We start from the raw sequence: 114,262 nt of genomic DNA, 5'->3' as shown, positions 1-114,262 counted from the left end.
CAGGAGTCCGGGGAGCTCCGAGTCCAGTGCGCGGTCGGCCGCGCGCTCCGCCATCGGGGGTTCGACCACGGCGCGGAGATCCATGACCTCCCGGAGCACACGATGTGAGGTCTCCATGGGGCCGAGCATCCCGGCGTGGAGGTCCGGACGCCGGATGGCGCGGACCACTGTCCCGCGGCCGCGCGTCCGGGTGATCATTCCGCGCAGCTCCAGGTCCCGGAGCGCCTCGCGGACCGTGGTGCGAGAGACCTCCGCCGACTCCGCCAGGGCACGCTCATTGGGCAGCTTGTCGCCGGCCTTGAGCTCGCCGTCCTCGATCATGCGGATCAGGCGTCGGCTGAGCTGCTCGGCGACGGTGACCGAACTGATGGAGAGTCCGTTCAGTTCGCGCATGGGGTCCTCCGCTCTGTGGCTGGTCGCCTGCCGACCGCTCTCCGTCCCTCCCCCCAGTATGGCCGATGCGCCTATGGCCACCAGTGTCCTGCCGACCCATGGCATGGTGGTTGGACCAAGCATCCATACGGTGGCACGGGGCCCGATGGGTCGTCAATGCTCCAGTCTGAGGATATTGCCCGATTTCACGAGAGATCCTTGACAAGAATGTGAGGTGAGGCACAGACTCGTGGCTCACGGGAATTGGTCCAACCAAAGGACCTGAGGTTCGCTCGCGCTGTACAACCCGCTCCTTGAAACGGTGGTGTCACGACCTATGAAGAAATCACTCGCCCTGCTGTCCCTGGTCGCCCTGGTGGGCTGCTCAGAGGTCCAAGAGATCGGAGAGCAGGAGGTCGACTCGCGTGAGGGGGAGTCGTCCATTCCGCTGGCCGCCGACGACGCCGTCAACGGCGGCGACCTCGTCATGGCCCTGTCCCAGGAGCCGGACGCACTGGACCCCACCACTGCCCGCACCCGGGCCGGACGCATGGTCTTCGAGTCCATGTGCGAGAAGCTCTACGACATCGACGCGGAGGGTGAGATCGTCCCGATGCTCGCCACCGACCTGCCGGAGTACTCGCAGGACGAGACTGTGCTGCGCATCACGCTGCGCCCGGACGCCGTGTTCTCCGACGGCACACCCATGGACGCCGAGGCAGTCAGGATCAGCCTCGAGCGTCACCTGGAGCACCCCACCTCGGCGCGCAGCTCGGACATGGGCCCGATCGAGGACGTCCGCGCAGTCGCCGATCATGAGATCGAGATCGAGCTCGCCGAACCCTTCGCACCCCTGGTGGCGACGCTGTCGGATCGGGCCGGGATGATCATGTCACCGGAGACGCTCGACGAGCTCGGTGACGACTTCGCCCAGGCCCCCAGCTGCGTAGCACCCTTCACGCTGGTGGAGCGGGTGCCGCAGACCCGCATCGACGTCGTCGCCGATCCCCACTACTACGCCGCGGACGAGGTCCACCTGGACTCCATCACCTACGTGATCATGCCCGACCACAACATCCGGGCGGCCAATCTGCGCTCCCGCGACGTCCACCTCACCGACACCGTCTCCCCGCAGGAGTTCGACGCGCTCGTCGAGGACGATGCGGGCGAGGTCAACGGTCTCATCCTGGACTCTCTGGGGTATCAGGGCCTGACGCTGAACATCGGCAATGTGGACGGCACCGGTCAGCCGCCAGGTGAGGTCGACTCCGTGGTCGCGCAGGAACCCGCCGTGCGCGAGGCGCTCTCCCTGGCCATCGACCGGGAGTCCCTCGTCGATGTCGTCTTCAACAACTGGTACTCGCCGGCCTGTACGGCGATGTCACCGATCAGCCCCTTCGCGGACGAGCGGGCCACCGACTGCCCAGAGCACGACCCGGACCGCGCCATGGAGCTCCTGGAGGAGGCAGGAGTGGACATCCCCGTGGAGATCGACCTGACCGTGCGGAACGACCAGGACTCCATGCGCTATGCCCAGGCCCTGCAGGCCTCCCTCGAGGGCGCGGGCTTCGACCTCACGATCCACCCCATGGAGTGGACCGCTCTGCTCGATGCCCAGGACCGCGGCGACTTCGAAGCGATCCTCGTCGGCTGGGGAGGGATGATCGACCCCCACAACAACCTGCACAACTTCTACGCCACCGGTGCTGGCAACAACTACTCCGGGCTCTCCGACCCGGAGCTCGACGAGTACCTGAATGAGGCGGCGCGCACCGTCGACCATGATGAGCGCGTCGAGTTCTACGGGCAGGCGGTGGAGCGGGCCGGCGAACTGAACAACATCATCCCCACCTACCGGCTGAGCAACCTCGGAGCCGTCCACGAGTCCATCGCCGGCGTCTGGTTCTCCCCTGACGGAATTCTGCGCGTCTCCGGCGCGGCCTTCGTCGACACCGAGGCCGCCGACGAGGAGATCGACGTCGACGAGCTTGATCTCGGCGACGACTGAGGGTCGTCATCACGATGAACAAGACCCGTTTCCTCCTGACACGGCTCGTCCAGTCCCTGACCACTCTGCTGATCTCCGCGGTCGTCATCTTCCTCGGGATCCGGGCACTGCCCGGTGACCCGGCCCGGGCGATGGCGGGTGACGAGGCGGGGCCGGCGGAGATCGAGGCGATCCGTGCCGAGCTCGGACTGGACCGTCCGCTGGTCGAACAGTTCCTGATCTTCTTGAAGAACGTGGTGACCCTCGATCTGGGGGACTCCACGCGCACCGGTCAGGGGGTGACCACGATGATCGCCCAGACGCTGCCGGTCACCCTCTGGCTGGCGCTGTACGCGGTGATGATCGCGACGGTCGGCGGCATCGCCCTGGGCATGATCGCTGAGCGCCACCGAGGACGGTTCCCCGAGATGCTGAGCAACGGAGTCGGGCTGCTTGGGCTGTCCATCCCTCCTTTCTGGCTCGGTCTGCTGGGCATCATGCTCTTCGCGATCACGCTGGGGTGGTTCCCTGCGTCGGGTTATGTGCCGATGCGCGCGGATCCGCTCGGGGCGCTCTACCACCTGACGATGCCGGCGGTCGTACTGGGAACGGCACTGGCGGCAGTCGTCACCCGCCAGACGCGGGCGTCCATGATCGAGACGATGGGCACCGACTATGTCCGGTTCGCCCAGGCGAAGGGGCTGTCCCGGCCGCGGGTGCTGTTCAAGTACGGACTGCGCAACGCGCTCATCGCCCTGGTGACCATCACCGGCCTGCAGCTGGGTGCGCTGCTCTCCGGAGCGGTGGTCACGGAGCAGATCTTCGTGCTGCCCGGCATCGGGAGCCTCACCCTGGACGCCATCCTGGCTCGGGACTTCCCGGTGATCCAAGCCGTTGTGCTGGTCGTGACGGTGCTCTACGTGGTGATCAACCTTCTGGTGGACATCCTCTACACCGTGATCAATCCCCGCGTCCGGGTCAGCGCCTAAGGAGGCTCCATTCATGGAACACCTGAGCACGTCCACAGCCCAGCAGCCGGACACGAGGCGCAATCCCTTCGTCCGCGGCCTCCTGCAGCTCATCCGCAACAGGATGGGAGCCGTCGGCGGTCTGCTGCTCCTGCTGACGGTCCTCGTGGCCGTGGGCGCCCCCTGGATCGCCCCGCATCACTACGCCGCGGTGAACTTCCAGATCCCGTTCCAGACTCCGGGCACGGCCGGCTATCCGCTGGGCACCGACGATCTGGGCCGCGACGTCCTCTCCCGGCTGATCCACGGAGTCCGCACCTCGTTGTGGATCGGGCTGCTCTCGGTCGCCGTCGCCGTCGGCGTCGGGACCCCGCTGGGGCTGTTGGCCGGGTACTCCCGCGTGGCCGACGCCGTCGTCTCCCGACTCACCGACGTCGCCCTGGCCTTCCCGTTCCTCATCATTGCGGTCGGACTGGCGGCCATCCGCGGACCGAGCCTGGAGAATGCGGCCATCGCGCTGGGCATTGCGAACATCCCGATCATCGTCCGTGTGGTCCGCGGCGAAGCGTTGCGGATCTCCGGGCTCGAGTTCGTCCAGGCCGCCCGGGCTATGAACATCTCGCAGGCGAGGATCCTGTTCCAGCACCTGCTGCCCAATGCGTCGTCGGTGATCATCGTTCAGGCCACGGTGATCATCCCGGTCGCGATCATCGGTGAGGCGATGCTCTCCTTCCTGGGGCTGGGCATCCAACCGCCCGAACCCTCGCTGGGCATCATGCTCGCCGACGCCCAGGAGTACATCTACCGCTCACCCTGGGCGGCCGTCTGGCCGGGTGTGACGATCATCGTCATGTGCCTGGGCTTCAACATGTTCGGCGACGCGCTGCGCGACGCCCTCGACCCCAATGCGAGGTGACCCGATGACGACCACAGCACACGAGTCGGACAGCGCGCAGACGACGCCGGACCCGCTGATCTCCGTGCGGGACCTGCACATCGCCTACGACGGCCAGGACGCGGTCAGGGGCGCCAGCTTCTCGGTGGCCCCCGGGCGCTCGCTGGCGATCGTGGGCGGCTCTGGATCGGGCAAGTCCACGACCGTCAAGGCGCTGCTGGGACTGCTCCCCGACAACGCCCGTGTCGTGGGCGGGGAGGTCGACTACGCCGGCGAGCGCCTGGTCGACCTCTCCGAGGTGACCCTGCGCCACTACCGGGGAACACGCATCGGTCTGGTGCCGCAGGATCCCATGGCGAGCCTGAACCCCTCGATGCGCATCGGCGACCAGATCTGTGACGCGCTGAAGCAGTACGGCATGCGGTCCAAGGAGAGCCGCCGACGTCGGGCCCTGGAGCTCATGGACGATGCCGGGATCCCCGAGCCGGCTCGCAGGTTCCGGCAGTATCCGCACGAGTTCTCCGGCGGGATGCGCCAGCGGATCCTCATTGCCATCGCCCTCTCCGGGGATCCGGAGCTGCTGATCGCGGACGAGCCGACCTCCGCCCTGGACGTCACCGTGCAGAAACGCATCCTGGACCACCTGGACACGCTCGCCGAGGACCGGGGCCTGACCCGGATCCTGGTGACCCATGACCTCGGCGTGGCCGCCGACCGGGCCGACGAGGTCGTGGTGATGTCCGACGGGGAGGTCGTCGAGCAGGGCACCCCCGCGGGGATCCTCCGCGCGCCGAGCCACCCGTACTCGCAGCGGCTCGTCGACGCCGCCCCACGCCTGGACGCCCACCGGCGGCGGGAGGAGCCGCCGCGAGACGACGACGGCGGCCCCAGCTTTCTCAGCATCCGCCGTCTGGTGAAGGACTTCAGGATCCGGGGCTTCAAGGAGCCGCTGCGGGCCGTCGACGATGTGAGCTTCGACATCAGGAAGGGCACCACGACAGCGGTGATCGGAGAGTCCGGGTCCGGGAAGTCGACGGTCGCCAGGATCACCCTCGGGCTCGAGAAGGCCACGAGCGGCGAGGCGCGGGTGGGGCCACGGACCATCCGCCCGGACTCCCGTGCCGACATCCGCTACCTGCGGAGTCTGACCCAGCCGGTGTTCCAGGATCCCTTCTCCTCGCTGAATCCGTACTGGAGCGTCGCGGGACTGATCGCGGAGTCCCTCGTCCCGCGACGCGACTTCGGACGCGCGGAGAAGCGGCGCCGAGTCCGGGAGTGCCTGGAGCATGTCGCGCTGCCGGAGTCAGCTCTGGGGAAGTATCCGGGGGAGCTCTCCGGCGGTCAGCGCCAGCGTGTGGCGATCGCCAGGGCGCTGGTCGCGGAGCCGGAGCTGTTGGTGTGCGACGAGGCCGTCTCGGCCCTCGACGTGCTCGTCCAGAAGCAGATCCTGGACCTGCTCCGCGGGCTGCAGGCGGAGATCGGGGTGAGCTGCCTGTTCATCACCCACGACCTCGGCGTCACCTCAGAGATCGCGGACGACGTCGTGGTCCTGCGCCAGGGCCGCGTGGTGGAGGCGGGGCCGGTCGGCCAGATCATCGACGCCCCACAGGATGAGTACACGACCTCTCTGCTGGAAGCCGTGCCTGGACGGGGATGATGAGGCCTCCGCGGCTCCGAGACGGTCAGAGGATGCACGACGACGGCGCCACCCGGCGCTGACGTATGACACGAGGAAAGGTGAGGAATGGAACGCATCGGATCACAGGAGATCGCCGGAGCCAGGGCGGCGGAGGCCGTCGCCACAGAGGACCTGATCTTCTTCTCCGGAATCACGGCGAAGGACACGTCCCTGGGCGCGGCGGAGCAGACGAGCTGGTGTCTGCAGCGGCTGGACCAGCTGCTGGAACAGCTGGGTGAGGATCAGAGCTCCGTGCTGATGACCCACATCTGGCTCAGCGACATGCGCTACTTCGGCGCGATGAACAAGGCCTGGAACCACTGGATCGACAAGGAGAATCCGCCGGCGCGCACCTGCGTCTCCGGGGAGCTCCACCGCCCGGACATCCTGGTGGAGGTCGTCGCGATCGCCGCACGCTCCACCGGGAAGGAGCGCCGATGAGCATCGCCAAGGCCGGACGTGTCACCGCCCCGGGTGCGCCGGGAATCCACCTGGCCTCCGCCTATGGCGGTCTGGCCTCGGCCTGCCTGACCGCGCCGGACAAGTCCCTGGACGTCGAAGGCCAGAGTCGGCAGATCCTCGAGACGATCGATGACCTGCTCGCTGAGGTGGGAGGCGACTCCCGTCAGATCGTCATGGCGCAGGTGTGGCTGCTGAGCATCGACGACGCCGAGGAGTTCGCGCGCGCCTGGAACGATTGGCTCGGGGACCGGCCGGTCCCGGCGCTGTCTGTGGTGCAGGCGTCGGCGGCCAGCCGGTCCTCCCAGGTCGAGATCCGGGCCTATGCGGCGACCCGCCGGTGAGGCGGTCACAGACACTGTCCGAAAGGACCGTCTTTCGTGAGATTCCTTGATCCGCGGATGCAGTTGTCTGTACGGTGTTCGTGGCACATGGAATCTCGAGAAACAACGTGTGAAACATATGGCTGTCGCAGCTCAGCATGTCGATGCTGTCTCGGGGGAAAACTCGATGGCAGAACGGGTCAGCACAAGCCTGATCTCGGGGATGCTTGCGTTCGGTGCCGTTGTGGAATCCCTCTTCCAGGCGCCAGAACGCCTTCGACGTCGGGCGGACGGCAACTCCGAGTTGGTGACCATCTTCGTCGTCGCAGCCGTGGGGGTCTTCATCTACTGTCGTCGGCAAGGGTCCACCGGGGTCTCTTTCTGGGAGAACACCCCGAGCGGCCAGTTCATCATGATCGGATGCTACCGCTGAGCCCTGAGGCTCGGGGTAGGACGAGAGGCCCTGGGGCCCCGTCGGTCGATGGAGTCCCCGCGCTCGCTGTCGAGCAGGTGCAGAAGTGTTTCGGGGATCATGCGGTGCTGCAGGGGGTCTCCTTCACGGTGCAACGGGGCCGCGTGGCCGGACTGCTGGGCCCCAACGGTGAGGGGAAGTCGACGCTTCTGCATTGCCTCAGCGGCATCGAAAGGCCAGATCAGGGCAGGATCACGATCCTCGGGGATGACGCTCGGAGCTTGCGGCGAAGGAGCGATTCGGTTTCGTGCCCGATGAGCTGCGACTTCCGGAGCGTCTGACGGGTGAGGAATTCTTCGAGTTCACGAGGAGCCTACGTCGCAGCTCCGACAGAGGGATCTTCCGCGAGGCGCTGGAGGGACTTCGCCTGGACCTGGTCGCCGACGTCGTCATCGGGCAGTATTCCCACGGGATGAAGAAGAAGCTCCAGCTTGCGGTGACGCTGTCGCACCGTCCGGATGTGCTCATTCTCGAGGAGCCGTTCAGCGGTCTGGATCCGCGGACTCATCTCGTCCTCCAGGCCCTCCTGCAGGAGTACATCCGGGGAGGCGGCGCTGTGCTGATCTCCACCCATGACCTCAGGTTCGCTGAGCATGCCTTCGACGAGGTGCACCTCCTGCATCGGGGGGCCCTGATCGCCTCGGGCACACCGGGCCGGGTCATGGAGCAGACGGAGACGGGCTCACTGCTCGACGCCTATGTGGAATTGACAGCACCAGATGACGATCCTGTGTTGTCAGATCAGGAATTCATGGAGGACTACTTTGGACAAGCGTAAGTCCAGATTCTGGCCGTGGGGATTCGTCCTCACCTATGTGGTGGCGGCCGTGGGGAACCTCGCAGCCTCCATGGCGTTGCTCTTCAGCGCCAGCACTCGGTCTGAGGGGCAGGACGGCGTCTCGGGGATTCCCGGGTTCGTGGAGATCCATCATGAGGCCGATGGGCTCTTCTGGGACCTGCACATGGTCGGTGTCCCGGCTCACCTCCTGCTGACACCTCTGGTGCTGACCCTCGCTGTCTGGGGCCTGCTGGTGATCGTCTCTCGACGGCGCCAGGTGTCCCAGTGACCATGGTACGTCAGGCCTGGGTGCTGACGCGGACGTTGCGGATCTCGGTGGTCAGGCAGCTCTTCGGCTCGGATCCGGGCGACGGCGTTCGCCGCAGATGGGTATGGGCCGGGGTCGGAGCCTTGGTGCTCGGATACCAGGCCGCCATCTTCGCAATGGCCCATTGGACGGCAGGTTCCGTTGCTGGGCATGAAGGTCTGGCGGGAACGTACTACCACCTGATGATCGTGCTCTATGTGGCGCTGACGGCTGCCGTCTGCGGGTGCCTGTCAATCCTGGCGGGGAACGCAGTGGTGACGTTGGCGGTGATCCGTGGAGTCTCGAGGATTGGACTGATGGTGCGCCTCCCTCGGGAGGCCGCCGACGCTGTGGGGCTGTCCACCGTCTTCGCGGGTGCCGGCGTCGTCGTGTGGATCGGTGTTCTGCATCCGGACGCGATGACGGACGGTGCGATATTGTTCCGCTGGTCGCAGGGGCTGGCCCTCGGTGCTCCGGGAGCTGTGGTCGGCCTGGTGGGGCTCGGGCTCCTCGGGGCTGCGGCGTGGTTCGCGTCCCTGTCGTTGTCGCCAGCACCTTCGGTCTCATCCCCCAGCGGGGGGACCGGTCTTACCGTCGTGCGCATCATCGATTGGCTGTCGGTAGGGTGGCTGCGCGGCCCCGTGTCCCTGGAGGTGAGGCAGATCCTCCGTGCGCCGATCGTCTCCCTGGCGCTGAACATCCTGCTGGTGACTGGCGCCCTGGCCCTGGTGGTGTCGCTGCTGCGACCGGGTGGGGGCACATGGATAGCGGAGGCGGGCGTCCTCCCGACCTACGTGGGCGTTCAGGTGTCCCTGATTACGGCCTTGGCTGCCTACGGCGCCACCAACAGGTCCCACTGGCTGCACCACGTGTACCTCGGGCGGGCAGCCTGGCAGGTACCGAAAGCTGCAGCGGTGATGAGCATCGTCGCCTGCGTCGTGGGCGTGACCACCGTGCTCGCGGTCTGGGCCGGGTACCAGAATGTGTCGATCCAGACGCTGCTCGTTCCGCTGGCCGCGTGTTCTGTGGGGTACGCGGTCGGAGGCCTTCTGCCGGTCGACTCCCGCGAACCGGGGGCTTTCGTCGCCTCGCTGCTGATCGCGGCGGCGGCCACGTTCCTGGCGCTCGTGGTATTCACCGAACTCCCCGGCGCCGTCTATGACGCGCTGTATGTGCTCATCCTCGGCGGCGCGAGCTGGCTGGTCGTCCGGCTGGTCGTCGCCCGACGGGAGACGCGCCGACCCCTGACCCACACATGATCCAGGTAGTGCTGCACGAGGGCTTCGTGACGGGGTCGCCCGGGTGGGTGCTCGACGAGATCAGATCCCACGAGCTGCGTGTGACGCAGAGACAATGGGAACTGGTCCGACGCTTGGAGGCTGGCGACGTTCCGTCTCGTGGACTGACGTCGGACGACATCAAGTCCGTCCGATCCCTGGGGTCGGAGGTGGTCGGTGTGCGTGTTTCCGGGCCGCTGAGCCACTTCCACCCGGCGCGAGTCCCGCTGAGCAACGGGTGGGTGGCCTATGTGCAGATCCTCCGGCACATCGTCACAGTCAACATTCCGCTGATGGCCTTCATAGGGAGCAGCAGCGGCGTCGTGGCCTGGATTCTGGGGATCCGGCGGGTGGTTCCCCTGGCAATGCGTGGTAGGTGTGCTGACGCTGTTCGTGGTGACCTCATGTCATGAGATGGGTCATGTGGTTGCAGTCCGACTCCTGCATGGACGAGGGACCCCAGTGGCGCTGTGGCGCTCGCCTCTGCATCTCCGTATTCTCCGGCCTCCTGTCTCGAGGCAGAACGCGCGGTGGATAGCCTGTGCTGGCCCACTGGCCGGAGGTCTCTGCGCGAGCGCATTGATCCTGCTGTCGGCAGGTGGCCCGGGGGTGACCTGGGGCGCGTGGATCGCCATGGCTCAGCAGTGCCTCTCGCTCCTGCCGGTGAGTCCGGATGGGCGGGACATCTGGCGGAACGCGACCCTCGAGTAGGTCCGAAATTCGTGGCGCGGCGCTGTGGAATGCGTCACACAGCGGGGCGTACGGTGGGACGAGCCTGACGCCAGGCCACCTGCCGTACGCCCCTCTGCTCATTCCTTAGGAGAGTCATGCCCCCTCAAGATGTCGCTGCCCCACGCTTTCCCCGCGGCCCCGCCCCGCTGTTCTGCCCCGGCAACCGCCCCGACCGCTTCGGCAAGGCCGCCGAACGCGCCGATGCGGCGATCCTGGACCTCGAGGACACGGTCACCGCAGCTGAGAAGGCCCAGGCGCGGGTCGACGTCGTCACCGCTCTGACCGGCGGCGACGACGACGTACCAGCCCTGGATCCCGCCGCCACTGCGGTGCGCGTCAACAGCATCTCCGCCCAGGAGCTGGACGCCGACCTCATCGCCCTCGAGGGAGTGCCGGTGCGGCACGTCATTGCGCCCAAGGCCGACGACGTGGTCCTGCTCGACCACATCGCCGCAGCCCTGCCCGGTGCGGGACTGATTCCTCAGATCGAGCGTCCGCTCGGTGTGTTGAACGCATCTGCGCTGGCGTCGCACCCCGCCGTGGAGGCCCTGTTCTGGGGCCCCGAGGACATGATCGCCGGTCTGGGCGGGACCACGGCTCGCACCGCCGACGGCGCCCTGCGCGAGGCCATCCAGCACACCCGTCACAGCGTGCTCGTTGCCGCCGGCGCCGTGGGGATCCCCGCCATCGATGCCATCCACACCAGCATCACGGACCTGTCGCCGCTGGCCGCCGAGGCGGAGGATGCCTGTGCCAGCGGGTTCGTGGCTAAGGCCTGCATTCACCCCCATCAGGTGGAGACCGTCCAACGTGCCTACACGCCGGTGGTCGAGGAGGTCGAGTGGGCCAAGGCGCTGCTGGTGGCGTTCCGACACGAGATAGAGGCCGCCGACGGCGCTGACACCGCTGATGGCGCCGATCCCTACCCGGTCGCGGGGCCGCTCGCCGTCGGCGCCTTCACCTTTCGGGGCCAGATGGTGGATGCGCCGGTCGTGCTGCAGGCGCAGCGGATCATGGCACGATACGACGCCACCCGCGTGCACCAGCCCGGAGGATGAGAGAATCAGCTCCGGGCCGGCGACCATGTCCGGCCGTGCCTGCCCAGCACACATGCCCAGATCTGCCGAAGACCTGAATGATCTGAAAGGACCCCCATGTTCCCCGGCTTCTACGAGGAGATCCACGAGGAGTTCCGCGAGGTGGTGCGTGAGTTCGTCACCCGCGAGGTGGCCCCGCACTACCGGCGCTGGGACGCTGAGCACATGATGGACCGGGCCGTCTGGGAGGCGGCCGCGGAGAACGGGCTGCTCGGTCTCGCCGTTGGGGAGGACCACGGCGGCATGGGCTTGGAGGACTACCGGTTCCGCATGATCATCGACGAGGAGCTGGCCCGGGCCGACGCCCTCGGCCTCGCGCTCGCACTGCATCTCCACGACGACTGGGTGCTGCCCGCGCTGCTGAGCCACGGCACCGCCGAGCAGCAGGCGGCCTGGCTCCCGGCCTTCATGGATGCCTCCTTCATCACCTCGGTGGCGTTCACCGAACCCGGCGCCGGCTCCGACCTCCGCGGGGTCCGCGCCAAGGCCGTCCGGGACGGGGAGCACTGGGTGCTCAACGGGCAGAAGACGTTCATCGGCAACGGCATCTCCGGTGACGGCGCCCTGGTGCTCGCCCGCACCGACGGCTCCGACGTCAAGCAGCGCGGCGGCGCGGGGTCCTTCAGCCTGTTCCTGGTGGAGAAGCAGGACAACCCCGGGTACCAGGTGGGCAACCAGCTGGACAAGATGGGGCTGAAGGCCTCCGACACAGCCGAGGTGTTCTTCTCCGACGTGCGGGTGCCCACGGCGAACCTCATCGGCCAGGAGGGCCAGGGCTTGCAGATCGCCAAGGCGATCCTGCCCCAGGGGCGGTTGGCCGTGGCGACGTCGGCTGCCGTCGTCGCCGCCGAGGTGCTGCGCCAGACCCTGGCCTATGTGCAGGAGCGTCAGACCTTCGACCGTCCGGTGGCCGAGTACCAGAACACCCGGTTCCGGCTGGCCGAGCTGCAGGTCTCCCTGGAAGCCACCCAGCGCTACGTGGCCGCCGCCGTGGAACAGTTCAACGCCGGCCAGCTCGACGTCGTCGCCGCCTCCAAGGCGAAGATGTGGGCCACCGAGCGGGCCAAGGAGGCCATCGACGCCTGCCTGCAGCTGCACGGCGGCTACGGCTACATCCTCGAATACCCCGTGGCGCAGGCCTACCTGGCGGTGCGGCTGATGACCATCTTCGGCGGCAGCTCGGAGATCCTGCGGGAGACCGTGGCCGGGGACCTGCTGGGCTGAGTGTTCACCGGCGGTCTCCCGCCGTCTCAGGCACGGGCGACCTCTTCCGGGGCCTCGAAGTGCAGGATCGCGGCCACCCCGTCGGGCAGCTCGGTCGGGGTGACTGCGATCTCCGCATCCAGCCGGGCGGCCGAGGCGATCACCTCGTCCTCATCCCGGCCGGACCGCTCAGCCTGCAGCAGCAGGGTCTCCACCCCGCCCATCTGCGCGGCGAGCCGGACCGCCTCGGTGCCCTCCGCCACGCGGTTCTCCGCACGGGCCTGTTCGGAACGAGAGGTGTGGTCCTGGGAGCGACCGGCGGCCAACCGCCGGGTGACCAGCCGCAGATCCTCGCTGAGAGCCTCCTCGGCGGCCTCGTCACCGATGCCGCCTCGTTCCGCGATGTGGGTGATCTCCTCGAGTGAGGCCGGGAGCTCCTCGGCCAGTGTCGTCCGGCCCTGGATCTCCCCGGCCAGCACGACGGCGTCCGGACGCCACCGCGAGGCCAGGCGTTCCATATGCTCGGCCACGCTGCGGGCGTTCTGGGTGACGACCTCGTCGGCTCGGCGCTGGATCTGCCGGTGGGACAGCGCGCCCTCCCGTGGTTTGTGGACTGACCCCTCGCCGGCCCCTTCGGCCTCCTTCTCAGCCTCCGGGGCGAGCTCCAGGCCCTCGGCGACCCTCACTCGGCGCAGCGTCGCCCCCTCCTGGTCCGCGACGGCGACGAGCAGCACGGCCGAGCGGGTGCGTTCGCGGACATAGTCGCCCAGGGCGGGGTACTGGTCGAGACGTGCGGAGTCACCCTGGCCGAGAGCGGCGTCCCAGGGCTCGTCCAGCAGGACAGCGTCGGCGTCGGCGACGAGCACGCGACCTTCACGGTGGACCTGGGTGAGCTCCGTGCCGTCTCCGATGATCGCGCCGTCCAGGGCCTCCAGAGAGGCGGCGGGGGCGCCGTCATCGTCCAGGCGGCTGCGCAGCTCGTCCCAGCGCAGCCGAAGCTGATGCTCGGCGTCCTCGGCGGGGGACCGGGCCTCCAGGTAGACGGTGCTGAAGGGGGCGCTGCGGTCGAACAGGTGCTTGAGCGGGGTGAGCTGCACGGCAGATCATCCTCCTCGGGTCATCTCGCGTCAGCGTGGACTCTCAGCCGCAGCCCCAGGGCCGCGGCCGTACCTCACCGGTGTGCGCGTGACACCTCGACCCTAAACACGGTCGGCCCGTCGCGGTCCAGGGCTGTCGCGGTCCAGGGGCGTCGTCCTGTGCTCAGACGGTGCCGGGCTGCTCGTCGAGGGTCTCTTCGAGGAGTCAGAATCCCGTGCCTCTCTGCCGAGATTATGCGCGTCAGCGGTGGGAGTTGCGCCGGAAAGTGACTCCTGGGCGGGGCTCTGCCCCGGGCTCTGCCTCAGGCCAGCTGCAGGCCCCGGTGTCGGTTCAGGGCGGCATGCAATTCATGGCGCCGGGGTCGGGCCATCGCCCCGGGATGCCCGTCATGCGGGGAAAGCGCATCGAGCCCCCGGTCGTCCATCCGACGGATCAGCTCCTCGACGATCTCGGCCACGCTGCGGCGCCCATCGGCCAGCTCAGCGGCCCGGTCCAGGGCATGGGCCAGGGCGGAGGTCTGCAGCGGGTCCACCAGCTGCGAGACGGCGGAGAGATCGATGTCCTGCGTCCCCTGCTGGATCACCGCCCGGCCGCGTGCCCGCGCCGGTTTGGGGCGGCGTGGGCGGCCGTTGCGGTCCCGGCCTGCGGAGCCGTTGCGGTCTGGGCCCGCGGAGCCGCTGGCCCCCTCCGCCCGTGGTGATCCCGGCGCCGGAACCCGCGGTGCGGAGGCTGCGAAGACGGGCGGCGCCGGGCTGGGGCCACCGGAGGCGCCCGACGACGACGGCTCTGCCAGAGCCCGAGCCTGCGCGGTGACATCACGGGGAACATAGGAGTCCAGGGCGATGACCTGGTCGGCGACATCGAAGAACGCCCCGGACCCGCCGGCGACCAGGATCGTGGAGACCCCGCGCTCGGCGTAGAGCGGGCGGATGCGGTCCACGAACGGGGTGATCGGCTCCCGGTCCGCCGGAACGAGACGGCGCATGCGCTCGTCGCGGATCATGAAGTTCGTCGCCGAGGTGTCCTCATCGATCAGCAGTGCCTCGGCCTGGGCCTGGACCGCCTCCACCAGGGCGGCCGCCTGGGAGGTGGAGCCCGAGGCATTGGTGGTGGAGAACCGCCGGGTGTCCGTGCCGGAGGGCAGCTCCCCGATGAACGGGGAGATGTCCACCCCGGTCACCGCGCGGCCGTCCTCGGCCCGGATGGCGACGGCGTCGGGCCGGGTGACCACCCATTCACGACCGTCGCCGCCCACATGCGGGTGCACTCCGCGTTCGATCGCCCGCAGCAGGGTGGACTTGCCGTGGTAGCCGCCGCCGATGATCACTGTGATGCCCTCCGGGATCCCCATCCCGGTCACCTGCCGACCGCTGGGCAGGGCGAGGTTGACACGCAGCGAGTCGGGGGAGCGGAACGGCACGGCGGCGGAGCCCTGCAGCGGAAGGTCCGAGTCCCCAGAGCGCCGGGGGAGCACCGAGCCTTCTCCGACGAAGGCGACCAGCCCGGCGTCGGCGAGCTGATCCCGCAGGTGGTGCTGGTCTCGGTACAGGATCACCTGCTCGCGCAGGGCGTCGGCGTCGAGGGCTCCGTGGTGCAGTGCGGTCTCCACGATCCGCGGCAGACTCTCAGTGAGCAGCCGGGCGGCCGCGCGTCCTCGGATGCGCCGTCCGGAGGCGGGCAGCGCCACGTGCAGCCGGGCCTCGACCTCGCGCTCGCTGATCACCACGCTGGTGCGCTGGAGCACCTGCTGGCCCGGCCGGCCGATGCCCACGGACCCCTCTCCGGGCTGGGTGGGGGAGAGGCGCTTCGCGGCCTCGGCGACCCGGCGGGTGAGGAAGTCGGCGACGGCGGTGCGGCCCCGCGCGTCGTCGATCAGGTCCTCCGGCAGGTCGGCTGCCGTGCGGTCCAGCTGCACCCGCATCAGCGACGGCGGCGCATAGGGGTCCACCTGAACATGGTCGACCACCAGGCGCAGTCCCGGGCCGAGCCGGTGGGCGCCGCGCAGCTGTTTGTAGCCGGCGTAGCCGCGGCCGTCGAGGGACGTCAGGGTGTTCGCGAGGGTGCTGCGGTCGGGCAACGTGCCCCCTTTCGTGGGTCGGTCATTCCGGGACGGCGCTCAGGCGCCGCCAGGTGCGCACCAGCTGGCTGAACTCTCGGACCTGCACCAGCACGTGGTCCCGGGCGGCGTCCTCGGCCGTCTCGGCGTCTCCGGTGCTCACGGCCTCGGCGATGCGCCGATGCTCGGCGAGCGAGCGGCGCATCCGGTCCGGGACGCGCAGCTGCAGACGGCGGTAGGGCTGCAGGGCACGGGTGAGTGCGTAGGCCTGTTGGCGGAGATAGTCGTTGCCGCAGGAGTCGTAGAGGATCCCGTGGAAGCATGCGTTCGCATAGTAGTAGCCGTCGGCGTCCCCGGCCAGGGCGTGCTCTTCGCAGTCACGGTCGGCGCGCTCGAGGTCGCTGAGGGCGTCGGGGTCGATGCGCTGGGCGGAGAGCCGTGCGGCCATGCCCTCCAGCTCGGCCATCACTTCGAAGCGTTCGGCGAGCTCGGAGATGCTCAGCTCGGTCACATAGGTGCCCTTCTTGGGGCGGATCTGGACCAGTCCTGAGCGTTCCAGGGCCTGCAGGGCCTCACGCACCGGGGTGCGCGAACAGCCGAACTCTCCTTCCAGGCGTGCTGGGTCGAGGCGCGCCCCGGGGAGGTGGAGTCCTTCGACGATCGCGTTCTCGAGCGCGTCGCGCACGCGCTGTGACTCGGGGATCCGACCCATGGGCACCTCCGCGACCAGATTATCCGACCGCCTGAGCTATGGCGGGGATTACATTTTTCGTTTAGAGTCCATCTTATATACATCACGGTCGGTGATGTACAACGTGTTCGACATCGAGGGAGGCCCGGCATGGCACGGCACGAGGGCTGGCTGCTCGCGGATCTGTTCCGACTGCTGCGACGCCGTCGCGGAGACGCCCACTCCGAGCCCGAGGCGCCCCCGTTGGAGCAGCTGATCGCCGCCTGCGACGTGCTGATGAGCGACATCGGTGAGGCCTCCCTCCGCGCGGTCGCCGCCCGGGCGCTGGAAGCGTACCGCCAGCTCGACGACGACGCCCGGCTGGACTTCTTCACGCACACCGTCGAGGCCCACGGAGTCGACGACGACGCCGTCCGGGAGGCCTATGGCCGGTGGGAGCAGGCGCAGGGGGCTGACCGCGAGCAGGCGCTGACGCGACTGTTCGACGTCGTCGAACCGACCCGGCAGCAGCTGCTGCGCCGGTTGAACCACGCCCCGGACGGCACCCGCGCCCTGGTGGACATGCGCGCGGATCTGCGCCGACTGCTGCCCGAACACCCCGAACTGCGCCCGCTGGAGCACGACCTCCGCCACCTGCTGGTCTCCTGGTTCAACCGGGGCTTCCTGCGCATGGAGGAGATCACCTGGGACTCCCCCAAGGAGCTCCATCAGCATCTGCTGCGCTTCGAGAAGGTCCACCCGATGGCTGATCGCGCCGAGCTGCGTCGTCGTCTGCAGCCCAAGGATCGGCGCTGCTTCGGGTTCTTCCACCCCGCCACCGCCGAGGTGCCGCTGATCTTTGTGGAGGTCGCCCTCGTGCAGGGGATCCCCCGCCGGATGGCCCCGCTGCTGGAGCCCGGCCCGGCGCTGAACCCCGCCAAGGCGGACACTGCGGCGCTGTACTCCATCAACAACGCCCTGGAGGGGCTGGCCGGGATCTCTTTCGGCAGCTTCCTCATCAAGCAGGTCATCGAGCAGGTCAGTCAGCAGCTGCCGCATTTGGAGCAGTTCGTCACGCTCTCGCCCATCCCGGGCTTCCGCCGCTGGCTGGAGGCCCAGGAGGACCCCGAGCTGCTGCGGCTGGCCAGCGACCTGGACGCGGCACAGACGGGGGATGCCGGACCCGAGGTGTCGGAGGACTCCGCGCTGCGGGAACGACTGCTGCCGGTGCTGGCCCGCTACATCACCGCCGAGCGCCGTATGGACGGCAGGCCGGAGGATCCGGTGGCCCGCTTCCATCTGGGCAATGGCGCAGCCGCCTGGCAGCTGCACTGGCCCGCCCACGACTCTGCCGCCGCCCGCACCCAGTCCTACGGGGCGATGATCACCTACCGCTACGAGCCCGGCGAGTTGGAACGGCGCCATGAGGAGTTCGTCCGCCACCGCGAGGTCGCCGTGGACGGACCGCTCGCCGCCCTCACCCGCACCACCAGCCCTGACACCACCCGCCCTGACACCACCCGCCCTGACACCACCCGCACCGACGATCCGAGAGGCCCTGCCGCCATGGCTGACGCGTTCACCCCGATCCACCGTTCCTTCGAGGCCCAAGCCCTCCGCCAGCCGGGCAAGGTGCTCTTCCACCTGCCCGACGGCGCCACGCTCACCTACGCGGAGACCGAGCACACGGTGCGCAGGATCGCCGCCCGCCTGCTCGCCGCCGGAGTCGAGCCCGGCGACCGCGTCGCCGTCCAGGTGGAGAAGTCTCCCGAGGCGCTGGCCCTCTATCTGGCCACACTGCGGGTGGGCGGGGTCTTCCTGCCGCTGAACACTGCCTACACCGGCACGGAGATGGACTATTTCCTGGGCGACGCCGAGCCACGCGTGCTGGTCTGTTCCCCCGAGCGTCATCAGGAGCACGCCTCCCGCGCCGGGGAGGGGCTCGTCGTCGAGACTCTCGGAGTCGAGGGCGAGGGCACTCTGCTCAGCTCCGAGACCACCGTGGAGGAGTCCTTCCAGCCCGAAGCCGACACGCCCGCCTCGATCCTCTACACCTCCGGGACCACCGGACGGTCCAAGGGGGCGGTGCTGACCCATGGCAACCTGGCCTCCAACTGCCAGGCGCTGCTCCAGGCCTGGCAGTACACCGACCAGGACCGGCTGGTCCACGCGCTGCCGATCTTCCATATCCATGGGCTCTTCGTGGCGGCCAACATGACCCTGGTGGCCGGGGCGTCCTTCCACTGGCTGCCGAAGTTCGACGCCGAGGCGATCCTGGACCTGATGCCCACCTCCACTGTGCTGATGGGTGTGCCCACCTTCTACACCCGGCTGCTGGCCTCCGAGCGGCTGACCCCGGAGACCTGCGCCTCGATGCGGCTGTTCGTCTCCGGATCCGCTCCGCTGCTCGCGGCCGACCATGAGGCCTTCCAGGCTGCCACCGGGCATGCCATCCTGGAGCGCTACGGGATGACCGAGACCGGGATGAACAGCACCAACCCCTACGTCGGCCCCCGCAAGCCTGGCACGGTCGGGAAGCCCTTCCCCGGGGTGGAGATCCGGCTCACCGACCGGGAGACCGGCGCGGAGGTCCCGGACGGGGAGGTGGGCCTGATCGAGGTCCGCGGCCCCAACGTGTTCTCCGGGTACTGGCAGATGCCGGAGAAGACGGCCGCCGAATTCCGTGAGGACGGGTACTTCATCACCGGGGACCTCGGGCGCCTGGACGAGGACGGCTACCTGAGCATCGTCGGCCGCGACAAGGACCTGGTGATCTCCGGGGGATACAACATCTACCCCAAGGAGATCGAGGAGCACCTCGATGCCCTCGACGGGGTCGCCGAGTCGGCGGTGATCGGCGTGCCCCACCCGGACTTCGGGGAGACCGTGGTGGCCGTCGTCGTGCCCCAGCGAGGCCACTCCCCGGAGCCGCAGCAGATCCTCTCGGCGATCAGCGACGATCTCGCCCGGTTCAAGCAGCCCCGGGCAGTGGAGATCGTCGACGTCCTGCCGCGCAACGTCATGGGCAAGGTGCAGAAGGCCGAGCTGCGGAAGCGCTACGCGGGGCTGTTCGCCGCTGAGCACTGAGCCAGCCGGGAGGGCCACCACATCCGTCGGCCCAGCTCCACGCCGATCGCCGGCACCAGCAGGGTCCGCACGACGAACGTGTCGATGAGCACGCCGAGGGTGACCAGGAAAGCCAGCTGCACCATGAACATCAGTGGCAGCACGGCCAGGGCGGCGAAGGTCGCCGCAAGCACCAGTCCGGCCGAGGTGATCACCCCGCCGGTGACGACTAGGGCATGAAGCAGGCCCTCACGAGAGTCTCCCCGCAGAGCCTCCTCGCGAGCACGGGTCATCAGGAAGATGGTGTAGTCGACGCCGAGGGCCACCAGGAACATGAAGCCGAACAGCGGGACCGTGGGGTCCGCTCCGGGGAAGCCGAATACGTGGTTGAACACCAGCGCGGAGACTCCCAGTGCGGTCAGATAGGACAAAACGGTGGCGACCACCAGGATCACCGGCGCCACCACGGAGCGCAGCAGCACCATGAGGATCACCAGGATCGCGACCAGCACGATCGGGATGATCACCATCAGGTCCCGCTGAGCTGTGGTGTGGGTGTCCAGCTGAGTGGCGGTGGTGCCGCCCACCAGAGCCTCCCCCTCCAGGGCGTCCAGCTGGTCGCGCAGCGCGACGACGGCAGACTCGGCCTCAGAGGAGTCGGCGGCCGAGTCCAGGGTCGCGGAGATCTCCACCTGCCCGTCCACCTGGCGGGCCTGCGCGAGGTCCCCGGCGGGAGCGCCGTCGGCGTCCACCAGGTGGGCCTCGGCCACTCCCTCGACGCCGGCGACCAGCTCGAGCGCCTGATCGGCCTCCGCCGTCGGGACGAAGATCTCCGTGGGGGCGCCGGTGCCTGCGTCGAAGTGCTTCTCCAGCATGGTCTGGCCGGCCTTGGTGTCCGTCTCGCCCAACACCACTTCGGACTGGTCGATGCCGTCGGCGCGCAGCTGGGTCACGCCGGCCGCGCCCACCAGGAGCACCAGGGTGACGACCACCCAGATCGGGCGGGGGTGGGCTCCGACCCACGAGGCCACCCGGGCCCACAGACCCCGGGAGGGAGTGCGTTCGGCGGCGTCGGTGCTGTGCCTGGTGGGGGAGTCGGTGGCGTGCGGCACGCGCGGCCAGAAGACGCGTCTGCCGGTCAGGGCGAGCAGCGCGGGCAGGAAACTCAGTGTGGCGACCATGGCGAAGACGATGCCCGCCGCGGCCACCGGGCCGAGCGCGCGGTTGGAGTTCAGATCCGAGAAGAGCAGGCACATCAGCGCGACGGCCACCGTGCCTCCGGAGGCCAAGATCGGTGGAGTGGAGCGCTTCAGCGCGGTCCACAGGGCGGCGTGCCGGTCAGCCGCCCGCAGCAGCTCCTCCCGGTAGCGGGCGACCAGCAGCAGCGAGTAGTCCGTGGCGGCGCCGATCACCAGGATCGACAGGATCCCCTGCACCTGGCCGTTGAGCTGGATCCACTCCAGCCGAGCCATCAGGTAGACCGCGGTGATCGCCGCGCACAGCGCGCCCACCGAGGAGAGCAGCACCAGCAGCGGGAGGAACGGCGAGCGGTAGACCACGATCAGGATCAGGAACACTGCGACCACCGCCACCAGCAGGAGCATCCCGTCGATGCCGGCGAAGGCCTCGGAGAGATCGGTGGACAGTGCCGCCGGGCCCGTGACATGGGCTGACCACACCGCCTCGTCCAGCTCCCCGGCGACGGTGGCGCGCAGAGCGTCCACGGCGCCGTCGTCGACGGCGTCCTCGGCCAGCAGTACGATCAGCTGCACCGCGCCGGAGTCCTCCGCAGGCACCGGCCCGATGACGTCGGTCACCCCGCCCAACCCCTCGAGGGTGGACACCAACTCAGCGGCCTCGCCCATGGCGGCCTCGTCCACCGAACCGGAGGTGCCGCCGTCGTGCTCTGCGATGACCGTGGCCGGCACAGCATCTGAGTCGGCGAACTGCTCCCGCAGCTCAGCGGCTCGGGTGGACTCGGCATCGGCCGGCAGGAAGGTGGCCTGGTCATCGGTGGTGACCTCGGAGATCGCCCCGAACGTGGGGCCGCCGGCACCGGTCCACGCCAGCCAGGCCAGGACGAGGACCACCGGCAGGAGCAGCCGTCGACCCCAGCGGGAACGCTGGGAGAGGCGGGAGGGATCGGCGGCGTGCAGCATCGAAGGCCCTGTTCTGTGGGGGGGGTCGGGATGGAGAGGGAAGAGGGATCAGTTCATGACCGCGATGTAGAGGTTCAACGTGGACGCGTAGAGGATCCACGCCAGATACGGCAGCAGCAGCGCCGCGGCGAGACCGCGTACCCGGCGGAAGGCCAGGATGGTCGCCACGACGGCGGCGATCATCGCCACGATGACGGCGAATGCCAGCCACAGCGCGGCGGTGCCCCAGAGTGGGTATGCGCCGAAGAAGATCGGGGTCCACAGGCCGTTGAGCACCAGCTGGACTCCGAAGAGCGTCAGCGCGCGGGGACGGCCGCCGGCGGTCCGCTCCCGCCACACCAGCCAGGCGGCGAGTCCCATCATCAGGTAGAGCGCCGTCCACACGGGTCCGAAGACCCAGTTCGGCGGGTTCCATGGGGCGACGTCGGCCTGGGTGTACCAGCCGTCGACCTGGTCAGAGGTCAGCGCGCTGCCCATGAACCCCACTCCCACCGGGATGGCGAGGAGCACCAGAAGTGCGAGGAGCTGGGCGGCCAGGCCTGGCCGGCGTGCGGCGGTGTCCGTGGGGTGTGTCGTCATGAGTCCTCCTGCGGTGGGGCTGTGGTGGCTTCCGGCAGCGAGACGACCATCGAGTCCGCCAGTGCGGTGAGGAACTCGGCGATGAGCTGGAGCTCCTCGTCCTCGCGAGCGTCGATGACCTCTCGCATGGCGGCCAGTCGTGCGCCGAAGTGGTGCTGGAAGGAGCGGCGAGCCAGGTCGGTGAGTTCCACGACACGCGAGCGACGGTCACGGGGGTGGGGGCGCCGCCGCGCGTGGCCGGCGTCCACCAGCCGATCGACCAGCACGGTGGCCGAGGCCGTGGAGATCTGCAGGTGGCGCGCGATGTCCTGAGGCGTGACCGGCTGCCCCTGACGCTCGCGGATCACCAGCATCCGCAGCGCGGCCACGTCTGAGGGATTCATCTCCATGGGGCCTTTGAGGGCGTGGTGCATGCGGTCCATGGAGTCGCTGAGGATCTGCACCGCTTCCAGGGTGTGCAGGACCTCGGGCCGCATCTGGCCCGGTCCGGCGGAGTCTTCCGGTCGGTCTGTCACGCACCTATTTGACTAGATAATCTAGCTACTCGTCAAGCGCGACGTCGGTGAAACACCTGGGAAACGTGCTCCGCGCACACTGGTGCCATGCAGATCCGCACTGAAGACCCGCGCACGCCTGACGTCCAGGCGCTGATCCTCGAACACCTGCAGGAGATGCACGCGACCTCACCTCAGGAGAGCGTGCACGCCCTCGGCGTGGACCAGCTCCGCGCGGCGGGTGTGACCCTGTGGGCCGTCCGTCAGGACGACGGCGTGCTGCTGGGATGCGGAGCGCTCAAGCGCCTCGACGCCGAGCACGCGGAGATCAAGGCGATGCGCACCGCCGTCGTCGCCCGTGGACGCGGGGTGGCCGGTGCGTTGGTGGAGCACCTGATCGGCCACGCCCGCGACCACGGGCTCCGTCGGCTGAGCCTGGAGACCGGCACGGAGGACCACTTCGCCGCCGCCCGCCGGCTCTACGTTCGGCACCGGTTCCACGAATGCCCGCCCTTCGGCGACTACACCGAGGACCCGCACAGCGTGTTCATGACGCTGCCGCTCTGAGGCGCCTCAGAGCCAGGCAGGCGTTCAGGACCTCGCGTGGACCCGCGCCTGGTGCTCCAGCGGGACGGACCACCGCTCCCCGGGGCTGAGCTGCTTGCGCTTGCCTTCGACGTTGACGTCGATCGGCTCCGCCGAACCCTCGGAGAGCTTCAGGGTGACGTTCTCGTGGTCCATGTGCACCAGGATCGGCTGGTTGCGGTAGCGCATCCGGAAGGTGGCCTCGGGCAGCTCGTCCGGCAGCACCGGGTGCAGCCACAGCGCGTCGGCGCGGGTCTCGACGCCGGCATAGCAGCGCAGCACCATGTCCACCGTTCCGGCCATCGCGCCCAGATGGATGCCCTCCCGGGTGGTGCCGCCCTGAGTGTCGGCGAGGTCGGCCTCCAGGGCCTCCTTGAACAGGTTCCAGGAGCCGGAGCGGTCGAAACGTGCAGCCACCCAGCCGTGCACCAGGCGGGAGAGCGTGGAGCCGTGCGAGGAGCGGGCCAGGTAGTACTCGATGGTCTTCCCGAAGTCCTCGATCGGCACCTCGTAGCCCATATGCCGCATCGTGTCGATGAGCTCCTCGGAGGAGAACAGGTAGCACAGCATCAGCACGTCGGCCTGCTTGGAGAGCTTGTACCGGTTGGTGGCATCGCCCTCGGCCTGCAGGATCAGGTCCAGGCGGCCGATGTTGCCGTACTTGGCCTTGTAGCCTTCCCAGTCGAACTCCAGCAGATCCTCGTAGCCGTCGAACTGGCTGATGACCCCGTCGGTATGGAAGTGCACGCGCAGCCGCCGGGAGATGTGCTCCCAGTGGTCCAGCTCGTCCTCGAAGATGTCCAACCACTCGGAGAGCGGATCATCCCGGGAGTCCAGTTCGCGCACCAGTCGGGCGGTGTGCCGCAGCATCCAGGAGGTCAGCACATTGGTGTAGGCGTTGTTCCGCAGGCCGGAGCCCGGAGTCTCCGGATAGCCGTCGTGGTACTCGTCAGGGCCCATGACGCCATCGATGTCATACCGATCGGCCTCGGCGTCGTAGGAGGTCAGCGAGACGAAGAAGCGGCTGATCTCCACCAGCATCTCCGCGCCGTAGTCGGCCAGGAACGTGTAGTCCTGCGTGGTCTCGAAGTACTGCAGGACCGAATAGGCGATCGCCAGGGAGACGTGCCGCTGCCGGTGGGAGTTGTCCGGCATCCACATCTGGGAGCGCGGGTTCCACAGCTCGGTCGGGGTCTCCTCGCGGCCGTCGGATCCGGCCTGCCAGGGGAACATGGCTCCGGCGTGGCCCTCGGCGCGCGCCATGGCACGAGCTTCGCCGAGCCGCCGGTAGCGGTACATCAGCAGCCCGCGGGTCAGCTCCGGGCGGCGCAGGGTCAGCATCGGGTAGACGAACATCTCGTCCCAGAACAGGTGGCCCCGGTAGCCTTCGCCGTGCAGGCCGCGGGCACCCACGCCGGCGTCGAGGTCCCGCCGGGCGCCGAAGGCGGTCTGCAGCACGTGGAAGGTGTGCAGGTTCAGCGCCATCTGCTGGCGGGAGGACCGGGAGCCGATGGAGACGGCGAAGCGGTGCCACAGCACCCCCCACATCTCCTCGTGGTAGGTCAGCATCGTGCGGAAGCAGGAGGCCCGCTGGACCCGCTTGACCGCCGAGTGCCACACGGTGGAGATCGCGTGGTCGTGGGAGTTGGCCACGGAGGCGATCTTCTCCAGGGTCACCGGCTTGCCGGCGTCCAGGTGCAGCGAGATGTCGTGCCCGGCGACGAACTCGCCCTCAGAGACCGGGCGGCGCATCGGGTTGGTGGTCCCATTGGTCCGCACCGAAGTGCGGGTGGCGATGGCGACGCGCACCTGGGACTGGTTGGTCATGGTCTCCAGCAGCACGGTCTCGCCGTCGATCTCCCGGGAGTCCACCGCCTCGAGATGGTGGCCGGCGAGCTCCCGGTCGGCGGCGACGTTGCGGTTGGCGACACGACCGTCGATCATCGAGCGGACCGTGACCTTGCCGGACCAGTTCTCCGCCTCGATCTGCATCTCCAGGGCGGCCAGCTGCACCCCGGCCATGGACTGGAACTGGCGGGTGGTGACCCGGGTGCGCCGGCCGTGCAGGTCCTGGTAGCGGGCCACGCGGGTGAGCAGCCCGCGGCGCATGTCCAGCTCCTGGCGGTAGTCGATCAGCTCCGGCGAGCCGGGCACCAGGGGATTGCCGGCCTCAGGGATGACCTGCAGGGGGGTCCAGTCCGGCACGTTGACCATGTGCTCGGTCTCCACCGTCTTGCCCATGATGTCGGTCTCGAGCCGGTTGAAGACCCCCGCCAGGTAGGTACCCGGGTAGTGGGTGGCATCGGCGAAGGTGCCCGGCACGGAGCCGCGGGTTCCCCAGTAGCCGTTGGCCAGAGTGCACAGCGCTTCCCGGGTCGGCTCATCCTTGGGGTCGAACTCGTCATAGACGAGCACCCAGTCCGGGTCGAAGGGCCGGGTGGTGCGGGTGGCGAGGTTCATCACGGAGAGGTCGGTGACCACGACGTCGGCCCCGGCCTCCTTCAGGCGCCGCGAGTCGTCGCCGCGGGTGAGGCCCACGACCATGCCGTAGTCGCCATGGCGGCCGGCCTGGACGCCGGAGGCGGCGTCCTCGATCACGATGGAGTCCTGGGCCTCGACCTGCAGCAGCGTCGAGGCGTGGAGGAACATCGCCGGGTTCGGCTTGCCGGGGAGGTTCATCTCCAGGGCGTCGGTGCCGTCGACGATCGCGGTGAAGGCGTCGATCAGTCCGGCGACGCGGAGCACGTCACGTCCGTTGCGGGAGGAGGTGACCAGGGCGGTGGGGATGCCGTCGGCGCGCAGCTGGTGGATCAGCTCCACTGTGGTGTCGAAGATCGCGACACCGTCGCGGGCCAGCACGGCTTCGAAGTAGCCCTGCTTGCGGGCGGCCAGTCCGTGGATGGTGAGCTGGTCTGCGGCGTCGCCGGGCTCACCTTCCGGGACGAAGACGTTGCGGGCCTGCAGGAAGGTGCGCACCCCGTCCTCGCGGGGCCGGCCGTCCACGAAGTTGAGGTAGTCCTCGTCGGTGAACTCGGGCTGCGGCGCGCCGGTGATCTCCACCAGGGCCGTGTCGAAGAGCTCCTTCCACGCGTTGGCATGGACTCCGGCGGTGTCGGTGACGACGCCGTCCATGTCGAACAGGACGGCGCGGAAGTGACGCAGTGCGTGGCGCTTGGCCTCGGCGGAGTGCCGGAAGGGGTTCTCGAACGGGTGCATGGATACCTCACGGGGACTGTGGGCGATCAGGGCAGGAGATCAGGTCAGCATTCTGGACGGTGGGTCGGCGTGCACGGGCCGATACGCCTGTCGGGCGTGATGCTGAGCTGACGTGTTTCTCGTGCCGTACCGGCGGCATGTGCCCGTGCAGGGCCTGATGCCTCGGCGGCGCCTCGCGGGCACCGGGCTGGACTGAGCTCGGATCCATCGTAGTCAGGTCCGCGGCCCACTCACAGGGTCAGAAGACTATCTTCCGGGGAGCTTCCGGTCACATCGGGACCTCGGTGATGCTAGCGTCAGAGGCATGTCGCGGCGCAGCACGATCGAACTGACCTTCCGAGAGGTCAAGGGCACCTCCAAAGAGACGACGGTGGCCGGCGGCGTCGTCGTGGACTGGATCGACAAGACCGCCTATGCCTGCGCGGCCTCCTGGACCCGCACCGCCTGCGTGACCTCCTACGTGGGCAACATGCACTTCACCAAGCCGGTCCCCCGGGACGCCCCCGTGACCGTCCAGGCCCGGGTGGTGCACACCGGGCGGACCTCGGTGCACATCCAGACCCGGGTGCTCATCCAGCACCCCGAGCAGGGCTGGCTGGTGTGCACTGAGTGCTACATGATCTATGTGGCGGTCGGCGACGACGGCGAGGCGGTCACCGTCCCGCCCTTCGAGCCGACCTCCGAGCTGGAGCGCCGGCGCAGTGTGGACGCCGCCCAGCGGATGGTCTTCCGCCGACAGGTCGAAGAGACGATCAGCTCCATGCCGGACGACATGGGCACCTCCGAGGCGTTGACCCTGCGGTTCCTCGCCGAGACGGACGAGAAGTACCCGGACGGGAAGATCCGCGGCGGTGCCGTGATGAAGTGGATCGACCTGGCCGCCGAGATCTGCGCCGAGCGGTATTCCGGCCACGACGTCGCCGCCGTGCTGACCGGAGGCGTCCGCTTCTACCGCCCGATCACCTCCGGGGACCTGGCAGAGGTCGACGCCCGGCTGGTGCTCACCGGTTCGAAGTCCATGCACGTGCTGGTGCGGGTCCGGGCCGGAGCCCGGTGGGAGAAGAGCCCGGAGATTGTCGCCTACGGCCTGCCGGTGATGGTCGCACCCGACGGCGTGGGCTCGGCCCGGCACATCACCCCCTGGCAGCCGATCAGCGACGAGGACCACGCGATCGCGGAGAAGGCACGTCGGCTGCGGGACCTGCGCAACGCAACGCTGCTCTCCCCGAGTCCGCTGATCAGCACCGGCTGAATCCCCGGCGTTGCGGGCGCCGACCCTGGTTCACTCTGACCTGCCTGGGTAGGATCGACAGCTCCCAGGGAGGGTGAGAGGGGACGGTCATGACGCAGCCACCGGGGGGTCAGCCGGGTCAGCCGGGCCAGCCGGGCCAGCCGGGCCAGCCGTACGGGTCGCAGCCCCATGGGCGGTTCCCGTCCGGGCCCTCGCGGCCGGGGTATGCACAGCCATTCCAGTATCCGCCCGACAACGTACCGGCGCCGAGCCCCACTCGGGGCCCGCTTCCCGCAGTGCTCATCGTCCTCGGGGGCGTGCTGCTGGCCGGAGCGGTGGGACTCTTCGCGATGGCGGCGCTGGTGTTCACCCAGACGGTGCCGCTCGGCGTCCTGGACCGGAACGGCGGGCCGGGGTCCGATGCTGTGTTCAGCGGAGAGCCTCCGATCACCGTGGAGGTCGAGCTCGTCGCGGATGAGAGCTACCTGCTCTATGTGGCCGCGCCCTCGGGCGCGAGCACTCCGCGGCTGGCCGAAGTGCCGGAGGTGACGGCCCCCAGTGGGGAGTCGCGCACCATGGGACCGGCGCAGATCAGCTCCACCGCGTCGAGGGGCGGCACCGACGCCGTCGGACGGTACGGCTACAGGGCGCATGAGTCCGGCCTACACACCGTCGAGATCGCGGCGTTCGCCGCCCCCGGGCAGTTCGCCGAGGGGGAGTCGTTCGTCGTGCTCGCCCCGGGCGGTGACTTCGTGGGTCTCATGGGCGGGGTCTTCGGGGTGTTGGGCAGCGTCTTCGGCGGCATCGCCGCCGGCACGATCGGCCTGGGCCTGCTCGTCGCCGGCATCATCGTGGCGGTGATCCGACGACGGCGGCGCGATCAGGCGGCCTGGCCGGGGGCGCCGACAGCTCGCCGTGGGGTCTGAGTCTGCTCCGTTCGCCGGGCCTGAGGAGCGCCTGAGCGGAGGAGATTGAGGAGCGCCTGAGCGGAGGAGATACAGCCCGGTGAGGGTGTTCTTCGGGTGACGCTGAGAGCTGCTGAGAGCTGTTGAGAGCTGCAGCCTGGGCGACGAAGAGGTGGAGCGCGCCATGGCGGCCTTCGCGGCGACCGCGACGTGCGCATCGGCAGACTCACCAACCTGCCCGTGCACCACAGCTGGACATCCTGCGGTACGAAGGACTGGTGAGCGACGCTCCGCCGGAGGTCTCAGCAGCGTCCCGTGGTGACAAGATCGCACGATGCGCGAGACGGCGTTCACCAGGCGGCAGACCCGCTGCCTACGCCCTGAGGTGGAGGTGGAGTTCAGCTCGACCTCTTACGCTGGGGCGATATGAGCACACCTCCGCAGGAGCCGGAACGTCACGGCCCGCCGCCGCACCCGCCTGGCCCTCCGCCGTATCCGCAGGCGCCGCATCTCTACGGCCACCCTCCCGCCGGGCAGCCCCAGGGTCCGGGATCCTATGGACCCGAGGCGGCGCCCTGGGGGAACCCCTCCGCTGCGGCGCCGTACTCTGGGCCTCAGCACCCGTCGCAGGTCCCTCCCCAGCCGCCGACCCAGACTCCCCCGGACCCGACGGACCGGTACTCCCGGGGCATCTGGCGACAGCCGGACTCCCGGCCCGGACGGTTCCTGTGGTGGGACCTGCTTCCGGTGGTGCCTTATCTCGTCCTCGTCGTGGGTGTGAGCATGGTCTCTCTCATGTTCTTCCCTCCGGCCGAGGAGATCAGCCTCACCCCGGAGGAGGCGCGGGTGGAGTTCCTCGTCAGCGGGCTCACGTTCGGGGGCCTCGCGGTGCTGGTCCTCGCCGTCGCGGGCAAGGCGCTGTGGCGTTCTCTGGCGGTCTTCACCCATCACTCCTGGGCCTGGCTCAAGATCTTCCTCGTGCCGGCGCTGTGGCTGGCCATCATCCTCACCAACGTGATGCTGATGGCCCTGCTCCTCGCGGTGACCGGCGCGGACCCCGATGTCAGCGCGAACCAGGCCGGCATCGAGGCGATGCTGCAGGCCGCTCCGTTCTGGGCGGCCCTGCTGGTGCTCGGGCTGCTGGCCCCGTTGGTCGAGGAGTACCTCTTCCGGCACCTGCTGATCGGCAAGCTCTCCCGGCACCTGAACATCTGGCTCTGCGCCGTGATCTCGATCGTGCCCTTCGCCTTCCTGCACGTCTCCACCGAGCTCCTCGCCGGAGACGTGGTGGCGGTGCTGATGACCGTCGTGCCGTATCTGACGATGTCAGTGGTGTTCACGGTGGCCTACATCTTCTCAGGACGCTCCCTGCTGTTCGTGTGGCTGCTCCACGCGTTCAACAACTGCATGGCCCTCGCCATGCAGTATTGGCTCGCCCCGCTCCTGGAGGACTTCGACGGGATCGAACCCTACGGAGTCGGCCTCGCGGTGGCCCGCGCGCTGAGTGTTCCGTTCGGGCTGCTGTGACCCGCCGAGGAATGAACGGTCCGCGCCGCGAGTTGCTCACCGAGCGATGAGTGCACTGACCACCGATCCGCGGCCGCTGCCGCGGCAGATTCTGGCCCTGGCTGTCCCCGCCCTGGGGGCTCTGGTGGCCGAGCCGCTGTTCCTGCTGGCCGACACCGCCATCATCGGCCGGCTCGGCGTCGATGAGCTCGCCGGCGCGGCCCTGGGCATCACTGTGATGCACACCGTCACCGGGCTGATGATCTTCCTGGCCTACTCCACCACCCCGGCGGTGGCCCGCTATGTGGGCGCCGGGAAGCTGGCCAAGGCGCTGGCCGCCGGGCGCGACGGGCTCTGGCTCGCGCTGATCCTCGGAGCCGTGCTGGCCGCCGCCGGCGTCGCCTTCGGGGAGGGTCTGCTGGCCTCCATGGGCAGCTCCGGGGCCATGCATGGCCACGCTTGGGACTACCTGGTGTGGTCCATGCCGGGGGTGCCGGCGATCCTGCTGGTCTTCGCCGCCACGGGAGTGCTGCGCGGAATGCAGGACACCACGACCCCGCTGATCGTCGCCGCGGCCGGGTTCGGCGCCAACATCGTGCTGAACCTGGTGCTGGTGCATCCGATGGGGCTCGGCGTGGCCGGCGCGGCCATCGGCACCTCTCTGGCCCAGTGGGGTATGGCGGCGGTCTACCTGATCATCATCGTCCCGCGGCTGCGCGCCCAGGCGGTGTCGCTGGGGGTGGACCCGATCGGTCTGCGTCGGGCCTTCTCCGTGGGGTCCTGGATGATGCTGCGCACCGTCAGCCTGCGCGCGGCCATCGTGGCCACGGTGCTGGTGGCCACCGACCTCGGCGCTGACGCGCTGGCCGCCCACCAGGTCACCTTCACGGTGTTCTCCACCCTGGCCTTCGTCCTGGACGCCCTGGCCATCGCCGCTCAGGCGCTCATCGGCAAGGAGCTGGGCGCCTCCCGCCTCGACGTCGCCCGGCGGCTCACCCGGATCATGATCCTCTGGGGGTTGGGCTTCGGGGTGATCACCGGGGCGGTCATCGCCGCGGTCGCGCCCTTCGGCGCCGGTCTGTTCACCCCGGACGCCCAGGTGGCCGCGATGATCACCGCCGCGCTGTTCGTCGTCGCCGCCGCCCAGCCGATCTCCGGCTACGTGTTCGTGCTCGACGGGGTGCTCATGGGTGCCGGTGATGTGAGATACCTCGCGATCGCCGGGGTGCTGAACCTGGCCCTTTACTTCCCCGTGCTGTGGTGGATCTCCACCCGCGGGCTCACCGGGGTGGAGGCGGTGGTGTGGCTGTGGATCGGCTATGCCGTGGTGTTCATCGGGGCCCGTGCCCTCACCTTGGGGCTGCGGACCGCCAGCGGACGCTGGATGGTCGTCGGTGAGAGCCGCTGAGCCTCGGGTCGGGCCCGGCCTGAGTCCTGCCCGGCCTGAGTCCTGCCCGGCCTGAGTCCACTGCGCAGAGCGAGTAGACTCGCCTGCGTGCCAGTGAAGAGAATTCCCGCCCCCACTGCCGAGGCGCTGATCCGGCCGGTCTGGTTCCGCGCCGTCATCACCGTCGTCTTCGCCGTCGTGACGATCTTCTGGCAGGACGAGACCCTGACCCTGCTGAAGGTCTCCGTGGCCGCCTACTTCGTGCTCGGCGCCACTGCCGTCTGGGACTACGCCAAGGACGAGCAGGTCGTGCCCGTCGCCGTGCGTGGCCCCTTGGCCGCCGGCGCCGCGGCCTGGGTGCTCTCCGGGCTCGCCACCGTGTTCGTGGGCACGACGACGGCTGCCGCCGTCATCGCCGGTGTCGGCTTCGTCGCCATGGGTGTCGCGGAGCTGGTCGCCGGGATCCGCGGTCGGAAGGACTTCGTGCCCGCCCGGGACCAGCTGCTGCTGGGCGCAGTCGGCACGCTGACCGGCCTGAGCCTGTTGGTAGGCATGCAGCTCGACGTCCACGGCATCCTGGGGATCGCTGGGATGGGTGTGATCATCATGGCTGTGCTGCTGATGATCAGCGGTGCCGGACTGGTCCATGACGCCCGCCGGGACCGCGACTGAGCCACGACTCGCACCCGGTCTACTACACGGCGTAGAATGGCCGGGCGTCGGCATCGGGACCGGCCTGGACACACCCCATCTGATGAGGAATGAGGAGCCCCGTGGCAGAGGACAAGAAGGAGCGCCGCTCGCTGATCGAGTCGGTCAAGGCTCCGCTGATCTTCTCCGCGGTGTTGGCCTCCGTCGCCGGTTTCGTCACCATGATCTCGGCCTCCGGAGGGACCGACAACCCGGCCCGTGTGGACCTGGCGCTGATCGCCTTCGGCATCGTGTTCATCGTCTCGCTGCTGGTGGTCTCCATGCTGCAGCTCGCCTCCCGGGAGAACCCGGAGGATCTCGACGCGGGAGCCGGGGTGAACCGGAACTCCGAGGAGCTCTACCGTCAGCAGGTGGTCGCACGTCGCGCCGAGGCCGCCCGCCGGAAGGCTGAGGAGGCCCGGGAGGCCGAGGGCGGCGAGCCCCGCTACGGCCGCGCCGAGGACTGACGTCGTCTCCAGATGCCTTGGGCTGGTGCGTTTCGGCCGGAATACGCGTCCAGGCGCTCGCATTCGGGCAGAAACGCACCAGCCCAACAGCTGGGTCGTCCTCTGCTCAGGCGCTCACTTCTTCGCCTTCTTCTTGGACTTCTTCTTGGACTTCTTGTCCTTCTTCTCGCGCTTCTCCAGGAGCTCGTCACGCATCCGGTCCCGGAACTCCTTGGCCGCGATCGCTGACTCGGAGGTCGGCTCCTCGATCTGCGCCGCCTTCTCCGCGGCGCTGGGCTTGGCGAGCTTGTCCTTGGTCTCGCCGTCGCCGTCGCCGCTCAACGCCCGGCGACCGGCTTCCCGCAGGGCCGCCTGACGTGCCCGGTAGGCGCGCACGTGGGCCCGGTTGGCGCAGTTGCCGAAGTCGCAGAACAGCTTGGAGCGGTTCCGGGTCAGGTCGACGATGACGGCGTCGCACTCATCTCCCTTGCAGGTGCGCATCCGTGTGGTCTCGTCATTGACCACCAGGAACTGCAGGGCATCGGCGATGACAGCAGTCATCACGTCAGCGAGCCGGGTGCTCACCGGGATCGGCGCGGCACGGAACTGCGGGCCTTCCTTGCTGGGGGCGCGTACCACGCGGGTGCCGACGCCCTCGAGCAGACTGTTCAGCTTCTCCACCGGTTCGATGCTGGTGATCGGGGCCTCGCCCCAGATCTGTCCGATGGTGTCGCGCAGGTCGCGGACCTGGTCCACCTGGGCGCGATCCAGATTCGACGAGGGCCACTTCAGCTCTGAATCCTGAGCGGCGAGGAACGTGCGCAGGCTCTCGATGCTGGTCAGCTGATCGGAGGCGGGCTTGGCACTGTGGAGTCCCTCAGCGGTGTTCATCAGATTGACGGCCGCCGTCAGGGTACGGTTGATCTCTGCGTGAAACATGCAGGCTCTCCTGACAAGGTGGGTGGGCGCGGAGGCCGGAAACGGCGGCCTCAGCCCCGTGGTGCAACGGGTTCTCTCAGTGTAACGAGACCAACGTCTCACACGCTGAACGTGATGGAACTGTCACCTGGCGCCCCAGAGCTGCTCCTGGTTGCCCGCAGAAACGACCCTCGTGAGGCACGGCCCTGAAGCCTGCCGGGTGCCTGGTAGGACCCCGCAGGGCATGCGACTCACTTCGACGCGAAAAGGTCATGCACCTGCTGCAGGGACGCCGAGATCCCTCGGGAGTTCTCCCGGTGGATGCCGGCGAGTCCGAGCAGACGGCGCAGCGCAGCGGGCTGTCCGGTGTAGTCATAGCTCTCGGTGACCACTGTGGCGCCGTCGTCGGCCTGCAGCTCCCAGCGCCACCGGTGCCCGCCGGGATGGCGCCACTCCACCACATGCGGCGGCTCGGCCGCGGTGGTGACCATGGTCAGCGCGTAAGGGATCCCATACTTGCGCATGTCCACACGGAACCGGTCGCCCGGGCGCAGCTCGCGAGGCCCGATCGCCGAGGTGCGGACGGTCCCGGAACCGTCCAGCTCGTGATGCCGGTGGGGATTCGCGATGAGCGCGTAGAGCTCCTCGGCGGACGCGCGCACCCGGATCTGCCAGGCGATCACGCCGACTCCACGATCCACCGGTTCAGGGGTCTGACTCATGTCGGCAGTCTACGGGGAACCTGCCCGGGGAACCTGCCCGACGCCGGCGAGAGACGTCTCCTCCGGCACCGGCAGTTGCATCCACCGGGTGCGCAGGCGAATCTGGTGGACAGCAGCTGCGTCGAGAACGTCGGGAGGGTCGAAGCGATCATGGCACGGTCCCGCAGATGGCAGGTGCGCCTGGACGACGACGGCGCCGGCGGTGCCCCCGACCTCGGCGACATCACCCCCACCCATGGGACGGCCCGACGCCTGGCGGCATTCGCCGCCTCCGAGGAGGCCGCCCACCCGGCCTTCACCACCGACGAGCAGCTCGACACGCAGGCCCGGCTGCAGGTCCTCATCGAATCCCGGGCGATCTGGAGCGCCATCCTCGGCGGGCTGCTGGGGCTCATCGTCGGGCTGGTCGTCTTCCCCGGAGAGCGCCCGGCGCTCGCCGGAGACGCCTCCATCCAGTTCTTCGGGGCGATCGTCGGCGGGGTGACGGCTGGGCTGGCCTTCCTGCTGGGATTCTCGCTGAACGCCCGGATGGCGAACATCTGGTTGGGGGAGAGGCCCCGGCTCAGGCAGCTCATGGACACGGTGGCGCTGCTGGTGGTGCACTCCTCCATCGCAGTGATGGGTGCGCTGGGGATCTTCCGTGTCTTCCAGGAGGCCTTCGTCGGGCTGACGGTGGACTTTATCGCCGGCTCGGTGCTGCTGGCGATCGTCGGGGCGGTGGCCGCCTACTTCAGCTTCAACTCCGGGGCACGGATCAACGCCTTCTCCCTGTCCACCCTGCTGGGCGTGTTCATGGCCTCCGGGGTGCTGGTCTCCATGCTCTTCGCGGAGAACCCGTTCTGGTGGCACGTGATGTTCTCCGAGCTCGGCACCGGGCAGGCGGGGCTGACCTCCTTCTGGACGTTCAACACCACTCTGGTGGTCTCCGGGGTGATCATCACGACCCTGACCGCGTTCATCACCCGGGATCTGCAGGCCTGGGCCGAGTATGTGCGACGGCGGCATCTGCGCAGGCTCCAGGCGGAGCGTGATCTGCGGCGGCAGGCCCAGGGTCGGGTGCCGCGGACCATGCCGCTGCGTCAGGCGGTGAGCCGACACTTCCGTTCCCCGCGCATCGGGGTGGTGCGCACCGGGATGATCGGCATGGGGGCCTCCCTGGTGGGGGTCGGGCTGGTGCCGGTGAACCTGCACAATGAGATCCACGCGACCTTCACCGCCCTGTTCGGGCTCTTCTTCCTGCTGCTGCTGATCGGTATGCCGTACTGGCTCCCCGGATTTCCCCGCACGTTCTACCTGCTGAGCATGCTCGCCGCCGGGGTGCTGATCTTCGCGGCGAGCCTGTGGCGGCCCATCGGGTACTACAACCTGACGTCTCTGGAGCTCATCGGCGCGGCGATCCTGTTCTCCTGGCTGATCGTGTTCATCCGCAACATCGCCGCCGTCGTCGCGCAGGTGTACAGCCAGGCGGCCGCCGAGCAGCGGTCGCTGAGGCGCCGTCGCGCCGAGCCCGAGCCCGAGGCCGAGCCCTGGTCCGGGCAGGGGTGGCCCGATCTGGAGCGGACCGGGGAGGCAGGGGCAGGATGTGGGGAGGCACGGCCCGGGAAGGCGCGGCCCGGGAAGGCGCGGCCCGGGAACGCGCGGCCCGGGCGAGCACGCGACGACGGCTGAGGCGCGGCCCGCGCTACGGGACCGGTGACCCCGCGGCGAGGCCGCGTTCGGCGGCGGCCGCCCGGACGGCGTCGATCACCAGTTCCACAGGGCGTCGGGTGGGCGTGGTGCTGCGGTGCGCGATGGAGACGGTCCGCAGCACCGGTTCGGTCAGCGCGACGACGTCGACGCCGTCGGGGACCGAGTCCAGCACCAGGTCAGAGACCAGCGTGACCCCCAGGCCGCCGGCCACCATCGCCAACGCGGTGGTCTGCTCCTCCACCTGGTGGACGATGCGCGGTTCGAACCCGTGGCGGCGGCAGGCGATGCGCACGGCCCGCCCCAGATGCGAGGTCGGCCCCGCCAGCACCCACGGGTGCTCGGCGAAGGCCGCCAGGGAGACCGGAGACTCCGGGCATGTCCCCGCGGCCACGGCCGCGTGGAGCCGCTCGACGGCGATCACGTCCCGGGCCAGCGCAGGATCCCAGGGGATGGCGTAGTCGGAGTACTCGATCACGAAGGAGAGATCGAGCGCGCCGTCGAGCACCGCACTCGCCGTGGCCTCCGGGGGCAGCTCTCGCGTGCGGACCTCGATGCCGGGGTGCTCCTGGGCCAGTCGCGTCAGCGCCGCAGGCAGCAGACCAGAGGCCACTGAGGCCCACACCCCGACGCGCAGCCGGGACGTCACGCCACCCTGGGCCTGCTCCAGCGCCATCTCCGCATCCTCCACTGCGGAGAGGATCGCCTCAGCGTGCTCCGCCAGGACATGTCCCAGCTCGGTGAGCCGGATCCGTCGACCTAGCCGTTCGAACAGGGAGGCACCCACCTCGCGCTCCAGCTGTGCCAGCTGCTGGGACACCGCAGACGGGCTGTAGTGCAGGCTCGCCGCCACCTCGGTGACGGTCCCGCGTCGCTGCAGTTCCCGCAGCATCTTCAATCGACGCAGAGACAGCTCCATGCGGTCAGCGTACCTGGGTCGCCCGCTGGGGGTGTGGCTTTCCGGGCGAGCCTCTCGCCGCCCGGGATCCCTCAGTGATCCCCCAGCGATCCCTCAGTGCAGAAAAGCTGAACGATCCTGTGCATGAACCCGCATGGTCAGGCTATGGACCCCGACACGGTCCAGCCCGCAGAGTGAAAGTACCGGTTCAGGACCGCCGGTCGGCGGCCGACCCCATGCAAGGCAACAGATGATCTGGAGGTGATCGTGGTGACTCTCGACACGCGGTGGCAGGCCCCCGCAGATGATGGCCGTGACGTCCTCGACCTCGGCGTCGAGCAGGCGCCACGGAACACCGAGCCCTACCGGCGCGCGGTCTGGACGGACCCGGAGACCGGAGCCACCGGATACCTGGTGGTCCACTCCCTGGTGGGCGGACTCGCCACCGGCGGCACCCGCATGCGGAAAGGCTGCACGCTCAGCGAGGTGGAGGACCTCGCCCGCGGCATGTCGGCCAAGACCGCCGTGTTCGGGCTCCCGGTCGGCGGCGCGAAGGGCGGCATCGACTTCGACCCCACCGACCCGCGCGCCCCCGGGGTGCTGCAGCGGTTCTTCGCCGAGATGAAGCCCTGGCTGGAGGCGCACTGGGTCACCGCCGAGGACCTGGGCGTGACCCAGCAGCGCATCGATGAGGCGTTCGCCGCCATCGGGCTCGGCCAGAGCTTCCACGCCGCCATCGAGCGGTCCGCCGGCCCGGCGGCCACCCTGGAGAGGGTGCGCGCAGGGCTGGAGATCCGCACTGAGGACGGCTGTGTGCTCGGCGACGTGATCGGCGGATACGGAGTGGCCGAGGCATGCCTGGGTGTGGTGCAGCACCGGGGCTGGCACCACGGGCAGACCGACGTGGCCATCCAGGGTGTGGGCACGATGGGCGGAGCCGCCGCCTACTACCTGCACGCGGCAGGTGTGCGGGTGGTGGCCCTGGCCGATGTGCAGGGCACCCTCTACGACCCCACCGGCCTCGACGTGCCCGCCCTGCTGGACCTGCGGGACGACTACGGCGTGATCGACCGGGCTGGAGTGCCGGACCAGGTCACCCAGCTGCCGCGTGAGGCGGTGCTGGCCGCCGACGCCGACATCCTGGTCCCTGCGGCGATCTCCTATGCGATCCGCCCGGAGAACGCGCAGGACGTCGTCGCCTCGGTGATCGTGGAGGCCGCGAACACCGGGGTCACCCGGGAGGCCGAGGGGCTGCTCGCCCGTCGCGGGGTGATGGTCATCCCGGACGTGGTGGCCAACACCGGAGCGGCGGCCTGGGCCTGGTGGATGCTCTTCGGGGAGGTCGGCACCGACCCGAAGGACTCTTTCGACCGGCTGCACCTGGAGATGCGCTCCAAGGTCGCGCGGCTGCTGGCGGAGGCCGACCGGGCCGGGGTCTCCCCGCGGGAGACGGCGTGGGACATCGCTGGGGTCAACCGGGCGGCCATGCAGAACCGTCCGCCGGCGCTGATTCCCTGAAAGCCGGGTCCTGAGTCCCGGGTCCTGAGCGCCGGATCCCTGAGCGCCGGATCCCTGCGCGGCCGTGGGAGGGGCACGTCTGCGCAGGGATGTCGGACGTCACCGGCCGGGACTAGTCTGGAGCCATGGCAGACATCCCGGCCGGTCCCAGTGCCCAGACGACGACGCCCGCCCACCCCGGGGTGGCGCGTGTCGCCGCCGAGCTGCGGCGGCTCGGCGTCGACCCCGAGATCCGCTGGCTCGACGGTGCCGCCACCACCGCCCAGGCCGCAGCCGAGGCCCTGGGCATCGGGGTCGGGCAGATCGCGAACTCCCTGATCTTCCTGCTCGACGACGACCCCATCCTCGTGCTCACCTCCGGGGCGCATCGGGTGGACACCGCCTGGCTGGGGAAGCAGCTCGGCGGCGTCATCGCCCGCGCCCCGAAGGACGTGGTCAAGCAGGCCACCGGCCAGACCATCGGAGGGGTCGCCCCGGTCGGGCATCCGCGTCCGGTGCGCACCTTCGTGGACACGACACTGGGCGACCATGACGAGGTCTGGGCGGCCGCCGGTCACGCCAGAACGGTGTTCCGCACCAGCTTCGCCGACCTGCTGCGCCTCACCGGAGGCACCCCGACCCCGGTGGAGCCCGGAGGAGGGTGCTGAGATGGCCACACGCCGTGCCGCCGTCGTCGGTTCCGGACCCAACGGGCTCACCGCCGCCTGCGTGCTGGCGCGCGCGGGCTGGGAGGTCACTGTCTACGAGACTGCCCAGGCCCCGGGCGGGGCGCTGCGCTCCGCCGAGGTCCTCGCCCCGGGGGTGATCAGTGACCTGGGGGCGAGCGTGCATCCCTTCGGGATCGGCTCCCCGGCCTTCGAGGAGCTCGGCCTCACAGAGCGCGGCCTGAGGTGGGCGCATCCGCAGGTCCCCGCCGCCCACGCGATGGACGAGGAACATCCTGCCCTGCTCCACAGCTCCCTGGAGCAGACCGCCGCCGAGCTCGGCGTGGACCACGACGCCTGGCGCCGACTCATCGGGCCGGTGGTCGCCCACTGGGAGGAGACCCGCCGGGCGGCCATGGCACCGGCGCTGCAGACGTTCGCGCATCGGGGCGAGGGCTCTGCGCTGACCCGGCTGACCTCGCTGGTCCGGCTGGGCCTGCGGGGAGCCTGGCCGGCTGACCTCGCCGCCCACCTCTTCCACACCGACCGGGCGCGGGCGCTGTTCGCCGGCATGGCCGCCCACTCCACAGTGCCGTTCTCCCATCCGCTCACCGCCGCCTTCGGGGTGCTCTTCGGAGCGGCCGGGCATGCCACCGGCTGGCCGGTGGCCCGGGGCGGCTCCCAGGCGATCGTCGACGCGCTCGTCGCGGAGCTGACCGCTCACGGGGGGCGCATCGAGACCTGTGTCGAGGTCACCGGGCTGCGGCGCCTCCCCGGCCGTCACCGGGCGGCCCACCGGATCAGCGGACGTCGCGCCGAGCCCGGCGGGCGCGTCGTCGTCGCCGAGGACGAGGCCGACGTCGTGCTGTGTGACCTGACCCCCGCCCAGCTGCTCCGCCTCGACGGGCTGGAGCTGCCGCTGCGCCACCGGCGGACGCTGCGCCGCTGGACCTACGGCCCGGCGATCGTGAAAGTGGACTACCTGCTGGACGGCCCCATCCCGTGGACGCACCCGGAGACCGGCCGGGCGGGCACCGTCCACCTGGGCGGCCCGCACACCCAGATCAGCGCCTCCGAGGCGGCCGCCGCCCGCGGTGTGCTGTCCGGACGGCCCTATGTGCTGCTCACCCAACCATCCGCGGCGGACGAGACCCGGGCTCCGGCCGGCCAGACCGTCGCCTGGGCCTACGCCCATGTGCCGCACGGGCTGGCCGGGCCGGCCGCGCAGCGCGCCGCCTCCCTGATCGACGCCGAGATCACCGCGCACGCCCCGGCCTTCCGTCAGGCGGTGCGCGCCCGGCAGGTGTGGACCCCAGCGGATCTGGAATCCATGGACGCGAACCTGGTGGGCGGCGCGATCAGCGGAGGGATCCCCACGGTGCGCCAATTCGTCGCCCGCCCCACCTGCTCCCTGCAGCCCTACAGCACCGGAGCCGAGGGCATCTGGCTGTGCTCCTCCTCCACGCCGCCCGGGGGAGGGGCGCACGGCATGAGCGGCTACCATGCGGCCCGGGCGGTGCTGCGCGAGCACGGCTGAGGCAGGTCCGGGAGCAGCTCGTGCCTCGGCGGCAGTGAGGCGGGCCGGTGAGAGGGGCTGGCTTCAGCCGCCGAAGGCCAGCAGGCCCGCCACCACCAGCATGGTCACGCCGACGCCGGCGTCGATCACCTGCCACGTGCGTGGCCGGTTCAGCAGCCCGGCCAGGGCTGAGCCGCCGTAGCCCAGCAGGGTGAACCACAGGCAGGAGGCGCCCAGCGCGCCCGCCGCGAAGAACCACTTCTCGACGCCGAAGGAGTTGGCCATAGTGCCCAGCACCACCATGGTGTCCACCCAGGCGTGCGGATTCAGCACGCTCACCGTCAGGCCGGTCCCGACGACGGCGCCCACGGTGCTCAGCGCACGGGCGCGGCGGGAGGTGCGGCTCTTCTGCGCCTTCCGCTCCACGCGGGTCAGGGTCGCGGTGGTCGTGGCCGGCTCTGATGAGGTGCCGGCGTGCTCGCCGGCGTGCTCGCCGGTGTCATGCTCGCCGGTGTCCTGATCGCCGGTGTCCTGGCCGGCGGCGATCCGGTCCTCGGCGCTGTCCTCAGGCTGGCCGGCGTCGTCGACGTCCAGGCCTGTGCGGGCCGTGGCGGCCGAGGCGAAGGACCGCCAGGCGAACCACAGCAGGTAGGCCACCCCGGCCCAGCGCAGCACCTGCAGTAACCAGGGGGCGTGCTCCAGGACCGCCCCGACCCCGGCGGTGCCGAGACCGATCAGCAGCAGGTCGCCGACCACGCAGCACAGCACCGCCAGGCCCACGCGATCGCGCAGCAGCCCCTGGCGCAGCAGCCAGGCGCTCTGCGGGCCGATCGCGACGATGAGGGCGAGGCAGGTGAGGAATCCTGTGAGCAGCACGGTCATGGGTTCCATGATTCCGGGGATCCGCCATCCGTTCCAGCGCATAATTCTTCAGCATCCGAAGCGATGCTTCAGATATGACGCGTATCATCGAGTCTCATGAACACCGATCACCTGCGGGCCTTCGCGCTGGCCGTCGACGAGGGCACCTTCGAGTCCGCCTCCGCGCTGCTGGGCATCTCCGGATCCGCCTTCTCCCAGCGGATCAAGGCTCTGGAGAAGGAGGTCGGTCAGGTGCTGCTGACTCGCACTGTCCCAGTGCAGACCACAGAGGCGGGGGCCGCGCTGCTGCGCACCGCCCGGCAGATGATCCTGCTCGAGGACGAGGCGCGGCGCAGCCTCGGGTTCCGCACGGAGTCCTCCGAGGTGGTGACGCTCTCCGTGGCGGTCAATGCGGATTCGCTCTACACGTGGTTCCAGCGGGTGCTCCAGGAGGCCGCGACCTGGGACGACGTCGAGCTGCACCTGCACGCGGAGGATCAGGAGCACTCCCATGAGCTGCTCCGCAACGGAACCGTGGCGGCCGCTGTGGCGGAGACCCCGACTCCGGTGTCCGGGTGCCGGGCCACCGCCCTGGGCACCATGCGGTACTGGCCGGTGGCCAGTGCGGAGCTGCTGGACCGCAGTCGGGACGCCGACGGGATGGTCCAGTGGGAGCGTGTGCCGCTGGTGGACTACAGCATCCGGGACTCGCTGCAGCGCACCGGGCTGCGCCGGCTCGGCGTCACGGCGCCGCGGGTGACGCACCTGATCCCGTCGGTGGAGGCCTACAACGCCGCCGTCGCTCACGGGCTGGGCTGGGGGATGATCCCGGAAGGCATGATGCCGCCGGGGGTGATGGAGGGTGAGCACCCGGATCTGGTGCTGGTGGGGGAGATCGGCCCCACTGAGGCGCATCTGCACTGGCAGCGCTGGACCACCGGGACTCCGGCGCTGGACCGCCTCACCGAGGCGGTGCGTCGTGCGGCGGCGCACATGAAGTAGGTGCACATGACGTTGCCTCCGCGGTGGGGCCCTGATGACGCGACATCGCGACTCATCAGGGCCCCCACCGCGGAGGCAACGGTGAAGAGCTCTCAGCGGGAGCTGGGGGCTCCGCTGGGCGCGGTGGCCCGGCGCGGACCACGACGGCGGCCAGCACTCGGGCTCGGGGAACCGGACTCCGCGCGCTGCGGGGTCGCGCTGCGGTGGGCCGGAGCCTGTGACCGGCTGTCCTGTGACCGGCTGCTGGGTGCCCGGCCGCCCTGCGAGTCGACCTCGCCGCCGCGGGCGCCGCCGTCACGCCGGGGACCCCGTGCGGAGCCACGGCCGGAACCGCCGCCGGAACGACCGCGGCGGCGTCCGGAACCGTTCGATCCGCCGCCCCGACGTGAAGACTGCTGGCCCCCGCCCTGCGGCTGGGCCTGCGGTGCGACATGCTCGGCGACCTCACCGACGAGCTCGGCCACGGCCGCAGAGTCCGCAGAGACTGTCTGCGGGGTGACCTTGATGGCGGCCTTCTTCAGCAGCGTCTGGGTGTCCCGGCGCTGCTCGGGCAGCATCACGGTGGCCACGTCGCCGGCGCTGCCGGCGCGGGCGGTGCGGCCGGAGCGGTGCAGGTAGGCCTTGTGCTCGGCCGGCGGGTCCACGTGGACCACCAGCTCGATGCCGTCCACGTGCACGCCGCGGGCGGCGACGTCGGTGGCGACCAGCACCTGGACTCCGCCCTGGCCGAAGGCGGCCAGGTTGCGGTCGCGCTGGTTCTGGGAGAGGTTGCCGTGCAGGTCCACCGCCGGGATGCCCTGGCCGGTCAGCTGCTTGGCGAGCTTCTTGGCCTGGTGCTTGGTGCGGGTGAACAGGAGCCGCTTGCCCGTGCCGGAGGCCAGGGTGCGCACCAGGTCCTTCTTCTCCTCGGGGTCGACCTCGAAGACGTGGTGGGTCATCGCGGAGACATGCGAGGTGGGGTCGTCGACGGAGTGGAGGATCTCGTTGTGCAGGAACTGACGGACCAGCTTGTCCACCCCGTTGTCCAGCGTGGCGGAGAAGAACATCCGCTGGCCGTTGTCGGGGGTCTTCTTCAGGATGCGGGTCACGCCGGGCAGGAAGCCGAGGTCGGCCATGTGGTCGGCCTCGTCCAGCACGGTGACTTCGACGGCGTCGAGGCTGAGGGCCTGCTGCTGCAGCAGGTCCTCCAGTCGGCCCGGGCAGGCGACGACGATGTCGACGCCGGCGTTGAGCGCATCCACCTGACGCTTCTGGCTGATGCCGCCGTAGATCGTGGTGGTGCGCATGCCGTAGGTGGCGGCCAGCGGTCGCAGCACGGCGTCGATCTGGGTGGCCAGCTCCCGGGTGGGGGCCAGTACCAGGCCGCGGGGCCGGCGTGCCCGGCGGCGGGAGGCGTCGTCGTCGGCTTCGCCGAGGCGGGCGACCATCGGGATGGAGAAGGCGAGTGTCTTGCCGGAGCCGGTCTTGCCGCGGCCGAGCACATCGCGGCCGGCCAGCGTGTCGGGCAGGGTGTCCTGCTGGATGGGGAAGGCGGTGAACTTGCCCTCGGCGGCCAGGGACTGGACGATCGAGGCGGGCACGCCGAGTTCGGTGAACGTGGTCTGAGACAAAGTGGTGACAGGCCTTTCATGGCGCCAGGGGGCGTCTCGCGGCCGCGGAGGGCGTCGAGCGCCAGGACTGGCTGAGTGGCGGGAGCACCGGTCGGTGCTCTCGGTCGCCGTGAGAGAGGCTTCTTCTGCCGTGGGCCTGTTCGGCTCCAGAGGGCGAGGCGTCCTGGCGACGCAGGGAACCCATGATGAGTTCGCAAGGCTTCCCACTATACCTGGTCAGAGGGGCTTCGGGCGATTCCGGGGTGGAGGACGCCGTCGCGACCATGAATTTCAAAGTTCAAGGAATGTGGTGGCGAGCTGCGGAGTTGACCTCGACATGAACCAGCAATCCCAGCGCCCCGCACTGAGCACCGAGCGTCACACACCCCACGTCGAACTGGGGCTGCACACCTTCGGGGACATCACCTCCACCCCCGACGGCGAGCGTCAGCTCACCCACCCCGACGTGCTGCGCCACGTCCTCGCCGAGGCGCAGCTCGCCGATCGCGTCGGCGTCGACGTCTTCGGCGTCGGAGAGCACCACCGGCCCGACTACGCGATCTCCGCACCCGACGTCGTGCTCTCCGCGATCGGCTCCACCACCGAGCGGATGAAGCTCATCTCCGCGGTCACCGTGCTCTCCTCCGACGACCCGGTCCGCGTCTACCAGCGTTTCGCCACCCTCGACGGTCTCACCGGGGGTCGGGCGGAGGTCTCGCTGGGCCGGGGTTCGTTCACCGAGTCCTACTCGCTCTTCGGCTATGACCTTGCAGACTACGAGCGGCTGTTCGACGAGAAGGCCGAGCTGTTCACCGAGCTGCGCCGGGAGGAGCCGGTCACCTGGAGCGGCACCACCCGCTCCGGGCTGCAGGACCAGCGGATCTTCCCCACGACCGAGCACGAGTTCGGCCTGCCCACCTGGATCGCCGTGGGCGGGACTCCCGGTTCGGTGGTGCGCGCCGCACGCCTGGGCGTCGGCCTTGAACTGGCCATCATCGGCGGGGCTCCGGGCCGTTTCGCCCCGCTGGTGGAGCTCTACCACCGGGCGCTGCGCGAGTTCGGCCACGAGGGTGAACGCCGGATCGCAGTGCACTCGCATGGCTTCGTGGCCGAGACCGACGAGCAAGCGCGCGAGCTCTTCTATCCCTCCTGGGCCGACTCGATGGCGAAGCTGGGCGCCGAGCGCGGGTGGGGCGCCGGCCGCCCCGGACGCGACCAGTTCGAACAGGAGGTCACTCACGGCTCGCTCTACGTGGGCTCCCCGGAGACCGTCGCGGAGAAGATCGTCGAGACCCTGAGGCTGCTCGGGGCCTCCCGATTCGGCATGAAGTACGGGAACGGGTCGCTCGCCCATGAACACATGATGCAAGCCGTGGAGCTGTACGGGACCCGGGTCCGGCCGCTGGTGCGGCAGGCGCTGGGGCAGTGAGACGACGGCCCGCGGGGCGGCGGGGGGTGAGCGTGGGCCGTGTCCCGCCGGCTGCATGCTGATCGCTGCCCGGAGGCATGCTGCTGATCCGCTGAGAGACGGAGACATCCCCGGCTGACCTGGATAAGCTCGAGGGTGGGTGCGGCCGACGGGCCGTCCCGGCGGGGGTTGAGACCCCTGGCGCCCCGACAGATCAACCGGCCGGTCATCTCCAGGAGGTGGGCATGTCAGAGCAGACGCCCGACGGGGTCTCGGAGCGGGATCTTGGCTCTCAGGGGCGGGACCAGCACACCGAGAACCAGGGGCAGAGCGTCGAGCGTCCGGCGCTGGGGAGTGCGGAGGCGGGCCCCGCGGCAGAGGAGGGCCAGGAAGAGGGCTGGGAAGCGGAGTCCGGGCGGGGCTCCGGACGGTCCATCGCGATCTATTCGGACCCCGGCCGCACCTCGATGCTCGTCCGGCGCCTGCTCGATGAGAAGCGGCGGTGGCGTGAGGACAGCGAGATCACCCATCATCAGCTGCTGCTGCCGCTGCGCCAGGACGGCACGCTCGACTTCGACGAGGTCCGCCGATGGGCGCAGGAAGACGGCGTCGACATCACCCTGGTGGTCACCGAGATCCCCCGGGTGGACGGGCGCCGGGCGAAGTCCGTCGAGCTCGACTTCGCCTCCCATCTGGGCGTGATCTCGATGGCCAGCCTGGGTCCGGTCGGAGTGATGCGGGCACTGCGTCGGGAGGCCGACCGGGCTGTCGATGCGCTGATGTTCGACTCCGTGGAGGAGGCGCGAGCAGGAGGCGGCCTCTGCGCCCGCGTCGAGCGTCTGCCGGATCAGGGGACGGCCTACATCACGCCGAAGAAGACAGTTCCGGGTCGGCTCTGGATGACACTCGGCATGGTGGCCAACAACGAGCCGATCCTGTCCCTGCCGCGGCTGTCCGGTGTGTTCGCCGCCGGCTGCGCCACCGGTGCCTTCGGCATCTTCTATGACTCCATCTGGGACATGGCCATCCAGCTGCCCGGGTGGCGACTGGCAGTGATCACTGTGGCCGGGATCCTCTTCCTGACGCTGTGGCTGATTCTGCGGAACCGGCTGTGGGACCGCCCCGCCTCGGTCGGCGGCAAGCGGCTGGCGGTGATGTACAACTCCTCCACGCTGATCAGTCTGCTGGTCAGTGTGATCTCGCTCTACGCGATGCTCTACCTGGGGGTGCTGGTCATCTCGCTGATGCTGATCGAGCCGGGATACATGGCCGAGAGCCTGGAGGTGGAGCCGGCCTTCTCCAACTATCGGGACATCGCCTGGTTGGCGGCCTCCCTGGGGACGTTCGCCGGTGCCATCGGATCCAACTTCGACGAGGACTCCGACCTGCAGAACCTCACTCAAGGCACGCGCGAGCGGCAGCGCTACCCCCGGGACGAGGAACAGCGCTGAGGGGCCTCAGGCGGTGGGGCCCACGCTCGCTCAGGCCAGCAGCTGTGCGAAGCCCAGGCCCAGCAGGGCGAAGCCCGCGCCCCAGAGGATCACTGAGACCAGCATCCAGAGCATCACCGCGTGCCGGGAGGCCCCGATGGAGACCATCAGCGGCGCGGTGACCTGTGAGGGCAGGGCGAGCGGGCCCAGGATCGAGACGCCCGGGACGCCGAATCTGTCGAAGATGCGGATCACCCGCTGGCGTTTGGCGCTCTTCCGCGGATCCACGGCCTGGGGATCGCGGCGCTTCAGCACCGACCCGCGCACCCAGTGGGCCAGGTAGACCACCAGCACCAGGGAGAGCATGTTGCCCACGACGGCGGCGGCGATTGCAACGGCCGGGTGGATCCCCACGAGCACGGCCAGGAAGCCTCCGCCGTAGGACTCCACCATCGGGATCGCCGAGATCGCGATGATGCCCAGCCACTGCCAGGCCGGGTGGAGGGCCGCGGTCCAGGCGTGCAGGCGACCGTAGAAGCTGTCCTCCGGCATCATCGGTCCGGTGGTCTCGGCCGCGGCGGCGCCGACGTGGGCCATATCGATCAGAGTGAGGGCGTCCATGGCCCCCATCCTTCCGAAGGAGGGGCGTCGGGACATCATCCCGGAGACGGATCATGCTGGCCGTCTGGGTCAGGCGTCGTCGTCGACCCAGCTGCGGTAGACCTCCGGTCGACGGTCCTGCAGATACCAGGGGCCCTCCGGCGCCTCGTCGGGAGTGCGCCGCCCCTGAGCGGCGCCGACCTCGGCGATCAGCAGCTCGGGGCCCGCGCCCGCGGAGGCGAGCACCGCGCCGTCGGGTCCGGCGACCACGCTGGCGCCGTCGAAGAGCAGCCCGTCCTCCACGCCGGCGTGGTTCGCATAGGCCACGGTCAGCTGGTTCTCCAGCGCGCGGGCCGGGATCAGCGTGCCGGTCACTCCGGCGAAGCCCCCGGCCAGCGCGGTGGGGACCAGCACGACGTCGGCGCCGCGCCGCGCGAGCTCGCGCACCGTCTCCGGGAATTCGACGTCGTAGCAGACCACCAGCCCCAGCGTCAGTCCGCCGAACTCCGCCACCGGCGGCGCGTCCTCCCCGGGGGCGAACGCGGCCTTCTCCTCGGGGCCGAAGAGGTGGATCTTGGTGTGGACGGTCAGGGTCTCGCCGTCGGGGGACACCAGGGTGCCCTGGATCGGGCGGGTCTCGGCGGGCCCGTCTCCGGGCAGGCTGTGCACCAGGGCGATCCCTGCCTCCCGGGCGATGGCGGCGAGGCGCTCGCGGGCGTCGAGCACGGCCTCGGGCGTCACCGAGGCGCGGATCAGCGCCGGCGCGTAACCGGTGGCGAAGAGCTCAGGGGTGACCAGCAGTTCGGCGCCGGCGGCCCGCGCACGCTGGGCGGCACGGGCGATCAGGGCGAGGTTATGGTCGACGTCGAGCGGGACGGCAGTGTCCTGCAGCAGAGCGATGCGCATCCCTCCAGTCTGCCAGGGTGTCGGAGGGCCGCAGTCGTCGGGGCGGAATCGAGCGGGTCTGTGATGCTTGACGCAGGCCCGCTTCTCGTTGATAGTTGATCGATAATGTTCAATCATGTTGATGCTCCGCTGATCCACACCTCCCACCGTCCCGGTGCGGGAGCCTTGGAGGCTCCACGCGCCTGGCTGGTGGAAGCCAGCGACGCCGAGACGCTCGACCTCAGCGGTCCCTGGCGGTTCCGCCTCTCCCCGGCGGTGCCGGGGACCCCGGGCGGGCACGGCGTGCTGGGGGAGGAGGCGCCGGAGGCCTTCGCCGCCCCGGACTATGACGACGCCGACTGGGACACCCTCGAGCTGCCCTGTCACTGGGTGCGTGACGGACGTTACGGCAGTCCCGCCTACACCAACGTGCAGTACCCCTTCCCGGTGGACCCGCCCCATGTGCCCGATGAGAACCCCACCGGTGACCATCGCCGACGGTTCGAGGTCCCGCAGAGCTGGCTGGACACCGGCCGGGTGCTGCTGCGCTTCGACGGAGTGGAGTCCTTCCTGCAGCTGTGGGTCAACGGTCGCCGCATCGGTGAGGCGTTCGGCTCCCGGCTGGCCCACGAGTTCGACGTCACCGAGGCCGTGGCCGCCGGCAGCAACACGGTGGCGGTGCGGGTGGTGCAGTTCTCGGCCGGCAGTTACCTGGAGGACCAGGACCAGTGGTGGATGCCCGGCATCTTCCGGGAGGTCACCCTGCTGCACCGGCCCGACGGCGGGCTCGACGACGTCTGGCTGACCTCCGACTTTGACCCGGCCACCGGCCGCGGGACCGTCGTCCCCGAGATCACGGCGGAGGCGTCGGCGTATCCGGTGCGGCTGCAGATCCCCGAGCTGGCGGTGGACGTCCGCTGGCAGACGCCACAGGAGGTGGCCGCCGTCGTCATCGGGAGTGTCGCTGACGGAGGTGGTGACAGAGGCGGTGACGGAGGCGGTGACGGAGGCGGTGACGGAGGCGCTGACGGAAGCGGTGACGGAGGGGGGCCGGTGGCAGTGCGGCCCTGGTCCCCGGAGGAGCCGGCGCTCTACGACGTCGTGGTCTCCTCCCCGGCCGAGACTCTGACGCTGCGCACCGGGTTCCGCCGGGTGGAGATCGACGGCGACCGGCTGCTGGTCAACGGCAGGCGCGTGGTGTTCTCCGGGATGAACCGCCACGAGACCCACCCGGACCGGGGGCGCGTCTTCGACGAGGCCCACGCCCGCGAGGACCTGGCGCTGATGAAGCGCCACAACGTCAACGCCATCCGCACCAGCCACTACCCGCCGCATCCGAAGCTGCTGGACCTCGCCGACGAGTACGGCCTCTGGGTGGTGCTGGAGTGCGACCTGGAGACCCACGGGTTCGAGGCCGGCGGCTGGGTGGACAACCCCAGCGACGACCCCCGCTGGCGGGAGGCCTACCTGGACCGGATCCGCCGGACCGTGGAGCGGGACAAGAACCACCCCTCGATCGTGCTGTGGTCCCTAGGCAACGAGTCCGGCACGGGGGAGAACCTCGCCGCCATGGCCGCATGGGTGCACCGCCGGGATCCCGGACGACCTGTCCACTACGAAGGCGACTACACCGGGGCCTATACGGATGTGTACTCGCGCATGTACGCCAAGGTCCCGGAGACCGAGTCCATCGCCCGCGACGACGACCTCCGCCCGCTGCTGGGCTGCTCGACCGCCGAGTCCGCCCGGCAGCGATCCAAGCCCTTCATCCACTGCGAGTACGCCCACGCCATGGGCAACGGGCCCGGGGCGCTGGACGCCTACCGGGAGCTGGTGGACCGCTACGACCGCCTCCACGGCGGGTTCATCTGGGAATGGCGGGACCACGGCATCCGCACGACGACGGCGGACGGCGTGGAGTACTTCGGCTACGGCGGAGACTTCGGCGAGGTCGTCCATGACGGGAACTTCGTCATGGACGGCATGGTGCTCTCCGACCACACGCCCACCCCGGGGCTGGCCGAGTACGCCGCCGTGGAGCAGCCCATCCTGCTGGAGCCCGGGGAGGCGGCACACGCTCCGGGGCTGGTACGGATCCGCAGCCGACGCTTCACCGCCGACACCTCGGATCTGCGGCTGCGCTGGGCCGTGGAGTTCGACGGCCGTCCGGTGGCCGAGGGCGTCCAGCCCCTGATCGACGACGACGGCGCCCCCGTCCCGGCCGGAGGAGAGGGCCTGCTGGAGCTGGCCGGCGTGGGCGACCAGCTCGAGGCGCTCCGTGAGGCCTCCCGTGAGGCCCCGTGGGGCGAGCTGTATCTGACCCTCAGCGTCGAGCTGGCCGAGGCGACCTCCTGGGCGCCGGCCGGCCACGTGGTGGCCCGGGCCCAGTGGGAGCTGCCGGACCCGGCGCCCCGTGTCCCACCGCGGGGCGGTGCTCCGGCGGCGCTCGCGGACTCCCCGGCGCTGCTGGAGGGGCCCTGGCTGCGGGAACTGGCCGGGGCCGCCGTCGTCGGCCCGGAGGTGGAGCTGTGGCGAGCGCCCACCGACAACGACGAGGGGGCGTCCTTCCCCAGCTACGACGCGGTGGACGCCTACGACTACCTGGCGGGGGAGGGCCGGCACGTCTCTGTGGCGGACCGCTGGCGGCGGGCCGGGCTGGACCGGCTGGTGCGCCGCGTGGTGGCGGTGGACTCCGACGACCAGGAGGTGACCGTACGCCGTCGGGTCTCCGCCGCGCAGAGCCGCGCCGCGCTGGACGTCACCGAGACCTGGACCGCCCAGCGGGCCGCGGACGGCGTCGTCGAGGCGGTGTGTGAGGTGACAGTGGTGCCGAACCGGGGGTGGCAGGACATCTGGCCGCGCCTGGGGCTGCACCTGCAGCTGCCGTCAGACGTGGACGGCGCCTCCTGGTTCGGCCTGGGCCCGCATGACTCCTACCCGGACACGGCCCGGTCGGTGCGGGTGGGACGGTTCAGCGCGGGGATCGAGGAGCTCACAGTGGACTGCGCGCGGCCCCAGGAGTCCGGCCACCGGCCCGGGATGCGGGAGCTGGTGCTGCGCCGGAACGCTGAGGACTGGCTGCAGGTCATCGCCGAGCCGGACGCCGCCGGTCGGCGGCCCGGATTCACGCTGAGTCGGCACTCGGCCCACGAGATCGCCGCCGCCGGGCACCCGCACGAGCTGCCGAATGCGGAGGTGACGCATCTGTACCTGGATGCCGCCCAGCACGGCCTGGGCTCGCGGGCCTGCGGTCCGGATGTGTGGCCCACTGCGATGCTGCGCCCCCAGGCGCGGACCCTGCGGTTCCGGCTCCGCGCGCTCTGAGCGGTCGCTGCGCACAGTTGCCTCCGGCCTTCGGGCCCGTATGGCACGGGATCGGCGCCGAAGGGGGTTCGAACGCCGGCGGCAGTGTGCAGGGGACTGTGATCGGGCCGACAGTCTCCTGCACTGGTGCAATATTGCACTCGTGCATATAGTGGACGCGTGCAAGAGTCAACGATCTCTCAACGCGAGCGCAATCGCCTCGACACCTGGAACGCCGTCCACGAGGCCGCCCACGCGATCGCCTGGGAGGAGGGGCCGCAGGAGGCCGCGGTCGAGGCCATCGCCGCCCGGGCCGGGGTCTCACGACGCACCTTCTTCAACTACTTCCCCACCAAGGAGGACGCGATCCTCGGCACCCGGACCCCCGAGGTCTCCGAGGAGGACATCGAGCGCTTCCGCACCTCGGACGAAGATGAGCTGACCCGTGTGGTCCACCTCTTCGTGGCCGTGGTGCGCACGGCCATCCCGGAGAGCACCTCCGCGCAGCGCCGCCGCATCATCGCCGAATACCCGGGCCTGCAGAAGCGCGTGGCCCTGCTGCTCTCCGAGGTGGAGCGGATCGTCGCGGAGGTCATCCGGGCCCGGGTGGACGACGGCGAGGACGTCGCGCTCGCCGCGTCCGAGGACGGGGCCCGTCTCGAGGCGCTGCTGATGCTCGCCGGCGTCATCGCGAAATATGCCTTCCACCGCTATCAGGACTCTTCCTCCGCGCAGGACCCGCGCCACTTCCTGGAGGAGTCCATCGCCATGTTCCGAGAGGTCGTGGACACCACCCGATGAGCGCATCAGACACCACCGCCCAGCAGGAGCTGGGCGCCTCGACCCCCGAGGTCCCCCGGCCCGCAGGGCGCGGGCTGGCGCTGATCTTCGCCGCCCTGATGATCGCCATGCTCATGGCCTCGTTGAGCCAGACCGTGCTGGCCACCGCCCTGCCGACCATCGTCGGAGAGCTCCACGGCGTGGAGCATATGGCCTGGGTCATCACCGCGTTCATCCTGTCCTCGACCATCATGATGCCGGTCTACGGCAAGCTCGGCGACATGTTCGGCCGCAAGCCGCTGTTCCTGGTGGCCATCAGCATCTTCGTCCTCGGTTCTGCTGTGGCCGGCGCGGCCCAGTCCATGGATGTGCTCATCGCGGCCCGTGTGGTGCAGGGCATCGGCGGCGGTGGCCTGATGATCCTCTCCCAGGCCACCATCGCCGACGTCGTCCCCGCCCGGGAGCGCGGCCGCTACATGGGCGTCATGGGTGGGGTCTTCGCCTTCTCCTCGGTGGCCGGGCCGCTGCTGGGCGGGTGGCTCACCGACGGGCCCGGCTGGCGCTGGACCCTGTGGATGAACATCCCCCTGGGCGTGCTCGCGCTGCTCGGCGTCGCACTGCTGCTGAAGCTGCCGAAGCCTCCGAAGGATGCGGCGGGGCGGATCGACGTCTGGGGCATGACGCTGCTGGGTGCGGCCACCGCCGCCGTCGTGCTGGTGGCCACCTGGGGCGGAGGGGACTTCGCCTGGATGTCCCCGGTGATCCTGACGCTGATCGCGGTCGCCCTGGTGGCCGGGCTGCTGTTCGTCTGGGTGGAGTCGCGGGTCGCCGAGCCGGTGCTGCCGCTGATGCTCTTCCGGAGCCGGAACTTCACCCTCACCATGGCCGCCGGACTGATCACCGGCGTGGCGATGTTCGGCGCCCTGGGCTACATGCCCACCTACCTGCAGATGGTCACCGGATACAGCCCCGCCGAGGCCGGACTGCTGATGATCCCGATGATGGGCACGCTGCTGATCACCTCGATCATCGTCGGTCGACGGGTCACGCTCACCGGGCGGTACAAGCACTTCATGGTCATCGGCAGTGTGATCACCGCCGCCGGGCTGGGGCTGCTCTCCACCGTCCACGCCGATTCGCCGATCGTGTTCGTCTGCCTGTATCTGGGTGTGATGGGCCTGGGGCTGGGCAGCACCATGCAGCTGCTGACTCTGGTGGCGCAGAATTCCTTCCCGCTGCGCACGGTCGGGACCGCCACCGCCGGACAGAACTACTTCCGGCAGGTCGGCGCGACCCTCGGCCCGGCGGTCATCGGCTCGCTGTTCGCCACGCGCCTGACTGGCCTCCTCGCCGACAAGATGCCGGCCGACGCCGTCGGGGAGGGCGGGTCCAGCTCGCTGACCCCGGCGCTGGTCTCCCAGCTTCCCGAGTCGATCCACACCCTGGTGGTGGAGTCCTACAACGAAGCGCTCATGCCGCTGTTCCTGGCGCTGGTGCCGTTGGCGCTGCTCGCCACGGTGTTCCTGCTCTTCGTGCAGGAGAAGGCGCTGGCCACCACGCTGGAGAGGTGAGTGAGACACTGGCCCAGTGATGAGTCCGGTGAGGAGTGCTGTGAGGAGTCCTGTGTTGGGACCTGTGGTGGGGCCGGTGCTGCGGTCGGTCGCGGGCCTGTGGCGGTCCTCCCACCCCGGCCCGACGCTCGTCGTGACGACCCTGGCCGCAGCATTGGCGCTCGCCGCGGGGATCGAACCCTGGCGGATCGCGCTGCTGGCTGCGGCGGTGCTCACCGGGCAGCTGTCGATCGGGATCTCCAATGACGCCCTCGACGCCGAGCGCGACCGTGCCGTGGGGCGGAGGGACAAGCCGATCGCCTGCGGAGAGGTCGCTCTGCGCACCGCCTGGACCGCCGCCGTCGTGCTGGCCCTGCTGGCCCTGGGACTGTCAGTTCCCCTCGGTGCGGGGCTCACCGCAGCCCACGCCGTGGTGTTGGTGAGCGGATGGTCCTACAACGTCGGGCTGAAGAGCGGCCCGCTGTCCATCGTCCCCTACATCCTCGCCTTCAGCTGCTTCCCCTCCCTGGCCACCCTCGCGGCCGCCGAGCCGCAGCTCGCCCCCGGATGGGCATGGCTCGCCGGCGGGACGCTGGGCGCGGCGCTGCATCTGACGAACGTGCTGCCCGACCTCGGCGACGACGCACGCACCGGGGTCCGGGGTCTGCCCCACCGGCTGGGAGCGAAGGCCTGCGTCCGGCTGGCGGCGGCCACAGTGCTCCTGGGCGCGACCTCCGCCACACTTGGGCCCGCCGGCGGGAGCGTCCCTGGTGTCACGGTGATCGGCTGGGTGGTGCTTGTCCTCGTCGTCGGGGTCGTGCTGCTCAGCCTGGTGCTGGCGCGGGCCGAATCCTCGGGCCGGGTGCTGTTCCGCCTCGTGATGCTCGCCGCTCTGCTGCTGGCCGGGCAGCTGGTGGTCTCCGGGCACTCACTCGCCTGAGGAGTGCGTGATCTCGGACAACGCGGCTGCGCGATCCGCCCCGGACTCAGGCGTCGGCGTCGAGACCCATCCCATAGGAGTGGGCGAAGAACCTGCCGGCCCCCGGGCCGAGCATCGCCCGCAGACCGCAGCGCCGGAGGGTGTCCAGCGGCGGTTCCGCGGGGCGGCCGAGGCGCAGGTTCATCCCGCCGAGCAGCGCCGCGCGCCGGGCCGAGCGGATCCGCCCGCGCTCCCACGCGCGCAGCTCATCCTCCGGGGCGGCGCCGGTGTGCAGCCAGGCGGCCAGCAGCGGGGCGAGCGTGGCGGCGTCGAGCAGCCCCAGATTCATCCCCTGGCCCCCGATGGGGCTGACCTCATGGGCCGCGTCGCCGACGACGAACACCCGTCCCTGTCGCATGGTCGGCGCCACGACACGCCGCACCCCAAAACCGGTGACCTGACCGAAGTAGACCTCCCCGCGCGAGACCTCGCCCCGGACGGTCGTGCTGACCCTGCCTCCGCCGCTCATCCCGCGGCCGACCAGCACCTGCTCCATGCGGGCCCGGCGAGCGGGTTGATCCTGCGAAGCTCCTGGAGGGTCCCAGGCGACGAATCGTCGGCGCCCTCCGGGCAGCGGGAAGGACTCCAGCACCCCGGTCTGCTCCAGATGCACCACGGCCGTGTCGGGAGAGGCGTCGTCGGGCACCTCGGCGTCGGTCATCAGGTAACGGTCGGGGTAGCTGTGTGCTCGCAACCCCGGGTGTATGAGGCGCTGCGCGCGGGCCCCTCCGGCGAGGACGACCAGCGGAGCGTGCCGCTCCCCGGCATCGGTGCTCAGCCGCACCGCCGCGTCGAGGGGCGTCAGGCCGGTGACCCGGACCCCGCGCACCGGTGTCGGCGCCGAGGAGGCGAGGACCGCCTCGGTGGCGGCCTGCGGAAGCGTCGCGACGAAGGGGAACCGGGCAGTGAGCCGATCGAAGCGCACGGTGCCCAGCAGGCGTCCTCGGGAGCGGGCCTCCCCTTGACCGACCCGCACGGCGTGGTCCAGGAGACCCTCGGTGACCCTGGAGCCCTCCAGAGCGGCGAGCACGGGCGGGTGTACGCCGATGGCCCGAGTGCCGGGGCTCGGCTCCGTGCGCTGTTCCAGCAGCTCGACGTCGACCCCGTGACGCCGCAGCTCCCCGGCCATCAGCAGCCCTACGGGCCCCGCTCCGACGACGACGACGTCAGGCACAGCCGGGGGCCTCGGCGAGCAGGCGGAAGGGAGCCGGCGCGGTGACGTGCCACGCGGCGCCGAGCAGAGCTGAGAGCTCCTCGGAGCGATGGCCGCGGCGGATCGAGCGCAGTCCGTCCGTGCGCAGGAACGTCCCCGGGGCCAGTGGGGTGATCCCGAGGGCGTAGAGCCAGTAGGCTCGTCGGCTCCGGACGAGGTCATTGTGCAGCACCACCCCGGAGGAGAGCCTCCGGGAGGCCGCGGTGAAATCCCGCAGCTCGGCGGTCCCCAGGTGGTGGAGCACATGGTTGGAGATCACGATGTCGAAGGCCTCGCCCTGGGAGAGCAGGGTCTCGGCGTCGGCGCACAGGAACCGGGCGCCGGGGACCTGGCGTGTGCATGCCACCTGGTGCACCCGAGGGTCCGGGTCGGCGCCGGTCCACTGCACGGCGAGTCGGTCCCGGGCCGCCAGGTCGGCCAGCCGGGCGAGGACGTCCCCGCCGCCGGAGCCCAGATCCAGCACCCGTGCCGGGCGGCCCAGGCCCGTCAGCACCGGGCGCAGGCGGGTTCGGTAGAGGGCGTCCCAGCCGGAGACCAGCCGGTTGACGACCCCGAAGCGGCGCAGCGTCGCGTCCAGTCGCCGGGGATCGCAGTCTGGGTCGTCCATGAGTTCGCGCAGGTGGTCATCGCGACGGGAGAGGTCCATCGGAGGAAGGGTCACCTCCTGCGGGCTGGAGCTTGTGCATCAGCGCGGACTCCACGGTCAGGCCTGGTCCGAAGGCCAGCGCCGCGATCGGTCCGTGGGCGGCCGGGTCCTCCAGCAGGCGTCGCAGGATGACCAGGATCGTCACGCTGGACATGTTGCCGCAGTCCCTCAGGACCGCGCGGGAGGTCTGCAGGGCGGTGGGCTTCAGGCCGAGCCCCGTCTCCACCCGATCGAGCACGCTGCGCCCGCCGGGGTGGACCGCCCAGATGTGCGGGGAGGGGGCGTCGCCGAGGAACCGGTCCACGGCCTCGCGGATCTCCCGTCCGATGATCCGCGGGACCTCGGCCGAGAGCGTCATCCGGAAGCCATGGTCCCCGATGGTCCAGGCCATGTCCGACTCGCCCTCGCGCGTCAGCGCGGTGGCGAAACGGTCCAGGACCAGCCCGCCCGGGCGTCCGGGGGCGTCACCGGAGGCACCGGGGGAGGTGTCGGGGGAGTCTGCGGAGGTGACCAGGGCGGCGGCCGCGCCGTCGGCGAACACGGAGGCCGCCACCACCTGCTCCGGGTCCGAGGTCTCGCGGACATGGAGCGAGCACAGCTCCACACAGACCACCAGGACTACGGCGTCGGGGCGTCCGTCGGTGATCTGCGAGGCCAGGCGCAGCGCCGGCAGCGCCGCCGCGCAGCCCATGAACCCCAGGTGAGTGCGCTCGACGTCGTCCGGCAGGTCGAGGTCCCGGATCAGGTGATAGTCAAGGCCGGGGGCGAAGAACCCGGTGCAGGACACCGTGATCACGTGGGTGACCCGCTCGGCGGCAACGTCTCCGCGCCTCAGGGCGTCACGGGCGGCGTCTGCGGCCAACGGGGGTGCGGCCTGCCGGTAGAGGTCGTTGCGGAGGCCGGTCGTCGGGGTCAGCAGCGTGCCGGACGCGGTGACGAACACCCCGTCCGCAGCGCCGTCCAGGGCCTCCAGCACCGTATGCCGGGTCTCGATCCCGGCGGCATCGAAGGCCCCGCCGACGAGACGACGCGTCAGCCGGTCTGCGCTCGGCTGTGCGGCGAAGAAGGTACGCAGCTGCGACTGCGGCACTGAGGTCTCCGGCAGTGCGGTCCCGATGGATGTGATCCGCGCAGGCATACGCCCACTAAACCACGCGGAGCCGGCCGGTGCCGCGGACCTCCAGCTCAGCGGCGATGAGTCGCGGCTCCACCGGTTCGCCGGCCAACAGACGCTGGATCATGTCGGCTCCGGCGGTGACCTCGTCCGCCAGGGAGCTGCGCAGGGTGGTGATCGGCGGTTCGGCGGTCCGCGAGTGCTCGGAGTCCGAGATCGCACACACCATCACCTCAGGGTGGCCCCCGGCCCGCAGCCGCTGCTGCACGCCCGCGGCATGTCGGCCGGTCATGCACACCACCGCATCCGGCAGCGGGCCCCGCTCGCCGCGTGCGAGCTCTTCGCCGAGGCCGCGGCCCCCGAGGATGCCTTCGTCCTCCGACAGGCGCACCACGGCGCCGGTGACCCCGTCGGCGGCCTGCCGCGCGCACCACCCTCGGTAGGCCTCGGCGCTGTCGATGTTCCACGCGTTGCGATCGGCGCCCTCGACCAGCAGCAGCTGCCGGGCCCCGCACCGGCGGAGGTGCTCGAGCATGATGGCCATGTTGCCGGCGTCGTCGGTGCCCACCCAGCGGGTCCGGTCCGGACGAGCCGGGTCGCGCCCGAGCATCACGTAGGGAAGCTCCCGCTCCTCCAGGGCGGTGACCACCGGGTCATCGCCCAGCGGGTTGACCACCAGGTAGCCGTCCAGGGAGTAGGCCAGCGGGGTGAGGGGCCGGCGGGTGACATCCCGCAGCATCATCACGCTCACCCCGCGTTCCAGCAGCTCCATGCTCAGCTGTCCGGCCAGTCGCAGAAAGAAGTCCACGCCCTGCGGGTTGTAGTGGGAGAGCTGATCCAAGGGGCGCAGGATGAGCCCGAGCACCCCCATCGGGGACCGCGTCATGCCGCGGGCCAGGGCGTCGGCCTGATACCCCATCTCCTCGGCGATGCCGCGGATCCGCTCCCGCGTGGCGGCGGCGAGCGTCCCCTTGCCGTTGAGGGCTTGGGAGACGGCGGCGGTGGAGACTCCGGCGCGGGCGGCCACATCGCGGATCGTCACGCGTCCTGGAGGCATCGAGGGGTCCTTTCACGGAAAAGCGGGCACAGGCGTTGTATTAACCGTTTAACTCCCATAGTGTCACGCCACAGCATGATCTGCATCACAGCGTGCGGTCGCCGCAGCGGCCGCCCTGAGGCATCACGCTCGGACACTCGCACTGAAAGGCCCATCCCATGTCATCCCGACCCCTCGCCGACCCCCAGACCCAGCCGGAGCCCCGGTTCGGACCGGCAGCGACCCGCGCCGGCGCCGTCAAACCCGCTGCGTCCGGAACCCCCACCCAGCCGGAGACCCGCGGCATCGAGCTGATCGAGGATCAGAACCGCCGCGGTCGCGCGCGGGCCCTGTTCTGGGTGTGGGCCGCACCCAACGCCAGCTTCCTGGCCTTCATCATGGGGGCGGTGATGATCGCCGTGCTGGGGCTCTCCATCACGCAGGCGTTCGTGGTCATCGTCGCGGCCGCGGCGGGCTGGATCCTCACCGGAGTCATCGCCATCAGCGGGCCGGCCGCCGGAACCTCCGGGTCGGTGATCAGCCGCGCGATGTACGGCGTGCTGGGCAACCGGGTCATCGTGGGTCTCTACGGCTGGCTGCTCGCTGCGGTGTACCTCTCGCTGACCTGGTCGGCCGCCTCGATCAACGGCCTGGGACTCCTGGGTCGGATGGGCCTGGCGCCGACAGCCGGGCTCGGCATCGTCGTCGTGCTCGTCATCGCCGGGCTCACGGTGCTGGTCGCCGTCTACGGCCACGGACTGATCCTCAAGACGTACCCCTACATCACCAATTTCCTGGTGATCATGTTCGTGATCACCGCGATCTTCATGGTGCCCCACTTCGACTTCAGCCACACGCCGGCCGAGCCGCTGTCCGGGCCCCAGCTCGCCACGGCGATGACCATCGGCTTCACCATGCTCGTCTCCACACCGCTGTCCTTCATCAACAGCCCCGACCTGGCGCGCTACCTGCCACGGGAGAAGGCGAGCTGGAAGGTCGCCACCGCCACCGCCGTCGGCGGTGCGCTGCCGGGCATCGTCTTCACGTTCATCGGGGCGCTGATCGCCACCGGGGCCGGCTTCGACATGGTCGCCGACCCCATGGGCGCCTTCGACGCCGGCCTGCCGTCCTGGTTCTTCCCGCTGTTCACCATCGCGGTGATCATCGCCGCGATCGCCCTGAACGCCATGACCACCTACAGCGCCTCCATGGCACTGCAGGCCCTGGGCATCCCGATCCGCCGCATCCCCTCGGCGCTGATCATCGCCGTCATCGGCACGGCCCTGACGATCTTCGCGGTCGCCGTCTACGACTTCACCACGGCCGTCTCGCAGATGCTGCAGGTCATCGTCGTCGCCGCCGGACCGCTGATCGCGGTCTTCGCCACGGACGTGTGGATGCGGCGCAATCAGTACGATGGCGCGGATCTGCTCGACGCGACGCCGTCGAGCACGTTCTGGTACCGCCACGGGTGGAACTGGGCCGGACTGCTGGCTCTGGTCCTGGGCGGCGTCGCCTCTGCGCTCTGCCTCAGCAGCGAGGTCTACCTGGGGCCGATCGCCGCCGCCACCGGCCTGGACCTGTCCATCCCGGCCGGTCTGCTGGTCGCATCCGTCAGCTACGTGCTGCTGTCCCGGACCCGGCTGGTGGCCCATGTCGCCTGAGCCGCTCACCACCTCGCTCACGACCACACCACCCCGCACTGAAGGAGCGCGCCAGCCCGCCATGACCATCATGATCTTCCACCACGCCGGGATCTTCACCGCTGACGCCGGGGCCGCCGGACCGGATCCGGAGGCCTTCGCCGTCGCCGACGGCCGATTCACCGCCGTGGGGACCCTGGACGAGGTGCGCGCCGCCGTCGGCGCTCCCGGGGGCGGCCCAGGAGAGGCCGGCGTCGTCGAGGTGGACCTCGGCGGACGCTTCGTCGCCCCCGGGATCATCGATTCGCATACTCATCTGACCACGATGGGGGAGGCGCTGGGCAAGGTCCAGCTGCGCGACTGCCGGAGTCTGCCGGAGATCCAGGAGCGGCTGGTCGCCGCCCGACAGGCGGACCCGGAGGCCCCGCGCGTACTCGGAGCCGGCTGGCTCTTCGACGCCGTCGGTCAGGAGCACCCCACGGCCGCGATGCTGGACGCGGTGCTGCCGGACGTGCCGGTGTACCTGGACGCCAACGACCTCCACTCGGTGTGGGCCAACACGGCCGCGCTGGAGGAGATGGGCATCGACGCCGACAGCCCCGACCCCGTCGGCGGCAGGATCGCCCGGGATGAGCACGGACGGGCCACCGGGCTGCTCTACGAGACCGCCGGCCGCCAGTACGCCCGGCACTTCCTGGAGCAGGTGAGCACCCCGGACGATCACGTGCAGTTCCTCGAGCTCGCCTTCGACGCCTACCTGCAGGCCGGGGTGACGACAGTGACCGACATGGCGATGACCCCGGCCGACGTCACCGCGATCCGTGCGCTCATCGCCCGGGACGGGCGACTGCCCTTCCCGGTGACCGCACACATGATCATCGAGCCCGGCGCTGACACGGCGGCGGATCTGGCCGAGCTCGACAAGGTCACCGCCCTGCGCGAGGAGATCGCCGCCGGCTCCGAGTCCGACTGGTTCCGCATCGCCGGGGTGAAGTTCATCATGGACGGCGTCATCGACGCCTGCACGGCCACCATGCGCGCCCCCTATGCGGACGGCACGAACTGCGATCCGATCTGGAGCGCGGAGCGGCTTCGTCCGGTGGCGCTGGCCGCCGATGCAGCGGGCTTGCAGATCGCCATGCACGCGATCGGTGACCGCACCAGCGAGATCGCCCTGGACCTGCTGGAGGACTGCGGGGAGGGCGCGGCGACCAGCCGACACCGGCTGGAGCACCTCGAATCCGTGTCCCAGGAGACCATCGAGCGGATGGCCCGGCTCGGCGTGACCGCCTCGATGCAGCCGGTGCACTGCGACCCCGCGATCCTGGACAACTGGAAGGCCATGCTCGGAGATCACCGGGCCGAGGAGGGGTTCCCCTGGCGGAGGTTCCGCGAGGCCTCGGTGGCGATCACGCTCGGCACCGATGCGCCCACGGCCCCGCACGAGGCGCTGCCGAACCTCTACATCGCCCTGACTGGAGGTTCCTCGCTGTCACCCGGGCTGCCGCCGTACCACCCGGAGCGCGCGTTCACCCCGGAGGAGGCGGTGACTGCGCTCACCGCCGGCGGAGCCCGGGCAGGAGAGATGGAAGACCTCCGCGGGCGGATCCGGCCGGGCCTGGAGGCGAACTTCGTGGTGCTCGACGTCGACCCCCGCACCGAGGATCCGGGCGCGCTGCTGGGTGCTGCGGTGTGCCGCACGTATGTGCGCGGCGAGGAGCGCCACCGCCGCTGACTCGGCGCCACCCCGGCGCACCCGGTATGTGAGGTCGCACCCTCAACGTTGAGGGTGCGACCTCACATACCGGGTGCGGAACCAGCCGGGGTTCCTTTCCCGTGGCGTGGAGGCGTGGTGGACTGCGCCGTGTGACCGAGGACAGGAGGTTCCGTCCCGCCGCGGCCTGCCGGTGAGCACCCGCCCCTGGTGATCGAGCAGGAGGGCCCTTCCCACGACGTCGGCGTCCAGTGCACCCCGTGGGGAGGGGCGGGCGGGGTGCGTCACCGATCCCGACGGTGTGGTGCTCGGGCTCAAGCAGCCCGCCTGAGGGCTCCGGCGGCGGGCATGCCCCTACAGTGGAGGCATGGAGGAGACTCTCACCGGACGCCGCATCCAGCAGGTCGCCGCGGCCGCCGCCTGGCAGCTGCCCTGGGTCACGTGCACCCACCCGTTCGGGGAGGAGCACGACGTCTACAAGGTCCGGGAGAAGGTCTTCCTCATGGCCACCGAGGTCACCGGGGAGCCGATCATCACCCTGAAGGCGCAGCCCGACGCCTCCGAGGTGCTGCGCGAGGAGTTCCCCAGCATCCGCCCCGGCTATCACATGAACAAGCGGCACTGGATCTCCGTGGCCGAAGGGCCGGGCGTGACCGCGGAGCTGATCGAGGAGCTGGTGGTGACCTCCTACGACCTGGTGGTCTCCACCATGGTCGTCTCACGCCAGCCGATCCGCTTCGGCCTGGGTCCCGACGACGGCTGATCAGGTGCTGCGCTCAGGGCGCCTCGGGGATCCAGGTCCCGCGCCGGGAGTCGAACACGATGTGGGTCTCGGTGTTGCGGATGGCCGGGTGGACCGTGATGTGGTCCAGCACGAAGTTCTTCAGCTCCTCCGCGCTGCGCATCGCCACGGTGAGCATGAAGTCGGCCCGCCCGGTCAGATGCACCACCTGCAGGACATGCGGGGTGGTGACCATGCTGTCCAGGAACTGGTCCACCGCCTCGCGCGAATGGCTGCTCATATACACCGTGATGACGGCCTGGAGGGCGTAGCCCAGCTGGGCATGGTCCAGGTCCATCCGCGGGGGACCGATGGTGCCGGCGTCGCGCAGCCGCCGTCGTCGGTACGCGCAGGTGGACTCTGCCACGCCGAGCCGGGAGGCCAGCGCCTTGTTGGTCAGCTCCGGGGCTGTGCTGAGTGCGGCGATGAGGGCGTGGTCGAGCCCGTCCAGACCTTCCGGCGTCAATTGTCGACTCGACGACATGGCCCCTCCTTCCGTCCTTGTCTCATGTCGAGAACCCAGGAGATACGTTGATGTGTGGGTTTTTCAGCAAGATGGATTGCGGTTGACTGTGTCCTCAGCAACCATCATGACCTATGGGACCTGAATCACACAGCATGGACACGGCGGCGGTGCACGCTGGCCGCGACGACCTTGCCGGCCTGGGCGTCCACGCCCTGCCCCTGGATCTGTCCACCACGAACCCGTTGCCCGGCATCGAGTCCGGCGGGCTCTCCTATGAGGCCCTGGCCTCCGGGGGCGAGGTCCCCGAGGGCGGCAGTGCGGTCTACGCGCGGCTCTGGAACCCCACCGTGGCGCGCTTCGAAGACGCCCTGGCCACCATGGAGCATGCCGAGGCCGGGGTGGCGTTCTCCTCGGGGATGGCGGCCGTCACCGCCTCGGTGCTGGCACTGTGCCTGGGCGAGCAGAAGCCGCACGTGGTGGCGGTCCGCCCGCTCTACGGCGGCACCGACCACCTGCTGGCCTCCGGGATGGTGGGCACCGAGGTCACCTTCTGCGCCGCGCATGAGGTGGCCGCCGCGGTCCGTCCGGACACGGGGCTCATCATGTTGGAGACCCCGGCCAACCCGACCCTGGAGCTGGTGGACATCGCCGACGTCGTCGCCCAGGCGGCCGGCGTCCCGGTCCTGGTGGACAACACCTTCGCCACACCGGTGCTGCAGAACCCGCTGGACCACGGGGCCGCGCTGAGCCTGCACAGTGCCACCAAGTACCTCGGCGGCCACGGGGACGCCGTCGGCGGGGTGGTGGCGTGCTCGGAGGAGATCGCCGCCCGCCTACGGCAGGTCCGGGCCATCACCGGCGGGATCCTGCACCCGCTGGCCGCCTACCTCTTCCACCGGGGGCTGGCCACGCTGCCGGTGCGGATGCGCGCGCAGCAGGACTCCGCCCGGCGGATCGTGGACTGGCTCTCCGGCCACGACGCCGTCGCCGAGGTCTGCTACCCGGGCCTCCACGGCGATTCCGCCGGGGTGCTCGGGAGGCAGATGCGCGGCACCGGTGCGATGATCGCGATCCGGCTGCGCGGCGGCTACGCGGCTGCCGAACGGCTCGTCGGCGACGTCGCCCTGTTCACCCACGCGGTCTCCCTGGGCGGGGTCGACTCCCTGATCCAGCACCCGGCGGCGCTGACGCACCGGCCGGTGGCCGCCGAGGCGAAGCCCGATGCCGACGTCGTCCGGCTCTCCATCGGCCTGGAGTCCCCTGAGGACCTGATCGCCGACCTGGCCGGTGCGTTGGTGTCTCCGGTGCTGATCGGGGAGGATCGGTGACGTGGACCACAGACCGATGACGACGCACCCGATGGACGAGGACCGGCAGTTCGAGACCTCGGACCAGTACGACCCGCCGACGACGAACTCGCGACCGCTGCGGGCCTCATCCTCCGCCGACGCCACTGTGCTCGACGAGATTGCCCAGCGCGTGCTGTGGCTGGCCACCGGCATCATCGACGCCGCCAACCGCGGGCGGGAGAACGCCGACGGGCTCAAGGTCGGCGGGCACCAGTCCTCCTCGGCCTCGATGGTCGGCATCATGACCGCCCTGTGGTTCTCCCAGCTGACCAGCCGGGACCGGGTCTCGGTGAAGCCGCATGCCTCCCCGGTGCTGCACGCCATCAACTACCTGCTCGGCGACCTCGACGCCTCCTATCTGACCCGACTGCGCTCCCTGGGCGGGCTGCAGCCCTACCCCTCCCGGTCCAAGGACCCGGACACGGTGGACTTCTCCACCGGGTCGGTCGGCATCGGCGCCACCGCGCCCATCTGGGCGGCCCTGTCCCACCGCTACCTGGCCAGCCGCATCGAGGACACCCCTCCGGCCGGGCGCTTCTACTCGCTGCTCGGGGATGCGGAGATGGACGAGGGGGCGGTCTGGGAGGCCATCATCGACCCCGAAGTGCGCCAGCTCGGCGAAGTCGTGTGGATCGTGGACCTCAACCGGCAGTCCCTGGACCGCGTCATCCCGGACTCACAGGTCCAGCGGCTGCGCGGGATGTTCGCCGCCGCCGACTGGCAGGTCATCACCTGCCCGTGGGGCCGCCGGCTCCAGGAGACGTTCGCCCGCCCGGGCGGCGAGGTGCTCGAGCAGCGCATGCGCACGATGCCCAATGAGGAGTACCAGCGGATCCTGCGCGCCCACCCCGCCGAGATCCGTGACCGGCTGCTGCGCGGCTGCCCGGGGCAGGACGCCGCCGCGCTGACCGAGCTGCTCGCCGGTCACGACGACGGCGCGCTCGCCGAACTCGTGCGCGACCTCGGCGGCCATGATCTTCAAGAGCTGCAGGCCGCGTTCGCCGCCATCGACGACACCCGGCCCACCGTGGTCTTCGCCTACACGATCAAGGGTCGCGGCCTGGCCACCGAGGGGCACCCGAACAACCACGCCGCACAGCTCACCGAGGAGCAGATGCACGAGCTCGCCGAGGCCTCCGGCACCTCGCTCCAGGACCCGTGGGTCCGCTTCCCCGAGGACACGGCGGCCGGCCGGCTGTGCGCCGAGGCGGCCCGGCGGCTGCGCCGAGAGCCCATCGCCCCGGCCGCGCCCCCGACCGTCCCCGCCGAGCTCGGGTGGAGTCCGAAGGCCGTGACCTCCACCCAGGCCTCCCTGGGCCGCTTCCTCTCCGACCTGCGCCGCGCAGCCCCCGAGGTGACGGATCGGGTGGTCACCGTCAGCCCCGACGTCGCCAGCTCCACCAACCTGGGCGGGTGGATCAACAAGACCGGGGTGTGGTCCCTGGCCGGGCGGCATGACTGGTTCTCGGACGACCGGGAGCGGCTGCTCAAATGGCAGGAGAAGCCGCAGGGCCAGCACATCGAACTCGGGATCGCCGAAGTCAACCTGGTCAGCCTCGCCGGCGAGCTGGGGCTGACGGGAGAGCGCTGGGGTCAGCCGCTGATCCCCATCGGAGTGCTCTACGACCCGTTCATCAACCGGGCGCTGGAGCCGTGGACCTTCGGGCTCTACGCGGGAGGCCGCTCCCTCATGATCGGCACCCCCTCCGGGGTGACCCTGGCGCCGGAGGGCGGGGCGCACCAGTCCATCAACACCCCCTCGGCGACCCTGGAGATCCCCGGGCTGACCAGCTGGGAGCCCGCCTTCGCCCAGGATGTGGAGTGGGTGATGCTCGAGGCCATGCGGGACCTGCTGGACCCCGACGGCGGCTCCGCCTACCTGCGGCTGTCCACCCGTCCGGTGGACCAGTCCCTGGCGCAGGTGCCGGAGGACGAGCTGCTGCGCCGTCGTCGCCGGGAGCAGGTGGTGGCCGGCGGGTACCGCCTCACCGCCCATCCTGCCGCTGAGGACGACGTCACGCTGGTGGGGGCCGGCGCGATCATGACCGAGGTGTGCGCGGCCGCCGAGACTCTGGCCGGGCACGGCGTGCGTGCCGGCGTGGTGTGCGTGACCAGCCCGAGCCTGCTGTTCCGGGCGCTGCGGGCCCGCCGCGAGGTGGCGGTGACGCCGCGCTCGGCGATCCTGGAGACGCTGTTCCCGGCGGAGCACCCCCGACCGCTGGTCACCGTGATGGACGCCCACCCGCACACCCTCGCGTTCCTGGCAGGAGTGCGCGGCGATGAGACTCACACGCTGGGGGTCACGGCCTTCGGGCAGGCCGGCACCATGGCGCAGATGCACCGGCTGCACGGCATCGACGAGGACTCGATCGCCTCGGCGGCCCTGGGGCTGCTGGGCCGCTGAGCGGGGCTCACCCCTCGCGCTGGGTGCGCAGCAGTTCTTCGGCGCGGGTGGTGACGTCGGTCTCGCGGGCGGCGAGCGTGTCGATGAGCTTCTCGACGTGGACCACGCGGGACTCCCAGTCCTCGCCGCGCTGCTCGCGGCGGGGGAGGCGTTCCAGGGCCTGGACCTCGCGCCAGGCGGTGACCAGGGCGGCCTCGTGGAGGCGCTGGTCGGCCTCTTCGGCGCGGCCTGCGGTGGGGGAGTCGCCGCCGAGGACGGCGACCATGTCCAACCGGGAGAGGTCCAGTCCGAGGGCGAGCTCGTCGATCCGCGAGCGCAGCCCGGCCAGCTGGCGCCGCACCCGGCGCGTGTGGACACGGTGGCGGGCGGTCCGGACGCCGGCGCGGATCAGCAGAAGCATGGTGCAGATGCCCATCCAGGCGGTGAAGGCCACCAGGAGGAACGGTCCGTCCCCGCCACCGGCAGGAGCTGAGCTTCCGACGACGATCCAGGCCACCAGCAGCGCGGCGGCCGCCGGGAGCAGGAGGATGCCCAGGCAGGCCCACGCCCGCCTCCCCTGCCGGGGGTCATCGGGTGCGGCGACGCGGTCCCGCCGCTGGATCTTCTCCAGAGCACGTTCCGAGGCGCGCATCGGGTCGCCGTCGGCGCCGATCGGCAGTCCCAACACCTCCCGGTACTCGCGGCGAGACCGCCGAGCGCCTGCGGTGGCGGCGTTGACCCGTTCGCGCACCCGGCGAGCGGCGTCCTCCCTGAGCACCCGGGGGCCGCGTCGAATGCCTCCTGCTGAGACTCTGCGCCGGATGCGGCGGCACACGTCGGTGATCCGCCGTTCGGTGTGGTCCCAGCGGTCGAGCAGCTCGGCATGGTGGGCCACCAGGTCGGCGGCTTCGCCGTCGTCGGAGGACGAGAGCCGCCCGGCTTCCGTGGTGAGGGCCAGGAGATCGTCCCGGTGCTCTTCCAACTCGTCCGCAAGGCGGGGGAATCGGGTGCGGTGCCGGAGGATCTCGTCCACCGAAGCCACCAGGGGCGCCGCCATCGTGCCCAGCACGGAGGCCGACTCAGCATGCCCGGCGCGGAGCTCCGTGGCGTCGACGAGGGCGTCGGCCCGGGCCTGGAGCTCCTCGACTGACTCCGCGAACGTCTCCAGGCGGTCTGCGGCCATCCGGCGGTGCTGGAAGTGTCGAGCGGGGAGCCGGGAATCGGTGTGGGGGCGCTCCAACAGCTGGAAGTACAGGATCAGCCGGATCTCCTCACGAGCCAGACGCAGACTTGCCGCCTGGATCTCGCGGTGCTCCTCCTCGAGTCGGGCGAGCGTCGTCGCGGCCGTGGCGTCGTCGGCATCGACGCGTTGGTCGTCCATCGCGGCCCGCGTGGCCTGGAGCCGGAGCTCGAGGGTGTCGAGCTCCAGAACCACCCCGGCCAGGGCGCGTTGTGCGGCCGAGAGTTGAGCGAGCCGAGCCTGCTGCGTGCGTCGTGTGGCCTGCCAACCGATGAGGACCAGCAGGCCGGCGAGGAGCGGAAGCAGCGTCCCCGCCGCCCATACCGCAGGAGAGCGCTGCGTGGAGAAATGGAGCTCGGCGATCTGCCGGACGGACTCAACGACCGCATCGGCGCCGTCGTGATCGCTCAGAGCCCGGTGGATCTCAGCCTCCACTTCCTCCACGGGTCGTCCCTCGATGGCCACCAGGCCTTCCTGGAGGGAGAGGACGACGTCGGCCTCGGGCACCATCCGACCTCGCCGTTCGATCGACCGGAGCGGTCTGTCCAGCACCGCCACCGTGAAGGCCTCATCACTGCGCAGCTCATCGGCGGCGGCGTCCAACGCGGGTTGGGTGATCCCCTGTGGCAGTTCCTCCTCCACCAGGATCTCGACGTCGGCGGTGGGCTCAGCGCTGAGAGTCGCGCGGCCTTCCGCCCCCACCAGGAGGGACGTGGCGACCAGGGCCGCGGCCAACGTCGGCGCACCCCAGGTCCGCCATCGTCGCCGACGTTCACCGGCCGTCGTGGGGGAGAGCGAGCGGGAGTGCACCTCTCGAGTCTAGGTCCCGCTGTCGTCGTGAGCGGACATGTTGCCTCCGGCGTTTGGGCCGCGAAGGCTGGCTTAAGCTTCTGCATAACGGCCCAAGCGCCGGAGGCAACGCGTCGGGGTGGCTTNTCTTCGGCGCGGGTGGTGACGTCGGTCTCGCGGGCGGCGAGCGTGTCGATGAGCTTCTCGACGTGGACCACGCGGGACTCCCAGTCCTCGCCGCGCTGCTCGCGGCGGGGGAGGCGTTCCAGGGCCTGGACCTCGCGCCAGGCGGTGGCCAGGGCGGCCTCGTGGAGGCGCTGGTCGGCCTCTTCGGCGCGGCCTGCGGTGGGGGAGTCGCCGCCGAGGACGGCGACCATGTCCAACCGGGAGAGGTCCAGTCCGAGGGCGAGCTCGTCGAGCCGCGCGCGCAGCCCGGCCAGCTGGCGCCGCACCCGGCGCGTCCCGATCCCCCGACGCCCGGCCTCCGCGACGGCGACGCCGATCATCAGCAGCGTCTGCGTCCCGGCCCACACGGAGACGGCCACGAGCCAGAACAGGGAGGTGGTGTCCACTTTCACCGACTCCTGGTGGTTGTACTCCATGGCTCGGCCCAGGTCCTGCAGGGTGTTGGCCACCTGGTCGCCCAGGGTGATCTCGAAGTCACCCGTGCCGGAGACGATGAGGTCCGTGGCCCGGAAGGAGTAGGTGCCCAGGCGGCTGTCCACCCCGGAGCTGATCTCCCCGGTCATCGTGTAGCCCACCGCGAAGGTGTCCTCGTCCAGCAGCCAGACCGGCAGGATCCCCTGGCCCAGGGCCACCTCGCCGGTGGCGGGGTCCAGGACCTCGGAGTCCTCGGCGCCGACCTCCTCTTTGATCCGGGCATGGGCATCGAGGATGTCCCAGTAGTCGATGTCGATGCGGAAGTCGTGATCCGCCCGCGGAGTGTAGCTGATGTAGTCATCGGCGGGCAGCAGCGCCACATGCAGCTCAAGGTGGTCCGGCAGCAGTGCCGCGTCCTCATCGAACTCGACGGTGCGCGCCATGGACTCCCGCACGTACTCCAGGGTCAGGGACTCCTGGTTGGAGGGGCGGAGGTCGGAGGGCTCCTCGAACTCCGGGACGGCGCCGAGGTCGCCGACGACGTCCAGGGCCGCCAGCGGCTGGTCGCCTTCCAAGGTCCGGCCGAAGGCGGTGTTGACGTCGGCGCGCTCGACGGCGGCCCATCCGGTGAGCAGCCCCGCCGCCACCGGGATGATCATGCCGACGGTGGCGACCACCGCCTGCCAACCTTCCTCGCTGATGCCTCCCGGCGTCGACTCTGTGGAGAGGTCGATGTGGTCGAGTGCGGCCAGGACCCGCTCAGCGGCCCACATCGGGCCACCTGCGGCGCCGTGCGTCAGCCCCAGCGAGGCGCGCAGTTCGTCCAGCGAGTCGGTGGCTCCTGCCGAGCTGGCCCGTACGCGACGCCGGACGCGTTCCTCGGCGGCCCCGCGCAGCGCCTTCTTCCCGGGGTGGCTCTCCCGGCGAGGGGTCTTCAGGGTCCCGCTCAGTGCGGTGCAGGCGCCGACGATGCGCCGCTCCGCCGCCTCCCACCTCTCCAGCAGATCGGCGTGCTCGGAGACCAGCCGCGCACTGTCGTCGTCGCCGTCGTCACCGCTGCTCCTCGCGGGAATCGTCGCGGCTTCCTGGTTCAGGGCCAGGAGTTCGTCACGGGCACGGCGGAGACGGTCCAGAGTCTCACCGGTGCCGTCACCGGCGATGCGCGCGAGGCGGCTCCGTTGGGTGAGCACCTCGTCCACCGACTGCAGCAGCGGCAGCGCCAGCCGGTCCAGCACCGAGCCGGAGCCGGCGTGCCCGGCGCGCAGCTCCGAGGCGGCGGCCAGGGCGTCGGCCCGCCGCTGAAGCTCGGCGGTCTCCTGCTCGAACTGGTCCAGGTCGGACCAATCCGGAGCTCCGCCAGCAGGCACACCGGAGGATCCGCGGGGAGCCGGGCCGCCCAGCCAGGCGTGCTCCAGCTCCTGCTCCCGGCGGGCCAGGCGCAGACTGTCCGTCCGGATGCGATGCCAGTCGGACTCCAGGGCGTCCATGGCGTCTCTGGCGACGGCGTCATCGGCACTGCCCAGAGCGGCGCGGGTGGTTTCGAGACGCAGCTCCAAAACGTCGAGCTCCAGGACCACGCGGGCCAGGCGCAGCTTCGCCCGGGAGAAGCGTCGCAGGCGTCGTCGTTCCACCCCCCGGGAGCGCACCCAGCCGAAGAGGAGCGCCACGCCGGCCAGCAGCGGCAGGGCGGCCGCCGAGACCCAGATGGCCGGGGAGCGGCCGCCCTCGTCGAAGTGCATGTCCGCCGCCGTCAGCGCCGCCCCGACCACCGCGTTGGGTCCGTGGCCGATGGTGCGGTTGTTGACGAACGTCTCGCGCACTGTGGAGGCCACCGAGTAGCGATCGTCGGAGTCGAGGCCGCTGATGCCCACCCGGGTGGCGTCGGCGAGGAACAGGTCGGGATCCTCCGGGTCGTCGCCCACGGAGAGGATCATGTCGGCATTCTCGATCTCGCCGTGCATGTACTCGTCCCACTCGAGCTCGCGCTCCACCACCTGCACGGTGAACGGCTCGTAGCTGGCCACTCGTCCCTCGGCGGCGGCCTCCACCGTCTGCTGAGTGATCCCGTAGGGGAGGTCGTCCTCCACGAGGAAGGAGACCTCGGCCTCCGGCTCGGCGGTGACGCGCTCATAGCCGACGGCACCGATCCCCACGGAGGCTCCGGCCAGCCCGAGGGCGAGAGTGGGGGCGACCCAAGCGGGGAGTCGGCCGATGACGTCGGTGGGCGACGGGTCGCCGGAGGAGGTGCGCGTCATCGCCTCAGTGTACGAGATCCCGTCAGACCTGGGCCTGTGTCGGGCTCGCACACTGGGTCTCCAGGGCGCGGATCGCAGCCGCTACCCGCGGGTTCTCCTCCGCGCCTCGGCGGCGGGCGAGCAGGATCCGACGTCGTGGCACGGGAGAGCCGGCCAGCGGGATCTGGACCACCTCAGGATGGGGGATCGTCATCGCCAGCCGGGGCACCGCGGCGATGCCGGCACCGGCCGCCACCAGCGCGGTGGTGGCGGTGAACTCCTGCGCCAGGTGCGCAACCCGCGGGGCGTAGCCGACGGCCCGGGTGGCGGCCAGCAGTTCCGCATAGGCATCCTGGCGCGGATGCCCGGTGATCCAGTCCTGGTGGGCGGCGTCCTGAAGGGTGACCGTCTCCACCGAGGCGAAGGGGTGGTCCCGGGGGACCAGCAGGTCGAGGGGATCGTCCTGAAGCCCGGTCACCGTGAGGTGATCTGCGGACAGCCCGCCGGTGGAGTCATCGGCCACGTAGACCCCGAGATCCACGGCTCCGGATTCCAGGGCGGCCACGAGCTCTCCGGAGTAGACCTCCTTGACCACCGGACGCAGCTGGCTGTGCTGCGCCCGCAGGCCGGGGAGGGCCGGGGCGATGATCGAAGAGATCGCCGTGGGGAATCCTCCGATGGCGATCGGCCCGCACAGCTGCGTGGCGGCGGTCGCGACATCGCCGAGGGCGGTCTCCCACTGGGCGTTGAGTGCGCGGGCGTGGGTGACCAGCCGCTCGCCCGCAGGCGTGAGCCGGACGCGCCGCCCGTGACGTTCCAGCAGGTCGACGTCCAGTTCGCGGGCCAGTTCCTTGAGCTGCCGGGATACTCCGGAGGGGGTGCGGTACAGCGCCTCTGCGGCGGCCGTGACCGTGCCGTGCTCACAGACGGCGATGAGCAGCTGGAGACGCGCATCAATCATGTACCTATAGTGCATGAAATCAGGAAAATAATGAACCTGGACTCCATGATGATGTCCCCGTAGAACTGAAGGCATGACACCACATGCCTCCGCGAGGACCACTCTCGAGAGCCCGCGCCGCCTGGTCAGCATTCTGCTGCTGTTCGCGGCGGTGATGCTGGTCGGCGGGACGGACATGACCAAGGTCGTGGTCGCCCTGCCGGAGCTGACCACCGAGGTCTCGCTCGACGTCGCGGGGTCCGTCTGGGTCGCTGATGCCTACCCGTTGGCGGCCGGAGTCGTCCTGATCACCAGTGCCGTGCTGGCCGACCGTTTCGGACGCCGCCGCCTCTACCTCTCCGGGCTGGTCGTGGCGGTTCTGAGCGCCGTGCTGGTCGGATTCGCCTCCACCGGCGCGGCGGTCATCGTCGGACGGATCGGCCAGGGCGTCGGCGCGGCGCTGCTGATCGCCGGCACGGTCGCGATCATCCGGGTGACCTTTCCCGGGGGCCGCCTGCGCGCCCTGGCCTACGGGGTCTGGGTGGTCGGCTTCAGCACCGGCTCCGCGCTCGGGCCGCTGGTGGGCGGAGTGCTGGTCGACCTGGCCGGCTGGCGCTGGGTCTTCTGGGTCAATGTGCCGGTGCTCGGGCTGTGTCTGCTGGCCGCCGTCGTCGTGCTGCGCGAGTCCCGCAACCCGGACCCGCCGCGCCTGGACGGACTGAGCATCGTGTGCTCGATGGCCGCCGTCGGGCTGCTGGTGGTGGGGATGAAGGCACTGGCACGGCCTGAGTCGCCGGCCTGGGTCAGTGCGGCGGCGCTGCTCGCCGGAGTGCTCGTCGCCGCGGTGTTCGTGCGCCGTCAGCTGGGCATGCCACGGCCGTTCCTGGACGTGCGGCTGCTCGCCGACCCGCTGCTGGGCGCCTCCGCGGTGATCATCCTCGCCACGCTCGGCGTCTTCAACGGCGCCCTGTACCTGCTCACGCAGCAGCACCAGCTGGTCGACGGGCTCTCCGCTGTCCGCACCGGCATCGCCCTGCTCCCCCTGGTCGCCGCCAGTGCGGCCGGAGGGATCCTCGGGCCGCTGCTGCACCGATGGGTCCCGCAGCGGCCCCTCATCGTCGTCGGGCTGGGCCTGGCCGCCGGTGGGCTGCTGACGGTGGCCGCGCTCGACGGCGTCGGCAGGTCGCTGGGCATGGTCCTGCTCGGGGTCGGGGCCGGGATCATCATGTCTATCGGGGCGAACGCGCTCATGGGCGCGGCGCCGGAGACCCGGACCGCCGACGCCGGCGCCATCCAGGAGACCGCCTTCGCGCTCGGCGCCGGCATCGGCATCGCCGCGTTGGGCACGCTCGCGATCCACCACGGGTCCGAGGCGGCGGGCGGGGCCTCCGTGGCCGTCCATGGTCCAGGCGCCGAGGCTGCCCTCGGGCTGGGTGCGGTCCTCTACGCGCTGTTCGCCCTGGGTGCGGGCCTGCTGATCCTCAGCGCCGCCGACGGCCCCCGCGGGGGTGTCGCGGCCGGGGAGCGGGTGGCGGAGCCTGCGCGGGTCGGGCAGGACGGGGGTGCAGGTCATCGTCGATGGCCGGTCGTGGAGCCGGGGCCTCGGCGGGAGTCCGTCCTGGCGAGCGTCGGGCAGGCGCCAGATCCCGGCGACCCTGCGGGAATTGATGACGACATCGGAAAGTTGAGTATTATTGACTCAAGTTTGGATGACAGGGCTCGACGGACCTGATGTACTTCAGGTGAGGGCCCGCCGAAACGCTGAGAAAGGAGCCTTCACCCCATGGACGTCAAGCTCACCACGAAGTCGCAGGAGGCCGTGTCGGCCGCCGCGATGAACGCCAGCACTGCGGGGAACCCGCAGATCGAACCTGCCCACATCCTCAAGGCGCTGATGGACCAGCGCGAGTCTGTGGCCGTCGCGCTGCTCAAGGCCGCCGGGGCGGACCCCGAGGCCGTCTCCACCCGGGCCTCCGCGGCGATCCGGCAGCTGCCGGCCACCAGCGGCGATGCCGTCGCCGCCCCGCAGTTCTCCCCGGCCGGGCTCAACGTCATCAAGGCCGCGCAGGCCGAGGCCGAGCAGATGGGCGACGATTACGTCTCCACCGAGCACCTGCTGCTCGGTGTGGCCACCGACGCCGGCCCCGCCGGCCGCGCCCTGGCTGAGGCGCAGGCGGGCCCGGAGGCGCTGAAGGCCGAGCTACCCGGACTGCGGGGAGACCGCACGGTGACCACCCCGGACCCGGAGAACACCTTTCAGTCGCTGGAGAAGTTCGGCACCGACCTCACCGAGATCGCCCGCTCCGGCGCACTGGACCCCGTCATCGGGCGCGACTCCGAGATCCGCCGCGTGGTCCAGGTGCTCTCCCGGCGCACCAAGAACAACCCCGTGCTCATCGGGGAGCCCGGCGTCGGCAAGACCGCCGTCGTCGAGGGCCTGGCCCAGCGCATCGTCGCCGGCGACGTCCCGGAGTCCCTGCGGGACAAGACGCTGATCTCCCTGGACCTGGGGGCGATGATCGCCGGGGCGAAGTACCGCGGCGAGTTCGAGGAGCGGCTCAAGGCCGTCCTGGAGGAGATCAAGGCCGCCGACGGCGGGATCATCACCTTCATCGACGAGATCCACACTGTGGTCGGGGCCGGTGCCTCCGAGGGCTCCATGGACGCGGGCAACATGCTCAAGCCCATGCTGGCCCGCGGCGAGCTGCGGCTGATCGGCGCCACCACCCTGGACGAGTACCGGGAGAACGTGGAGACCGACGCCGCCCTGGAACGCCGCTTCCAGCAGGTCTACGTGGGGGAGCCGTCGGTGGAGGACACCATCGGCATCCTCCGCGGTGTCAAGGAGCGCTACGAGGCCCACCACAAGGTGGCCATCGCGGACAACGCCCTGGTCGCCGCCGCCACCCTCTCCGACCGGTACATCACGGCACGTCAGCTGCCGGACAAGGCCATCGACCTCATCGATGAGGCCGCCTCGCGGCTGCGCATGGAGATCGACTCCGCCCCGGTGGAGATCGACGAGCTGCGCCGGGTGGTCGACCGACTCACCATGGAGGAGATGGCCCTGGCGGAGGAGACTGACGCCGGTTCGGCCGAACGGCTGCAGGCGCTGCGCGACGACCTGGCCGACAAGAAGGAGGAGCTCACCGAGCTCACCGCCCGCTGGGAGGCCGAGAAGTCTGAGCTCAACCAGGCCGGTGAGCTGCGGGTCCAGCTCGACGAGCTCCGCAGTCAGGCCGAGCGGGCCCAGCGCGAGGGAGACCTCGCCGAGGCCTCCCGGCTGCTCTACGGGGAGATCCCCCAGCTGGAGCAGCGCCTCGCCGACGCTGAGGCTCAGGAGAGCTCCAGTGAGGGCCGTGGATCACGGATGGTCTCCGAGGAGGTCGACGCCGACGGTATCGCCGAGGTCATCTCCGCCTGGACCGGCATCCCTGCCGGGCGGATGCTGCAGGGTGAGACGGAGAAGCTGCTGCAGATGGAGGAGCTGATCGGCACCCGGCTGATCGGTCAGCGTCAGGCGGTGACCAGCGTCTCCGACGCCGTCCGTCGAGCCCGCACCGGGGTGGCCGACCCGGACCGTCCCACCGGCTCGTTCCTCTTCCTGGGTCCCACCGGTGTGGGCAAGACCGAGCTGGCCAAGGCCCTGGCGGAGTTCCTCTTCGACGACGAGCGCTCGATGATCCGCATCGACATGTCCGAGTACTCGGAGAAGCACTCCGTGGCCCGCCTGGTGGGTGCCCCTCCAGGCTATGTGGGCTTCGATGAAGGCGGGCAGCTCACGGAGGCCGTGCGGCGCCGCCCCTACTCGGTGGTGCTGCTCGACGAGGTGGAGAAGGCCCACCCGGAGGTCTTCGACATCCTGCTGCAGGTCCTCGACGACGGCCGCCTCACCGATGGCCAGGGCCGCACCGTGGACTTCCGCAACGTGGTGCTGATCCTGACCTCCAACCTGGGCTCCCAGTTCCTGGTGGACCAGTCCCTGGATGCCGAGGCGCAGCGCAAGGCCGTCATGGACACGGTCAACCGCTCTTTCAAGCCGGAGTTCCTCAACCGGCTGGACGACATCGTCATGTTCGATGCGCTGTCCATGGAGCAGCTGGGCAGCATCGTGGGCCTGCAGATCGAATCCCTGCAGGAGCGGATGGCCTCTCGCCGTCTGGTCCTGGAAGTCGCCGATGCCGCCCGTGAATGGCTGGCCTTCACCGGCTTCGACCCCGCTTACGGGGCGCGCCCCCTGCGCCGGCTCGTCCAGCGGGAGATCGGTGACCAGCTCGCCAAGGCGCTGCTCTCCGGAGAGGTCGAGGACGGCGACACCGTCCTGGTGGACCGTCCGGAGCTCTCCCTGGAGGAGGGCGCCGTGCACGGGCTCACCGTGACGAAGCAGGATGCCGCAGCGGAGGACTGAGCACGCGTCCCTCCCCGGCCGAGTGGCCACGAATCCCGGTGCCTGCCCGATGACACGCCGTCGTCGGGGGTGGGGCCCCGTGATTCGTGGTCACTCGATGCTGAACGGCGGGGCTCAGAGGTGGATGCCCTCGCGCGCCAGCAGGCGCCGCTTGGTGTCCACCCCGCCGAATCCGTAGCCGCCGATGGAGCCGTCGGCCAGGATCACCCGGTGGCAGGGGATCGCGAACGCCACCAGGTTGTGCGCACAGGCGCTCGCCGCCGCCCGGTGGGCCAGCGGCCGTCCCGCCATCTGCGCCAGCTCCGCATAGGAGACCGTTTCTCCGGCGGGCACCTCGCGCAGCGCTGACCACACCTGCTGCCGATACTCCGCGCCCGGCTGGACGACGGCGAGGCCGTCGAAGGCGGCGTGGTCGCCGTCGGCGTAGGCCACCACCGCCTCGGCGACGGCGCCCCGGTCCGTGGGCAGCGGGTTCATCTCCCGGTCCGCGGTCTCCGGGGCGGTGGTCTCCAGGCGGTCCATCATCTGCTCCAGGGAGCGGCCGATCGCGGCGACTTCCGGCTCTGCACCGACCGGCTGGGCCAGGCTCGCCGCGCGAATGGTGTCATCCTCCGGAGAATGGACCACGACGACGGCGCCCAGGTCGTCCAGCGACGCCGAGGACCAGCGCAGCTCGGGCGGGAAGGCAGGGGCGGTCTCATCAGGGCACGGTGCGGCGGTCATGCGTCGGCGTCCTCATCGTCCTCGGCCTCGTCGTCCTCGGCCTCGTCGTCCTGGGTCTCGTCGTCCTCGGCTTCGTGGTCCTCAGCCGAGGAGTGTTCTTCAGGGTCGAGCACGAAGTTCCCGGTCATCGTCGCACCGGTGACCGGCTGCAGCAGGCAGTTGACTCGACGGTCCCCCTCCCGGAGCCAGGTGGACTCCGTCGGGTGCGAGATCCGGACCTGGAGCTCGAAGTCCACGCCGTCGACGGCGTCCTGATCCAGCTCGGCGTGCTCCTCGCAGGCCCGGTGCGCCCGCTCGGAGATCTCCGGGTCCCCCGGATACTCGCCGATCTCGAGGTTCTCCCAATGGATGACCTGCACGTTGTAGTGGTGATCGCATTCGATGATCGTGGCAGGGGCGAACTCATCCTCCGATTGGAAGTCCACCAGGCAGTCCCCGGCCAGCCATTCGTCCGGACCGGCGTCCCGCAGGATGACCCCGTCGATGCCGGGATCCTCCGCTCGCTCGGCGACGGTCTCGGGCTGATCCTGCTGCCCCGGCGAGGCCGCTGGCCCCTCGCGGAGCAGGAACCACCACAGCAGTGACGCCGCGACTAGCACCACCAGGGCGCCGACGGCGATGAACGGAAGCAGGGTCGGGCGCCCTGGGTCACGGTGGGCAGACTCGCGGACGTCGTAGTCGGCGGTCTCCGCCGGGCTCTCGACGGTGTCCGCCTCAGTGGGTCTCTCGGGGTGTGTCTCGGCGGTGTGCGCCTCGGTGTGCGCCTCGGTGTGCGCCTCAGTGTCCGGCAGGGGCGAGGATTCTCCCGCGGAACGCATGCGGGCCTCCCGGCGGGCTCGACGCGTCGGGGGCAGATGCTCCCCGCGCTCGCCGGAGGGGAAGTCGGGGGAGTCAGTGCGGTCATCCACTGCGGCGGTGCTCCTGTGCGCGTCCTGGCGGGTGGGTGGTGCTGATCGAACGGGGTCCCGGCTGCGTGCCGGAGAGGGTGATGTCTGTCCCACTCCGAACGCGTGGCGAGCCGTCAGTGAGTGGCGACGCCGGTCCCCGAAAGCCTGTGAATCGGTCCATCACCCCACCACGTGGGGCTTTCCGGCACGTCGCGACCTGCAGGACGGGTCCCTCGGAGGGACGTCGCCCTGAGCAGATGCGCGACGCACCGTTCCCAATCATGTTAACCTAGGTATCACGAACCAGTTGATCGCAGAGATACTCCCGCGGTGGACCCTGCCCGGCATCGCGAGGACCGAGAGTAGACAGAGGGGGTCTCGCTCATGGGGCGCGGCCGTCAGAAGGCTAAAGCAACGAAGCAGGCGCGGGAGATCAAGTACTTCACCCCGAACACTGACCTGTCAGCTCTCGAACGAGAGCTGGCTCGGTCGCGCGGGGAGGACCCTGCGGAGGACGCCACCTCACGTGAATCAGACGATGAGTCGTACGATTACGACGACATCTCAGAGCGCTACGGCCGCTGAGTTCGTGGAGCAGGGACGCACTGCTCCCGTCAGCAGCCTGGCACAGACAGACAGCAGCGAATCCGATCCGGCGACGACCGCCGGGTCGGATTCTGCTGTCTGTGGGGAGAGTTCCGTTCCGGCGGTGGTGCCCGCCGCCCTCAGCACGGACTCCCCGGCCTTCACCACTCCGGTGGCCAACGCCCATCGGGCCGCGCTGCGTTCCATCGCGCGCGTCGTGGAGGACACGGTGTCGCCGCAGCCCGACGACGTCGCACGCGCCGGAATCCTGCAGATGCTGACCGTCGGCGGCGTGCTCGCCGTGACCGGGGCCGGAATCTCCACGGACTCCGGAATCCCGGATTACCGAGGTCCCCAGGGGTCCCTCCACCGGCACCGCCCGATGACCTACCAGGAGTTCCTCCATGACGGTGCCGCCCGCCATCGGTACTGGGCGCGCAGCTACGTCGGCTGGCGGCACATGGATCAGGCCTCGCCGAACCTGGCCCACCACCTGCTCGCCGACTGGCAGCAACGCGGAGTGCTCTGCGGGCTGGTCACGCAGAACGTGGACGGGCTCCACACGGTGGCCCACCATGCGGTGGGCGTGCAGACCCCGCTGATCCCGCTGCACGGCGACCTGGACACGGTGACCTGTCTGACCTGCGGGAATCGGGAGGATCGTCGCCACCTGGACGTCCGACTCGAAGAAGCCAACCCGGGATACGCGGACCAGGCCATCCACGCCGCCGAGAACGTCAACCCGGACGGTGACGTCTCCCTCGACGACTCCTGGGTCCAGCGATTCCACATGGTCGGCTGCCTGGTGTGCGGCTCCACACGTCTGAAGCCCGATGTCGTGTACTTCGGGGAGGGGGTCCCGGCCGAGCGCAAGGCGGCCGTGGACGATCTCGTGGAACGGGCTTCCAGCCTGCTGGTGGTCGGCTCCTCGATGGCTGTGATGAGCGGCTTCACGATCGCCCTGCAGATGCACCGCGCCGGCCGGCCGGTCGCGGTCATCAACGGCGGCCCCTCCCGCGCGGACGCCAAGGCGGACTGGCGGTGGAGGACCCGGATCACCCCGGCGTTGGAACAGCTCCATGCCGCCCTGCGCTGAATACCGACGTGGGCTGAACGCCGACGTGCTCATTCGTCGAGGTGCTCGCCGGCTCCGAGCCGGATGATCGCCTCCACGATCGTCGCGCGCTGGGCCTCGGTGAAGTTCCCGGGGGTCAGCGCCTCATAGAACCACAGTCCGTCGGCGGCCAGCCGTGCCAGGAACGGCAGGAGGTCCGGGTCAGCGGCGACGTCGTCGGGGTCATCGGCGGTGCCCTGTGTGCCGCTGGGCGGGGGAGGCGACCACCGATCATGGACCGCGTCCCAGGCCGCCTGTGCCGCCGGGTCACCCATGGACTCCAGCATCAGCAGCAGCTCCGCCCGGTCCGGGTTCTGCGAAGCCCGGATATAGGCGTCGAGCCGCTGCCCCGGGGTGAGCTCCTCGTACGGCGCCCCGGCCTCGGACTCCATGCAGGCCTCCCACTGGCCCGAGACGTGCTCGTGCAGGGCCAGGAGCATGTCCTCGCGGGAGGGGAAGTGGTAGAGCAGCCCGCCCTTGGTGAGCCCCGCCTCGGCGGCCACCGATTCGTAGGTCAGTGCCGTGACGCCGTCGCGTTGGACGATGTGCTGGGCGGCCTGCAGGATCTCGGTGCGTTTGGACTGTCGCATGATGCTCCACCCTAGCGGTCTGCGGCCGGGTCGGCGGCCTGGTCAGTGGTTCCCTGGGTAGGCCTGGGAGGCGGTGCCCGGCGTGTAGCGGCGCAGCAGGGCCGCGGTGACCACGGACCCGGCGGCCAGCACCACCGTCACAGCGACCAGCACCACCACGAAGGCGCTGTCCATGGCCTGCGCGGCGGAGGCGACGACGTCGGCCTCTCCGCTGCTGAGCGCCTCCGTCGGGCTCGCCGCGGCGAACTCCTGCTCCCCGGCGGGCAGAGCCAGGAAGCGGAAGTAGGCGAAGTTCAGCAGACTGCCGATGGTCGCCACCGCCACCAGGCCGCCGAACTCATAGGAGACCTCCTCGATGGAGGCGGCCATCCCGGCCCGGCGCGGGGGCACGTTGCCCATGATGGCGGTGGAGGCCACGGAGATGGAGGCGCCCAGACCGGTGCCCATGACCAGCAGGCCCAGCACCAGCAGCGGCAGCAGATGTTGGGCGGCCCCGATCACGCTGAGGCCGGCCCCCAGTGTGGCGAGGCTGAGGCCGCCGCCGATCAGAGCCAGCAGTCCGGTGCGGTGCAGGATGGCCCCGCCGATCAGCGCCAGCGGCAGAGCGCCCACGGCGATGGCCGAGACCAGCAGTCCGGCCTGCAGCGGCGTGTAACCCTCCACGAGCTGGAATCGCTGCGTGCTGGCCAGCTGGGTGCCCATGATCGCGTAGATGCTGGCGCCGGCGGCCGCGACCCCGGCGGCGAAGGCCCGGTTCCGGAAGATCGTGAAGTCGACCAGCGGGTCCTCCAGGCGCACCTGGCGGCGGCCGAAGACGGTGAGTGCGACGACGGCGGTGGCCCCGGCGCCGAGCACCAGCGGCCAGCTGATCTCGTTCTCGGCCAGGGACTTGATCGCCAGCACGGCCGCGGTGAGTCCGATCATCACCTGGGCGGAGGAGACGCCGTCCCATCGCTTGGTGGGGTTGGTGCGGTTCGGCGGGCCGATCAGCAGGATGGTCAGCAGGCCCGCGGCGGCGATGGGGACGTTGATGAGGAACACCGAGCCCCACCAGAAGCGCGCGAGCAGCAGGCCCCCGACGATCGGGCCGATGGCCATGCCCACCACCGAGACCGAGGCCCAGATCGCGATGGCCAGGTTCCGCTCCTTCTCCAGCGGGAAGCTGACCCGGATCAGGGCGAGGGTGGCCGGCATCATCGCCGCGGCGCCGACCGCGAGGAAGGCGCGGGCGGCGATCAGCGCCTCGGGGGTGGGGGAGAAGGCCGCGGCCAGGGAGGCGATGCCGAAGATCACCAGCCCGTACTGGAAGAGTCGCTTGTGGCCCAGGCGGTCGCCCAGCGAGCCGGAACCCGGCAGCAGACCGGCGATCACCAGCGGATAGGCGTTGATGATCCACAGCGACTGCGAGGTGGAGGCCCCGAGGTCCTCGGTCAGCCGGGGTAGGGCGGTGTAGAGGACCGTGTTGTCCAGGGTGATCAGCAGCAGCGCGGAGGAGACGATGACGAGCACGCTCCAGCGCTGCCAGCGCGTGAGCTGCTGGACAGGACCGGAGTCCACCGTGGGGATCGAAGCCGTCGTCATGCCACCAAACTGTACTGGATGTACGGTTTGCTGGGGAGGGGTGGGAGGCTGAGATCACAGCGGGGCCCCGGGCGGAGACGCAGAAAACCCCGTCAAGATTCTGAAACCCCGGACATATTGACGGGGTTCCAGAATCTTGACGGGGTCCAGTCAGGCCTCAGGGCCCGGCGGGTGGTGCGGACGACGCGTCAGCGGCGGGACATGTAGAGGGTGAATGCCTTGGTGAGCAGACGGTCCACCGGGTAGTCCCACTCACCGTGGGTCTGCACGACGTCGGCCCCCATCGTGGTCTTGAACCGGGTGAGCCCGGCCAACGGATACTCAGGGTCCAGGGAGGGGCTGAGTCCGCCGAGGTCGTACCACCGGCAACCGGCAGCCAGCGCGTCCTCGATCTGCCGCAGCTGCAGCGCCCGGGGTGCGTAGCGCTTGCGCTCCTCAGAGGAGGAGGCCCCGTAGACGTACCAGGCGAACTGCCCCTGCCGGACGTAGATCGCCGCGGCGAGCAGAGAGTCCTCATAGTGCGCGAAGTACAGGGTGCACTCGGTGTCCTCGGTGGCGTTGAGCTGGCGGAACATCCGCTGGAAGTAGCTCAGCGGCCGACCGGTGAAGTCGTCACGCTCTGCGGTCTCCTCGTAGAGCGCCTGCCAGGCGGGAAGGTCCTCCTCTCCGCCGGTGGTGATCGTCAGCTCCGAGCGGGTGGACTTGCGCGTCTGTCGGCGGGAGGACTGGTCCATCCGGGCCAGTACGGCGTCGACGTCGAGGGCGCCGCCGTCGTCGTCGGTGAGCGGGATGCGGGCCTGGAACTGCGGCTGACCGGCTTCGAACTCCTCGGACTCCTGCGGGGGCTGCCATCCGAGCTGCTCCAGCTCCGCACGGACCACGGGGGCGTCCTCGTCGATCCAGATCGGCTCCAGTTCGGTGATCCGTGCATGGTCTCCGGCAGCCAGCGCGCGGCGGACGTCCTGGGCGGCCCAGCGGCGGGTCGCCCCAGGCAGGCCCATGCGGATCAGGAAGGCTCCCTGACCCTTCAGGTGGTCCACCAGGGCCGGAAGCAGAGCGCCCAGGGAGACCTCTGCGGCGTCGAAGATCGGCCCTTCAGCCAGGTAGGCGAGGCTCTTGCGGCCCAGCACCGGAATGGCGGAGGGCACGGGCAGGCGGCGGTGGAGGACCAGGGTCGCCGCCACGAGCCGGTCGCCGTCGAAGGCACCCAAAGACTCACCCCGCCAGTCCGTCTTGACCTGCGGCCACCGCGGATTCTGCAGGAAAGAGGCGGTCGGGTGCTGGGCCAGGAACGTCGCATGGTCAGCAGCGCTGATCGGCCTCACAGCCAACTGCTGGGCTCCGCGTGGACCGGGGGGCTGGGATCGAGTGGTCACGGTCCCGATGATACCGGCCGTCCGGCGGCCTGCCGGGGACGCCGACTGGCGGTGCGCGGCATCTGGAGCCCGGGCGGGAGTCTCAGAGTGCGGGCTCCGTCGGGCGTCCCGCCGCCGGCGCTGTCTCCCGCGCTACGCTGTCGCCCGTGACCATCCTCTCGCTGATCTTCTTCGCGCTGGCGACCGCCGGCACGCCTGGCCCGAACAACACGATCGCCATGGCCTCGGGCGCGACCTACGGGCTGCGCCGCACGGTGCCGACGATCGCCGGGGTGAACATCGGCTTCCCGGTGATGATCGTGCTCGTCGGGCTGGGGCTGGGTCAGATCCTGGAGCAGCAGCCGGTGGTCCTGGACGTGCTGCGCCCTATCGGCATCGCCTACCTGCTGTACCTGGCGTGGAAGATCGCCTCCGGCCCCACGGACCTCGCGGCCCAGGACGGAGCGCGTCCGCCGTCGTTCGTGCAGATGGCGCTCTTCCAGTTCGTGAACCCGAAGGCGTGGACCATGGTGGTGGGCGCGATCGCGGCCTACACCGGATTCTGGGAGTCCTTCACCATCGAGGTGCTGGTGATCGCCGTCGTCTTCCTGCTGTTCGGGACTCCGTGCACGGTGAGCTGGGCGCTGCTCGGCGTCGGGGCGGGTCGGCTCATCTCCCAGCCCGCCCATCTGCGGGTCTTCAACCTGATCATGGCCGGCCTGCTGGTGGTCTCCCTGGTCCCGGCCGCCGTGGAGACGGTGGAGTCGATCACCGGCTGATCCGGCCGGCCCTGCGGATCTGGCTCGGCACCGGCCGCTGCCGCCTGGCTCAGACCGAGGGGGGCGGGGCCGGCCTCATGCCGCCGGATCCGCTCGCTGAGCCCGACCCGCCACCTCGGCCACTCGGCCGCGATGAGGGAGCGCACCGCCGTGTTCTGGGGAGCTCCAGCGACGATCCTGTCCTGGCGCAGCAGCCCGGTCGAGCCGATCTCCAGGCACGGAGTGCGGGCGTCGCTGCTCGTGAGCGTGGTCATCCCGGCCGAAGACGCCGCTGGCGACGAAGATCACCGCCCCACGTGCCATGGTGCCGTTCTCCTGCAGGGCGAGGGGACGGCGGATCCCCTCGTCCACCTGGTCCGGGGGCGGGATGCTGGGTGCACCAGGTGTCCCCAGGTTAGCCCTGTCGTCGTGAGTCGCGTCAGAGCCTCACTGCATGTCTTCGAGCTGCTTGCCCTTGGTCTCGGGGACGAACCGGAACACGAAGTACAGCGAGATCGCCGCACAGGTGGTGTAGAAGCCGTAGGCGACTCCGAGGCTCATGTCGGCCAGGGCGGGGAAGCTCGTGGAGATGGCGAAGTTCGCCAGCCACTGGGCGGCGGCAGCGATGCCGAGTGCAGTGGCGCGGATCCGGTTGTTGAACATCTCGCCCAGCAGCACCCAGACCGCCGGGCCCCAGGACATGCCGAAGAAGACCACGAACCCGTTGGCGGCCAGCAGGGCGATGACTCCTCCGGTGTCGGTGAGCTCCGGGGTGACGGTGCCGTCGGCGGCCTCGACCACCGGCGCGGTGGCGAAGATCCAGGCCAGCAGGCCCAAGGTGAGCGTCATGCCGGTGGAGCCGATCATCAGCAGCCGACGGCGCCCGATCTTGTCCACCAGGGCGATGGCGATGATGGTGACCACGATGTTGGTGATCCCGGTGATGACGGTCTGCGCCAGTGCGTCGGCCTCGGTGAACCCGACGGCCTGCCACAGGGTGGACGAGTAGTAGAAGATCACGTTGATGCCCACGAACTGCTGGAACGTGGACAGCAGGATGCCGACCCACACGATGGGCAGCAGGCCCAGCGCCGGGCCGCGCAGATGCTTCAGCCGGGTGCGGGTCTCGGTGCCCAGAGACTGCCGGATCTCCTCGATCCGCTGGTCCACGCCGGTCTCCAGGACTCGGCTGAGGACCTTCCGGGCCTGGGCCGGGGAGCCCTTCTTCACCAGGAAGCGCGGCGACTCGGGGATCATCAGGGCGAAGGCACCGTAGGCCAGGGCGGGGACGACCTCGGCGAGGAACATCCAGCGCCAGGTCTCGAGCCCGAACCACAGCTCCTCGGCGGCGCCGCCGGAGAGGCCGGCCAGCCACGCGTTGGAGAGCAGGGCGACGAAGATACCGGTGACGATCGCCATCTGCTGCATGGAGCCCAGGCGTCCGCGGATCTGCGCCGGGGAGATCTCAGCGATGTAGGCGGGGGCGATCACCGAGGCGGTGCCGACGCCGAGACCACCGATGACCCGCCAGATGATGAGATCGGTCGCGCCGACGGCGAAGGTGCAGCCGACCGCGCTGATCAGGAACAGGCTGGCGGCGATGAGCATGACCCGGACGCGACCGATGCGGTCGGCGAGCTTGCCTGCGGTGAAGGCGCCGACGACGCAGCCCAGCAGAGCTGAGGAGACGACGAAGCCGGTCAGTCCGGCGCCGAGCTCGAAGTCCTCGCGGACCGCGGTGACCGTGCCGTTGATGACCGCGGTGTCGAAGCCGAAGAGGAACCCTCCCAGCGCGGCCACGGAGGCGAGGAGCAGTGCCTGGCCGGTATGGAAGGACTCGGGGACCTGGCGGGTGTCGGTCATAGGGGCCTCCTGCGCCTGGTGATGCAGCGGTGGCCGGTGTGACCTCGCCGAGTGGAGAGGAGGCCGGCCAGACCGCAGGGGGTGTGGTGCACGTCACTTTAGAGGGTGGGCGGCATGAAGTCCATGAGAGGACGGGGTGCGGCGCCGTCGGCGATGGTCACGATCCGGACTCATCGATAGACTGACGCGTGACAGCACTGGCGTTCGGGGCCGGAGCGGACCCGGCGCCGTCGGCGGCGACGAGGAGAGGGCGGCTATGACCAGGCGAGATCACACGGGATCGCCTCTCCCCGTCGAGGACGTGCGGCACCGCCTGTCACAGGAGGACGCTGCCTGGCTGGGGCTGCACGGATGGCGCCGGTGGAGCCAGGGTGGGGCGGTCGCCTCGCCCAGACAGGCGAAGCTCCAGGTGGGTCTGTGCCTGTTCATCGCCTCGGCACAGCTTTTCCCGTTCCTGGACCGTGCCATCAGCGGGCCCCTCGGCGGGTGGGACCGCTGGGTCACCCTGCTGGGGGTCATCGTGTTCTACGGCCTGGCCCTGGTGACCTACGCGGTCTACCGGGGCAACGTCGACGACGGCGTCTACGAGCGTCTTGCCGCGGCTCGCGGCCTGGAAGCTCAAGAGCGGGACGCGGCCCGGACCCGGGAGTCGGCTCAGGAGGCGTAGGCGCCGGTGAGCAGCACGCCGCCGCCGTCGACACCCTTGGCCCCCTGGACGAAGTCCTCTCCGGCACCGTCGACGTCCGCGGGCGAGTACTCGGTGACCTCGCCCATCACCCAGGCGGCCTGGCCTGAGGCGGTCAGCTGCGCCACCGCCTCGTCGGCCTTCTCCCGGGACACCACGGCCACCATCCCCACGCCCAGGTTCAGCGTGCGCTCCAGGTCGGCCTGCGGCACGCGGCCCAGCTCGGCCACCACGGAGAACACTGTCGGCCAGGACCAGGTGGAGCGGTCGACTGTGGCCAGCAGTCCGGCCGGCAGCACGCGGGCCAGGTTCGCGGCCAGGCCTCCGCCGGTGACATGGCTGAACCCGCGCACCGGCAGGTCCGCGGGCAGCTCGCCCTGGGCCGGGTCACCGTTGAGCGTCTTCACCAGGTCCAGGCAGGGTGCCGTGTACAGGCGGGTGGGCTCCAGCAGCTCCTCGCCCAGGGTGCGGCCGAACTCCGGGACCTCGCGCTCATAGCCCCAACCGGCGGAGGACGCCACCCGGCGGACCAGCGAATAGCCGTTGGAGTGGATGCCGGAGGAGGCCATGCCGATGATCACGTCACCGGCGCGGACACGCTCCGGACCCAGCACCGCGGAGGCGTCCACCATGCCGGTGGCCGCTCCGGCGACGTCGTACTCGTCCTCGGCGAGCAGGCCCGGGTGCTCGGCGGTCTCCCCGCCCACCAGGGCGGTGCCGGCCTCCGCGCAGGCCTTCGCGATCCCGGACACCACCGCGGCGATGCGCGCCGGATCGACCTTCCCGGTGGCGATGTAGTCGGTCATGAACAGCGGCTCGGCACCCATGACCACGATGTCGTCGACGACCATGCCCACCAGGTCGAAGCCGATGGTGTCATGGATGTCCATGGCCTGGGCGATCGCGACCTTGGTGCCCACACCGTCCGTGGATGTGGCCAGCAGCGGCCGCGGCAGCGCCTTCAGCGCCGAGGCGTCATAGAGCCCCGCGAACGCGCCGACGCCGCCCATCACGGCAGGCGAGTGGGTCGCCTCGATGTGAGCCTTCATCAGCTCGACGGCGCGGTCTCCCGCCTCGACGTCGACGCCGGACGAGGCGTAGGTGATCGGTGCCGGCTGGTCGGTCATGAAGAGGCCTCCGCAAGGGACTGGTCATCGATGTCGAACTCTGCATCCGGGCCCGGCTCGCACCCGCCCGGGGCGGAACGGTCCATGCCCGGCAGCTCCGGCTGCTCCAGCAGCAGCTTGCCGCGGCGGTCCTGCGGCGGCAGCTCGATGGGGTACTCGCCGGAGAAGCAGGCGGTGCACAAGGTGGAGCGCGGCTGCTCCGTGGCGGCGATCATGCCCTCCTCCGAGATATAGGCGAGGGAGTCGGCCCCCACGGCCTGCCGGATCTCGTCCATGGAGGCTCCGTTGGCGATCAGCTCCGCCCGGGTGGCGAAGTCGATGCCGTAGAAGCAAGGCCACTTGATGGGTGGGGAGGAGATCTTCACGTGGACCTCCTTCGCCCCGGCCTCCTTGAGCATGCGCACGATGGCGCGCTGGGTGTTCCCGCGCACGATCGAGTCATCCACCACCACCACGCGCTTGCCGCGGACCACGTGGTCCTGCACGTTGAGCTTCAGCCGGATGCCCAGCTGGCGCAGCGTCTGCGAGGGCTGGATGAAGGTGCGGCCCACATAGGCGTTCTTGATGAACCCCTGGGCGAAGGGCAGGCCCGAGGCCTCCGCGTACCCCACCGCCGCCGGAGTGCCGGACTCTGGCACCGGGATGACGATGTCGGCGTCGTGGGTGTCCTCCCGGGCCAGCTGTCGGCCCATCTCCACCCGGGACTCATACACCGACCGGCCGTTGATGTTGGCGTCCGGCCGGGCCAGGTACACGTACTCGAACACGCAGCGCGCCGGCTTCTCCGCGGCGAAGCGCTGGGAGCGGATCCCGTCGGCATCGATGGCGATAAACTCGCCCGGCTCGATCTCGCGGATCACCGAGGCGCCCACCGTGGCCAGGGCGGACTGCTCCGAGGCGACCACCCAGCCGCGCTCCAATCGGCCCAGCACCAGCGGACGCACTCCCTGCGGGTCACGCGCCGCGTAGAGGGTGTTCTCGGTCATGAACACCAGGCAGAAGGCGCCCTTCAGCGTGGGGAGCAGCGCCATCGCCTGCTCTTCGAGGCTGTCGCCCTCCTCATCCTTCAGCAGCGCGGTCACCAGCGCGGTGTCGGTGGTGTTGCCCTGGGCCAGCTCCCCGAACGACGGCGTCACCCCGCCGTTGCGCTCCACGAGCCGGTCATAGAGCTCCGCTGAGTTGGTCAGATTGCCGTTGTGCCCCAGCGCCACCGTCCCATGGGGGGTGTCGCCGAGGGTGGGCTGCGCGTTGGACCACTGTCCGCCGCCGGTGGTGGAGTAGCGGCAGTGCCCCAGCGCGACGTGGCCGTTCAACGCCGTGAGCGTGGACTCGTCGAACACTTGGGAGACCAGCCCGATGTCCTTGTAGATGCGGATGCTGCGGCCGTCGGAGGTGGCGATGCCGGCCGACTCCTGCCCTCGGTGCTGCAGCGCATAGAGCCCGTAGTAGGCGAGCTTGGCGACCTCCTCGCCGGGAGCCCAGACGCCGAAGACGCCGCACTCGTCCTGCGGGGCTGCGTCGTCGTCGAGCAGATTGAAGGTTAGGCGACCGTCAGCGCGGGCCATTCTCGTCGGTCCTCTCGGAGGGGTCGGGGCCGGCGGGGACCGCGCGATAGGTGCGGGTGTGCCGGCGCGAACGGTGCTCCAGCAGCAGCCAGACCAGGGCGGCGAGGGCCAGGCCGGGCAGGGAGAGTGCGAAGGTCAGGTAGCCGATGCTGCCGGCGGTGGTGTAGTCGTCGGCCGGCCCGGAGGCCTGGACCACGACGACGGCGACCACGAATGCGGCGACCACGCCGCCCACGAGGAACGGGACGAGGCGGGGGGTGGAACGGACCATCACCTGACGGTGGTGCTCGCTGGAGGACATGGCATCCAGTCTACTGGCTCCCCGCCGCCCCGAAGAACGTGCGCTCCGCCGCGGTGGCTGCCAGGGTTCGCGGGTCCCTACAGCGCCAGCTCCTCCCCGGTGATCCGCCGGTAGGCGTCCAGGTAGCGCTCCCGGGTGGCGGCGACGACGTCGGCCGGCAGGGCCGGAGGCGCGATGCCCGAGCCGCGGTCCCAGCCGGAGGCGGACGAGGTCAGCCAGTTGCGCACGAACTGCTTGTCGAAGGAGGGCTGGGGGGTCCCCGGCTCCCAGGAGTCGGCCGGCCAGAACCGTGAGGAGTCCGGGGTGAGAACCTCGTCGCCGAGCACCAGCTCCCCGGTGGTGCGGTCGAGGCCGAACTCCAGCTTCGTGTCGGCCAGCACCACGCCGGCCTCCCGGCAGGTCTTCTCGGCCAGGGAGTAGATGCGCAGGGTGGCCTCCCGCAGCTGCTCGGCCAGCTCGGGGCCGATCGCGTCGGCGAGCTCCGTGAAACTGATGTTGACGTCGTGGCCGCCCTGCTCGGCCTTCGAGGACGGGGTGAAGATCGGCCCCGGCAGGCGGGAGCCGTCGGTCAGCCCGTCAGGCAGCGGGATGCCGGTGACAGTGCCGGACTCCCGGTATTCGGCCAGCCCGGAGCCGGTCAGGTAGCCGCGGGCGATGCACTCGGCCTCGACCATCTGCAGATCTCGGCAGATCATCGCCCGGCCGGCCACCGCTTCGGGTACGTCGGTGGAGACCACGTGGGTGGCCACCCCGGCTTCACGCAGCCGCTCGAACCACCACAGGCTCAGCTGGGTGAGCACCCGGCCCTTGTCCGGGATCGGGGTGGAGAGCACATGGTCATAGGCGCTGATCCGGTCGCTGGCGACCACCAGCACCACGTCCTGGCCGTCCCAGGCGGAGCCGGGGGCCGGCCGGTAGAGGTCCCGGACCTTTCCGGAGGCCGCGTGGATCCAGCCCGGCAGTTGGGAGGAGACGCGGATGTCCCCGGCCAGTGCCTTGGCGGCGATGTCGGTGCGGTGCTGGGCGCCCCGCCAGCTGATGCGGCTCACCCCGTCGTAGGAACGCTCCACCGCCTCGGCCAGAGTGGAGCCGGTGCCGACGACGGCGAGCACGCGTCCTCCGGCAGTCAGCAGGTTCCCCTCCTCGTCCCGGCCGGTGCCGGCGTGCAGCACGGCGACGCCGTCGAGGGCCTCCGCCTCGTCCAGACCGGAGATGGCGTCGCCCTTGCGCGGGCTGTCGGGGTAGTTCTCGGCGGCCATGACGACGTCGACGGCGTAGCCGTCCCGCCAGTCGAGGGTGCGGTCGGCGCCCAGCGAGCCGGTGGCGCAGTCCAGCAGCAGCCGGCCCAGCGGGGTGGCGAGCCGCTCGAGCACGGCCTGGGTCTCCGGGTCGCCGAAGCGGACGTTGAACTCCACCACCCGCACCCCGCGGGAGGTCACGGCCAGGCCGCAGTACAGCACGCCGACGAAGGGGGTGCCGCGGCGGGCCATCTCGGCCACCGTGGGGCGGGCGACGCGGTCCATCACCGTGGCCACGAAGTCGCGGGTGACGCCGTCGTCGTGGGTCTCGGTGTAGCCGGTCAGCCAGTCCAGCGGTGTGTAGGTGCCCATGCCGCCGGTGTTGGGGCCGGCGTCGCCGTCGAAGATGCGCTTGAAGTCCTGAGCGGGGCTTAGCGGGACCAGGTGCTCGCCGTCGGCGAGCACGAACAGCGAGACCTCCGGGCCGTCGAGGAACTCCTCGATCACCACGGATCCGCCGACGTCGAAGCAGGCCTGCGCGTGGGCCAGGGCGGCCTCACGGTCCTCGGTGACCACCACGCCCTTGCCGGCGGCCAGGCCGTCGTCCTTGACCACATGCGGGGCCCCGAAGCGGTCCAGCGCGGCCTCGGCGGCGGTCGGCTCGGTGGCGTGGACGGCGCCCGCGGTGGGCACTCCGGCGGCCTCCATGACCTCCTTGGCGAAGGCCTTGGAGGCCTCCAGCTGGGCGGCGGCGCCGGAGGGGCCGAACACCGGCACTCCGGCCTCCCGGACGGCGTCGGCGACTCCGGCGGCCAGCGGGGCCTCCGGGCCGACGACGACGAGCTCGTAGCCGTGATCGACGACCAGCTGGGCGACCGCCTCACCGTCGGAGGCGTCCACCGGATGGCAGGCGACGTCCTGGGCGATCCCGGCATTGCCGGGGGCTGCTTCGACTGTGTCGACGGCGTCGTCGCGCAACAGTGCTCGGACAATGGCGTGCTCGCGGCCTCCCGGCCCCACAACAAGTACCTTCACGGTTCTCAAGACTACGGCATGGGGGTGTCGGCGGTAGCTCTGTTGAGGACGGTCGTCCCTTCGTTGAGATGGTGCGTTCCCGCCCGAATGCGAGCCGTGAGGCGGCCTTTCGGGCGAGAACGCACCATCTCAACCGGGGTTGGTGACCCTCTAGACTGGCCGCATGAGCGCCGACCACCCCCGCAGCACCCGCACCGCACCTCCCTCCGGCTCCGCGACTCTCGCCCCGGACACTCCGGCTCCGCACACCGCCTCCGCCGCAGAGTCCGCCGAACTGGCTTGGGTGACCCGGGCCGGGGCGGTGGAGTCGCGGCACATCGGCTCGGCCGTGCTGCTCGGCCCGGACGGCGCTGTGCGCGAGGCCCTGGGCGCTCCGCAGCGGCCGATCTTCCCGCGCTCGACGCTCAAGCCCTTCCAAGCGATCGCCTCCCTGCGCTCCGGGGCACTGATCTCGCAGGAGGCCGTCGCCCTGGCCTGCGGGTCCCACAACGGATCCCGCCGACACCAGGAGGTCGCGGCAGCGGTCCTCGCCGAGGAGAAGCTCGACGAGTCGTACCTGCGCTGCCCGGCGGCCTACCCCACTCGGGAGCGGGACCTGGTGGACCACCTCACCGCCGGCCGGGAGAAGACCCCGCTGGCGTTCAACTGCTCCGGCAAGCACGCCGCGTTCCTCGCCGCCACCCGCACCCAGGGCTGGCGGCTGGCCACCTACACGGACCCGAAGCACCCCATGCAGCAGGCGGTGCTGGAGGTGCTCGAGGAGTACTGCCAGGAGACCCCTGGAGTGCTCGGCACCGACGGGTGCGGCGCCCCGGCACCCTCGATCAGCCTCATCGGGCTGGCCCGCGGCTTCTCCACGATCGCCTCCGCGACCTCCCGCCGTGACGCCGAGGTCCACGCATTCACCGTCGCCCAGGCGATGCTGGACTACCCGTGGGCGGTCCACGGCCGCGGCGAGGCCAACACGGTGGTGATGGAGGAGCTGGGGCTGGTCGCCAAGCTCGGGGCCGAGGGCGTGCTGGTCATCGGTGCCCCGGACGGCACCACAGTGGCGGTGAAGACCCTCGACGGGAGCCAGCGGGCGAACAACCTGGTGGCGCTGAGCCTGCTGGCTGCTCACGGGGTGATCGACGTCGACTCCCTGGGTGCAGTGCTGAAGAAGATCATCCGTCCGATCACCGGTGGGGTCGACGACGCCCAGGTGGGCAGCATCCGCCTGTCGCACACGGTGCTCGAGCGGCTCTGAACGGGGGATGGCGATGGCACGACGGCGGATTCCGCCCGAGGCGGGCCGGGCAGCGGTGGAGCAGTGGATCCGTGAGCAGCACGCCGGACAGCACGCCGGACAGCAGGCCGAGCAGGACGAGGGCGTGAGGGCTCCTGCCGCTCCGGACCCTTCGACGCGGCGCACAGCGGCCACGGCCGTGCGGTTCCTGTTGGAGGAGCTGGCCGAGCGGGCACCCGGGAACTCGGTGGAGGTCAGGGTTCCGCCCTTCGGGGTGACCCAGTGTGTGGCGGGCCCCGCACACACCCGCGGCACGCCGTCGAACGTGGTGGAGCTCTCCCCTCAGACCTGGCTGATGCTGGCCACCGGCCGGCTCAGCTGGGCCGAGGCCGTGGCCGCAGGTGCGATCTCAGCCTCCGGCACCCGTGCTGACCTTCGCGAGGAGCTCCCGCTGATCTGAGTCCAGCGAGTACGGGGCCGGGAGAGAGCACACTGCCCCCGGATGCTGATATGCCGCTGGTCTCACGGGTCCCGACCCGTGTCGACAGCGTCACGCCCCCTGGCAGCTAGGGCTGTGAGCGGAGCAGGGCGGAGAGTCCGCTGATCTCGCCGCGCAGGGAGCTGACCTCCTCCTGAAGGGCCTCCAGCTGTGCGGATTCGGCACTGGGCCTGGCATCTCCGATGCTCACAGTGCTCGCCGCAGCACCGCCGTCCCCCTCCCGGCTCTGCTGTGCCGCCGCGGGCCGATCAGCGCGCCCAGCATCTCTGGGCTCGGAGCTGGGCATGTCATGCAGGGTGTTCATGGCGTCCACGATCACTGCGATGATCAGGTTCAGCGCGGTGAACGCCGCTAAGATGATGAACGGGATGAAGAACGCCCACGCCCAGGGATGCTCGTCCATGGCCGGCCGTACGATGGTCTCCCAGCTGGAGAGTGTGGCGATCTGGAACAGGCTGAACAGCGAGGCGCCGAAGCTTCCGAAGAACTCCGGCAGGGTCTCCCGGAAGAACGTGGTGGCCATCACTGTGGCCACATAGAAGATCAGTGCCAGCAGCGCTCCGGTGGAGAGGATTCCCGGCACGGCGTGCAGCAGGGCACTGACGACTTTGCGTAGCTGAGGCAGGGCGGAGATCAGCCGCAGCACCCGCAGCACCCGCAGTGTGCGCAGGACCTCAAACCCGGCACCGGCCGGGACCAGGGCGATACCCACCACCATGAAGTCGAAGACGTTCCACGGGTTGCGGAAGAACCTCCAGCCGAACGCGACCAGCTTCAGCCCGATCTCCACGACGAAGATCACCAGGCAGGCTGCGTCGATCCCGATCAGCAGCGAACCGAAAGCGTCCATCAGCGCCGGGGAGGTCTCCATACCGAGCACCACGGCGTTGATCAGGATCACGGCGATGACCAGCCGTTCAATGGTGGAGGACTCCACCCAGGCACCGAGTCGCTGGCGCCAGGGGGCCGTGTCTGTGGCTGTGCCAGGAGAAGGGTATGTCATCTGGGAGCTCATTGCCGACCATTATCCGCGATCACCTCTGACGCGGGGAAACTGCTCGTCGCCTAGGGGCCGGGCAGTGAGAGTTCGGGATTCCAGTGTGAGGGCTTGCACCTGGCGCTCCTGCGTGGCCCAGCAGCTGTGCCCAGACGTGGCGCAGCCTCAGGCGCCCGGTCCATCATGCTGGTCGGAGCTGTCGCTCTGTTGCCGGCCGCGGCTACGAGCCCATCGTGGCCTCCCACGCGGCGTGCAGCTTTGCGTAGTAGCCGCCGTCGGCGATGAGCTCGTCGGGGGACCCGTCTTCGACCACCCGGCCCTCGTCGACCACCAGCACCCGGTCGGCGATCGCGACGGTGGAGAGCCGGTGGGCGATTATCAGCGCGGTCCGGTTCCCCAGCAGCCGCTGCAGACCCTGTTGGACCAGCTGTTCGCTGGGCAGGTCCAGCGACGACGTCGCCTCGTCCAGGATCAGCACGGCCGGGTCGGCGAGGAAGGCGCGGGCGAAGGAGATCAGCTGCCGCTGACCGGCGGAGAGCCGGCCGCCGCGCTTGTTGACGTCGGTCTCGTACCCGTCGGGCAGGTCCATGATGAACTCATGAGCGCCGACCGTCCGGGCCGCGGCGACGACCTCCTCCTGGGGAGCGTCCGGACGGCCGAGTGCGATGTTCTCGGTGATCGTCCCGGAGAACAGGAAAGCCTCCTGGGTGACCATGGCCACGTGCCGGTGGTGGTCCGCCACGGCGAGCTTGCGCAGGTCGACGCCGTCGAGGGTCAGGGACCCGGACGTGACGTCGTAGAAGCGGGCCAGCAGCTTCACCAGCGTGGACTTGCCGGCCCCGGTGCGCCCGACGACGGCGACGGTCTGTCCGGCCGGGATGTGCAGGTCCATCTGGTGCAGCACTACGGGCCCGTCAGCGGTGTAGCGGAACTCCGTCTGGGTGAACTCGATCTCCCCACGGCACTCGTCCATCGGCTCCGGGTCGGGGTCCTCGGTGACGGTCGGCTTCTCCTCGAGCAGCCCGGAGACCTTTTCCAGTGCGGCGGTTGCCGACTGCAGGGAGTTGTAGAACATGGCGATCATGTCCAACGGCTGGAAGACCCGCTTGGTGGCCAGCAGCAGCGCCACCAGCACCCCGACGGCCAGCTCACCCTGCAGGACACGGAACCCGCCCCAGATGAGGACGGCGGCGACGGTCAGGTTGCCGAGCGCCAGCAGAGTCGGCTGCAGGATGCCGAAGAGCCCCAGGGAGCGGACCATGTCGTTCCGATAGCTGGTGGCCAGCTGGCTGTACTGGCGGGAGCGGGAGGACTCGCGGCGGAAGGCCTGGACGGCGCGGATGCCGGTCATGGTCTCCACGAAGTGGACGATCATCCTCGCCGAGGAGATGCGGGTCTGCCGGTAGGCGACCTCGGAGCGGCGCTGGTACCACCGGCCCAGCAGCGCGATCGGCACGGCCACGGCGACGAGGAGGAGCCCGGAGCGCCAGTCGAGGATCACGATCGACAGCGCAGTGAAGGACATGAACATGATGCCGGAGACCAACGAGCTGATCCCCTGGTCGAGCAGTTCGCGCAGCGATTCCACGTCGGAGGTCTGCCGGGAGATGACCTTTCCCGAGGTGTAGTCCTCGTGGAAGTCGAGGCTGAGCTGCTGGGTCTTGCGGAAGACCTCCCCGCGCAGGGTGAACAGCATCTGCTGGGAGACCTCGGCGGTCATCCGGGTGTAGGCCCAGGTGAGCACGCCGGCGGCGACGGCGGCAGCGATATAGGTGGCTCCGGGCAGGATCATGCCGGAGGTCTGACCCTCCACCATCCGGGGCAGGCCCCAGTCGATGGCCCAGGCGATGATCAGCGGGGTCGCCGCCTGGGCGGCCTGGGCGACCATCACGAACAGCGCGGTGATCAGCAGCTTCAGCCGCACGCCCTTCGAGAGGTGCACCAGCAGCTTCCAGGAGCGGCGCCGGATGAACTTCCGCTCCTCGGCGTCCATGTCCACCTGCTCCTCGCCGGCGGTGCCGCGCAGATGGTCGAAGCGCGGATCCCCCGGGGAGAAGCTGCCGTGCCGGATCGCCTCCGGCACTGTGGTGCGAGTGGTCGCGGCGACGGGGTCGACGTCGAAGTCCGGGACCTGGCTCTCCGGGTGGGGAACGTCGGTGCGGCGGTCTGCAGTGCGGGGGTCCTGGGGGCTGCGTCCGTTCTGCGGGCCCTCAGCCACGGGTGCTCACCTCCTCCACGGGGCCGGTGTCCGGGCAGGAGCACTGGGTGCCCTGTCCGGTGTGCTGGTCGGCGGGGATGGAGTCCATGATCTCCTCGGCCTCGGGGGTGGTGCTCATCACGTCCCGGTAGAGGGCGGATCGGGTCAGCAGCTCCTCGTGGGTGCCGACGTCGGCAATGCGGCCCTCGGTCAGCAGCGCGACCCGATCAGCCATGGCCACGGTGGAGGGGCGATGTGCGACGATCAGCGTGGTGGTTCCGGCGAGGACCTCGCGCAGCCGCGCGGTCACACGTTCTTCGGTGCGCACATCCAGCGCGGAGAGCGGGTCGTCGAGCAGCAGCACCGAGGGTGCGGCGGCGATGGCCCGGGCGAGGGCGAGGCGCTGACGCTGACCTCCGGAGAGGCTGAGCCCCTCCTCGCCGATGGCGGTGTCGACACCGTCGGGCAGGTCTTCGACGAACTCGGCGTCGGCGGTCCGCAGGGCTCGCGCCAGCACGGCGTCGAGCTCGTCCGGCGCGGGGGCGCCCTCACGGGCGGGGTGCTGCGGATCGTCCTGGTCGCGGTCGTGGGAGGTGCCCAGCAGCACGTTGGCCCGGACTGAGGAGGAGAACAGCGTGGGGTCCTCGAAGGCGACGGCGACCCGGGAGCGCAGATCGGCGAGATCGTAGTCGCGGACGTCGACGCCGTCGATCCGCACGGTGCCGGCGGTGGTGTCGTAGAGCCGGGGGACGAGGTTCAGCAGGGTGGAGGTCCCGCCGCCGGTGTGGGAGACCAGCGCCAGGGTCTCGCCTCGTTCGACGCGCAGGCTGACGCCGTCGAGCTGGTCACGCTCCTCCTCGGTGGCGTCCGGATAGCGGAAGTGGACCTCGTCGAATTCCAACGTGCCGTGCTCAGGCGTGCGGACCGGGTTCTGCGGGGAGGTGATGGTGTTCTCGGTGTCCATCACGTCCGCGTGACGGTCGATGGCCGTCTTGGCGGTGAAAGTCATGCCCAGCAGCATGCCGACTCCCTCGATGGGCCCCTTGAGTACGGCGGCGGTGGCGAAGAACGCGGCCAGCGCGCCGACGGTCACCCCGGTGGTCTCTTCGTGGGCGACCTGCCACAGGCCGATGAACAGGCAGATGCCCAGCACTGTCTCCGGCAGGGTGATCATGACCAGCAGGAAGCGCGCCAGGGTGTGGGCCTTGGCGACCTCGGTGCCGCGCAGGCGGTCGGCCTGGGTCACGAATCCCTTCAGCGCGTGCTCGCCGCGGCCGAAGGCCTTGAGCACGCGGATCCCGTGGACCGCTTCCTCCACAGAGGTGGCGACGTCGCCGGCCTGGTCCTGGGCGCGGCGGGAGTAGAGCACGAAGCTGTTCCGGAACTTCGGCCCGTAGATGATGATCGGGATCGCCGCGGCCAGGAAGATCACAGCGAGCAGCGGGGACAGGCGCATCATCAGCGTGAACCCGACGATGACGCTGATCACCGAGGAGATGAACATGATCGAGCCGAAGGCGAACCAGCGGCGCAGCAGGTTCAGGTCGGCGATGGCGCGGGACTGCAGCTGGCCGGCACCCCAGGCGGAGTGGAACGAGGCGGGGAGGTCCTGCAGTGTGTCGAAGAGCCGGGTGCGCATCGCCATCTCGGCGTCGGAGGCCGGAGGCAGCACGAAGAAACGGCGCATGAAGAACAGGAACGCCTCCAGCAGGCCGAGGGCCAGGATGATGCCTGTGGCGGTCCAGACCGCGGAAGCTTCGGCGCCTTCGGCGAGCACGGAGTTGACCAGGACCTGGAGCACCTGGGGGATGATCAGGGCGACGATGCCGGCCCCCACGGCGCAGATCAGGCCGAGGGCCCAGCGGAGTCGGATGCCCTGCAGATACGGGCCGAGGCGTCCCAGCGCCTGCCAGAGGGTGCGGCGGCGTGTGGAGCTCTCGGATTCCAGATGTCTCGCTTCTCGTTGCATCAGGCAACTAATCCTAGTCTACGAGGGTCGTCAGCGGAACCTCCCAACGGGGGATTCCTGAAACAGGGCCGCACGGATGCGCGGGCGGCCCAGGTGGCGCAGCGGTGCGCCGGGGCGGGCGGACCTGGGCGTCGTCGGCCGGTGGCGTGCCAGGCGTCAGTCGGGTGCGGCTCCGGCCGCGTCCCCTGCTGAACATGGCCGATCCAGAGGCGATCCCTGTGCGGCCGGTTGGTCGGCATCCCCGCCGGGATGGTCGGCACGCGGCCGCTCCCGAGGTTGGGCCCCAGCCCGTCGGCGGGACGCGGCCCCTCGTCGGCGGGCCGCTGAGCGTCGGCTGACGGTGGAATCCCGCCGCCTCAGGGCAAGAGCGCTTCAGGTCCTCCTGTGTGGAACATACTACTCCCACGTGGTGACATGCGCCTCCGGCGGGCTCGTCTGGACTGCCCGCAGATCCCGGGACATCGCCGTCGCAGAGGCGACGTCGGTGCGTCTCGCGTCGCCGAACCGCTCACCGGCGTGGAAACAGGTCCAGCACGGTGGCCTCCGGAGGACAGTTGAAGCGGATCGGCGCGGTGGCCGAGGTGCCGACGCCGGCAGAGACGTGCAGCGGCACCTCGCGTCCGGTGCTGGAGGTGACGGTCGAGAGGCCCTTCGCCTGGGAGGTCGGGAGGTCACAATTGGTGGTCAGCGCCCGGCCGCCCGGAAGGCACACCTGGCCTCCATGGGTGTGACCGGCCAGGATCAGGTCCGCTCCGGTGTCGGAGAACTCCCGCAGCACCCGCGAGAGCGGGGCGTGGGCGACGCCGAGGCGCAGCGCGGGCTTCCCGGCGACTCCGCGGGGCCATCCGGCGAAGCGGTCCCGGCCGATGTGGGGGTCATCCACTCCGGTCAGCAGGAGGGGCAGTGCTCCCGCTGTCATCGCTTGGTGACGATTGCGCAGACTCACCCAGCCGGAGGCGCCGAATCCGGCGAACAATCGGGTCCAGGGCAGCGGTGTGCGGTCCTCGGAGAGTTCCGAGGGGGCGACCAGATACCCCAGAGGGTTCTTCAGCCGGGGGCCGTGGTAGTCGTTCGAACCCGGCACGAACACTCCCGGAAACCGGCGCAGCGGTGCCAGCGCCTCGAGCACCTCATCCACCGCCTCCGGATGGGAGAGGTTGTCCCCGGTGTTCACCACCAGATCCGGCTGCAGCTCCGCCAACGACTGCAACCAGTCGAACTTGCGCCGCTGACCGGGCACATAGTGGATGTCCGAGAGGTGCAGGATCCGCAGGGGCCCGGGGCCGGCCGGCAGAATCTCCAGCTGCTCGAATCGGGTGGTGAATCGGTGCAGCCCCACCCGGTGGGCATAGGTCAGCAGTCCAGCCCCGACGACGGCGCCTGCCGCCCCGGCGCCGAGGCCGAGTCGGGCGAAGGCGCGCCAGCAGGACGGGGTGGGCGCCGCGGGCGCCGTCGAGCTCATCAGCGGGCCGATCCTCAGTCGTCGTCGGAGTCGTCGTCCGAGTCGTCGTCGCCGCCTCCGGTGCCGCTCGGATCGTCGATATCCGGCACCACGTCCTCGCTCGGGCTGCTGGGCTCGGTGCCGTCGTTGTCCCACGAGTACCGCTCGGAGGACTCCGGGTTCTCCCAGGGGGAGTCCTCGGGCTCGGGGAACTCGTCGGTGGAGTAGTCCGGGGCCACCTCGTTCATGTAATCCAGCCACATCGGGCCGGCGATGAGTGAACCCCAGACGTCCTCGAACAGCACGCCTCCGATGGTCTGGCCGTTCAGGGAGTGCTGCTCGGCGGACCCCTCCGGGTTGCCGACCCAGCTGGCGGTGGACAGGCCGCGGGAGAACCCGATGAACCAGGTCGAGGTCTCGGTGTTGTTCGTCCCGGTCTTGCCGGCCATGGGGAACTCCGGATCGCCGCTGGCGGTCCGGTCCTCGGCAATGCGGATCAGCGTCTCGTTGAGTTCGGCGACGACCTCCTCGTCGATGACCTGTTCACAGTCGGCCTCCGGGACCTCATAGGTGTTGCCGCTCGTGTCGGTGATCTCGGTGATCGCCCGCGGACGGCAGTACTCGCCGTCGTTGGCCAGCGTCGCGTAGGCGGCCGCCTGGGTCAGCGGCGAGATCTCATAGGCGCCCAGCACGAAGGCGGGGTTGGCCGGGTTCAGCTCCGAGCCGTCAAAGGCGTTGCGGTAGCCGACGCGGCTCATCAGGTCGGTGATGTCGCAGAGATCCAGCTCGTGGGCCGTGGCCACAGTGGCGGTGTTGATCGACCAGTACAGCCCGTAGTCCACGGTCATCTCTCGGTGCATGTCCCGGATGACGTTCCGCGGCTCCCAGTCGTTAGTGTTGCGGGCGATGCCGTTGTCCAGGCAGGAGGCCTCCCAGGAGGTGAGGGCCGGGTACTCGCCGTGTCCGGCATCTATCATGTCGGCCATGGAGTTGCCGTCCTCCAGCCAGGCGGCGGCCACGAAGGGCTTCAGCGTGGAACCTCCCTGAAAGCCCCGGCTGCCGCCGAAGTCGTAGTCGGCGCTGTAGTTGAGGGTGGTGCTCGCCTCGTCCTCCTCGTCGGGGCCGTACTCGGTGTTCTGCGCCATGGCCTTGATCTCACCGGTGCCCGGCTCCACCGACACCAGAGAGGAGGCCGCCCCCGAGGAATCGCCGGCAGGAACCGCGTTCCGGGTCTCCTCCTCGGCGATATCCTGGGCGTCGGGATCCAGGGTGGTGGTGATCCGCAGCCCGCCCCGCTCCAGGAGCTGCTGGCGCTCCTCGCGGGTCGGGGCGATGTCGCTGTTGCTCAGGAAGGCTCGCTCGACGAAGTCGCAGAAGTAATGGCCCAGTTCGGCGTTCACGCACCCCGCGAGCTCCGGGTTCTCCTCCAGCGACTCGGCGAGGTCGGTCTCCAGCGCCTCGTCGTACTCCTCCTGGGTGATGTATTCGTTGCGCAGCATCGTGGCCAGCACCGTGTTCCGCCGGGACTCTGCCGCGTCGGGGTTGATCGTGGGGTTGTATCCGTTGGGGTTCTGGACGAGGCCGGCGAGGGTGGCGGCCTGGGAGACGTTCAGCTCCGAGGCGGGGATGCTCCAGTAGGCCTGAGCGGCGGCCTCGACTCCGTAGTTCCGCCCGCCGAACAGCACGATGTTCAGGTACCCCTCAAGGATCTCGTCCTTGGTCATCTCCTGCTCCACGGAGACGGCGAGCTTCATCTCACGGAGCTTGTCCGCATAGGTCTTCGTGCCGGAGATGGTGGTGCGCTCACCGCGCAGGGACTGGGCATTGACCAGCACGTTGTTCACGTACTGCTGGGTGATCGTGGAGGCTCCCTGCTGGGAGTCCGAGGTGAGGTTGTGCACCATTGCCCGGCTCAGTCCCCGCGCGTCCACACCGCCGTGCTCGTAGAAGCGTTCGTCCTCGATCGCGATGATCGCGTCACGCATGGGCTGGGAGATGTCCTCCAGGTCCACGGGCTGGCGGTTCTCGGCGTAGAACTGTGCGATCTCCGTGCCGTCTTCGGCAAGGACCTTGGAGGGCACGCTCAGCGGCTCCTCGCGCAGTTCGGCGGGGAGCTCCTCGAGCATCTGGGAGCCGGCGGTGGCTGCGGCCCCGCCGGTCGCTGCCAGGGGGAAGATGAGTCCCGCGGCCAGGACACCGCACAACGCGCTCACGCCCAGGAAGGACATGATCTTGCCGAGCGTCGTGGCAGTGTCGAAGAGGGGGGACTTACGTGGAGCCATGGCATCCATGGTAGCCGGGATGAGCAATTCCGTCCCTGGGTGGACGCTGGAGGATAGGCTGGGTGCATGACTTCGACTCAGTGGGAATACGCGACCATTCCGCTCATCATCCACAACACCAAGGCGATCCTGGACCAGTGGGGCGAGGACGGCTGGGAGCTCGTCACCGTGCTGCCCGGCCCTGACGGCAACGCCCCGGTGGCCTATTTCAAGCGTCCGAAGAACGTCTGAGGGGAGCTGGACCATGGCTGAGACCACCAGCACTGTGGAGGCCCGCCTGGCGGATCTCGGGCTCATCGTCCCCGAGGTGGTCCCGCCGGTGGCCGCCTACCAGCCCGCCGTCGTCGCCGATGGTGTGGTCTACACCGCCGGTCAGCTGCCTCTGGTGGACGGCGAGCTGCCGTTCACCGGGAAGGTCGGCGCCGAGGTCACCGAGGAACAGGCCCGCGACCTGGCCCGGCAGTGCGCCCTGAACTGCCTCGCGGCGCTGAAGCACGCCGTCGGAGATCTGGACCGCATCACCAGGATCGCTAAGGTGGGCGGTTTCGTGGCCTCCGCGCCGAGCTTCACCGGACAGCCGAAGGTGCTCAACGGTGCCTCGGAGCTGTTCGGCCAGGCGTTCGGCGACATCGGGCAGCATGCCCGCAGCGCCGTCGGGGTCGCCGTCCTGCCGCTGGACACCCCGGTCGAAGTGGACGTCATCGCTCATTTCCGCTGAGCAGGCGTGTTCGCGTCCAGAGATCGTCTCTGCATCAGAGATCGCCCCTGAACCCAGGGGCGATCTCTGATGCAGAGACGATCTTCGGATGGGGGCTGACGCCGCGGACACCGCAGGCATGAGACACCACAGGCGCCGCCGACACGACGAAGGGGACCGGATGAACTCCGGTCCCCTTCGTCGTGTCTGCCGACGGGACGCCGACGGCGCCGTCAGCCGGCGTTCAGCGGGAGCGCTGGCGAATCCGCTGGATGTCCAGGATCACCACGGCGCGTGCCTCGAGGCGCAGCCAGCCGCGCTGGACGAATTCGGCCAGCGCCTTGTTCACGGTTTCGCGGGACGCTCCGACCAGCTGGGCGAGCTCCTCCTGGGTGAGCTCGTGGGCGACGAGCACGCCGTCGGGCGCGGGACGACCGAAACGGTCCGCCAGGTCCAGCAGCGCCTTGGCCACACGGCCGGGCACGTCGGAGAAGACGAGGTCCGCCAGAGACTCGTTCGTGCGCGTCAGGCGCTGGGCCAGCGCCTGCAGCAGCTGCACCGAGACCTCCGGGGTGGAGGTGATGACCTCGCGCAGGCTCTCATGCCGCAGGCCCGCCAGGCGGGTCTCGGAGACCGCGGTGGCCGTGGCGGTGCGCGGTGCAGGATTGAACAGCGCCATCTCACCGAAGATCTCACCCGGGCCGAGGACGGCCAGCAGGTTCTCGCGGCCGTCAGGGGTGGTGCGTCCGAGCTTGATCTTGCCGGAGACGATGAAGTAGAGCTGATCGCCCTGGTCGCCCTCGTGGAAGATCGAGCTTCCGCGGGCCAGGTCGACCTCGGAGAGTTCCGCGGTCAGTGCGGCGAAGACGTCGTCGTCGACAGTCGCGAACAGGGGCGCGCGACGCAGTACTTCAAGATCCATGGTCTTCCGTTCTTCCTCTCCGAGATGCATGCTTTCTCGCTGGTAAGAAAGTATCAGGTCAGCGGCGAACTGGGAAACGTCCAGGATAGCGGGGCTGTGGGCTCCAGCGCGCATCCAGGCTGTGTCAGGGCGGTGTGTCATCCTGGTGCCTGCCGCCCAGCCACCTGTGGAGAGGAGCCATGCGATGGGTGTCACCCTGCTCGACGTGATCCTGGTGCTCGTGCTCCTCGGATTCCTGATCTCCGGTCTGCGCAAGGGCCTGTGGATCACTGTCGGAGGCATCGCGGGCTTCCTGGTGGGTGCGGTGGCCGCGTTCTTCGCGATTCCGCTGGTCGCCGGCTGGGTCCCGGACCCCCTGTGGCGCGTCGTCGCCGTGATCGCCGCTGCGATCCTGCTGGTCGTGGCCGGCCATGTGCTGGGGACGACCGCCGGGACCGAGGTGCAGCGGATGTTCCGCTCGCCCACGGTGCGGACCCTCGGGTCGCTCGTCGGAGGCGCGGTGAACGTCGTGGTGGCCGTGTTCGTCATCGCCGCACTGTCCTTCTCCGTCAGCGCCATGGGATTCCCCCAGGTGAATCAGCACATGCGGCAGTCCTCGGTGCTGACCAGCATCACCTCCGTCGTGCCGGAGCGGGCGGAGGCCTGGATCGCCCAGATCCGCAGCACCGTCATGGAGTCCGACATCCCGGAGCTCGCCCAGACGCTCGTCCCGGAGAGCGACGAGACCCCGGAGGCCGAGGACCTCACCGACGGCGCGGAGCAGGCCTCCCAGTCCGTGGCGAGGATCACCGGGGTCGCCGACCAGTGCGGCCTGAGCCAGACCGGTTCCGGGTTCGTGGTCTCGCCCACCCGCGTGGTCACCAACGCCCATGTCGTGGCAGGTGTCGCCGAGCCCACGGTGGAGCTGCGTGACGGTCAGGTGGCCTCCGCGCGGGTGGTGCACTTCGACGCCGCGGAGGATCTCGCGCTGCTCGCCGTGGACCCGCTTGAGGCCGCGCCCCTGGAGCTGGGGGAGCCGCTGGACCCCGGGGAGTCCGGTTTCGTCATGGGCTATCCGGCGGGGGGCCCGTTCCACGCCGGCACTGCCGTGGTCCAGGCCCGAGACGTCTCCCATGTGAACAACATCTACGGCAGTTCGCCCAGCGCCCTGGAGATCTATCAGGTCAACGCGGACGTCCGGCAGGGGAACTCCGGCGGACCGCTGATCGATGTCGAGGGCGATGTGGTCGGGGTGGTCTTCGCCCGGGCGATGGAGGGCAGCGCCGTCGGCTTCGCCCTGACGGCCGAGGAGGCCGGTGACGTGCTGACCAGCCCGGACGCCTACACCGAGACCGTCTCCACCGGCCAGTGCGTCGAGCGCTGAGTCAGCGCCGCAGGGTCTCTGCCAGCAGTTCGATGGCGAACCGGTAGCCGCGCACCCCGGCCCCGGCGATCACCGCCTGCGCCAGCGGGGAGACGAATGAATGCCGGCGGAACTCCTCACGGGCGTGCACATTGGACAGGTGGACCTCCACCACCGGGGCGCCCACTGCCCGGAGCGCGTCCGCGATGGCCAGGGAGGTGTGGGTGTAGGCCGCCGGGTTGATCACGATCCCGGCCGCCGTGCCGCGCGCCGCCTGAATGGCCTCGACCAGCTCGCCCTCGTGGTTGGACTGCACCACGTCGACGGCGAACCCGTGCGTGGCGGCCACGCTGCGGCACAGGTCATGGACGTCCTCCAGGGTCTCCGAGCCGTAGATCTCCGGCTCCCGGGTGCCCAGCAGGTTCAGGTTCGGTCCGTTGACGATCAGCAGGCGGCCGGAGCCGGAGGCGGCGCCGGTCTGCTCGGGGGCGCTGGACTCTGCGCTCATCGGGGCTCCTCGGGGATGGGCTGGCCGGGCTGGTGCCGGCTGGTCCACAGCCTAGCGCCTGTGGCCGCTCCAGGTCAGGGTCGTGCCGGAGAGCCGCGATCCCAGCGGCGCTGAGCACTGTGGAGGCTCATCGGTCCGAACGAGTCTCGGCACGACTCACGCTGTGCCCATCCGGCATGACCTCTCCCACCCGGGTGCCCGGCACGGTAACTTGTCGAGGCGTCACAAGGTGTGACATGCGACACGTCAGCGCTGGAGGGCAGCGCCGCCGATGGTGAGCCGCCGCCGTCGTCTCCGGCGTCGTCCCCGTGGGGCACGCTTCCGTCTACGAGCAGGCCGTCCGCGCACCGGTTGGGGCCAGGCGATGCCGCTGCTCATGGGTTCCAGGGTGAGCACCTTTGACTGCGCCTGGTCAGGGGCCTCCTCGAAGAGCTTCCATGACACAGGAAAGCTCGACGTCGTCCTGGAGCTCATGCAGGCCGGTGACGTCCTGCTCATCTCCTTCGGCCACAACGACTCCAAGATCGAGGACCCGGACCGCGGCACCGACCCGGACACGAGCTTCAAGCAGTACCTGTCCCTCTACGTGGAGGGCGCCCGTGCTGGTGACTCCTGTGGAGCGGCGCCAGTTCCATGCCGACGGCACCGCCGGAGACTCTCACGGTGCGCACCCGCAGCACCCTGACGGCGCCGAAGACAACACGCATTTCCAGGTCGCCGGCGCCCTGACCGTGGCCCGGCTCGTGGCCCAGAGCCTCGTGGACCACGGTGTCGTGCGTGGCAGCTGGTTCACGCGCCTGGAGCGGGAGATCGATCCCCGGGCGGAGCTCTACTGGCCCTCCGAGCGCCCCATCGACGATGCCCGGATCCTCAGGGTCGGGCCAGGTCGAGATCACACCACCGTCCAAGACGCCGTCGACGCCGTCCCGCCCGGCTCCGGCCAGCGCACCATCATCGCCGTCGAACCTGGCGAGCACCGTGCCGTGGTCCACGTGCCCTGCGGCGTGGAGCGGCTGACCCTCGTCGGACTGGGGGAGCGGCCGGAGGACACTGTGCTGGTCTTGAACAACGCGAACGGGGGTCGGTCGGGGCGGCTGAGCGTCAGAACCTGGCGCCACATGCCGATGCATCACGCCGTGGCATGAATAGTCCTGCCCTCGAAGATCGTCCTGAGCACCCGTGTCGAACCGATGTCACTCACCGGGATCTGATAAAGGTCCCGGTCGAGGACGATGAAGTCCGCGGATTTGCCGGGGGACAGAGTTCCGATCCGGTCGTCTCGTCCGATGGCGCGGGCTCCCTCGAGGGTGACAGCATGCAGGGCTTCGTCGAGTGTGATCGATTCTGGGCCATGTTCAAGCATCCCTTGGAGGCCGGGGAACAGGTTGGGACTCTCCGTGATGATCCAGTCGGATCCGACCGTCATGGGAGCTCGATGGTCAAGCACCGACCTGAACCGGAACCCGTCCTGGAGGCCGTACTCTGGCACGTGCCACAGGGCGGGGGACATCTCGGCTGTCATGCACAGGCCGGCCAGGCGCTCCAGATCCTGGTCCGACACGAACCCGGCGTGGGCGATCTCGTGGGCTGGGCCGTCCGGGCCATTGCGGCGGCGCACCTCGTCGACGGCTTCGACGGCGGTCCGGGCGGCGCCGTCGCCAGCGCAGTGCATCTTGACAGTGAGTCCCTGCGCGTCGAACTCGCACAAGGCCTCGACGAGTTCGGCAGGAGGAACCAAGATCTTCGACTCGTCCACCGCGCCGTCCTCTGACAGGTCCGCCTGCGTCAAGTGCGGCGGTAGCGGTGCGCCGTCGAGCCAGATCTTGATGAAGTCGGGTGTCACATGCGGGGTGCGCCATGTTTCACGGTCGGCGATCACCTGGTCCAGTTCTTCGCGGCTCGCGCGGCCGAAGCCCTCCTCGCGCCACACCAGGTGGGCGGCCACGTGCAGATTCAGCGAGCCCTCCTCGTCGAGGGCCCGCAACGCCCGCAGGGTCGGCGGGTTCGCCGACGCCTCCTGCACGGAGGTGATGCCGAACTCGTGACATCGGGAGACCGCCCAGAGGACCGCGTCGACATCTGTCTGCTCGGCGTGCTGGGGCATCGACCGCATCACGGGCCACCGCCCCTGCTCCACGAGTTCGCCTGTGGGTTCGCCGCTCTCCGGGTCACAGACGATGCGCCCGCCCTCGACGGCGGGCGTCGACGCGCTGATCCCCGCAAGCTCCAGGGCCTTCGTGTTCGCCAGGCCGTGGTGGATCGAGTAGTCATAGAGGAATACGGGGCGGTCGGGGAACGCCTCGTCGAGAAGCGCCTTGTTCGGCCCGGAGTCGCCGAAGGCGCCCGGGAAGTACTCGCCGCCGATGATCCACTTGTTACCCTCGGAATCGACGGGCCCGTGGTGGCATCCCGCGAGGTCTTCGATGATTCTGTGAGCGTCGGAATCGGGTCGGAGCCGGGCCTCGTATCGGAACTTGAGCCCGCTGAAGAGTAGGTGCAGGTGTCCGTCGTGGAGGCCTGGCATGACCATCCGTCCCTCCAGGTCGACGACATCGGCTGCCGGTCCGGCCGATGCGCGGACGTCCTCATCGGTACCGACGGAGGCGATCTCGCCGTCCTCGACGAGGATCGCCTCAGCCCGGGGCCGGGCCGCATCCATCGTGTACACCCTTGCGTTGACGTAGAGCGTTCTCATCTCTGTCCCTTTCTCCCGTGGTCTCGCAGGCCGAGCTGGCGAGCAGCCCCCGCAAGATCCCAATTGCGGTGGGTGGTGACGATCAGGCCTTCGCGGACCTCGTGGAGGTCGCAGAATGCTAGGGAGATGAACCGCCCCGTGGGCTCCACGACCCCCTCCGGAGTCGTCAGGGGCCCTTCGTGGGTTCCCTCGCCGCGGAATTCGGCGACGGCGAAGTCGCGTCCCGCACGGATCGTCAAGGTGACACATCGTCCTCGGGGGAACGGTCCATTCCACGCGTCATAGTTCGCGCGCTGTCCGTCGACTCCGACGAACTCCTCGCCCGAAGGGATGTTTTTCCAACCTGCGTCGGCCGCAAAGCTGACCAGCCAGGCGTCGAGATCCCGGTCGTCGTAGGCGCGGTCGAGCCGTTCGGCGACGTCTCGCACGTCGATGCTCATGCCGTCTTCTTCTGCGACGTCGGTTCGGGTCCCACAGGGGTCGCCTGAAGGGCCTGATCGACGTCGCGTGCCACTGAGATTCCACTTTCGATCGCGCCGTCGATGAATCCGCCCCACCCGTCGGCGAGGTCCGAACCGGCCAGGCGGATCCGCCCTTCGGGGCGCTGGATTTCCGCGAGGTGCCGGCTGAGATACCCGGTGTAGTGCATGGACCACGTCGAGCGGGCGTACTCGTCGTCCACCCAGTTGTGCCCGGCGATCTCCAGGACCTCAAGGCCCGGAACGAGCGCATTGAGGGCGGTCTGTGCGGCGTCGACGTCTTCGACATCGACAGCGGACGCGTCCGGTCCGAAGGCCACGAGAATCGTCGAATCGTCATCGATGTACTCAGCCTGGACGAAGTTCAGCGGAGCGTCCTCGTCGGCGAAGGCGACGAATCGCTCCTGCTGCCCTCGCACCTTGAGCCACAGTTTCACGCCGCGGCCCGCGTGTCCGACGTCGGCGGCCTCGAGCTTGCCCTCGGAGAGCGCCGGCCGGACGTCGAGGGTGCCGAGGACGTGGAGCGGCACCGCCAGCACGAGTTCGCGGGCGGAGAGCGCCGCGCCGGTCGAGGTCAGGACGGTGACGCCCGCGTCGTCCTGGCGGATCGAGCTCACGGTCTGACCGAATCTGAAGTCTGCCTCGGAGTCGGCGGCGATCGCCTCCGCGAGTCGACGTGTGCCACCGTCGATCTTGAACGTCGCACACGTCTCGAACATCAGCCGCCACGATCCGCTTGCCGCAGCGCACCACCGGAGCGCCTGGGTGTAGGCCGCACTGTCGAGACGGCCGTTGAAGTTCAGTGCCCAGAATGAGCGGAGCAGCCTGCGTTCGCTCTCCGCCAGCTCGAGTCGATCGATCGCCTCGGAGAGGGTGATCCCATCGATGTCCGAGACCGCAGGATTGGCCAACGGCTGCCATGGCAGCGGGAAATAGTCCCGGGCCTCAGCGAGCAGCGCCCGGTTCGGCGCGTCGAGAAGCTCAAGGACCTCCTCGGCGCGCCCCTCCCGGCGCTCGCCGCCCAGCGTCCAGTAACTCTTGGTGAAATCGCCGCCCGCTACCGGGGTGATGCCGTAGCGACCCATCTCCGACCAGACGTACGGTTGGCTCCAGTGCACCCAGGTGCCGCCGAGTTCGAGGTGACGGCCCATGCGCTCATCCACGTGGGTGCGTCCAGCGATACGGTCGCGGGCTTCGAGGATGGTCACGCGGTGGTCACGCTGGGTGAGTTCGCGGGCGGCGGTGAGGCCGGCGAACCCGGCCCCGACGATGATGACGTCGGTGGTCTCCACGGGATGCTCCTCAGCTGTAGACGAAGAACTCGACGGTCGGCTCGAGGATGGTCCACCGTGTCATCGCGCCCTGGGAGAGCGATGCCATCGTGCCGGCGGTCATCTCGTGGGTGGGTCCTCCGGAGACCTCGATACGCAGGTGCCCGGAGATGATGTAGATCGTCTCGTCCTCGCCGATGGGCAGGTCGAACGGTTCCGGTGCCTCTTCGGGCGTGATGTGCCAGATGCCGGAGGAGAGGGCCTCGTTGCCGTCGTCGCCGGGGCGGCGGAGCCACTGGACGGTGCCGACCTCGAAGGGCTCGGTGGCGGAGGGGTCGTGCTGTGCGTAGAAGACCTGGGGCATGATCGTTCCTCTCGTGGGGGATTGGGAAGGGTCAGAGTGGGCAGAGTTCAGGGCCGCGGCGTGGGGTCGGCGGCGCTCGCCGTCCCCGGACGTCGCGGCTCATGGAGCAGAGGCAGATGCTCCTGCAGTCGACGGCGGACCACGAAGAGCACCAGAGAGAGCATCAGGATCCCGACGCCGATCGCCAGCTCCAGCGGACCGCCGTATCCGGACAGTTCGGAGGATCCGGCGCCGACGATCAGCACCGTCCCGCCGTAGATCGTCAGCACCCAGGCGACCGGCACTGCCCAAGAGCCCAGGCGGAGTCCCCGGTGGGCATTCGGCAGGTCTCGGCGCAGCAGGAGGAATCCGGAGACGGCCAGGAGGATCGCCACGAGGTAGCCGAGGTTCGCCGCGACGAGGATGCCGATCGGGTCTGAGACGAGCATGACGAGCAGGATGTTCATGATCACCGCGACGACCAGGGCGCGGCCCGGGACGCCGAAGCGGTTCGTCACCTCGAGCTGACGCGGCACCAGGCCGTCGAGGGCGGCGCCGAGGAGGGCTCGTGACCCGTCAGCCATACTGGCGTTGACGCCCATCAGCAGAGCGCAGATGGTGATGACGAGGGCGGCGTCGCCGGCGAGGCCGGGCGGCAGAGCCGCCGCGAACGCCGCCGTGAAGACGGCGTCCGGTGCGTCGACGGCCTGCTGGGGTGAGACGAGTCCTCCCACGCCGATGGGCACCAGAGCGAACATCATGAAGGTATAGGCTCCCGAGCTCTTCAGGGCGCGCCGGGCGTCACGGGAGGTCCGGTACTCCGGGGTGAAGGCTGCGCACATCTCGGTGCCGTAGGCCGTCCAGCCGACCAGGTAGAGCCAGACCAGGGCGTCACGGACTCCGCCCCAATGGTCAGCCCCGGGGCCGCCGAGCCCCCAGGTGAGGCCCGAGGGATCCCAAGAGCCGTTCAGCAGCGGGGCGGCGATGAACGTGATCAGCGGAACGAGCAGGAGGATGCCGAAGATCTTGTTGACCCAAGCCGCGGGCTGGGCACCCAGCAGGTTCGGGACCATCAGGCCCAGGATGAGAGCTATGGCGAGGAGATGCCCGGCCCCGATGTGGACCGGTCCGAGCTCCAGCTGGAACTCAGCGTCGGGCAGCCATCGCTGCTGGACGAGTGAACCGGCCGTGAGGCTCACGACGGACATGACTGCGGACCAGCCGAACCAGTAGCCGAACGTGGCCAGCGCACCGGCCGGGGCGAATCGCACCTTCCAGGCCTCGTGTGCGTAGACCGGGACGCCCCCGGGCTTGTCCGGGAACATCGAGGCCATCTCGGCGAACAGGTGGTTCTGGACCCAGCCGATGCCGGCGGCCAGGGCCCAGATGAACAGGGCCGAGAGGGCGCCGATGGCCGCCATCGTCTGTCCGAAGGAGACGAAGAGGCCTCCGGACACCGCCATGGCGAGGGCGAAGGCGTCCTGCCAGCGCAGGGTGCGGCGCACGGGCGGGGCAGCGACTGGGGTATGGGCAGTCATGGGGTCTCCTTACTGAGCGGAGCCCCGTCGCCTCGATTTGTGATCGGAGTCACGGGACTGCTCACAACTATGCATCCGCTTAGTTTTTACGTCAAGCCCTCAGAGGGCAGCGATTCGGTGTCGCCTCGTCAGGCTGCCGCCGGGCCAGCGGTGGTTCGGGCCTCGTGCGTCGTCGCACGAGACGGGGCGGCCGGTGAATAGACTCGACGCATGGCTGGGCAGACGAGGGCGCATACGTACGGCAAGGGGCGTGAGGCACTCCTTGAGGCCGTCGTGCACGTGGTGGCGGAGCGCGGGCTGAGAGGGCTGACCTACCGGGCCGTCGCTGATCGCGCGCAGGTCAACAACACGCTCATCGCGCATCACTTCGGCTCGCGGGATGCGCTGCTGGTCGCAGCGGTGGAATGGGCGGCCGAGCGATCCTTGCGGCTGAGTGACCTCTCCACGGTGACCCGCATCGACAGCGAATTTGCGCGGACGCTCGTGGACTTGGTGCGTACGGAGCCTGACCTGCAGGTATTCCAGTATGAGATGGTCCTGGAGTCACGCCGTCGACCAGAGCTGCGGCCGGCGGTCGCGGCCTTCTATCGCCAGTACATCGGGTCTCTGACGCAGGCTTTGGAGGCTCAGGGGTATCACGGTGCTCCGGTCCTGGCGCGTGTGATCTTCGCGGCCCTGGACGGGCTCGTGATCCAGGAACTGGCCTGGGCAGTCTCGGAGGGGTCCGTATTCGAGGAGGCCGTGGTGAAGGTCGGAGACATGCTGGCCTCTCAGCCCCGCACCCTCGTGTGAACGTTGCCGAGCCCGGAATGTTGGCAGGCACCCTGCCGGTATGACGACGGGCCCGACCCCTCCCGGAGGGGTCGGGCCCGTCGTCTGTGTGGGCCGCTGGAGGATCAGGCGTCGGCGCCGTGCGTGGCGCGCATGTCCTCGGCGATCCGCTGCATCACGGTCGGGTCCGCCAGGGTG

Annotated in this window: 94 protein-coding genes and 1 pseudogene (2 of these 95 running past the window's edge); 50 read left to right on the top strand and 45 right to left on the bottom strand. The window is 70.0% G+C overall.

Annotated features, from left to right (window positions below; translation table 11 throughout):
* Positions 1–393: the 5' portion of a FadR/GntR family transcriptional regulator gene (locus ACYVKI_RS12410; RefSeq protein ID WP_460690677.1), read on the bottom strand. Its footprint begins 321 nt before the window's first position; only the first 393 of its 714 coding nucleotides appear in the window; its start codon is at positions 391–393; the stop codon falls past the left edge of the window.
* A gap of 316 nt (positions 394–709) precedes the next feature.
* Here ACYVKI_RS12410 and ACYVKI_RS12405 point away from each other — a divergent pair, with 316 nt between their 5' ends.
* The 12 genes and pseudogenes from ACYVKI_RS12405 (at position 710) to ACYVKI_RS12350 (ending at position 12,569) form a co-directional block, all read left to right on the top strand.
* Positions 710–2,380 carry an ABC transporter substrate-binding protein gene (locus ACYVKI_RS12405; protein WP_460690676.1) on the top strand — a complete coding sequence of 557 codons (1,671 nt, stop codon included), beginning with the start codon at positions 710–712 and terminating at the stop codon, positions 2,378–2,380.
* A gap of 14 nt (positions 2,381–2,394) precedes the next feature.
* Positions 2,395–3,348, top strand: coding sequence for an ABC transporter permease (locus ACYVKI_RS12400; protein ID WP_460690675.1), 954 nt, complete (start codon positions 2,395–2,397; stop codon positions 3,346–3,348).
* Between the two features lie 13 nt (positions 3,349–3,361).
* A complete protein-coding gene (locus ACYVKI_RS12395; protein ID WP_460690674.1) occupies positions 3,362–4,243 on the top strand; it encodes an ABC transporter permease in 882 nt (293 codons plus the stop codon).
* Between the two features lie 4 nt (positions 4,244–4,247).
* On the top strand, positions 4,248–5,879 hold the full coding sequence (locus ACYVKI_RS12390; RefSeq protein WP_460690673.1) for a dipeptide ABC transporter ATP-binding protein: 1,632 nt from the start codon (positions 4,248–4,250) through the stop codon (positions 5,877–5,879).
* 87 nt (positions 5,880–5,966) lie between these two features.
* The gene (locus tag ACYVKI_RS12385; protein WP_460690672.1) at positions 5,967–6,341 is read left to right on the top strand and encodes a RidA family protein; all 375 of its coding nucleotides are present in this window, start codon (positions 5,967–5,969) and stop codon (positions 6,339–6,341) included.
* Positions 6,338–6,703: a Rid family hydrolase gene (locus tag ACYVKI_RS12380; RefSeq protein ID WP_460690671.1), complete on the top strand. Its 366-nt coding sequence runs from the start codon at positions 6,338–6,340 to the stop codon at positions 6,701–6,703. Before ACYVKI_RS12385 ends, ACYVKI_RS12380 begins: the two co-directional genes overlap by 4 nt.
* A 118-nt stretch (positions 6,704–6,821) precedes the next feature.
* Positions 6,822–7,115: a hypothetical protein gene (locus tag ACYVKI_RS12375; protein ID WP_460690670.1), complete on the top strand. Its 294-nt coding sequence runs from the start codon at positions 6,822–6,824 to the stop codon at positions 7,113–7,115.
* Positions 7,103–7,932 (top strand): annotated as a pseudogene (locus tag ACYVKI_RS12370) (ABC transporter ATP-binding protein). The gene ACYVKI_RS12375 and the pseudogene ACYVKI_RS12370 overlap by 13 nt, the downstream one beginning before the upstream one ends.
* Positions 7,919–8,221 carry a hypothetical protein gene (locus tag ACYVKI_RS12365; protein ID WP_460690669.1) on the top strand — a complete coding sequence of 101 codons (303 nt, stop codon included), beginning with the start codon at positions 7,919–7,921 and terminating at the stop codon, positions 8,219–8,221. The pseudogene ACYVKI_RS12370 and the gene ACYVKI_RS12365 overlap by 14 nt, the downstream one beginning before the upstream one ends.
* Positions 8,218–9,498, top strand: coding sequence for a hypothetical protein (locus tag ACYVKI_RS12360; RefSeq protein ID WP_460690668.1), 1,281 nt, complete (start codon positions 8,218–8,220; stop codon positions 9,496–9,498). Before ACYVKI_RS12365 ends, ACYVKI_RS12360 begins: the two co-directional genes overlap by 4 nt.
* Before the next feature lie 845 nt (positions 9,499–10,343).
* A complete protein-coding gene (locus ACYVKI_RS12355; RefSeq protein WP_460690667.1) occupies positions 10,344–11,306 on the top strand; it encodes an HpcH/HpaI aldolase/citrate lyase family protein in 963 nt (320 codons plus the stop codon).
* A 96-nt stretch (positions 11,307–11,402) separates the two neighbouring features.
* Positions 11,403–12,569 (top strand): acyl-CoA dehydrogenase family protein, encoded by a 1,167-nt coding sequence (locus ACYVKI_RS12350; protein ID WP_460690666.1) that lies wholly within the window; start codon positions 11,403–11,405, stop codon positions 12,567–12,569.
* Between the two features lie 26 nt (positions 12,570–12,595).
* Here the strand turns inward: ACYVKI_RS12350 and ACYVKI_RS12345 are convergent, their stop codons facing one another.
* The 3 genes from ACYVKI_RS12345 to ACYVKI_RS12335 all read right to left on the bottom strand — a co-directional run bounded on the left by ACYVKI_RS12345 (position 12,596) and on the right by ACYVKI_RS12335 (position 16,414).
* A complete protein-coding gene (locus ACYVKI_RS12345) occupies positions 12,596–13,645 on the bottom strand; it encodes a baeRF2 domain-containing protein (protein WP_460690665.1) in 1,050 nt (349 codons plus the stop codon).
* Between the two features lie 302 nt (positions 13,646–13,947).
* Complete coding sequence (locus ACYVKI_RS12340; protein ID WP_460690664.1) at positions 13,948–15,723, bottom strand: ABC-ATPase domain-containing protein; 1,776 nt, start codon at positions 15,721–15,723, stop codon at positions 13,948–13,950.
* Positions 15,724–15,745: 22 nt separating this feature from the next.
* Positions 15,746–16,414 carry a GntR family transcriptional regulator gene (locus tag ACYVKI_RS12335; RefSeq protein ID WP_460690663.1) on the bottom strand — a complete coding sequence of 223 codons (669 nt, stop codon included), beginning with the start codon at positions 16,412–16,414 and terminating at the stop codon, positions 15,746–15,748.
* Between the two features lie 129 nt (positions 16,415–16,543).
* Here ACYVKI_RS12335 and ACYVKI_RS12330 point away from each other — a divergent pair, with 129 nt between their 5' ends.
* Positions 16,544–19,459, top strand: a complete 2,916-nt coding sequence (locus ACYVKI_RS12330; RefSeq protein WP_460690662.1) for an AMP-binding protein — start codon at positions 16,544–16,546, stop codon at positions 19,457–19,459.
* Here ACYVKI_RS12330 and ACYVKI_RS12325 read toward each other — a convergent pair.
* Genes ACYVKI_RS12325 through ACYVKI_RS12315 form a run of 3 tightly spaced genes read right to left on the bottom strand, consistent with a single transcriptional unit; the run spans position 19,429 to position 22,691 of the window.
* Positions 19,429–21,597, bottom strand: a complete 2,169-nt coding sequence (locus ACYVKI_RS12325; RefSeq protein ID WP_460690661.1) for an MMPL family transporter — start codon at positions 21,595–21,597, stop codon at positions 19,429–19,431. The genes ACYVKI_RS12330 and ACYVKI_RS12325 overlap by 31 nt on opposite strands.
* Positions 21,598–21,645: 48 nt before the next feature.
* Positions 21,646–22,176: a TspO/MBR family protein gene (locus ACYVKI_RS12320; protein ID WP_460690660.1), complete on the bottom strand. Its 531-nt coding sequence runs from the start codon at positions 22,174–22,176 to the stop codon at positions 21,646–21,648.
* Positions 22,173–22,691: a MarR family winged helix-turn-helix transcriptional regulator gene (locus tag ACYVKI_RS12315; RefSeq protein ID WP_460690659.1), complete on the bottom strand. Its 519-nt coding sequence runs from the start codon at positions 22,689–22,691 to the stop codon at positions 22,173–22,175. Before ACYVKI_RS12315 ends, ACYVKI_RS12320 begins: the two co-directional genes overlap by 4 nt.
* Positions 22,692–22,778: 87 nt before the next feature.
* Here ACYVKI_RS12315 and ACYVKI_RS12310 point away from each other — a divergent pair, with 87 nt between their 5' ends.
* Positions 22,779–23,237, top strand: a complete 459-nt coding sequence (locus ACYVKI_RS12310) for a GNAT family N-acetyltransferase (protein WP_460690658.1) — start codon at positions 22,779–22,781, stop codon at positions 23,235–23,237.
* 24 nt (positions 23,238–23,261) lie between these two features.
* On the opposite strand, the gene ACYVKI_RS12305 is transcribed toward ACYVKI_RS12310, so the two are convergent.
* Positions 23,262–26,471, bottom strand: coding sequence for a beta-phosphoglucomutase family hydrolase (locus ACYVKI_RS12305; RefSeq protein ID WP_460690657.1), 3,210 nt, complete (start codon positions 26,469–26,471; stop codon positions 23,262–23,264).
* Between the two features lie 304 nt (positions 26,472–26,775).
* On the opposite strand from ACYVKI_RS12305, the gene ACYVKI_RS12300 reads away from it, so the two are divergent.
* From ACYVKI_RS12300 to ACYVKI_RS12275, 6 genes are all read left to right on the top strand, one after another.
* Positions 26,776–27,723, top strand: coding sequence for an acyl-CoA thioesterase (locus ACYVKI_RS12300; RefSeq protein ID WP_460690656.1), 948 nt, complete (start codon positions 26,776–26,778; stop codon positions 27,721–27,723).
* Between the two features lie 275 nt (positions 27,724–27,998).
* Positions 27,999–28,628 (top strand): hypothetical protein, encoded by a 630-nt coding sequence (locus ACYVKI_RS12295; RefSeq protein ID WP_460690655.1) that lies wholly within the window; start codon positions 27,999–28,001, stop codon positions 28,626–28,628.
* Between the two features lie 405 nt (positions 28,629–29,033).
* On the top strand, positions 29,034–30,134 hold the full coding sequence (locus ACYVKI_RS12290) for a lysostaphin resistance A-like protein (protein WP_460690654.1): 1,101 nt from the start codon (positions 29,034–29,036) through the stop codon (positions 30,132–30,134).
* 46 nt (positions 30,135–30,180) lie between these two features.
* A complete protein-coding gene (locus ACYVKI_RS12285) occupies positions 30,181–31,521 on the top strand; it encodes an MATE family efflux transporter (protein ID WP_460690653.1) in 1,341 nt (446 codons plus the stop codon).
* Between the two features lie 87 nt (positions 31,522–31,608).
* A complete protein-coding gene (locus tag ACYVKI_RS12280) occupies positions 31,609–32,172 on the top strand; it encodes a hypothetical protein (RefSeq protein WP_460690652.1) in 564 nt (187 codons plus the stop codon).
* A gap of 101 nt (positions 32,173–32,273) precedes the next feature.
* Positions 32,274–32,657, top strand: coding sequence for a hypothetical protein (locus tag ACYVKI_RS12275; RefSeq protein ID WP_460690651.1), 384 nt, complete (start codon positions 32,274–32,276; stop codon positions 32,655–32,657).
* Positions 32,658–32,771: 114 nt separating this feature from the next.
* Here the strand turns inward: ACYVKI_RS12275 and ACYVKI_RS12270 are convergent, their stop codons facing one another.
* Complete coding sequence (locus tag ACYVKI_RS12270; RefSeq protein WP_460690650.1) at positions 32,772–33,575, bottom strand: CGNR zinc finger domain-containing protein; 804 nt, start codon at positions 33,573–33,575, stop codon at positions 32,772–32,774.
* Between the two features lie 230 nt (positions 33,576–33,805).
* Entirely contained in the window at positions 33,806–34,276 is a 471-nt protein-coding gene (locus ACYVKI_RS12265; protein ID WP_460690649.1) for an SRPBCC family protein, read from the bottom strand.
* Between the two features lie 150 nt (positions 34,277–34,426).
* Between ACYVKI_RS12265 and ACYVKI_RS12260 the strand changes: the two genes are divergently transcribed.
* Positions 34,427–35,944: a hypothetical protein gene (locus ACYVKI_RS12260; protein ID WP_460690648.1), complete on the top strand. Its 1,518-nt coding sequence runs from the start codon at positions 34,427–34,429 to the stop codon at positions 35,942–35,944.
* A 13-nt stretch (positions 35,945–35,957) separates the two neighbouring features.
* Here the strand turns inward: ACYVKI_RS12260 and ACYVKI_RS12255 are convergent, their stop codons facing one another.
* Positions 35,958–36,881 (bottom strand): LysR family transcriptional regulator, encoded by a 924-nt coding sequence (locus ACYVKI_RS12255; RefSeq protein WP_460690647.1) that lies wholly within the window; start codon positions 36,879–36,881, stop codon positions 35,958–35,960.
* 249 nt (positions 36,882–37,130) lie between these two features.
* On the opposite strand from ACYVKI_RS12255, the gene ACYVKI_RS12250 reads away from it, so the two are divergent.
* From ACYVKI_RS12250 to ACYVKI_RS12240, 3 genes are all read left to right on the top strand, one after another.
* Positions 37,131–38,378, top strand: coding sequence for a Glu/Leu/Phe/Val family dehydrogenase (locus ACYVKI_RS12250; protein ID WP_460690646.1), 1,248 nt, complete (start codon positions 37,131–37,133; stop codon positions 38,376–38,378).
* A gap of 125 nt (positions 38,379–38,503) precedes the next feature.
* Complete coding sequence (locus ACYVKI_RS12245) at positions 38,504–39,025, top strand: YbaK/EbsC family protein (protein WP_460690645.1); 522 nt, start codon at positions 38,504–38,506, stop codon at positions 39,023–39,025.
* A gap of 1 nt (position 39,026) precedes the next feature.
* Positions 39,027–40,559, top strand: a complete 1,533-nt coding sequence (locus ACYVKI_RS12240; RefSeq protein ID WP_460690644.1) for a phytoene desaturase family protein — start codon at positions 39,027–39,029, stop codon at positions 40,557–40,559.
* A 63-nt stretch (positions 40,560–40,622) separates the two neighbouring features.
* Here the strand turns inward: ACYVKI_RS12240 and ACYVKI_RS12235 are convergent, their stop codons facing one another.
* The gene (locus ACYVKI_RS12235) at positions 40,623–41,429 is read right to left on the bottom strand and encodes a LysE/ArgO family amino acid transporter (protein ID WP_460690643.1); all 807 of its coding nucleotides are present in this window, start codon (positions 41,427–41,429) and stop codon (positions 40,623–40,625) included.
* A gap of 87 nt (positions 41,430–41,516) precedes the next feature.
* Here ACYVKI_RS12235 and ACYVKI_RS12230 point away from each other — a divergent pair, with 87 nt between their 5' ends.
* A complete protein-coding gene (locus ACYVKI_RS12230) occupies positions 41,517–42,401 on the top strand; it encodes an ArgP/LysG family DNA-binding transcriptional regulator (protein WP_460690642.1) in 885 nt (294 codons plus the stop codon).
* Between the two features lie 92 nt (positions 42,402–42,493).
* Here the strand turns inward: ACYVKI_RS12230 and ACYVKI_RS12225 are convergent, their stop codons facing one another.
* Entirely contained in the window at positions 42,494–44,011 is a 1,518-nt protein-coding gene (locus tag ACYVKI_RS12225) for a DEAD/DEAH box helicase (protein ID WP_460690641.1), read from the bottom strand.
* A 316-nt stretch (positions 44,012–44,327) separates the two neighbouring features.
* On the opposite strand from ACYVKI_RS12225, the gene ACYVKI_RS12220 reads away from it, so the two are divergent.
* The gene (locus ACYVKI_RS12220; RefSeq protein WP_460690640.1) at positions 44,328–45,419 is read left to right on the top strand and encodes an LLM class flavin-dependent oxidoreductase; all 1,092 of its coding nucleotides are present in this window, start codon (positions 44,328–44,330) and stop codon (positions 45,417–45,419) included.
* Between the two features lie 224 nt (positions 45,420–45,643).
* Entirely contained in the window at positions 45,644–46,849 is a 1,206-nt protein-coding gene (locus ACYVKI_RS12215) for a hypothetical protein (protein WP_460690639.1), read from the top strand.
* A 30-nt stretch (positions 46,850–46,879) separates the two neighbouring features.
* On the opposite strand, the gene ACYVKI_RS12210 is transcribed toward ACYVKI_RS12215, so the two are convergent.
* Positions 46,880–47,449 (bottom strand): hypothetical protein, encoded by a 570-nt coding sequence (locus ACYVKI_RS12210; RefSeq protein ID WP_460690638.1) that lies wholly within the window; start codon positions 47,447–47,449, stop codon positions 46,880–46,882.
* Positions 47,450–47,518: 69 nt separating this feature from the next.
* Positions 47,519–48,334: a nitrilase-related carbon-nitrogen hydrolase gene (locus ACYVKI_RS12205; protein WP_460690637.1), complete on the bottom strand. Its 816-nt coding sequence runs from the start codon at positions 48,332–48,334 to the stop codon at positions 47,519–47,521.
* 105 nt (positions 48,335–48,439) lie between these two features.
* On the opposite strand from ACYVKI_RS12205, the gene ACYVKI_RS12200 reads away from it, so the two are divergent.
* The 4 genes from ACYVKI_RS12200 (at position 48,440) to ACYVKI_RS12185 (ending at position 54,886) form a co-directional block, all read left to right on the top strand.
* The gene (locus ACYVKI_RS12200) at positions 48,440–51,637 is read left to right on the top strand and encodes a glycoside hydrolase family 2 TIM barrel-domain containing protein (protein WP_460690636.1); all 3,198 of its coding nucleotides are present in this window, start codon (positions 48,440–48,442) and stop codon (positions 51,635–51,637) included.
* 159 nt (positions 51,638–51,796) lie between these two features.
* A complete protein-coding gene (locus ACYVKI_RS12195; protein ID WP_460690635.1) occupies positions 51,797–52,417 on the top strand; it encodes a TetR family transcriptional regulator in 621 nt (206 codons plus the stop codon).
* Positions 52,414–53,967 (top strand): MDR family MFS transporter, encoded by a 1,554-nt coding sequence (locus tag ACYVKI_RS12190; protein ID WP_460690634.1) that lies wholly within the window; start codon positions 52,414–52,416, stop codon positions 53,965–53,967. The genes ACYVKI_RS12195 and ACYVKI_RS12190 overlap by 4 nt, the downstream gene beginning before the upstream one ends.
* A 52-nt stretch (positions 53,968–54,019) precedes the next feature.
* Positions 54,020–54,886: a UbiA family prenyltransferase gene (locus ACYVKI_RS12185; protein ID WP_460690633.1), complete on the top strand. Its 867-nt coding sequence runs from the start codon at positions 54,020–54,022 to the stop codon at positions 54,884–54,886.
* A 46-nt stretch (positions 54,887–54,932) separates the two neighbouring features.
* Here ACYVKI_RS12185 and ACYVKI_RS12180 read toward each other — a convergent pair whose 3' ends face one another.
* From ACYVKI_RS12180 to ACYVKI_RS12165, 4 genes are read right to left on the bottom strand one after another with little or no spacing between them, the layout of a single operon-like run.
* Complete coding sequence (locus ACYVKI_RS12180; protein WP_460690632.1) at positions 54,933–56,099, bottom strand: FAD-dependent oxidoreductase; 1,167 nt, start codon at positions 56,097–56,099, stop codon at positions 54,933–54,935.
* Positions 56,092–56,784: a methyltransferase domain-containing protein gene (locus tag ACYVKI_RS12175; RefSeq protein WP_460690631.1), complete on the bottom strand. Its 693-nt coding sequence runs from the start codon at positions 56,782–56,784 to the stop codon at positions 56,092–56,094. Before ACYVKI_RS12175 ends, ACYVKI_RS12180 begins: the two co-directional genes overlap by 8 nt.
* A complete protein-coding gene (locus tag ACYVKI_RS12170; RefSeq protein ID WP_460690630.1) occupies positions 56,762–57,922 on the bottom strand; it encodes a type III polyketide synthase in 1,161 nt (386 codons plus the stop codon). Before ACYVKI_RS12170 ends, ACYVKI_RS12175 begins: the two co-directional genes overlap by 23 nt.
* A 7-nt stretch (positions 57,923–57,929) precedes the next feature.
* The gene (locus tag ACYVKI_RS12165) at positions 57,930–58,955 is read right to left on the bottom strand and encodes a LacI family DNA-binding transcriptional regulator (protein ID WP_460690629.1); all 1,026 of its coding nucleotides are present in this window, start codon (positions 58,953–58,955) and stop codon (positions 57,930–57,932) included.
* A gap of 158 nt (positions 58,956–59,113) precedes the next feature.
* On the opposite strand from ACYVKI_RS12165, the gene ACYVKI_RS12160 reads away from it, so the two are divergent.
* The 3 genes from ACYVKI_RS12160 (at position 59,114) to ACYVKI_RS12150 (ending at position 63,054) form a co-directional block, all read left to right on the top strand.
* On the top strand, positions 59,114–60,598 hold the full coding sequence (locus tag ACYVKI_RS12160; protein WP_460690628.1) for a purine-cytosine permease family protein: 1,485 nt from the start codon (positions 59,114–59,116) through the stop codon (positions 60,596–60,598).
* 61 nt (positions 60,599–60,659) lie between these two features.
* Positions 60,660–62,312 (top strand): amidohydrolase, encoded by a 1,653-nt coding sequence (locus ACYVKI_RS12155; protein ID WP_460690627.1) that lies wholly within the window; start codon positions 60,660–60,662, stop codon positions 62,310–62,312.
* A 346-nt stretch (positions 62,313–62,658) separates the two neighbouring features.
* Positions 62,659–63,054, top strand: a complete 396-nt coding sequence (locus ACYVKI_RS12150) for an MmcQ/YjbR family DNA-binding protein (protein ID WP_460690626.1) — start codon at positions 62,659–62,661, stop codon at positions 63,052–63,054.
* 13 nt (positions 63,055–63,067) lie between these two features.
* Here the strand turns inward: ACYVKI_RS12150 and ACYVKI_RS12145 are convergent, their stop codons facing one another.
* Positions 63,068–63,556, bottom strand: coding sequence for an Lrp/AsnC family transcriptional regulator (locus ACYVKI_RS12145; RefSeq protein ID WP_460690625.1), 489 nt, complete (start codon positions 63,554–63,556; stop codon positions 63,068–63,070).
* A gap of 113 nt (positions 63,557–63,669) precedes the next feature.
* Between ACYVKI_RS12145 and ACYVKI_RS12140 the strand changes: the two genes are divergently transcribed.
* Together ACYVKI_RS12140 and ACYVKI_RS12135 are read left to right on the top strand one after the other, a co-directional pair.
* Positions 63,670–64,866 (top strand): trans-sulfuration enzyme family protein, encoded by a 1,197-nt coding sequence (locus ACYVKI_RS12140; protein ID WP_460690624.1) that lies wholly within the window; start codon positions 63,670–63,672, stop codon positions 64,864–64,866.
* Positions 64,867–64,882: 16 nt separating this feature from the next.
* A complete protein-coding gene (locus ACYVKI_RS12135; RefSeq protein ID WP_460690623.1) occupies positions 64,883–67,291 on the top strand; it encodes a transketolase-like TK C-terminal-containing protein in 2,409 nt (802 codons plus the stop codon).
* A gap of 7 nt (positions 67,292–67,298) precedes the next feature.
* Here ACYVKI_RS12135 and ACYVKI_RS12130 read toward each other — a convergent pair whose 3' ends face one another.
* The gene (locus ACYVKI_RS12130; protein WP_460690622.1) at positions 67,299–69,020 is read right to left on the bottom strand and encodes a hypothetical protein; all 1,722 of its coding nucleotides are present in this window, start codon (positions 69,018–69,020) and stop codon (positions 67,299–67,301) included.
* Between the two features lie 3,156 nt (positions 69,021–72,176).
* Complete coding sequence (locus tag ACYVKI_RS12125) at positions 72,177–73,094, bottom strand: LysR family transcriptional regulator (protein ID WP_460690621.1); 918 nt, start codon at positions 73,092–73,094, stop codon at positions 72,177–72,179.
* Positions 73,095–73,167: 73 nt separating this feature from the next.
* Between ACYVKI_RS12125 and ACYVKI_RS12120 the strand changes: the two genes are divergently transcribed.
* Entirely contained in the window at positions 73,168–74,805 is a 1,638-nt protein-coding gene (locus ACYVKI_RS12120; RefSeq protein WP_460690620.1) for an MFS transporter, read from the top strand.
* A 51-nt stretch (positions 74,806–74,856) separates the two neighbouring features.
* Positions 74,857–77,481 (top strand): ATP-dependent chaperone ClpB, encoded by a 2,625-nt coding sequence (gene clpB, locus ACYVKI_RS12115; RefSeq protein ID WP_460690619.1) that lies wholly within the window; start codon positions 74,857–74,859, stop codon positions 77,479–77,481.
* 114 nt (positions 77,482–77,595) lie between these two features.
* On the opposite strand, the gene ACYVKI_RS12110 is transcribed toward clpB, so the two are convergent.
* Both ACYVKI_RS12110 and ACYVKI_RS12105 read right to left on the bottom strand, forming a co-directional pair.
* The gene (locus ACYVKI_RS12110; protein ID WP_460690618.1) at positions 77,596–78,204 is read right to left on the bottom strand and encodes a methylated-DNA--[protein]-cysteine S-methyltransferase; all 609 of its coding nucleotides are present in this window, start codon (positions 78,202–78,204) and stop codon (positions 77,596–77,598) included.
* Positions 78,201–79,112: a hypothetical protein gene (locus ACYVKI_RS12105; RefSeq protein WP_460690617.1), complete on the bottom strand. Its 912-nt coding sequence runs from the start codon at positions 79,110–79,112 to the stop codon at positions 78,201–78,203. The genes ACYVKI_RS12110 and ACYVKI_RS12105 overlap by 4 nt, the downstream gene beginning before the upstream one ends.
* 363 nt (positions 79,113–79,475) lie before the next feature.
* Here ACYVKI_RS12105 and ACYVKI_RS12100 point away from each other — a divergent pair, with 363 nt between their 5' ends.
* Both ACYVKI_RS12100 and ACYVKI_RS12095 read left to right on the top strand, forming a co-directional pair.
* Entirely contained in the window at positions 79,476–79,676 is a 201-nt protein-coding gene (locus tag ACYVKI_RS12100) for a DUF3073 domain-containing protein (RefSeq protein ID WP_460690616.1), read from the top strand.
* 124 nt (positions 79,677–79,800) lie between these two features.
* On the top strand, positions 79,801–80,772 hold the full coding sequence (locus tag ACYVKI_RS12095; RefSeq protein ID WP_460690615.1) for a Sir2 family NAD-dependent protein deacetylase: 972 nt from the start codon (positions 79,801–79,803) through the stop codon (positions 80,770–80,772).
* A gap of 29 nt (positions 80,773–80,801) precedes the next feature.
* Here the strand turns inward: ACYVKI_RS12095 and ACYVKI_RS12090 are convergent, their stop codons facing one another.
* The 3 genes from ACYVKI_RS12090 to ACYVKI_RS12080 all read right to left on the bottom strand — a co-directional run bounded on the left by ACYVKI_RS12090 (position 80,802) and on the right by ACYVKI_RS12080 (position 84,337).
* Positions 80,802–81,380: a TetR/AcrR family transcriptional regulator gene (locus tag ACYVKI_RS12090; RefSeq protein ID WP_460690614.1), complete on the bottom strand. Its 579-nt coding sequence runs from the start codon at positions 81,378–81,380 to the stop codon at positions 80,802–80,804.
* A gap of 42 nt (positions 81,381–81,422) precedes the next feature.
* Complete coding sequence (locus ACYVKI_RS12085; protein WP_460690613.1) at positions 81,423–82,961, bottom strand: MFS transporter; 1,539 nt, start codon at positions 82,959–82,961, stop codon at positions 81,423–81,425.
* Between the two features lie 188 nt (positions 82,962–83,149).
* Positions 83,150–84,337 carry a lipid II:glycine glycyltransferase FemX gene (locus ACYVKI_RS12080; protein ID WP_460690612.1) on the bottom strand — a complete coding sequence of 396 codons (1,188 nt, stop codon included), beginning with the start codon at positions 84,335–84,337 and terminating at the stop codon, positions 83,150–83,152.
* Between the two features lie 146 nt (positions 84,338–84,483).
* Here ACYVKI_RS12080 and ACYVKI_RS12075 point away from each other — a divergent pair, with 146 nt between their 5' ends.
* A complete protein-coding gene (locus tag ACYVKI_RS12075) occupies positions 84,484–85,095 on the top strand; it encodes a LysE family translocator (protein WP_460690611.1) in 612 nt (203 codons plus the stop codon).
* 426 nt (positions 85,096–85,521) lie between these two features.
* On the opposite strand, the gene ACYVKI_RS12070 is transcribed toward ACYVKI_RS12075, so the two are convergent.
* Complete coding sequence (locus tag ACYVKI_RS12070; protein WP_460690610.1) at positions 85,522–86,937, bottom strand: sugar porter family MFS transporter; 1,416 nt, start codon at positions 86,935–86,937, stop codon at positions 85,522–85,524.
* A 256-nt stretch (positions 86,938–87,193) separates the two neighbouring features.
* On the opposite strand from ACYVKI_RS12070, the gene ACYVKI_RS12065 reads away from it, so the two are divergent.
* Positions 87,194–87,604 (top strand): hypothetical protein, encoded by a 411-nt coding sequence (locus ACYVKI_RS12065; protein ID WP_460690609.1) that lies wholly within the window; start codon positions 87,194–87,196, stop codon positions 87,602–87,604.
* On the opposite strand, the gene purM is transcribed toward ACYVKI_RS12065, so the two are convergent.
* The 4 genes from purM to purD all read right to left on the bottom strand — a co-directional run bounded on the left by purM (position 87,592) and on the right by purD (position 92,888).
* Positions 87,592–88,749, bottom strand: coding sequence for a phosphoribosylformylglycinamidine cyclo-ligase (gene purM, locus ACYVKI_RS12060; protein ID WP_460690608.1), 1,158 nt, complete (start codon positions 88,747–88,749; stop codon positions 87,592–87,594). The genes ACYVKI_RS12065 and purM overlap by 13 nt on opposite strands.
* On the bottom strand, positions 88,746–90,314 hold the full coding sequence (purF, locus tag ACYVKI_RS12055) for an amidophosphoribosyltransferase (protein WP_460690607.1): 1,569 nt from the start codon (positions 90,312–90,314) through the stop codon (positions 88,746–88,748). Before purF ends, purM begins: the two co-directional genes overlap by 4 nt.
* The gene (locus ACYVKI_RS12050; RefSeq protein WP_460690606.1) at positions 90,301–90,615 is read right to left on the bottom strand and encodes a hypothetical protein; all 315 of its coding nucleotides are present in this window, start codon (positions 90,613–90,615) and stop codon (positions 90,301–90,303) included. Before ACYVKI_RS12050 ends, purF begins: the two co-directional genes overlap by 14 nt.
* A 77-nt stretch (positions 90,616–90,692) precedes the next feature.
* Positions 90,693–92,888, bottom strand: coding sequence for a phosphoribosylamine--glycine ligase (purD, locus tag ACYVKI_RS12045; RefSeq protein WP_460690605.1), 2,196 nt, complete (start codon positions 92,886–92,888; stop codon positions 90,693–90,695).
* A gap of 163 nt (positions 92,889–93,051) precedes the next feature.
* Between purD and ACYVKI_RS12040 the strand changes: the two genes are divergently transcribed.
* Both ACYVKI_RS12040 and ACYVKI_RS12035 read left to right on the top strand, forming a co-directional pair.
* Positions 93,052–94,134 carry an asparaginase gene (locus ACYVKI_RS12040; RefSeq protein ID WP_460690604.1) on the top strand — a complete coding sequence of 361 codons (1,083 nt, stop codon included), beginning with the start codon at positions 93,052–93,054 and terminating at the stop codon, positions 94,132–94,134.
* Positions 94,135–94,141: 7 nt separating this feature from the next.
* On the top strand, positions 94,142–94,573 hold the full coding sequence (locus ACYVKI_RS12035) for a sterol carrier family protein (protein ID WP_460690603.1): 432 nt from the start codon (positions 94,142–94,144) through the stop codon (positions 94,571–94,573).
* Positions 94,574–94,679: 106 nt separating this feature from the next.
* Here the strand turns inward: ACYVKI_RS12035 and ACYVKI_RS12030 are convergent, their stop codons facing one another.
* The 5 genes from ACYVKI_RS12030 to ACYVKI_RS12010 all read right to left on the bottom strand — a co-directional run bounded on the left by ACYVKI_RS12030 (position 94,680) and on the right by ACYVKI_RS12010 (position 103,498).
* Positions 94,680–95,615, bottom strand: a complete 936-nt coding sequence (locus ACYVKI_RS12030) for an ion transporter (RefSeq protein WP_460690602.1) — start codon at positions 95,613–95,615, stop codon at positions 94,680–94,682.
* A 214-nt stretch (positions 95,616–95,829) separates the two neighbouring features.
* Positions 95,830–97,602 (bottom strand): ABC transporter ATP-binding protein, encoded by a 1,773-nt coding sequence (locus tag ACYVKI_RS12025; RefSeq protein WP_460690695.1) that lies wholly within the window; start codon positions 97,600–97,602, stop codon positions 95,830–95,832.
* 217 nt (positions 97,603–97,819) lie between these two features.
* Positions 97,820–99,775, bottom strand: a complete 1,956-nt coding sequence (locus tag ACYVKI_RS12020) for an ABC transporter ATP-binding protein (protein WP_460690601.1) — start codon at positions 99,773–99,775, stop codon at positions 97,820–97,822.
* A 508-nt stretch (positions 99,776–100,283) separates the two neighbouring features.
* Positions 100,284–101,237: a metallophosphoesterase gene (locus ACYVKI_RS12015; RefSeq protein ID WP_460690600.1), complete on the bottom strand. Its 954-nt coding sequence runs from the start codon at positions 101,235–101,237 to the stop codon at positions 100,284–100,286.
* Between the two features lie 14 nt (positions 101,238–101,251).
* Positions 101,252–103,498: a transglycosylase domain-containing protein gene (locus ACYVKI_RS12010; protein ID WP_460690599.1), complete on the bottom strand. Its 2,247-nt coding sequence runs from the start codon at positions 103,496–103,498 to the stop codon at positions 101,252–101,254.
* A gap of 66 nt (positions 103,499–103,564) precedes the next feature.
* Here ACYVKI_RS12010 and ACYVKI_RS12005 point away from each other — a divergent pair, with 66 nt between their 5' ends.
* Together ACYVKI_RS12005 and ACYVKI_RS12000 are read left to right on the top strand one after the other, a co-directional pair.
* Positions 103,565–103,729, top strand: coding sequence for a DUF4177 domain-containing protein (locus ACYVKI_RS12005; protein ID WP_460690598.1), 165 nt, complete (start codon positions 103,565–103,567; stop codon positions 103,727–103,729).
* A 13-nt stretch (positions 103,730–103,742) separates the two neighbouring features.
* Entirely contained in the window at positions 103,743–104,216 is a 474-nt protein-coding gene (locus tag ACYVKI_RS12000; RefSeq protein ID WP_460690597.1) for a RidA family protein, read from the top strand.
* A gap of 223 nt (positions 104,217–104,439) precedes the next feature.
* Here ACYVKI_RS12000 and ACYVKI_RS11995 read toward each other — a convergent pair whose 3' ends face one another.
* Positions 104,440–105,117 carry a Crp/Fnr family transcriptional regulator gene (locus tag ACYVKI_RS11995; RefSeq protein ID WP_460690596.1) on the bottom strand — a complete coding sequence of 226 codons (678 nt, stop codon included), beginning with the start codon at positions 105,115–105,117 and terminating at the stop codon, positions 104,440–104,442.
* Positions 105,118–105,301: 184 nt separating this feature from the next.
* On the opposite strand from ACYVKI_RS11995, the gene ACYVKI_RS11990 reads away from it, so the two are divergent.
* Positions 105,302–106,480 carry a MarP family serine protease gene (locus tag ACYVKI_RS11990; RefSeq protein ID WP_460690595.1) on the top strand — a complete coding sequence of 393 codons (1,179 nt, stop codon included), beginning with the start codon at positions 105,302–105,304 and terminating at the stop codon, positions 106,478–106,480.
* 1 nt (position 106,481) lies between these two features.
* Here the strand turns inward: ACYVKI_RS11990 and aroQ are convergent, their stop codons facing one another.
* Positions 106,482–106,967 (bottom strand): type II 3-dehydroquinate dehydratase, encoded by a 486-nt coding sequence (gene aroQ / locus ACYVKI_RS11985; RefSeq protein WP_460690594.1) that lies wholly within the window; start codon positions 106,965–106,967, stop codon positions 106,482–106,484.
* Between the two features lie 388 nt (positions 106,968–107,355).
* Between aroQ and ACYVKI_RS11980 the strand changes: the two genes are divergently transcribed.
* The gene (locus ACYVKI_RS11980; protein ID WP_460690593.1) at positions 107,356–107,652 is read left to right on the top strand and encodes an SGNH/GDSL hydrolase family protein; all 297 of its coding nucleotides are present in this window, start codon (positions 107,356–107,358) and stop codon (positions 107,650–107,652) included.
* Positions 107,567–108,112 carry a hypothetical protein gene (locus tag ACYVKI_RS11975; protein WP_460690592.1) on the top strand — a complete coding sequence of 182 codons (546 nt, stop codon included), beginning with the start codon at positions 107,567–107,569 and terminating at the stop codon, positions 108,110–108,112. Before ACYVKI_RS11980 ends, ACYVKI_RS11975 begins: the two co-directional genes overlap by 86 nt.
* Here the strand turns inward: ACYVKI_RS11975 and ACYVKI_RS11970 are convergent.
* Genes ACYVKI_RS11970 through ACYVKI_RS11950 form a run of 5 tightly spaced genes read right to left on the bottom strand, consistent with a single transcriptional unit; the run spans position 108,097 to position 113,293 of the window.
* Complete coding sequence (locus tag ACYVKI_RS11970; RefSeq protein ID WP_460690591.1) at positions 108,097–109,662, bottom strand: amidohydrolase; 1,566 nt, start codon at positions 109,660–109,662, stop codon at positions 108,097–108,099. The genes ACYVKI_RS11975 and ACYVKI_RS11970 overlap by 16 nt on opposite strands.
* Positions 109,659–110,102 (bottom strand): ester cyclase, encoded by a 444-nt coding sequence (locus ACYVKI_RS11965; RefSeq protein WP_460690590.1) that lies wholly within the window; start codon positions 110,100–110,102, stop codon positions 109,659–109,661. The genes ACYVKI_RS11970 and ACYVKI_RS11965 overlap by 4 nt, the downstream gene beginning before the upstream one ends.
* A complete protein-coding gene (locus tag ACYVKI_RS11960) occupies positions 110,099–111,433 on the bottom strand; it encodes a flavin monoamine oxidase family protein (RefSeq protein ID WP_460690589.1) in 1,335 nt (444 codons plus the stop codon). Before ACYVKI_RS11960 ends, ACYVKI_RS11965 begins: the two co-directional genes overlap by 4 nt.
* A 10-nt stretch (positions 111,434–111,443) precedes the next feature.
* Complete coding sequence (locus tag ACYVKI_RS11955) at positions 111,444–111,776, bottom strand: cupin domain-containing protein (RefSeq protein WP_460690588.1); 333 nt, start codon at positions 111,774–111,776, stop codon at positions 111,444–111,446.
* A gap of 47 nt (positions 111,777–111,823) precedes the next feature.
* Positions 111,824–113,293, bottom strand: a complete 1,470-nt coding sequence (locus ACYVKI_RS11950; RefSeq protein ID WP_460690587.1) for an APC family permease — start codon at positions 113,291–113,293, stop codon at positions 111,824–111,826.
* A 210-nt stretch (positions 113,294–113,503) separates the two neighbouring features.
* On the opposite strand from ACYVKI_RS11950, the gene ACYVKI_RS11945 reads away from it, so the two are divergent.
* Complete coding sequence (locus ACYVKI_RS11945; RefSeq protein WP_460690586.1) at positions 113,504–114,085, top strand: TetR/AcrR family transcriptional regulator; 582 nt, start codon at positions 113,504–113,506, stop codon at positions 114,083–114,085.
* A 104-nt stretch (positions 114,086–114,189) separates the two neighbouring features.
* Here ACYVKI_RS11945 and acs read toward each other — a convergent pair whose 3' ends face one another.
* A protein-coding gene (gene acs / locus ACYVKI_RS11940; RefSeq protein WP_460690585.1) for an acetate--CoA ligase crosses the window boundary here: on the bottom strand, positions 114,190–114,262 show its final stretch. 1,940 nt of this gene lie beyond the right edge of the window; the window shows 73 of its 2,013 coding nt (coding positions 1,941–2,013); the start codon falls outside the window, past its right edge; it ends in the stop codon at positions 114,190–114,192.

Source organism: Nesterenkonia suensis, assembly GCF_054782935.1.
Note: the sequence above shows the minus strand (reverse complement) of the source record. Positions and strands in the feature narration are given on the sequence as shown.

What these genes read in the sequence shown, in the direction of transcription:
- ACYVKI_RS12305 (WP_460690657.1), bottom strand. Translation starts at nt 26,471, where the DNA reads ATGCACCCGTTCGAGAACCCCTTCCGGCACTCCGCCGAGGCCAAGCGC.
- ACYVKI_RS12235 (WP_460690643.1), bottom strand. Translation starts at nt 41,429, where the DNA reads ATGGAACCCATGACCGTGCTGCTCACAGGATTCCTCACCTGCCTCGCC.
- ACYVKI_RS12120 (WP_460690620.1), top strand. Translation starts at nt 73,168, where the DNA reads ATGACACCACATGCCTCCGCGAGGACCACTCTCGAGAGCCCGCGCCGC.
- ACYVKI_RS11970 (WP_460690591.1), bottom strand. Translation starts at nt 109,662, where the DNA reads ATGAGAACGCTCTACGTCAACGCAAGGGTGTACACGATGGATGCGGCC.
- ACYVKI_RS12135 (WP_460690623.1), top strand. Translation starts at nt 64,883, where the DNA reads ATGACGACGCACCCGATGGACGAGGACCGGCAGTTCGAGACCTCGGAC.
- ACYVKI_RS12020 (WP_460690601.1), bottom strand. Translation starts at nt 99,775, where the DNA reads ATGCAACGAGAAGCGAGACATCTGGAATCCGAGAGCTCCACACGCCGC.
- ACYVKI_RS12325 (WP_460690661.1), bottom strand. Translation starts at nt 21,597, where the DNA reads ATGCTGCACGCCGCCGATCCCTCCCGCCTCTCCCAGCGTTCCCGCTGG.
- ACYVKI_RS12030 (WP_460690602.1), bottom strand. Translation starts at nt 95,615, where the DNA reads ATGACATACCCTTCTCCTGGCACAGCCACAGACACGGCCCCCTGGCGC.
- ACYVKI_RS12165 (WP_460690629.1), bottom strand. Translation starts at nt 58,955, where the DNA reads ATGCCTCCAGGACGCGTGACGATCCGCGATGTGGCCGCCCGCGCCGGA.
- ACYVKI_RS12150 (WP_460690626.1), top strand. Translation starts at nt 62,659, where the DNA reads ATGGAGGAGACTCTCACCGGACGCCGCATCCAGCAGGTCGCCGCGGCC.
- ACYVKI_RS12085 (WP_460690613.1), bottom strand. Translation starts at nt 82,961, where the DNA reads ATGACGACGGCTTCGATCCCCACGGTGGACTCCGGTCCTGTCCAGCAG.
- ACYVKI_RS12040 (WP_460690604.1), top strand. Translation starts at nt 93,052, where the DNA reads ATGAGCGCCGACCACCCCCGCAGCACCCGCACCGCACCTCCCTCCGGC.
- ACYVKI_RS12375 (WP_460690670.1), top strand. Translation starts at nt 6,822, where the DNA reads ATGGCTGTCGCAGCTCAGCATGTCGATGCTGTCTCGGGGGAAAACTCG.
- ACYVKI_RS12190 (WP_460690634.1), top strand. Translation starts at nt 52,414, where the DNA reads ATGAGCGCATCAGACACCACCGCCCAGCAGGAGCTGGGCGCCTCGACC.
- ACYVKI_RS12260 (WP_460690648.1), top strand. Translation starts at nt 34,427, where the DNA reads ATGGCACGGTCCCGCAGATGGCAGGTGCGCCTGGACGACGACGGCGCC.
- ACYVKI_RS12170 (WP_460690630.1), bottom strand. Translation starts at nt 57,922, where the DNA reads ATGCCTGCGCGGATCACATCCATCGGGACCGCACTGCCGGAGACCTCA.
- ACYVKI_RS12175 (WP_460690631.1), bottom strand. Translation starts at nt 56,784, where the DNA reads ATGGACCTCTCCCGTCGCGATGACCACCTGCGCGAACTCATGGACGAC.
- ACYVKI_RS12385 (WP_460690672.1), top strand. Translation starts at nt 5,967, where the DNA reads ATGGAACGCATCGGATCACAGGAGATCGCCGGAGCCAGGGCGGCGGAG.
- ACYVKI_RS12110 (WP_460690618.1), bottom strand. Translation starts at nt 78,204, where the DNA reads ATGACCGCCGCACCGTGCCCTGATGAGACCGCCCCTGCCTTCCCGCCC.
- ACYVKI_RS12270 (WP_460690650.1), bottom strand. Translation starts at nt 33,575, where the DNA reads ATGTTTCACGCAGAGATCAACCGTACCCTGACGGCGGCCGTCAATCTG.
- ACYVKI_RS12145 (WP_460690625.1), bottom strand. Translation starts at nt 63,556, where the DNA reads ATGTCGTCGAGTCGACAATTGACGCCGGAAGGTCTGGACGGGCTCGAC.
- ACYVKI_RS12220 (WP_460690640.1), top strand. Translation starts at nt 44,328, where the DNA reads ATGAACCAGCAATCCCAGCGCCCCGCACTGAGCACCGAGCGTCACACA.
- ACYVKI_RS12015 (WP_460690600.1), bottom strand. Translation starts at nt 101,237, where the DNA reads ATGAGCTCGACGGCGCCCGCGGCGCCCACCCCGTCCTGCTGGCGCGCC.
- ACYVKI_RS11965 (WP_460690590.1), bottom strand. Translation starts at nt 110,102, where the DNA reads ATGAGCATCGACGTGCGAGACGTCGCCGAACGGCTCGACCGCGCCTAC.
- purF (WP_460690607.1), bottom strand. Translation starts at nt 90,314, where the DNA reads ATGGCCCGCGCTGACGGTCGCCTAACCTTCAATCTGCTCGACGACGAC.
- ACYVKI_RS12200 (WP_460690636.1), top strand. Translation starts at nt 48,440, where the DNA reads ATGTTCAATCATGTTGATGCTCCGCTGATCCACACCTCCCACCGTCCC.
- ACYVKI_RS12380 (WP_460690671.1), top strand. Translation starts at nt 6,338, where the DNA reads ATGAGCATCGCCAAGGCCGGACGTGTCACCGCCCCGGGTGCGCCGGGA.
- aroQ (WP_460690594.1), bottom strand. Translation starts at nt 106,967, where the DNA reads ATGAGCGCAGAGTCCAGCGCCCCCGAGCAGACCGGCGCCGCCTCCGGC.
- ACYVKI_RS12025 (WP_460690695.1), bottom strand. Translation starts at nt 97,602, where the DNA reads ATGGACGCCGAGGAGCGGAAGTTCATCCGGCGCCGCTCCTGGAAGCTG.
- ACYVKI_RS12335 (WP_460690663.1), bottom strand. Translation starts at nt 16,414, where the DNA reads ATGGGTCGGATCCCCGAGTCACAGCGCGTGCGCGACGCGCTCGAGAAC.
- ACYVKI_RS12155 (WP_460690627.1), top strand. Translation starts at nt 60,660, where the DNA reads ATGACCATCATGATCTTCCACCACGCCGGGATCTTCACCGCTGACGCC.
- clpB (WP_460690619.1), top strand. Translation starts at nt 74,857, where the DNA reads ATGGACGTCAAGCTCACCACGAAGTCGCAGGAGGCCGTGTCGGCCGCC.
- ACYVKI_RS12255 (WP_460690647.1), bottom strand. Translation starts at nt 36,881, where the DNA reads ATGGAGCTGTCTCTGCGTCGATTGAAGATGCTGCGGGAACTGCAGCGA.
- ACYVKI_RS11995 (WP_460690596.1), bottom strand. Translation starts at nt 105,117, where the DNA reads ATGGATCTTGAAGTACTGCGTCGCGCGCCCCTGTTCGCGACTGTCGAC.
- ACYVKI_RS12285 (WP_460690653.1), top strand. Translation starts at nt 30,181, where the DNA reads ATGAGTGCACTGACCACCGATCCGCGGCCGCTGCCGCGGCAGATTCTG.
- ACYVKI_RS12350 (WP_460690666.1), top strand. Translation starts at nt 11,403, where the DNA reads ATGTTCCCCGGCTTCTACGAGGAGATCCACGAGGAGTTCCGCGAGGTG.
- ACYVKI_RS12065 (WP_460690609.1), top strand. Translation starts at nt 87,194, where the DNA reads ATGACCAGGCGAGATCACACGGGATCGCCTCTCCCCGTCGAGGACGTG.
- ACYVKI_RS12355 (WP_460690667.1), top strand. Translation starts at nt 10,344, where the DNA reads ATGCCCCCTCAAGATGTCGCTGCCCCACGCTTTCCCCGCGGCCCCGCC.
- ACYVKI_RS11990 (WP_460690595.1), top strand. Translation starts at nt 105,302, where the DNA reads ATGGGTGTCACCCTGCTCGACGTGATCCTGGTGCTCGTGCTCCTCGGA.
- ACYVKI_RS12140 (WP_460690624.1), top strand. Translation starts at nt 63,670, where the DNA reads ATGGGACCTGAATCACACAGCATGGACACGGCGGCGGTGCACGCTGGC.
- ACYVKI_RS12230 (WP_460690642.1), top strand. Translation starts at nt 41,517, where the DNA reads ATGAACACCGATCACCTGCGGGCCTTCGCGCTGGCCGTCGACGAGGGC.
- ACYVKI_RS12090 (WP_460690614.1), bottom strand. Translation starts at nt 81,380, where the DNA reads ATGCGACAGTCCAAACGCACCGAGATCCTGCAGGCCGCCCAGCACATC.
- ACYVKI_RS12050 (WP_460690606.1), bottom strand. Translation starts at nt 90,615, where the DNA reads ATGTCCTCCAGCGAGCACCACCGTCAGGTGATGGTCCGTTCCACCCCC.
- ACYVKI_RS12125 (WP_460690621.1), bottom strand. Translation starts at nt 73,094, where the DNA reads ATGATTGATGCGCGTCTCCAGCTGCTCATCGCCGTCTGTGAGCACGGC.
- ACYVKI_RS12035 (WP_460690603.1), top strand. Translation starts at nt 94,142, where the DNA reads ATGGCGATGGCACGACGGCGGATTCCGCCCGAGGCGGGCCGGGCAGCG.
- ACYVKI_RS12310 (WP_460690658.1), top strand. Translation starts at nt 22,779, where the DNA reads ATGCAGATCCGCACTGAAGACCCGCGCACGCCTGACGTCCAGGCGCTG.
- ACYVKI_RS12160 (WP_460690628.1), top strand. Translation starts at nt 59,114, where the DNA reads ATGTCATCCCGACCCCTCGCCGACCCCCAGACCCAGCCGGAGCCCCGG.
- ACYVKI_RS12400 (WP_460690675.1), top strand. Translation starts at nt 2,395, where the DNA reads ATGAACAAGACCCGTTTCCTCCTGACACGGCTCGTCCAGTCCCTGACC.
- ACYVKI_RS12290 (WP_460690654.1), top strand. Translation starts at nt 29,034, where the DNA reads ATGAGCACACCTCCGCAGGAGCCGGAACGTCACGGCCCGCCGCCGCAC.
- ACYVKI_RS11955 (WP_460690588.1), bottom strand. Translation starts at nt 111,776, where the DNA reads ATGCCCCAGGTCTTCTACGCACAGCACGACCCCTCCGCCACCGAGCCC.
- ACYVKI_RS12210 (WP_460690638.1), bottom strand. Translation starts at nt 47,449, where the DNA reads ATGGACGCCCTCACTCTGATCGATATGGCCCACGTCGGCGCCGCCGCG.
- ACYVKI_RS12330 (WP_460690662.1), top strand. Translation starts at nt 16,544, where the DNA reads ATGGCACGGCACGAGGGCTGGCTGCTCGCGGATCTGTTCCGACTGCTG.
- ACYVKI_RS12405 (WP_460690676.1), top strand. Translation starts at nt 710, where the DNA reads ATGAAGAAATCACTCGCCCTGCTGTCCCTGGTCGCCCTGGTGGGCTGC.
- ACYVKI_RS12000 (WP_460690597.1), top strand. Translation starts at nt 103,743, where the DNA reads ATGGCTGAGACCACCAGCACTGTGGAGGCCCGCCTGGCGGATCTCGGG.
- ACYVKI_RS12215 (WP_460690639.1), top strand. Translation starts at nt 45,644, where the DNA reads ATGTCAGAGCAGACGCCCGACGGGGTCTCGGAGCGGGATCTTGGCTCT.
- ACYVKI_RS12130 (WP_460690622.1), bottom strand. Translation starts at nt 69,020, where the DNA reads ATGGTGCCCGAGGCCGACGTCGTCCTCTCCCTCCAGGAAGGCCTGGTG.
- ACYVKI_RS12240 (WP_460690644.1), top strand. Translation starts at nt 39,027, where the DNA reads ATGGCCACACGCCGTGCCGCCGTCGTCGGTTCCGGACCCAACGGGCTC.
- ACYVKI_RS12100 (WP_460690616.1), top strand. Translation starts at nt 79,476, where the DNA reads ATGGGGCGCGGCCGTCAGAAGGCTAAAGCAACGAAGCAGGCGCGGGAG.
- ACYVKI_RS12005 (WP_460690598.1), top strand. Translation starts at nt 103,565, where the DNA reads ATGACTTCGACTCAGTGGGAATACGCGACCATTCCGCTCATCATCCAC.
- ACYVKI_RS11950 (WP_460690587.1), bottom strand. Translation starts at nt 113,293, where the DNA reads ATGACTGCCCATACCCCAGTCGCTGCCCCGCCCGTGCGCCGCACCCTG.
- ACYVKI_RS12070 (WP_460690610.1), bottom strand. Translation starts at nt 86,937, where the DNA reads ATGACCGACACCCGCCAGGTCCCCGAGTCCTTCCATACCGGCCAGGCA.
- ACYVKI_RS12265 (WP_460690649.1), bottom strand. Translation starts at nt 34,276, where the DNA reads ATGAGTCAGACCCCTGAACCGGTGGATCGTGGAGTCGGCGTGATCGCC.
- ACYVKI_RS12390 (WP_460690673.1), top strand. Translation starts at nt 4,248, where the DNA reads ATGACGACCACAGCACACGAGTCGGACAGCGCGCAGACGACGCCGGAC.
- ACYVKI_RS12395 (WP_460690674.1), top strand. Translation starts at nt 3,362, where the DNA reads ATGGAACACCTGAGCACGTCCACAGCCCAGCAGCCGGACACGAGGCGC.
- ACYVKI_RS12205 (WP_460690637.1), bottom strand. Translation starts at nt 48,334, where the DNA reads ATGCGCATCGCTCTGCTGCAGGACACTGCCGTCCCGCTCGACGTCGAC.
- ACYVKI_RS12245 (WP_460690645.1), top strand. Translation starts at nt 38,504, where the DNA reads ATGGCAGACATCCCGGCCGGTCCCAGTGCCCAGACGACGACGCCCGCC.
- ACYVKI_RS12300 (WP_460690656.1), top strand. Translation starts at nt 26,776, where the DNA reads ATGTCGCGGCGCAGCACGATCGAACTGACCTTCCGAGAGGTCAAGGGC.
- ACYVKI_RS12320 (WP_460690660.1), bottom strand. Translation starts at nt 22,176, where the DNA reads ATGACGACACACCCCACGGACACCGCCGCACGCCGGCCAGGCCTGGCC.
- ACYVKI_RS11945 (WP_460690586.1), top strand. Translation starts at nt 113,504, where the DNA reads ATGGCTGGGCAGACGAGGGCGCATACGTACGGCAAGGGGCGTGAGGCA.
- ACYVKI_RS12010 (WP_460690599.1), bottom strand. Translation starts at nt 103,498, where the DNA reads ATGGCTCCACGTAAGTCCCCCCTCTTCGACACTGCCACGACGCTCGGC.
- purM (WP_460690608.1), bottom strand. Translation starts at nt 88,749, where the DNA reads ATGACCGACCAGCCGGCACCGATCACCTACGCCTCGTCCGGCGTCGAC.